At 59.8% G+C, this 106,667-nt stretch carries 99 protein-coding genes, 1 tRNA gene and 8 pseudogenes; 67 read left to right on the forward strand and 41 right to left on the reverse strand.

The features are described from left to right. The 3 genes from NKI24_RS19760 to NKI24_RS19770 all read left to right on the forward strand — a co-directional run. Positions 1-213: hypothetical protein (locus NKI24_RS19760; protein WP_352747810.1), on the forward strand; the 213-nt coding region annotated here is incomplete at its 5' end. A 244-nt stretch (positions 214-457) separates the two neighbouring features. After that, on the forward strand, positions 458-703 hold the full coding sequence (locus NKI24_RS19765; RefSeq protein ID WP_352747811.1) for a hypothetical protein: 246 nt from the start codon (positions 458-460) through the stop codon (positions 701-703). Positions 704-737: 34 nt separating this feature from the next. Beyond that, positions 738-932: a hypothetical protein gene (locus NKI24_RS19770; RefSeq protein WP_352747590.1), complete on the forward strand. Its 195-nt coding sequence runs from the start codon at positions 738-740 to the stop codon at positions 930-932. A 1,780-nt stretch (positions 933-2,712) separates the two neighbouring features. On the opposite strand, the gene NKI24_RS19775 is transcribed toward NKI24_RS19770, so the two are convergent. Then, positions 2,713-2,865 (reverse strand): hypothetical protein, encoded by a 153-nt coding sequence (locus NKI24_RS19775; protein ID WP_352747593.1) that lies wholly within the window; start codon positions 2,863-2,865, stop codon positions 2,713-2,715. Between the two features lie 440 nt (positions 2,866-3,305). Between NKI24_RS19775 and NKI24_RS19780 the strand changes: the two genes are divergently transcribed. Further along, the gene (locus NKI24_RS19780) at positions 3,306-4,166 is read left to right on the forward strand and encodes an ATP-dependent DNA ligase (RefSeq protein WP_352747596.1); all 861 of its coding nucleotides are present in this window, start codon (positions 3,306-3,308) and stop codon (positions 4,164-4,166) included. Here the strand turns inward: NKI24_RS19780 and NKI24_RS19785 are convergent. Next, positions 4,163-4,303, reverse strand: a pseudogene (locus NKI24_RS19785) (IS5 family transposase); the annotation flags it as partial. The gene NKI24_RS19780 and the pseudogene NKI24_RS19785 sit on opposite strands and share 4 nt — an antisense overlap. 299 nt (positions 4,304-4,602) lie before the next feature. On the opposite strand from NKI24_RS19785, the gene NKI24_RS19790 reads away from it, so the two are divergent. Beyond that, the gene (locus NKI24_RS19790; RefSeq protein WP_352747599.1) at positions 4,603-4,983 is read left to right on the forward strand and encodes a hypothetical protein; all 381 of its coding nucleotides are present in this window, start codon (positions 4,603-4,605) and stop codon (positions 4,981-4,983) included. Positions 4,984-5,050: 67 nt separating this feature from the next. Then, a complete protein-coding gene (locus NKI24_RS19795) occupies positions 5,051-5,776 on the forward strand; it encodes a hypothetical protein (RefSeq protein WP_352747601.1) in 726 nt (241 codons plus the stop codon). Between the two features lie 47 nt (positions 5,777-5,823). Here NKI24_RS19795 and NKI24_RS19800 read toward each other — a convergent pair whose 3' ends face one another. Then, positions 5,824-6,108: a hypothetical protein gene (locus NKI24_RS19800; RefSeq protein ID WP_352747604.1), complete on the reverse strand. Its 285-nt coding sequence runs from the start codon at positions 6,106-6,108 to the stop codon at positions 5,824-5,826. Between the two features lie 307 nt (positions 6,109-6,415). Between NKI24_RS19800 and NKI24_RS19805 the strand changes: the two are divergent. From NKI24_RS19805 to NKI24_RS19875, 15 genes and pseudogenes are all read left to right on the forward strand, one after another. Beyond that, positions 6,416-6,628, forward strand: a pseudogene (locus NKI24_RS19805) (IS1 family transposase); the annotation flags it as partial. Then, on the forward strand, positions 6,629-7,033 hold the full coding sequence (locus tag NKI24_RS19810) for a hypothetical protein (RefSeq protein WP_352747607.1): 405 nt from the start codon (positions 6,629-6,631) through the stop codon (positions 7,031-7,033). A gap of 25 nt (positions 7,034-7,058) precedes the next feature. Next, a pseudogene (locus NKI24_RS19815) lies at positions 7,059-7,649 on the forward strand (type IV secretory system conjugative DNA transfer family protein); the annotation flags it as partial. Positions 7,650-7,654: 5 nt separating this feature from the next. Then, complete coding sequence (locus NKI24_RS19820; RefSeq protein WP_352747610.1) at positions 7,655-8,107, forward strand: CopG family transcriptional regulator; 453 nt, start codon at positions 7,655-7,657, stop codon at positions 8,105-8,107. Between the two features lie 213 nt (positions 8,108-8,320). Continuing rightward, positions 8,321-9,319 (forward strand): P-type conjugative transfer ATPase TrbB, encoded by a 999-nt coding sequence (trbB, locus tag NKI24_RS19825; protein ID WP_352747798.1) that lies wholly within the window; start codon positions 8,321-8,323, stop codon positions 9,317-9,319. A 49-nt stretch (positions 9,320-9,368) separates the two neighbouring features. Further along, the gene (locus tag NKI24_RS19830; RefSeq protein WP_246093916.1) at positions 9,369-9,632 is read left to right on the forward strand and encodes a TrbC/VirB2 family type IV secretion system protein; all 264 of its coding nucleotides are present in this window, start codon (positions 9,369-9,371) and stop codon (positions 9,630-9,632) included. Continuing rightward, on the forward strand, positions 9,632-9,913 hold the full coding sequence (locus tag NKI24_RS19835) for a VirB3 family type IV secretion system protein (RefSeq protein WP_352747613.1): 282 nt from the start codon (positions 9,632-9,634) through the stop codon (positions 9,911-9,913). The genes NKI24_RS19830 and NKI24_RS19835 overlap by 1 nt, the downstream gene beginning before the upstream one ends. Positions 9,914-9,927: 14 nt before the next feature. Continuing rightward, positions 9,928-12,477 (forward strand): conjugal transfer protein TrbE, encoded by a 2,550-nt coding sequence (trbE, locus tag NKI24_RS19840; RefSeq protein WP_352747616.1) that lies wholly within the window; start codon positions 9,928-9,930, stop codon positions 12,475-12,477. After that, on the forward strand, positions 12,474-13,223 hold the full coding sequence (gene trbJ, locus NKI24_RS19845) for a P-type conjugative transfer protein TrbJ (RefSeq protein WP_502901475.1): 750 nt from the start codon (positions 12,474-12,476) through the stop codon (positions 13,221-13,223). Before trbE ends, trbJ begins: the two co-directional genes overlap by 4 nt. Before the next feature lie 12 nt (positions 13,224-13,235). Beyond that, complete coding sequence (gene trbK-alt / locus NKI24_RS19850; RefSeq protein WP_352747618.1) at positions 13,236-13,598, forward strand: putative entry exclusion protein TrbK-alt; 363 nt, start codon at positions 13,236-13,238, stop codon at positions 13,596-13,598. Further along, positions 13,595-14,965, forward strand: a complete 1,371-nt coding sequence (trbL, locus tag NKI24_RS19855; RefSeq protein ID WP_352747621.1) for a P-type conjugative transfer protein TrbL — start codon at positions 13,595-13,597, stop codon at positions 14,963-14,965. The genes trbK-alt and trbL overlap by 4 nt, the downstream gene beginning before the upstream one ends. Further along, on the forward strand, positions 14,962-15,648 hold the full coding sequence (gene trbF, locus NKI24_RS19860; RefSeq protein ID WP_352747624.1) for a conjugal transfer protein TrbF: 687 nt from the start codon (positions 14,962-14,964) through the stop codon (positions 15,646-15,648). Before trbL ends, trbF begins: the two co-directional genes overlap by 4 nt. A 47-nt stretch (positions 15,649-15,695) precedes the next feature. Beyond that, a complete protein-coding gene (trbG, locus tag NKI24_RS19865; RefSeq protein ID WP_352747626.1) occupies positions 15,696-16,709 on the forward strand; it encodes a P-type conjugative transfer protein TrbG in 1,014 nt (337 codons plus the stop codon). Further along, positions 16,706-17,920: a TraB/TrbI/VirB10 family type IV secretion system protein gene (locus NKI24_RS19870; protein WP_352747629.1), complete on the forward strand. Its 1,215-nt coding sequence runs from the start codon at positions 16,706-16,708 to the stop codon at positions 17,918-17,920. Before trbG ends, NKI24_RS19870 begins: the two co-directional genes overlap by 4 nt. Beyond that, the gene (locus tag NKI24_RS19875) at positions 17,917-18,144 is read left to right on the forward strand and encodes a DUF2274 domain-containing protein (protein ID WP_352747631.1); all 228 of its coding nucleotides are present in this window, start codon (positions 17,917-17,919) and stop codon (positions 18,142-18,144) included. Before NKI24_RS19870 ends, NKI24_RS19875 begins: the two co-directional genes overlap by 4 nt. 25 nt (positions 18,145-18,169) lie before the next feature. Here the strand turns inward: NKI24_RS19875 and NKI24_RS19880 are convergent, their stop codons facing one another. The 3 genes from NKI24_RS19880 to NKI24_RS19890 form a co-directional block, all read right to left on the reverse strand. Further along, complete coding sequence (locus NKI24_RS19880; RefSeq protein WP_352747634.1) at positions 18,170-18,586, reverse strand: LysR family transcriptional regulator; 417 nt, start codon at positions 18,584-18,586, stop codon at positions 18,170-18,172. Between the two features lie 32 nt (positions 18,587-18,618). Beyond that, complete coding sequence (locus NKI24_RS19885) at positions 18,619-19,221, reverse strand: acyl-homoserine-lactone synthase (RefSeq protein WP_352747637.1); 603 nt, start codon at positions 19,219-19,221, stop codon at positions 18,619-18,621. Between the two features lie 74 nt (positions 19,222-19,295). Next, positions 19,296-20,045, reverse strand: a complete 750-nt coding sequence (locus NKI24_RS19890; RefSeq protein ID WP_352747640.1) for an autoinducer binding domain-containing protein — start codon at positions 20,043-20,045, stop codon at positions 19,296-19,298. 610 nt (positions 20,046-20,655) lie between these two features. Between NKI24_RS19890 and NKI24_RS19895 the strand changes: the two are divergent. Next, positions 20,656-21,121 (forward strand): annotated as a pseudogene (locus NKI24_RS19895) (transposase); the annotation flags it as partial. 264 nt (positions 21,122-21,385) lie between these two features. Here the strand turns inward: NKI24_RS19895 and NKI24_RS19900 are convergent. Beyond that, positions 21,386-22,423: an IS110 family RNA-guided transposase gene (locus NKI24_RS19900; protein ID WP_352747642.1), complete on the reverse strand. Its 1,038-nt coding sequence runs from the start codon at positions 22,421-22,423 to the stop codon at positions 21,386-21,388. A 121-nt stretch (positions 22,424-22,544) separates the two neighbouring features. Here NKI24_RS19900 and NKI24_RS19905 point away from each other — a divergent pair. Further along, a pseudogene (locus tag NKI24_RS19905) lies at positions 22,545-22,619 on the forward strand (transposase); the annotation flags it as partial. Positions 22,620-22,968: 349 nt separating this feature from the next. Here NKI24_RS19905 and NKI24_RS19910 read toward each other — a convergent pair. The 4 genes from NKI24_RS19910 to NKI24_RS19925 form a co-directional block, all read right to left on the reverse strand. Beyond that, positions 22,969-23,673 (reverse strand): FadR/GntR family transcriptional regulator, encoded by a 705-nt coding sequence (locus NKI24_RS19910; protein ID WP_352747645.1) that lies wholly within the window; start codon positions 23,671-23,673, stop codon positions 22,969-22,971. A gap of 712 nt (positions 23,674-24,385) precedes the next feature. Continuing rightward, positions 24,386-25,351 (reverse strand): 2-hydroxyacid dehydrogenase, encoded by a 966-nt coding sequence (locus NKI24_RS19915; RefSeq protein WP_352747647.1) that lies wholly within the window; start codon positions 25,349-25,351, stop codon positions 24,386-24,388. Positions 25,352-25,532: 181 nt separating this feature from the next. Beyond that, positions 25,533-26,063, reverse strand: a complete 531-nt coding sequence (locus NKI24_RS19920) for a 2,4'-dihydroxyacetophenone dioxygenase family protein (RefSeq protein WP_352747650.1) — start codon at positions 26,061-26,063, stop codon at positions 25,533-25,535. A 13-nt stretch (positions 26,064-26,076) separates the two neighbouring features. Next, complete coding sequence (locus NKI24_RS19925) at positions 26,077-26,820, reverse strand: SDR family NAD(P)-dependent oxidoreductase (RefSeq protein WP_352747653.1); 744 nt, start codon at positions 26,818-26,820, stop codon at positions 26,077-26,079. A gap of 327 nt (positions 26,821-27,147) precedes the next feature. Here NKI24_RS19925 and NKI24_RS19930 point away from each other — a divergent pair, with 327 nt between their 5' ends. From NKI24_RS19930 to NKI24_RS19955, 6 genes and pseudogenes are all read left to right on the forward strand, one after another. Beyond that, on the forward strand, positions 27,148-28,353 hold the full coding sequence (locus NKI24_RS19930) for a mandelate racemase/muconate lactonizing enzyme family protein (RefSeq protein ID WP_352747655.1): 1,206 nt from the start codon (positions 27,148-27,150) through the stop codon (positions 28,351-28,353). Positions 28,354-28,443: 90 nt separating this feature from the next. Then, entirely contained in the window at positions 28,444-29,766 is a 1,323-nt protein-coding gene (locus NKI24_RS19935; protein WP_502901476.1) for a Re/Si-specific NAD(P)(+) transhydrogenase subunit alpha, read from the forward strand. After that, on the forward strand, positions 29,766-30,191 hold the full coding sequence (locus tag NKI24_RS19940) for a proton-translocating transhydrogenase family protein (protein ID WP_091581083.1): 426 nt from the start codon (positions 29,766-29,768) through the stop codon (positions 30,189-30,191). The genes NKI24_RS19935 and NKI24_RS19940 overlap by 1 nt, the downstream gene beginning before the upstream one ends. A gap of 6 nt (positions 30,192-30,197) precedes the next feature. After that, positions 30,198-31,595 carry an NAD(P)(+) transhydrogenase (Re/Si-specific) subunit beta gene (locus NKI24_RS19945; protein ID WP_352747662.1) on the forward strand — a complete coding sequence of 466 codons (1,398 nt, stop codon included), beginning with the start codon at positions 30,198-30,200 and terminating at the stop codon, positions 31,593-31,595. Between the two features lie 70 nt (positions 31,596-31,665). Further along, complete coding sequence (locus NKI24_RS19950; protein WP_352747664.1) at positions 31,666-32,445, forward strand: SDR family oxidoreductase; 780 nt, start codon at positions 31,666-31,668, stop codon at positions 32,443-32,445. Between the two features lie 1,465 nt (positions 32,446-33,910). Beyond that, a pseudogene (locus NKI24_RS19955) lies at positions 33,911-34,009 on the forward strand (integrase core domain-containing protein); the annotation flags it as partial. A gap of 309 nt (positions 34,010-34,318) precedes the next feature. Here the strand turns inward: NKI24_RS19955 and NKI24_RS19960 are convergent. From NKI24_RS19960 to NKI24_RS19985, 6 genes are all read right to left on the reverse strand, one after another. Next, positions 34,319-35,158: a sugar phosphate isomerase/epimerase family protein gene (locus NKI24_RS19960; RefSeq protein ID WP_352747667.1), complete on the reverse strand. Its 840-nt coding sequence runs from the start codon at positions 35,156-35,158 to the stop codon at positions 34,319-34,321. A gap of 25 nt (positions 35,159-35,183) precedes the next feature. Continuing rightward, entirely contained in the window at positions 35,184-36,254 is a 1,071-nt protein-coding gene (locus NKI24_RS19965; RefSeq protein ID WP_352747670.1) for an ABC transporter ATP-binding protein, read from the reverse strand. After that, positions 36,241-37,332: an ABC transporter ATP-binding protein gene (locus NKI24_RS19970; protein WP_352747673.1), complete on the reverse strand. Its 1,092-nt coding sequence runs from the start codon at positions 37,330-37,332 to the stop codon at positions 36,241-36,243. Before NKI24_RS19970 ends, NKI24_RS19965 begins: the two co-directional genes overlap by 14 nt. Positions 37,333-37,334: 2 nt before the next feature. Further along, positions 37,335-38,276, reverse strand: coding sequence for a carbohydrate ABC transporter permease (locus tag NKI24_RS19975; RefSeq protein WP_352747677.1), 942 nt, complete (start codon positions 38,274-38,276; stop codon positions 37,335-37,337). Then, positions 38,273-39,133, reverse strand: a complete 861-nt coding sequence (locus NKI24_RS19980) for a carbohydrate ABC transporter permease (RefSeq protein ID WP_352747680.1) — start codon at positions 39,131-39,133, stop codon at positions 38,273-38,275. The genes NKI24_RS19975 and NKI24_RS19980 overlap by 4 nt, the downstream gene beginning before the upstream one ends. Before the next feature lie 63 nt (positions 39,134-39,196). Then, positions 39,197-40,810, reverse strand: coding sequence for an extracellular solute-binding protein (locus NKI24_RS19985; RefSeq protein ID WP_352747682.1), 1,614 nt, complete (start codon positions 40,808-40,810; stop codon positions 39,197-39,199). 706 nt (positions 40,811-41,516) lie between these two features. Between NKI24_RS19985 and NKI24_RS19990 the strand changes: the two genes are divergently transcribed. The 11 genes from NKI24_RS19990 (at position 41,517) to NKI24_RS20040 (ending at position 52,739) form a co-directional block, all read left to right on the forward strand. After that, positions 41,517-41,960: an SRPBCC family protein gene (locus NKI24_RS19990; RefSeq protein WP_352747685.1), complete on the forward strand. Its 444-nt coding sequence runs from the start codon at positions 41,517-41,519 to the stop codon at positions 41,958-41,960. A 403-nt stretch (positions 41,961-42,363) separates the two neighbouring features. Further along, positions 42,364-44,232, forward strand: a complete 1,869-nt coding sequence (locus tag NKI24_RS19995) for a TRAP transporter large permease (RefSeq protein ID WP_352747687.1) — start codon at positions 42,364-42,366, stop codon at positions 44,230-44,232. A gap of 31 nt (positions 44,233-44,263) precedes the next feature. Next, positions 44,264-45,274: a TRAP transporter substrate-binding protein gene (locus NKI24_RS20000; RefSeq protein ID WP_352747689.1), complete on the forward strand. Its 1,011-nt coding sequence runs from the start codon at positions 44,264-44,266 to the stop codon at positions 45,272-45,274. 91 nt (positions 45,275-45,365) lie between these two features. Next, positions 45,366-46,529: an alpha-hydroxy acid oxidase gene (locus tag NKI24_RS20005; RefSeq protein ID WP_352747692.1), complete on the forward strand. Its 1,164-nt coding sequence runs from the start codon at positions 45,366-45,368 to the stop codon at positions 46,527-46,529. Positions 46,530-46,623: 94 nt separating this feature from the next. Then, complete coding sequence (locus tag NKI24_RS20010; RefSeq protein ID WP_352747695.1) at positions 46,624-47,046, forward strand: hypothetical protein; 423 nt, start codon at positions 46,624-46,626, stop codon at positions 47,044-47,046. Position 47,047: 1 nt separating this feature from the next. Continuing rightward, complete coding sequence (locus NKI24_RS20015) at positions 47,048-48,088, forward strand: ABC transporter permease (protein WP_352747697.1); 1,041 nt, start codon at positions 47,048-47,050, stop codon at positions 48,086-48,088. Between the two features lie 38 nt (positions 48,089-48,126). Next, the gene (locus NKI24_RS20020) at positions 48,127-49,164 is read left to right on the forward strand and encodes a sugar ABC transporter substrate-binding protein (protein ID WP_352747699.1); all 1,038 of its coding nucleotides are present in this window, start codon (positions 48,127-48,129) and stop codon (positions 49,162-49,164) included. Continuing rightward, on the forward strand, positions 49,161-50,669 hold the full coding sequence (locus tag NKI24_RS20025; RefSeq protein WP_352747701.1) for a sugar ABC transporter ATP-binding protein: 1,509 nt from the start codon (positions 49,161-49,163) through the stop codon (positions 50,667-50,669). The genes NKI24_RS20020 and NKI24_RS20025 overlap by 4 nt, the downstream gene beginning before the upstream one ends. 1 nt (position 50,670) lies before the next feature. Then, a complete protein-coding gene (locus NKI24_RS20030; protein WP_352747704.1) occupies positions 50,671-50,928 on the forward strand; it encodes a hypothetical protein in 258 nt (85 codons plus the stop codon). Positions 50,929-50,971: 43 nt separating this feature from the next. Next, on the forward strand, positions 50,972-51,880 hold the full coding sequence (locus tag NKI24_RS20035) for an NAD(P)-dependent oxidoreductase (RefSeq protein ID WP_352747707.1): 909 nt from the start codon (positions 50,972-50,974) through the stop codon (positions 51,878-51,880). Positions 51,881-51,962: 82 nt separating this feature from the next. Next, on the forward strand, positions 51,963-52,739 hold the full coding sequence (locus NKI24_RS20040; protein ID WP_352747710.1) for an SDR family NAD(P)-dependent oxidoreductase: 777 nt from the start codon (positions 51,963-51,965) through the stop codon (positions 52,737-52,739). 648 nt (positions 52,740-53,387) lie between these two features. On the opposite strand, the gene NKI24_RS20045 is transcribed toward NKI24_RS20040, so the two are convergent. Further along, positions 53,388-54,269, reverse strand: coding sequence for a LysR family transcriptional regulator (locus NKI24_RS20045; RefSeq protein ID WP_352747713.1), 882 nt, complete (start codon positions 54,267-54,269; stop codon positions 53,388-53,390). Positions 54,270-54,416: 147 nt separating this feature from the next. On the opposite strand from NKI24_RS20045, the gene NKI24_RS20050 reads away from it, so the two are divergent. The 7 genes from NKI24_RS20050 (at position 54,417) to NKI24_RS20080 (ending at position 62,318) form a co-directional block, all read left to right on the forward strand. Further along, positions 54,417-55,448, forward strand: a complete 1,032-nt coding sequence (locus NKI24_RS20050) for a sugar ABC transporter substrate-binding protein (RefSeq protein WP_352747716.1) — start codon at positions 54,417-54,419, stop codon at positions 55,446-55,448. A gap of 47 nt (positions 55,449-55,495) precedes the next feature. Beyond that, positions 55,496-56,515, forward strand: a complete 1,020-nt coding sequence (locus tag NKI24_RS20055) for an ABC transporter permease (protein ID WP_352747718.1) — start codon at positions 55,496-55,498, stop codon at positions 56,513-56,515. After that, positions 56,512-57,471 carry an ABC transporter permease gene (locus NKI24_RS20060; RefSeq protein WP_352747721.1) on the forward strand — a complete coding sequence of 320 codons (960 nt, stop codon included), beginning with the start codon at positions 56,512-56,514 and terminating at the stop codon, positions 57,469-57,471. The genes NKI24_RS20055 and NKI24_RS20060 overlap by 4 nt, the downstream gene beginning before the upstream one ends. Next, the gene (locus NKI24_RS20065) at positions 57,471-58,985 is read left to right on the forward strand and encodes a sugar ABC transporter ATP-binding protein (RefSeq protein ID WP_352747724.1); all 1,515 of its coding nucleotides are present in this window, start codon (positions 57,471-57,473) and stop codon (positions 58,983-58,985) included. Before NKI24_RS20060 ends, NKI24_RS20065 begins: the two co-directional genes overlap by 1 nt. A gap of 55 nt (positions 58,986-59,040) precedes the next feature. After that, complete coding sequence (locus tag NKI24_RS20070; RefSeq protein WP_352747727.1) at positions 59,041-59,370, forward strand: L-rhamnose mutarotase; 330 nt, start codon at positions 59,041-59,043, stop codon at positions 59,368-59,370. A gap of 299 nt (positions 59,371-59,669) precedes the next feature. Then, positions 59,670-60,854, forward strand: a complete 1,185-nt coding sequence (locus NKI24_RS20075; protein ID WP_352747729.1) for an enolase C-terminal domain-like protein — start codon at positions 59,670-59,672, stop codon at positions 60,852-60,854. Positions 60,855-60,881: 27 nt separating this feature from the next. Then, positions 60,882-62,318: an aldehyde dehydrogenase family protein gene (locus NKI24_RS20080; protein ID WP_352747731.1), complete on the forward strand. Its 1,437-nt coding sequence runs from the start codon at positions 60,882-60,884 to the stop codon at positions 62,316-62,318. A gap of 63 nt (positions 62,319-62,381) precedes the next feature. Here NKI24_RS20080 and NKI24_RS20085 read toward each other — a convergent pair whose 3' ends face one another. Together NKI24_RS20085 and NKI24_RS20090 are read right to left on the reverse strand one after the other, a co-directional pair. Beyond that, a complete protein-coding gene (locus tag NKI24_RS20085) occupies positions 62,382-63,422 on the reverse strand; it encodes an aldo/keto reductase (RefSeq protein ID WP_352747734.1) in 1,041 nt (346 codons plus the stop codon). A gap of 237 nt (positions 63,423-63,659) precedes the next feature. Further along, positions 63,660-64,643: a GntR family transcriptional regulator gene (locus tag NKI24_RS20090; RefSeq protein WP_352747737.1), complete on the reverse strand. Its 984-nt coding sequence runs from the start codon at positions 64,641-64,643 to the stop codon at positions 63,660-63,662. 224 nt (positions 64,644-64,867) lie between these two features. On the opposite strand from NKI24_RS20090, the gene NKI24_RS20095 reads away from it, so the two are divergent. Continuing rightward, positions 64,868-65,728, forward strand: a complete 861-nt coding sequence (locus NKI24_RS20095) for an amidohydrolase family protein (RefSeq protein ID WP_352747739.1) — start codon at positions 64,868-64,870, stop codon at positions 65,726-65,728. Positions 65,729-65,870: 142 nt separating this feature from the next. On the opposite strand, the pseudogene NKI24_RS20100 reads toward NKI24_RS20095, so the two are convergent. Continuing rightward, positions 65,871-66,946: pseudogene (locus NKI24_RS20100) on the reverse strand (IS3 family transposase). A gap of 262 nt (positions 66,947-67,208) precedes the next feature. Here NKI24_RS20100 and gbd point away from each other — a divergent pair. Continuing rightward, positions 67,209-68,345: a 4-hydroxybutyrate dehydrogenase gene (gbd, locus tag NKI24_RS20105; protein ID WP_352747742.1), complete on the forward strand. Its 1,137-nt coding sequence runs from the start codon at positions 67,209-67,211 to the stop codon at positions 68,343-68,345. A 774-nt stretch (positions 68,346-69,119) separates the two neighbouring features. Here the strand turns inward: gbd and NKI24_RS20110 are convergent. Then, entirely contained in the window at positions 69,120-69,734 is a 615-nt protein-coding gene (locus NKI24_RS20110) for a helix-turn-helix domain-containing protein (RefSeq protein WP_352747745.1), read from the reverse strand. Between the two features lie 229 nt (positions 69,735-69,963). On the opposite strand from NKI24_RS20110, the gene NKI24_RS20115 reads away from it, so the two are divergent. The 8 genes and pseudogenes from NKI24_RS20115 to NKI24_RS20150 all read left to right on the forward strand — a co-directional run. Beyond that, positions 69,964-71,463, forward strand: coding sequence for an aldehyde dehydrogenase (locus NKI24_RS20115; protein ID WP_352747804.1), 1,500 nt, complete (start codon positions 69,964-69,966; stop codon positions 71,461-71,463). A gap of 69 nt (positions 71,464-71,532) precedes the next feature. After that, positions 71,533-72,525 (forward strand): ABC transporter permease, encoded by a 993-nt coding sequence (locus tag NKI24_RS20120; RefSeq protein WP_352747748.1) that lies wholly within the window; start codon positions 71,533-71,535, stop codon positions 72,523-72,525. A gap of 47 nt (positions 72,526-72,572) precedes the next feature. After that, positions 72,573-73,595: a sugar ABC transporter substrate-binding protein gene (locus NKI24_RS20125; protein WP_352747750.1), complete on the forward strand. Its 1,023-nt coding sequence runs from the start codon at positions 72,573-72,575 to the stop codon at positions 73,593-73,595. Between the two features lie 324 nt (positions 73,596-73,919). Then, the gene (locus NKI24_RS20130) at positions 73,920-75,962 is read left to right on the forward strand and encodes an ABC transporter permease (RefSeq protein WP_352747752.1); all 2,043 of its coding nucleotides are present in this window, start codon (positions 73,920-73,922) and stop codon (positions 75,960-75,962) included. Continuing rightward, a complete protein-coding gene (locus NKI24_RS20135; RefSeq protein ID WP_352747755.1) occupies positions 75,955-77,049 on the forward strand; it encodes an SMP-30/gluconolactonase/LRE family protein in 1,095 nt (364 codons plus the stop codon). The genes NKI24_RS20130 and NKI24_RS20135 overlap by 8 nt, the downstream gene beginning before the upstream one ends. A gap of 4 nt (positions 77,050-77,053) precedes the next feature. Next, a complete protein-coding gene (locus NKI24_RS20140; protein ID WP_352747757.1) occupies positions 77,054-78,550 on the forward strand; it encodes a sugar ABC transporter ATP-binding protein in 1,497 nt (498 codons plus the stop codon). Positions 78,551-78,608: 58 nt separating this feature from the next. After that, positions 78,609-79,502, forward strand: a complete 894-nt coding sequence (locus NKI24_RS20145; RefSeq protein ID WP_352747759.1) for an SDR family NAD(P)-dependent oxidoreductase — start codon at positions 78,609-78,611, stop codon at positions 79,500-79,502. 534 nt (positions 79,503-80,036) lie between these two features. After that, a pseudogene (locus NKI24_RS20150) lies at positions 80,037-81,089 on the forward strand (recombinase family protein); the annotation flags it as partial. Positions 81,090-81,434: 345 nt separating this feature from the next. Here the strand turns inward: NKI24_RS20150 and NKI24_RS20155 are convergent. Continuing rightward, complete coding sequence (locus NKI24_RS20155; RefSeq protein WP_352747761.1) at positions 81,435-81,641, reverse strand: hypothetical protein; 207 nt, start codon at positions 81,639-81,641, stop codon at positions 81,435-81,437. Between the two features lie 40 nt (positions 81,642-81,681). Next, positions 81,682-81,758, reverse strand: a tRNA-Met gene (locus tag NKI24_RS20160). A 236-nt stretch (positions 81,759-81,994) separates the two neighbouring features. Here NKI24_RS20160 and NKI24_RS20165 point away from each other — a divergent pair. After that, positions 81,995-82,969 carry a Gfo/Idh/MocA family protein gene (locus tag NKI24_RS20165; RefSeq protein ID WP_352747764.1) on the forward strand — a complete coding sequence of 325 codons (975 nt, stop codon included), beginning with the start codon at positions 81,995-81,997 and terminating at the stop codon, positions 82,967-82,969. Positions 82,970-82,982: 13 nt separating this feature from the next. Here NKI24_RS20165 and mnmA read toward each other — a convergent pair whose 3' ends face one another. Then, positions 82,983-84,173: a tRNA 2-thiouridine(34) synthase MnmA gene (gene mnmA / locus NKI24_RS20170; protein WP_352747767.1), complete on the reverse strand. Its 1,191-nt coding sequence runs from the start codon at positions 84,171-84,173 to the stop codon at positions 82,983-82,985. 261 nt (positions 84,174-84,434) lie between these two features. Here mnmA and sciP point away from each other — a divergent pair, with 261 nt between their 5' ends. After that, positions 84,435-84,710, forward strand: a complete 276-nt coding sequence (gene sciP / locus NKI24_RS20175; RefSeq protein WP_023679563.1) for a CtrA inhibitor SciP — start codon at positions 84,435-84,437, stop codon at positions 84,708-84,710. Between the two features lie 57 nt (positions 84,711-84,767). On the opposite strand, the gene NKI24_RS20180 is transcribed toward sciP, so the two are convergent. Further along, complete coding sequence (locus NKI24_RS20180) at positions 84,768-85,694, reverse strand: NADP-dependent oxidoreductase (protein WP_352747769.1); 927 nt, start codon at positions 85,692-85,694, stop codon at positions 84,768-84,770. A gap of 93 nt (positions 85,695-85,787) precedes the next feature. Between NKI24_RS20180 and NKI24_RS20185 the strand changes: the two genes are divergently transcribed. Continuing rightward, on the forward strand, positions 85,788-86,183 hold the full coding sequence (locus tag NKI24_RS20185) for a winged helix-turn-helix transcriptional regulator (protein WP_352747771.1): 396 nt from the start codon (positions 85,788-85,790) through the stop codon (positions 86,181-86,183). A 62-nt stretch (positions 86,184-86,245) separates the two neighbouring features. On the opposite strand, the gene NKI24_RS20190 is transcribed toward NKI24_RS20185, so the two are convergent. Beyond that, positions 86,246-86,623: a flagellar export protein FliJ gene (locus NKI24_RS20190; protein WP_023719275.1), complete on the reverse strand. Its 378-nt coding sequence runs from the start codon at positions 86,621-86,623 to the stop codon at positions 86,246-86,248. Positions 86,624-87,073: 450 nt separating this feature from the next. Between NKI24_RS20190 and ctrA the strand changes: the two genes are divergently transcribed. Then, positions 87,074-87,769 (forward strand): response regulator transcription factor CtrA, encoded by a 696-nt coding sequence (gene ctrA, locus NKI24_RS20195; RefSeq protein ID WP_006203583.1) that lies wholly within the window; start codon positions 87,074-87,076, stop codon positions 87,767-87,769. 105 nt (positions 87,770-87,874) lie between these two features. Here ctrA and NKI24_RS20200 read toward each other — a convergent pair whose 3' ends face one another. The 3 genes from NKI24_RS20200 to NKI24_RS20210 form a co-directional block, all read right to left on the reverse strand. After that, the gene (locus NKI24_RS20200; protein WP_352452918.1) at positions 87,875-88,243 is read right to left on the reverse strand and encodes a response regulator; all 369 of its coding nucleotides are present in this window, start codon (positions 88,241-88,243) and stop codon (positions 87,875-87,877) included. A gap of 240 nt (positions 88,244-88,483) precedes the next feature. Continuing rightward, positions 88,484-89,113, reverse strand: a complete 630-nt coding sequence (gene chpT, locus NKI24_RS20205; protein ID WP_352452917.1) for a histidine phosphotransferase ChpT — start codon at positions 89,111-89,113, stop codon at positions 88,484-88,486. 21 nt (positions 89,114-89,134) lie between these two features. Then, the gene (locus tag NKI24_RS20210) at positions 89,135-89,326 is read right to left on the reverse strand and encodes a hypothetical protein (RefSeq protein ID WP_352747775.1); all 192 of its coding nucleotides are present in this window, start codon (positions 89,324-89,326) and stop codon (positions 89,135-89,137) included. Positions 89,327-89,453: 127 nt separating this feature from the next. On the opposite strand from NKI24_RS20210, the gene NKI24_RS20215 reads away from it, so the two are divergent. Both NKI24_RS20215 and NKI24_RS20220 read left to right on the forward strand, forming a co-directional pair. Further along, on the forward strand, positions 89,454-90,035 hold the full coding sequence (locus NKI24_RS20215; RefSeq protein WP_352747778.1) for a DUF1134 domain-containing protein: 582 nt from the start codon (positions 89,454-89,456) through the stop codon (positions 90,033-90,035). Positions 90,036-90,184: 149 nt separating this feature from the next. Further along, complete coding sequence (locus tag NKI24_RS20220) at positions 90,185-91,348, forward strand: coiled-coil domain-containing protein (RefSeq protein WP_352747780.1); 1,164 nt, start codon at positions 90,185-90,187, stop codon at positions 91,346-91,348. A 37-nt stretch (positions 91,349-91,385) separates the two neighbouring features. Here the strand turns inward: NKI24_RS20220 and NKI24_RS20225 are convergent, their stop codons facing one another. Beyond that, positions 91,386-92,183: a TrmH family RNA methyltransferase gene (locus NKI24_RS20225; protein WP_352502237.1), complete on the reverse strand. Its 798-nt coding sequence runs from the start codon at positions 92,181-92,183 to the stop codon at positions 91,386-91,388. Between the two features lie 312 nt (positions 92,184-92,495). On the opposite strand from NKI24_RS20225, the gene NKI24_RS20230 reads away from it, so the two are divergent. Beyond that, a complete protein-coding gene (locus NKI24_RS20230) occupies positions 92,496-93,500 on the forward strand; it encodes a L,D-transpeptidase (RefSeq protein WP_352747783.1) in 1,005 nt (334 codons plus the stop codon). A gap of 55 nt (positions 93,501-93,555) precedes the next feature. Here NKI24_RS20230 and NKI24_RS20235 read toward each other — a convergent pair whose 3' ends face one another. The 4 genes from NKI24_RS20235 to NKI24_RS20250 all read right to left on the reverse strand — a co-directional run bounded on the left by NKI24_RS20235 (position 93,556) and on the right by NKI24_RS20250 (position 96,225). Next, positions 93,556-93,894: an ArsR/SmtB family transcription factor gene (locus tag NKI24_RS20235; RefSeq protein WP_023679553.1), complete on the reverse strand. Its 339-nt coding sequence runs from the start codon at positions 93,892-93,894 to the stop codon at positions 93,556-93,558. A 173-nt stretch (positions 93,895-94,067) separates the two neighbouring features. Further along, a complete protein-coding gene (locus tag NKI24_RS20240) occupies positions 94,068-94,829 on the reverse strand; it encodes a HugZ family pyridoxamine 5'-phosphate oxidase (RefSeq protein WP_352747785.1) in 762 nt (253 codons plus the stop codon). Positions 94,830-94,845: 16 nt separating this feature from the next. Further along, entirely contained in the window at positions 94,846-95,607 is a 762-nt protein-coding gene (locus NKI24_RS20245; protein ID WP_352747787.1) for an SDR family NAD(P)-dependent oxidoreductase, read from the reverse strand. Between the two features lie 63 nt (positions 95,608-95,670). Then, entirely contained in the window at positions 95,671-96,225 is a 555-nt protein-coding gene (locus NKI24_RS20250; protein WP_352743340.1) for a GNAT family N-acetyltransferase, read from the reverse strand. A gap of 280 nt (positions 96,226-96,505) precedes the next feature. Here NKI24_RS20250 and NKI24_RS20255 point away from each other — a divergent pair, with 280 nt between their 5' ends. After that, positions 96,506-97,495 (forward strand): glutathione S-transferase family protein, encoded by a 990-nt coding sequence (locus tag NKI24_RS20255; protein ID WP_352743338.1) that lies wholly within the window; start codon positions 96,506-96,508, stop codon positions 97,493-97,495. Between the two features lie 119 nt (positions 97,496-97,614). Continuing rightward, positions 97,615-97,764, forward strand: a complete 150-nt coding sequence (locus NKI24_RS20260) for a hypothetical protein (RefSeq protein ID WP_352540966.1) — start codon at positions 97,615-97,617, stop codon at positions 97,762-97,764. A 303-nt stretch (positions 97,765-98,067) separates the two neighbouring features. On the opposite strand, the gene NKI24_RS20265 is transcribed toward NKI24_RS20260, so the two are convergent. Next, positions 98,068-98,565, reverse strand: coding sequence for an NUDIX domain-containing protein (locus NKI24_RS20265; protein ID WP_352743336.1), 498 nt, complete (start codon positions 98,563-98,565; stop codon positions 98,068-98,070). A 53-nt stretch (positions 98,566-98,618) separates the two neighbouring features. Between NKI24_RS20265 and NKI24_RS20270 the strand changes: the two genes are divergently transcribed. Then, positions 98,619-99,551, forward strand: a complete 933-nt coding sequence (locus tag NKI24_RS20270) for a metallophosphoesterase family protein (RefSeq protein ID WP_352747807.1) — start codon at positions 98,619-98,621, stop codon at positions 99,549-99,551. A gap of 75 nt (positions 99,552-99,626) precedes the next feature. Here the strand turns inward: NKI24_RS20270 and NKI24_RS20275 are convergent, their stop codons facing one another. From NKI24_RS20275 to NKI24_RS20295, 5 genes are all read right to left on the reverse strand, one after another. Next, a complete protein-coding gene (locus NKI24_RS20275) occupies positions 99,627-100,244 on the reverse strand; it encodes a hypothetical protein (RefSeq protein WP_352452908.1) in 618 nt (205 codons plus the stop codon). A gap of 134 nt (positions 100,245-100,378) precedes the next feature. After that, positions 100,379-101,182 carry an alpha/beta fold hydrolase gene (locus tag NKI24_RS20280; RefSeq protein WP_352680920.1) on the reverse strand — a complete coding sequence of 268 codons (804 nt, stop codon included), beginning with the start codon at positions 101,180-101,182 and terminating at the stop codon, positions 100,379-100,381. A 227-nt stretch (positions 101,183-101,409) separates the two neighbouring features. Continuing rightward, positions 101,410-103,197 (reverse strand): tetratricopeptide repeat protein, encoded by a 1,788-nt coding sequence (locus NKI24_RS20285; protein ID WP_352747792.1) that lies wholly within the window; start codon positions 103,195-103,197, stop codon positions 101,410-101,412. 143 nt (positions 103,198-103,340) lie between these two features. Then, positions 103,341-105,077: a 2-isopropylmalate synthase gene (leuA, locus tag NKI24_RS20290; RefSeq protein ID WP_352452905.1), complete on the reverse strand. Its 1,737-nt coding sequence runs from the start codon at positions 105,075-105,077 to the stop codon at positions 103,341-103,343. A gap of 524 nt (positions 105,078-105,601) precedes the next feature. Next, the coding region (locus NKI24_RS20295) for an IS4 family transposase (protein WP_352747795.1) at positions 105,602-106,667 on the reverse strand (1,066 nt) is incomplete at its 5' end.

A 106,667-nucleotide genomic window follows, 5' to 3' on the forward strand; every position in this document is an offset into this window, starting at 1 on the left:
CGTCAGGCCCGCCGGCTCGTGTGCAAGCCGGCGAAGGGAAAGGGAACAGTCATGAAATTCTTGGCTCCCGTCACAAAACTTGCTGTGGGGTTTCGCAAATTCGTCGCGCCGCGCTACCGCCCGGAGCTTTATTACATGCGTGGCCCGGGGCCAGCCACCGCCCGCCGTATGGGCACGCCGCGGCAAAACCAATCCATCGACCACTACGCCTAATTTGCCTCGCGGACGGCTGACGCTCTCGCCCGGAGTGCCGTTCGCGCCGTTCCGTACCGGTCAATTCAGATCAATGAAGGGACGATCTGATCATGGTTATAGTTCATGCTGCCGCCATTGGTCCATTTCGCAGGTGGTTACGCCTCCGCGCCGAGCGAAAAGCTCTCTTGTCGGCAACGGACCAGTTGAGCCGTTTACCCGATGACGTCCTTGGCGACATCGGCATCTCACGTGACGAAATCATGTGCGATTTGCGAAGCCGCGCCATCCGTCATGCGGAGGCAGGCGCGGCCGGCACGACGATCGAGCGCACCAGGATCGCTTCGGCCTCGATCCCGAAACGGTTGGCCGCCGGCAGTGGCTACGCCTCGGCCGAGATCCCCTTTGGCTGGTCCACGAGCGCGCGATCGAGCCTTACATCGGCTTCGACAAGCAGCGGCGCGCGGACGGGACCTTCGAACGGCACTACACCTGCGACCCCAAGGACTGAATGTTGACCGACGGGAGCTGGGGAGGATCTCAAAATGATCATGTCAGTTGTTAAGTCCCTCGCGCCTGTGACGCTCGGCACCGTGCTGATCGCAATCAGTCCGGCTTCATTGTCGGCTTCTGACGCTCAGGACCTCGCGTTCGCTCACGCTGACATGCCAATCAAACAGCTGAAAGACGTCTATTTGGATTGCGAGCGGGGAGGCCGCCGCTGGGGACGGAAGACGTGATGTACTGTTCGATGCGCGAGTTCCGACTAGGCGCGCGATAGCAGTTTGCGCATAATCTACGATGCATGGCCTTCTGCACCGTGCGACGTGGCCCTGCGATCGACCACTTCGAACCATGTTTGGACCGCGCACTTCGCCGATCAGCGCAGTAACCAACCCGCGGGGTTCCGCGAGCGACAGCCTTCAAACGAATCAGTCGGTGGTAGCGTCACGCATAGGGTGAATCACGAACGCGCTCGCCTTGCAAACCCCTTCGCCCGGAAATCTGCCCCGGTTACGCGGTTCGCCAAATTCCGGGCCAAATTTCTCCCAATTATTCGCGATGTATATTATCAGGTTTTGGGACCCAAGATTGACGACCGCCAGCATGAGGCAATCTCTGAAGCTGATCCTTGGGACCCGGAGTTGCCTCCGGAGCGGGCGATCGAAGTCTTAGCTGAGATATTCAAAGCTTAAACTTCAAACTGACCCACTCCCCGCCGTGCCGAAAGGTGCGGCGGGCTTTTTTGCTGTTTTGGTGGAACACCCGCCTGCGACGATGGTTCGATCGTTCGATCAGTAGCACTATTCGCCCAGATCGGGCCTCGCATAGGAGAGCGCCGCTTGCCCACTTGGACACAAAGAGATGAGAGAGAGCAGCGCACGTCAGATGCTGCACGGTCATTAATCGATATTGAGCGCGCGGCCCGAGACGCAAAGACGGCTCGGCTCCGGGAGCAGCGGCTGAAGGCAGAAAACACACCCTCCTTGGAAAGGCGTGATGGAACGCAGTGAAATGGCGGTGCTGGCGGACCCGGCTTTTGGGTAGCGCTGGCGGGCGTGCTGGTTCCCTACGGGATCGGCGTTGCACTGCTTCTGTGGGTAGCCAGTCCCCCGGCTCTGCAATAGCCTTCGAGTGGTCGAGCCGGCGTTGATCGGCCATTGCACCTGCACCCCTTCGCTACACATTTCGGACGGAAGGGCCTTGCCCTGTTTCCCGCCGACGTCCTATCGAGCCCGAACTACTTTCTCAGGGGGCGGGCATGAATCAGAATCAGGAAGGCAATCGGCGGTCATCCGTGGGCAGCGCATTGGCCATCGGGCTTTTGATATCGCATATCTCTGGCAGGGTGCACTACAGTTTCAACTAGCGGTGCGGATCGATGGCTTACGAATTCAAATTTTGACGGGGTTAACAACGCAATGGCTAAGAAAGGCATGATGCCCGCAGCGATCGACTGCCGGTTCGATAGTACAGCTCCGGGCAAAGCGGCCTATGGATCAAAAGTTACGTGGAAACCTGTCCCCGGAGACATTCGCTGGGTAATGCATGTCGGCACTCCCGATTACGTTGCGAGCAGTGAAGCTAAATCACGCGCAATCGGCCTTCATCGCGTGTTTTCGAAAAAGGTTCGTGACAAGGCAACGGGTCAAGTAGTTCAGTGTTCGATCTCGACGAATTGATCCTCTCAGCGGTGCGGACCATCCGATAACCCAAAAAAGCCCCGGTGCTGGGTCGATGCGCCGGGCCCGCAAGTGGCTCGCGTGCCCCCCTGACCCCTTCATTGCCCAAGTAGCGCCTTGCACACCGACTTACTGTGGCGGCGTCCTCGACCGGCCGGGACGGACGCCGGCGCTGAACTAAAACCGCCGGTTGGCGGACGCGTGACATCGCGCGCACCAGCCCAACCCTCGAAGTCACTAAGCTTGGTGCAAGTCGCTTGATCGGGTCCCGCCGTCGTGGCATGTGCGGCGGGACTTTTTATCCACTCGGAGAAAACCGAGGCGGCTTCGGCCTCCGTCACCGATCCGTCGCGAACGGCTCATGCTCGGGAAGGTGATGATGCAGCACTTCGACAAGGTTGCGCTTGTCGAATGTCTGGCCGCAAATTGGGCAGAACTCCAAATGCCCCGGTTCGTCGTTGTCCGGCGACCCGTGGATTTTGCCCTTCATAGTTGGCGGATTGTGCTTATCCCGTCTCACGTCGTCACCCATCATAACCTGTTGGGATAGCCCGACGGCATTTGGGGGACGATTTGGCCGCTGGGCCTACCGGCTGAGAGCGTTCGCCCGCAGCTGGGGCCGGATCATACGCCCCTTCATGCATCATTTCTAATTTAATAAAATGATCATGGTACGTTCCCCTGTCGCCAGTGCGATCGGGCCTAGACTCGATTCCGTGTAAACCAGTGAGTAGCGAGGGCGGCCTCGAGTTCATTCCGTCGATGGAGCCCAAGCTGGTTTCAAAGCCACCGGAGGGCGAACACTGTTCTCACGAGGTCAAGCTCGACGGCACCGCAACGTCAGTCGATGCGGATTTGTTGCCCACACCGTATATTTCTGGAACCTAATATAACCAGAAGGATTGAATGGCGGTCTCGTGAGTGCCGTTCATGCCTTTGCAGTTTGTAGAGCCGTTGATGCCGACGTTGGTGGAGAAGCCGCCGGAAGGAGGCGACTGGATCCACGAGGTCAAATTCGATGGGTACCGCTCGCAGCTCATCATCGACGAAGCCGGCACGCGCATCTTCACGCGCAACGGAATGGACTGGACGATGAAGTATCCCGACCTGGTCGAGACGGCCAAAGGACTTGTCGTCGACAGCGCCATCATCGATGGAGAAATCATCGTTCCGAATGAAGCTGGTCTCGCCGATTACGCTGCTTTGCGGAAGGCGATTACCCGTCGCCAACATGACCTCTATTTCGTCGCCTTCGATCTCCTGCACCTCAACGGTCATGACCTACGCGACGTGCCCCTTGAACATCGGCGCGAACTGCTGGTTGGCTTGATCCCCGCGGCAAGTCGCATCCAATTCAGTGAAGCTCTTCCGGGGGAAGCCAAAGCTATCTTTCATCTACTTGATCAGGCCGGTCTGGAGGGGATGGTCTCTAAGCGCCGTCGCAGTAAGTATCGCAGCGGGCGGTCGATCAACTGGCTGAAAGTGAAGTGCTACACCGTTGCCGAATATGAACTGCTCGGCGTCGAGCGCGAGGCGGGCAAGCCAGCCTTCGCCCTGATGGGCGAGATCGGTACGCGCAAATATGTCGGACCTGCTTTCTTCAATTCGAGCCGAGCGATCCGCGAGCGGCTATGGAAACGGGTCCAGGAACATGCGGGGCCACCGCCCAAGGGCATGAAGCGGCCAGCGACGCAATGGGTCAAGCCGGGGATCAAAGCCCGCGTGAAGCACCTCAGGGGCGACCAAGACCTTCGGCACGCCTCGCTGCAGGATTTTTGGGATGAAGACTAGGCCCTGTTGACAAAGTAGGGCAGCCATATTTTTGCTGCAGCTAGTGCAAGAAAGGCTCCGAAGCATTTTCGAGTTTTATCGTACCGGGTCGCAATGCGTCGGAACTGTTTGAGCCTGTTGAACATGCGCTGTATACGACCGTTGCGCATGTACGAGCCATTGCAGCTCACGGTGTTGTCGACTGACGAAAGCTGAAGTTATGAAGGATTGGACCGACGGTCAAGCATGAGTATTGACTTCGGCCTCCGATGTCAGCGCCGGCAACTGATCAAGGCATTGCGGGCACATAGCGATAAGGACGGCTCTCGCTACTCTGCTCCGTTGCGGCGCTCACCCGTCGTCAGCTACCGATCATCGTTCCCCCGCCCAGCGGAACCCCCAGCTTGCCACCTCGACTCGCGTCTGATTAGTTGTTGTTGGCGAATAGGGGAGGCTCATGAATGCACTGAATTGCTTGCGTTCGTCACTCGTGGTGATGGTGACCTGCCTGGCTGCGGCTGGATGCCAATCGGCCGGGGGACAGTGGCAGTACCAACTTGCGTCCCACGAAGAAGCTCGGCGTATGCGCGCAGCGGGCAAGATGCCCTCTTCAATCGAATGCATGGTCGATGATCTCAAACCCAAGCTTGGCCCTCGCTTTGCAGCGAGAGTACAGTATGAGCCAAATCCGAAAAATCTCGATTGGGACTACATCGTAGCGCGTACTTTAAAGGCGCCGCCGCTTAAGCAACGAGGGCTTAAGCTCTACTCACAGTCAGGCGTTAAGAGCAACAAGTGGGGCGTTACTGGCATTTGCGCGATCTGGCGAGAAACCTGAGCACCATATCTTGCGGTGTCCAGTTCATTCGGCAAACATCCCGCGTCGATGACAACGGAGACGCCGAATGCTTGCGCGAGAAGGCTGGAGCCGCGGATTAGCACTCGCCGTCGACCCGCGCGTTGCTGCCCTCTGTGGCGAGTTCGAAGTCGAGATCATTCCCAAGAGCCGATACCCAAAGGAAGGCCAGACGCGCGCCGTCGGCTCCATCCGCCGGCTGATCGACAATCATGGCGCTGAGCATGCACGGTTGGTCCTGTGTGTCCTGGCTGAGGGCCGCGGCAATCACGCGCTCATCGAAGAAAGCAGCCTGACGGCCGTCTCTGACTTGCTGTTGGCCTGTCCGGACCTGGTGGAGCAGGGCATGGCCGCCGTGCTCGAGGTTTTCGACGCGATCCCGCTCGGCGCATACATAGCGATCGTCAATGAGCTGCGCGGCCGCGTTCATCAGGGGCATGCGCTAGCTGGTATCCTTTACGTGCACCTCCGGCGTCTCAGGGAGAGCTCGCTAACGGCAAAGGAGACGATTCGATCCCGGATAGCCAAGGCTGATGCCAGTGAGGCTGAAAAGGGCCGCCAGGGCTTCACCAAGCGTCAGCGCCGGCGCGAAGACCTTATCGCGCTCGGCAAGAGGATGCTCGCGGTCAAGGCGTCATTGCCGCATGGCGAGTTCGGCCCATGGCTGCGCGACCAGCCGATGACCTACGATTTGGCATTGAAGGCGATGCGGCTGGCCCGCGCTGCATCGATCGGCCAGGCGCGCTCCCTTGTTTCGCGCGGCCTCCGCATCTAGCCTGCACCACTTTCGGGGTGAGGGGATGGGACAGGTATGAAACAGAATCAGGAAGGCACTCGGCGATCATTGGCAGGCAATGCATTGGCCATAGGATTTTTGATATCGAGCATATCTCTGGCAGGGTGCACTAAGGCTTCAAGCAGCGAACATGCCGGGTGGCTCACCGAGCACAGCGCCTCCAGGGTCACCAGAGCGATGGAGAAGAAGGGTTTAATGCCCGCGACCATCGACTGCCGGTACAGCCGAAACGGCCCAGTCAACTTGTCGAAATTTACCTGGAAGCGTGCCGCCGCGAACTCAATCTGGCGCTGGTATGTTGGGCCTCCCAACTATGTCGCCTCAAATGAAGATGGGGCACGTGCAATCGGCCTTCATCGCGTGTTTTCGAAAAAGGCTCGTGATCGGGCCACGGGCCAAACAGTTCAATGTTCGATCTGGACGAATTGAAGCCGTTCCCCTCGACCAGAGATCGCTCGATTTCCGCCTGCGAAAGCTGATTGCAACAGAGCTACACGCTAGTGACTACCGAGAAACACGATTATCGCTAGCGTCCACAGCTGAAGAGGGAACCGATGGCAGAAGCTCCGCACATCACGAACAATTCCAGCCTATCGTCGTTGACGCGAAGGACTCGTTTCGAAAAAGGTCGAGGCTCACGCAAACGCGGTCGCAGTCCACTTCATGTACTACAATTTTGTGAGAATTCATGCCTCGCTGCGGATGACCCCGGCGATGGCAACGGGTGTGATTGGCAAGGTTTGGGAAATAGGTGATATTGTAGCGCTTATCGAGGCGAAGGAAGCGGAGAAGTCGACTATACGCGGGCCATACAAGAAGCGGACTGTTTGAATGACGTCGACGCAAAAATTCAAGCTCGCCCTAAGAGTGACATTGTCCTACGTGTTTGGCGTGATTGGAAGTTTGCTGGGTTCTTCGAATCCGTCGCCGGACATGCAATCGTCTGAGGTACTCTCGTTGTTTGCCGTTTACGTTGCGGCGGGGTTCATTGTGTCTTGGCCGCTTTACCTGGCAGCAATTGTTGCTGCCCTGGTCTTCTCGCGCTCCATTGCCGCAAAACCAGGAACCTGGACTATGGCAGCGGTTTTGATCATTGTTTGTGTTTCGTATTTGACCCTGCCGTTCGACGGGCATTTGAGATCACTCGCAACGGTCGGGACGCTCGGCGCGGTGCTCGGTGGCATCTGTTTCTATTGCTTGAGCGTATCAAGACCGTTCCAGCAGATTTCAAACTGACCCACGACAGATCGTCTACGGCGTGGCCAAGCGCGTGTCCGACTCGCTGGGAACAGGAACCGAGATGCGAGCCATGAAGAACTATGCCGGGCACAGGTTGTCGCCATGGCTCGGGCATCTGATGGTGTCGCGGCAGGAGACGGCGCGAGCCCTGATGACTCCGGGCGAGATCATGCAACTTCCGCCGACCGATGCCATCGTAATGGTGTCGGGCCTATTCCCGATCCGGGCGAAGAAAGCCCGGTACTTCGCCGATCGGCGCCTTGCCGAGCGTGTCCTGCCGCCGCCGAATCCTGGAGAGAGCAAGAAAACGTCACGACCGGACGATTGGACTGGCGCAACACCTATCGCCGCATCGGGAGGCAATCCTCTGCAATCGAAACCCTCCATGGGTCTACAGGATGAGGATCCGGCAAATGGCGGCATACGTCGCCAGCCCGAGATTCCCGAACACGAGGACATTGCGCCTGAGCGAACAACGCAACGCGACAATGAGTTCGACCTTGACCGGGACGAACCTGACGACGACGCGGTCCGTCGGCGCTCGGTCGACCAGGTCATGCGGCGCGCCGCGCGGCAGGCTGCCCTCGATCCCAATGACGGCATCGAGCTTTGAGCCCCATGAAGAGCGCGAAGAAGAAACGGCTCTCGGCCTATCTCGATCCAGACGTGATGAACGCGCTGGCCGACTACTCTGCGCGGCGCGATGTCTCGCTGTCGCTGATCGCCGAGGCTGCGATCGCCTCCTTCCTGTCGCCGGATGCCGAGGAGCGGAAGGAGGCGGCGATCGCACGGCGCCTCGACCAGATCGACCGGCGCGTGCAGCGCGTCGAGCGCGACATCGGCATCGCCATCGAGACGCTGGCGCTATTCGTCCGCTTCTGGCTTGCCTCAACTCCGGCTTTGCCGGAATCCGCCCAGGCTGAAGCTCGCGCGAAGGGCCTGCAGCGCTACGATGGTTTTGTCGACGCGCTCGGTCGCAGGCTGAGCAAAGGACCAAAGCTCCGGCAGGAAATAGCCGAGGACGTGCCCGCGGCATCGCCGGCCGATGCGGATGATTTGCCTGCGGGTTAGGTCTGAGCTGAGCTCGCCATTTCCACCGCACCGCATTTTGCAAGTCTCTGCGCGTCGCATCAGGATCGCCCGTTTTGCTTGTTGCAAGGCCGGCATTCCTGCCTCTTCTAATCATCCCCGACCGCGGCACGGACCAACTCGCCGCGAGGAATGGGGATTATCGTGGCAACCAATCATCATCCCGGCGGGGAAGCGGTATCGCGCGGCGCGCGCATGCTGCGCACTGCGCTCGGCCCGGCCATCGCCGGATATCTAGAAGACCCTGCCGTCGTTGAGGTCATGCTCAACCCGGATGGGCGACTGTGGGTAGACCGGCTGAAGGAGGGACTTGTCGCCACCGACGAGCTCCTGATCCCGGCCGATGGCGAGCGCATTGTCAGGCTGGTCGCCCATCATGTCGGCGCGGAAGTGCATCCGGGGAGCCCGCGTGTATCTGCCGAGTTGCCGGAAACCGGCGAGCGCTTTGAGGGCCTGTTGCCGCCTGTCGTCACGGCACCGACCTTCGCCATCAGGAAACCGGCGGTCGCGGTGTTCACGCTCGAAGATTATGTTGCCGCCGGCGTTATGACGGAGAGCCAGGCCGACGTGCTGCGGCTTGCGGTCGAGAAGCGCAGGAATGTGCTCGTCGCCGGCGGCACGTCCACCGGAAAGACCACGCTGGTCAACGCCCTGTTGGCGGAGGTGGCAAAAACCGCCGATCGCGTCGTTCTGATCGAGGACACGCGCGAGCTGCAATGCGCCGCCCCGAACCTTGTGGCGCTGCGCACCAAGGACGGCGTCGCCTCGCTTTCCGATCTGGTGAAGTCGTCGTTGCGTCTCCGTCCCGACCGCATCCCGATCGGTGAAGTGCGCGGCGCGGAAGCACTCGATCTGCTGAAGGCATGGGGTACTGGCCACCCGGGCGGCATCGGCACCATCCATGCCAGTTCCGCCGTTGGCGCATTACGCCGTCTCGAGCAGCTCGTACAGGAGGCCGTCGTCACGGTCCCACGCGCGCTCATTGCCGAAACGATCGATGTTGTTGCGGTGCTCGCCGGCCGCGGTTCAGCCCGCCGCCTTGTCGAGATCGCGCTCGTAGACGGGCTCAATCCGGTGACGGGCGACTACCGCACGCTCGAGGCCAAGCTCGATACCTCGCCAACCATGAACCCCCAATCTTCCATGGAGCCTCAGAATGAATCCGATCCGCTTCACTTCGTCATCTATCCGTAAGCTCGGTGCGGTGCTTCCGCTGGCCACGGCGACTGCTGCGGTCGCGACCATGATGATCGCGCCCGCGCACGCGGCAGGTTCTTCCATGCCGTGGGAGCAGCCGCTTCAACAAATCCTCGAATCCGTCGAGGGACCAGTCGCCAAGATCGTGGCGGTGATCATCATCATCGTCACCGGATTGTCGCTCGCCTTCGGCGACACGTCGGGCGGATTTCGCAGGCTGATCCAGATCGTGTTCGGCCTGTCGATCGCCTTCGCGGCGAGTTCGTTCTTCCTGTCGTTTTTCTCGTTCGGCGGCGGGGCGCTCGTCTGATGACAGGGTCCCTGTTGGAAGACGAAGACATCCGCGGCTTTTTCGCGCCGGTACACCGGGCGCTCACCGAGCCGATCCTGCTCGGCGGCGCGCCGCGCGCGGTCGCCATCGCCAACGGCACGCTGGCCGGTGCGGTTGGGCTTGGCCTCCGCCTCTGGATCGCTGGCCTCGTGATCTGGGCGATTGGCCATTTCGCGGCTGTCTGGGCAGCCAAGCGCGACGCGCAGTTCGTCGATGTCGTTCGCCGGCACCTGCGCTATCCCGCGCATTTCGGCTGCTGAGAGGTTTTTCGCCCATGATGAACCTCGCCGAATACCGCAAACGCTCGTCCAACCTCGCCGACTACCTGCCTTGGGCAGCACTGGTCGCGCCGGGCGTTGTATTGAACAAAGACGGATCCTTCCAGAGGACCGCCCGTTTTCGCGGTCCCGATCTCGACAGTGCGACGCCGGCGGAACTGGTCGGCACGACGGCGCGGCTCAACAGCGCGTTGCGCCGTCTTGGCTCCGGCTGGGCGATCTTCGTCGAAGCCGTTCGGCTTGCCGCGCAGCACTATCCCGAAGGTCTTTTCCCCGACAGCGCCTCGGCGTTGGTCGATCTCGAACGTCGTGAACAGTTCGAGGGTGAGGTCGATCAGGAACCGTCCCAGTGGGGCGGTCGCCGGCCGAACGGGGAGTTGTTCGAGAGCAGCTACTTTCTCACCTTCGTTTGGATGCCGCAGGCCGAGGAAGCTTCGCGCATCGAGAGCTGGCTTTACGAAGGTCGGGAAAAGAGCGGCATCGATCCGTGGGAACTCCTGAAGGGTTTTGTCGACCGCACCGATCGCCTGCTGAACCTGGTCGAGGGCTTTGTCCCGGAGGCCGCATGGCTCGACGACGCCGAGACTCTGACCTACCTGCATTCGACGGTCTCGACCAAGCGGCACCGCATCCGTGTTCCTGAAACGCCGATGCATCTCGATGCGCTGCTGGTCGATCAGCCGCTGGCCGGCGGATTGGAGCCGAGGCTCGGCGACTTCCATCTGCGGACGCTCACCATCATTGGGTTCCCGACGGCAACCTTTCCGGGGATCCTCGACGATCTAAATCGGCTTGCCTTCCCCTATCGCTGGTCGACGCGGGCGATCATGCTCGACAAGACAGACGCCACACGATTGCTGACGCGCATTCGCCGTCAATGGTTCGCCAAGCGCAAATCGGTCGCCGCCATCCTCAAGGAGGTGATGACCAACGAGGCATCCGTTCTTTTGGACACCGACGCCGCCAACAAGGCGGCCGATGCTGACGCCGCCCTTCAGGACCTCGGCTCCGACCAGATCGGCCAGGCCTATGTCACCGCAACAGTGACGGTGTGGGATGCCGATCCGTCAATCGCCGACGAGAAGCTTCGGCTGGTGGAAAAAATCATCCAGGGCAGAGACTTCACAGCAATCGTCGAGGGCGTCAACGCCATCGAAGCATGGCTCGGCAGCATCCCAGGCCACGTCTATGCGAACGTCCGCCAGCCGCCGCTGTCGACACTGAACCTCGCCCATATGGTCCCGCTCTCGGCAGTCTGGGCGGGACCTGTCGAGGACGAGCATTTTGGCGCCCCGCCACTGTTCTTTGCCAGGACGGAGGGTGCTACGCCATTCCGGTTCAGCCTGCATGCGGGCGATGTCGGCCACACCCTCGTCATTGGCCCTACCGGCGCCGGCAAGTCAGTCCTGTTGGCAATGATGGCGCTGCAGTTCCGACGTTACGAGAACAACCAGATTTTTGCCTTCGACTTCGGCGGCTCGATCCGCGCGGCCATAGTTGCCATGGATGGCGACTGGCACAATCTCGGCGGCGATGCGTCGAGCGGGCAAGGGCCGGACGATCCGCTCGCTCTGCTCACCTTGGCGGACCTGTCGGATGACGACGACGCCGTTTCACTACAGCCGCTTGGCCGCATCCATCATACACCTGAGCGTGCATGGGCGGCCGACTGGCTCGTCGATATTCTTGTGCGAGAAGGGGTCCCCGTCACGCCGGAGGTGAAAGAACATCTGTGGTCGGCGCTGACCTCGCTGGCCAGCGCGCCGGTCCAGGAACGGACGCTGACCGGCCTATCGGTGCTGCTGCAATCTTCGCCGCTGAAGCAGGCGCTGCGGCCTTACTGTATCGGCGGTCGCTATGGCCGGCTGCTCGATGCAGAGCACGAGCGTCTTGGTGATGCTTCCGTCCAGGCATTCGAGACCGAAGGCCTGATCGGTACTGGTGCGGCGCCCGCCGTGCTTGCCTATCTCTTCCATCGGATCGAGCAGCGGATGGACGGGCGGCCGACGCTGCTGATCATCGATGAAGGTTGGCTGGCGCTCGACGATGGCGGCTTCGCCGATCAGCTCCGCGAGTGGCTAAAAACCCTTCGCAAGAAGAACGCGTCCGTCATCTTTGCCACGCAATCGCTCTCCGACATCGATGGCAGCAGAATAGCGCCGGCGATCGTCGAGAGCTGTCCGACACGGCTGTTCCTTCCAAACGAGCGCGCCATCGAACCGCAGATCACCCAGATCTACCGGCGCTTCGGTCTCAACGATCGCCAGATCGAGATCGTCGCCCGGGCGACGCCGAAGCGCGACTACTACTGTCAGTCGCGACGCGGCAACCGGCTGTTCGAACTTGGCCTCGGTCCGATCGCGCTGGCTCTGTGCGCCTCATCGTCCAAATCCGACCAGGCGGCCATTGATCGGATCATCACTGAGGCCGGCCGAGAACATTTCCTCGAGGCCTGGCTTGCCGATCGAGGGCTCTCCTGGGCCGCAGACCTCATTCCCGAACTCCCCAACGTCGTCGATCAATCCACAAAGGAGTTTCCCTCATGAATCCCGTTGGCAAGAATTCTCGCTTTCGCCATATGGCAGCAGCCAGTGTCACCGCCATTGTCCTCGGCTTTTCATCAGTGCCTGCATCGGCGCTCATTGTCTTTGACCCTAGGAACTACGCCGAGAACCTGCTCTCAGCATCGCGAGCCCTTGAGCAAATCCAGAACCAAGTCATCTCGCTTCAGAACGAAGCGCAGATGCTGATCAACCAGGCGAAAAACCTCACCTCGCTGCCGACCTCACTGCTTGGCCAGATCGAAGGAAATTTTTCCGAGATGAAGAGCCTGCTCGGCCAGGCAGACAAGCTCGCCTATGGCGTCCAGGATATCGAGAGCCAGTTCACCTCGACCTATGAGAGCTTCGGTTCGAATCTGTCCAACCAGCAGCTTGTCGATGGTGCTCGTGAGCGCTGGCAGACATCAGTTTCGGCCTTCGAGCACTCTCTGAAGGCGGGTGCCGTTGCCGTGGACAACATCGAGGGGACACAGGAACAGACCAGCGCGCTGGTCGGCGCTAGCCAGTCGGCCGTCGGCGTGCTCCAGGCGACGCAGGCCGGCAACCAGCTCCTCGCCGTGCAAGCAAAACAGGTCGCCGACCTTACCGCGATGATGGCAGCGCAGGGGCGTGCCAACGCGTTGGAGCAGGCGAGGAAGGCCGCCGCGCAGGAACAAGCGCGCGAGCAATTCAGCCGCTTCATGACTGGTAGCGGTTACAGCCCGTCATCCGTGAAGATGTTCCACGATTGAGGCGAGAGTCGCATGGATCTCAAGATCGCCGCCCGGATGACAGCCGTTCTTGCCCTTGGCGCCGCCATGACCGCGGCCTTCATGGCATTGCGCGGCGACGGCTCGCAGGACGCGTCCTCCCCGCGCTCCGCACATCCGGGCGGCGAGCCGGCTGGAGCCGAACTGGCGCGGTGTCGTAACATCGGCATGGCGGCGATCGCCGACGAGGTCTGCAGGAGAGCCTGGGCTCAGAACCGCCGGCGATTCCTTCGGCCGGCACAGCCCGCAACACCGAACGCAATTCCGTCAATTGAGAAGGACCAGAGCCGGCTCCTGCCCCTTCAGCCGTCGATGCCCCAGGAAGATCAACGCCGCCCGAACACGGTGACGTTATGAATGACGCCGGCGTCATCGACCGCTTCCTGGAGACCTTTACCCGTTACATCGACTCGGGGTTCGGCCTGCTTGGTGGCGAGGTGGCCTTTCTTCCCTCTACCTTGATCGTCATCGACATCACGCTCGCCGGACTGTTCTGGGCCTGGGGCGCGGACGAGGACGTGCTGCACCGGCTGGTGAAGAAGACGCTCTACATCGGCTTCTTCGCCTTCATCATCGGCAACTTCAATCGTCTGGCCGGCATCGTCTTCGAGAGTTTTTCCGGACTGGGCCTGAAGGCGGGAGGATCAGCACTTTCCGGCTCCGCACTGCTGCAGCCTGGGCGTGTCGCCCAGGTCGGCATCGATGCCGGCAATCCGATCCTTGAGGCCGCCAGCCAGTTGATGGGGTACGTTTCGTTTTTCGAGAATTTTGTCCAGATCGCGGTGCTGATGATCGCCTGGGCGATCGTTCTCATCGCCTTCTTCATCCTCGCCGTCCAGATCTTCGTAACCCTGATCGAGTTCAAGCTGACGACGCTGGCCGGCTTCGTGCTGATTCCGTTCGCGCTCTTCAATCGGACCGCGTTCCTTGCCGAAAAAGTGCTCGGCAACATCGTCGCCTCCGGCGTGAAGATTCTCGTGCTCGCCGTCATCGTCGGCATCGGCTCGGGTCTCTTCGGCGAGTTCACTCAAGGTTTTGGCGCCGAGCAGCCCACGATCACCGATGCGCTGTCGCTTGTGCTTGGCGCACTGTCGCTGATGGGGCTGTCGATCTTCGGCCCGGGCATTGCGACAGGTCTTGTTTCCGGCGCGCCGCAGCTTGGTGCGGGTGCTGCTGTAGGCACCAGCCTCGCTGCCGCCGGCCTTGGCGCCGCTAGTGCCATGGGCGCTCGCGCCGGATTGAGCGGCGGCGCGAGTGCGCTCAGTGCAGGTGGGCGCATGTCGGCCGCCGCCGCACGTGGCGGCGCGCATTTGGTCGGCAGCACCTCGACAGCTTATGGCCTCGCCGCCTCAACATCTGGACAGAGCGGTGCAGGCTCGATCGCGGCCGGCATTGCTGGTGTCGCCAAGGCTGGTGCCGGTGCTGCCGTTCAGCCGGTGACGCGGGCAATGTCGCGCGCGGCTTCAGCCCTGTCTTCCAGCCAGCAGGCTGGCCGCTCTGCCGCATGGACCGCGACCGGCGGGGAGCAGCCAACAGGACTCGCAGCATCAGATCGTGCGTCCACCGCTGAATCCGGTGCTTCCGCGCCGCCAGAATGGGCCAACCGCATGAAGCGCGGCCAAGCCATGAGCCATGGCGCCAGCATGGCCGCGCATTCCGTCCGCTCCGGCGATCACGGCGGCGGCTCGATGAATGTTTCCCTCAATCAGGACGACCGCCGATGAACCTCTTCAAACGACCTTCCGTTCGTTACGGAATGACGCCTCAGCCGGAGACGCCATATCAACGTGCTGCGCAAGCCTGGGACGACCGCATCGGCGCGGCTCGCGTGCAAGCGAAAAACTGGCGGCGGATGGCCTTCGGGTCGTTGGTCCTTGCCAGCGGCTTCGCTTCCGCCTTGGTCTGGCAGTCGACGCGCGGCACGATCGTGCCCTGGGTCGTGCAGGTCGACAAGCTCGGCGAGGCACAAGTTGTCGCTTCAGCGGTCGCCGACTATCGGCCGACTGACCCGCAGGTCGCGTGGCATCTCGCCCGCTTTATTGAACAGATCAGAAGCATTCCGGACGATCCCGTCATTGTCCGTCAGAACTGGCTGCGCGCCTACGACTACACGACCGACCGCGGCGCTACTTCTTTGAACGACTACGCCCGCCTGAACGACCCCTTCGCCAAGGTCGGCAAAGTCCAGATCGCCATCGAGGTCTCCAGCGTCATCCGTGCCTCCCCGGACTCGTTCCGCGTTGGCTGGATCGAGCGTCGATATGAGAACGGCAGCCTGGCCACGACCGAACGCTGGACCGCTATCCTCACCATCGTCGCTCAACAACCTCGCGATGCCGACCGGCTGAAGGCCAACCCGCTCGGCATCTATGTCAACGCCATCAACTGGTCGAAGGAGCTTTCATAATGTGTGCGGTACGAACACGGAAAACGACGCGATATCGCGCACGCAACATGACGAAGACGCATGTGCTTGCCCTGACAATGCTGTCGGCGACGGCGCTCGGCGGCTGCGCCTCGAAAAAATACATACCACCGGCGATCGCCTACGACGATGCCGTGCCTGCCATGCAGAAGGTCGATCCGCCGGGTCCGGTGAAGGTGGTGGAGCTGGCGAAACCACTCCCGCTTCCCGGCCAGTTGAAGCCTGTCGAGATCGGCAGGGCGAAAACTGAGCCGGCCGATCCGAAGCAGCGGATCAGCCAGGCGAATGAGGCAGCACGCATGCAGCCCGTCCGCGACGGTTTCATCAATGCAATACAGCTCTATCCCTGGAGTGAAGGCGCACTCTACCAGATTTATGCCGCGCCCGGCCAAGTCACCGACATCGCGCTGCAGCCAGGCGAGCAACTTGTCGGCTCCGGTCCTGTCGCCGCCGGCGACACCGTGCGCTGGATCATCGGCGACACGCAGAGTGGGGCAGGGGAGCGGCTTCAGGTCCATATTCTCGTCAAGCCGACGCGGCCCGATCTTCAGACCAACCTGGTCATCAACAGCGACCGCCGCACCTACCATCTGGAGCTCCGATCGACCGAAAAAACCTACATGGCCTCCGTGTCCTGGCAGTATCCGCAGGATCAGTTGATCGCGCTGCGGCGCCAGAACGCGCAGGCTTTCGCCGCGCAGCCGGTCGCTGCCGGCGTCGACATCCAGAAACTCAATTTCCGCTACCGCATCGAGGGCGACGCGGCGCCGTGGAAGCCGCTACGCGCGTTCGATGACGGCACAAAGGTCTACATCGAGTTTCCGTCTGGCATCGCTCAGGGTGAGATGCCGCCGCTCTTCGTCATCGGCCCGTCGGGCGGCTCGGAACTGGTGAACTACCGCGCTCGGCAAAACTACTATGTCGTAGACCGGCTGTTCGCCGCAGCTGAACTGAGACTCGGCGACAAGACGAGCGAGAAGCGGGTCAGGATCGTTCGCACCGATGGGAAAAGACCGCCGCGCAGCGCGGGGTTGTTCCGATGAGCGACGTTGCAGATCCCCCGAACGTGGACATCAGAGCCGACCTGCGTCTGAGGCCCGAGCCCGCCAAGGTCACGCGGCTTTCGCGCAAGGTGCTGATCGGTCTTGGTGGAGTGGCCAGCGTTGCGATCCTCGGCACACTCATCTGGGCGCTCGACACCAGGCGGCGCGGAAACGATGAGCCGTCCGAACTCTTCACCACTGAAAACCGCTCGACCGCCGACGGGTTGCAGACGCTGCCGAAGGATTACGCCGGCGTTCCAAAACTCGGTCCGGCGTTAGCTGGCGATCTCGGCCGGCCGATCCTGCGTGCGCAGGAGCAGGGTAGGCCTGTCATTGCGCCCGTGATAACCACGCCGCGCGTCGATCAGGAAGAACAACTCCGACTCGCCGAGATCGAGGCCGCGCGCATTGCAAAGCTCTTTACCGATACCAGTGCGCGGACGAATCCATGGCGGCAAGATGCTATCGCAGGAAATACCCTGGCGGGTCCCATTTACGATGTGACGCCACCCACCGAACAGCCGCAGCTCGACACGGGCGCCACTCAAAACATGCAGGACCGCAAGCTCGCCTTCGTCAACGCCGAGCCCGACCGGCGCACGGTCAGTGGCGAACGGCTCGCCGAGAAGGCCTCGCCCTATGTGGTGCAGGCAGGCACAATCATCTCAGCCGCGCTCATCACCGGCATCCGTTCCGATATTCCCGGTCAGATCACCGCTCAGGTCACGGAGAATGTCTATGACAGTCCGACAGGCTCATCCCTGTTGATCCCCCAGGGCGCAAAACTGATCGGCCAGTACGACAGCCAGGTTGCCTTCGGCCAGTCGCGTGTGCTGCTGGTCTGGAACCGGCTCATCATGCCCGATGGCACCTCGATCGTGCTGGAACGCCAGCCAGGCGCGGATGCACAAGGTTTTTCCGGGTTGGAAGACGAGGTCGACCATCACTGGGGGCAATTGTTTCGAGCCGCGGCGCTCTCCACCCTCCTCGGCGTCGGGACCTCGCTTGGTTCCAGCGACGGTGAAAGCGATATCGCCAAGGCCATCCGCGAAAGCGCACAGGATTCGGCTTCCAATGTCGGTCAGCAGATCGTGCGCGACCAGCTGAACGTCCAGCCAACACTTACCGTCCGACCCGGGTTCCCGGTCCGTGTCATCGTGAATCGCGATCTCTTGCTGGCGCCGTATGGCGCACCGAAGGACCCTTCATGACCAAGCTGAAACTTTCCGCCATTCCCGACGATCGGCCGGTCAAGATCACAGTCGAACTGCCCGCCGCCGTTCACCGCGATCTCGTCGCGTATGCCGAAGTGCTCGGTCGCGAGACAGGCCAGACGGTCACCGATCCGGCAAAGCTCATTGCACCGATGCTGGCGCGCTTCATGGCGACGGATCGGGCGTTCAGCCGAGCCCGGCATGGTCTTAAAGGCGGCTAGGTTCGTGTGCGGACGAAGATAGGTGTCAAGACACCGGGTGCAGCCTTCGCAGAAACGCGATGAAGGCAGCTACGTCGGGATCGCTGCCCATCGACCCAGCGACGGCGTTGAGAAACGAGCAATTGCAAGGTGACGCATCCAACCCGATCGGCGATTGGACACTCTTCCCCGACCCCGGTGCTCCAACCTGCTCAAGCGCATCATCCAAGTCGTTGAGAATGCGGCGCAGGTTGACGAGGAAACGTTCCCCAGCAGCCGTTGCCTTGATCCCGCCCGGATGGCGTTCGAACAAAGCCACGCCCAACATCAACTCAAGATGCCTGATACGCCTGCTGAGCGCCGAATGATGAATTCGCAGTTGCCGGGAGGCGCCGAGAAAGCTGCCTTCCTCCGCGACAACGATCGTACAGTAGAGCGTGATCAGCTGAATGGAGCGCCACATTGCAATCCTTTGTGCGGAGACGATGTCTCGCTCTACGAGATTGAGCTTTTGAGGCCTGGGCTGCGCGTCTCGCGAAGCCTTTGCAGCGTGCGTTCGTCGAAACGCGCTGTCACCGCGATCGTGTCTTCGCCGCCGATGAGCTTCGGAAGGCCCAGCGGCGTCACCCTGAAATGCAATTGAACAAGGCGCAGCAGCCAAAGCGGGTTCATTTCGATGATGATTGTGTCGACGCCGCGGCCCAAGCCCCACTCGACGATGCCGGACAGAAGTGCATTCGCGACAGGACTGAGCATGCGTCCGCGCTCGCGAAATTGCGGTTCGACGCAGTAGCGCGTCCATTCCCAGATGTTTGCGCCTGCTGGCCGATCGCCTTCGCAAAGATCCAACAGGACCTCCGACAAAAGGTGGGGTCGCGTCGAAGGCAGCATGCGTTGGTAGCCGACAACGCGGTCCTCAATGGTAAAGAGCATATGAACGGCATGCTCGTCGTCAAAGCGGTCGATGTCGCGACCGTCGTCGCGTCGCAGATCCATCCAGCCCTTTTCTTCGACAAACACCTTGTGGCGCAGACGGAATGCCTGATCCAACTCCGCCTGATATCCTTCTCTATTCTGCGCCGTAACGACATGAAGCATCTCGGTTGTCCTCCAGTTTCGAGGTCAACCAATGGTCGTTTCCGGTAGAAGGCGGCATCACGCAATTGCGTGAGTTAGCTGATCAAACCGTGGCGAAAAGCTTCCGCGACAGCGTGTACGGTGTTTGCTACTCCGAGCCTCTCCCGCGCCGATCGCAGGTGAGTATCTGCCGTATTGCGACTGATGGCGAGGCGATCAGCAATTTCGTCCACTGTGAAGCCTTCGGAGGCCCAGCGCAGAACGTCCTGTTGCCTCGGAGACAGACTCACGGGATTCGAGTTCCGTTTTCCGTCTACAAGAATAGCTGCACAGCCGAAAGCGTAAGCCGCAACGAACTGAAAGGCGAGACGGTCGTGCGGGTCGGGATCCAGCTTTTCGCCGGCAACGGAAAAGCCGACCGCCTGTCGTTCCCATGTCGCGAATGGTATTGTGAAACCTTCGCGCAAGTTGAACTCGGTTGCCTCGTCCATGATCCGTCGGCCGACAGGATACACCCTGCACAATTCATCTATTTCGCTCCAGCGGAAGGGTCTGCTGCCACGACTAACAAGCTGGATGGTTGGATCACGATAGAGGTAGCCGTTTGAGAAATAGCGCTCGGACCATTGTTCTGGCCAAGCGTCGAGCAAGACATGTGAAACCTGCTCACGCCTTAAGGCACGAGGTGGGGGAATTGGTCCGGCCAGCAAGTTCGTAGCGCCAAATCGTTCGGCGTAACAAAGCAGGTGTCGGCATATTTCTTGTTGAGTTGAACTCCGCTGAATTCTACACAGAAATTCGAGCGTATCATCAAGACGTCTGCGCCAAACTGCAGTTTGTTTCATAACGTTCCGATGTCATCGGTGCGAAACGGGAGCGGCAACCTCACTCTATGCTTGTCGCCCTCTGGCCCTCTATTTTCCGATAGACCTCAGTGGTCTCTCTCATCCGACAATCACACCGGCCGTCTCGCTCCGCCGGGATGACACCAGCCCCGTGGCCAGGTTCCAGTTCCGGTTCTCCTCTTCCTCCACCGCAATCAGGGTGGAATCACATAACGGGTACGACTAAGGCGATGGCATCGTTTTTCGCTCGAATGTGGTGCCGGTGGGCAATCAGGGAGGTTCATGCCGACCGGCGTGACCGCGACTCCGCGCGGCCAGGATAGCGGAATGGTGATCGACCGACGCCCACACGGCTACAGTCCACAGTCTTAAGCGTTAGGTCCTCCAGGTGTTCGATCTTTGGGGCCTGCCCGCGCGAACTGCGGGGATGTGCCAAAAGGCGGTCGGTCCGTACGCGTACGGTGGTAATGGTACATTCGCGATCCCGCCTCCGGGCGCAGCCATCCGGAATACCAGCGCCGCTTTTCACGAACGGCGACGGCGCTCTCGGTTTTCAATAATATTGGTATTACCAAATCGTCAAGGGCTTTGCGGCTGATGGCAGCCTAAGACACTGCCCGTCGAGGTCGCCGACATCGCGTTCCACAAAAAGGCGCTCGTCTAGCGGCAGCGGAGACGATGCTGACGATCGCAACCGACCCAAGACACTTCGGCGCGCGCATCGGCATCACCGCCGTTCTCCACACCTGGGGATCGGCGATGTCGCACCATCCGCACGTGCACATGATCGTGCCGGGCGGCGGCATCGCACTGGGTGGAAGCCGACGCGTCTCCTCGCGGCCGGCCTTTCTGCTCCCGAAGCGCGTGCTCGCCGACGGCTCTTCCTCACCCGACTGGCCGCTCTGCACGACGCCGGGCGGCTCGCCTTCTTCGGATCGCTGGTGCACCTGTTCGATCGACGTGCATTCCTGCACCACCTTGCTCCTGTTCGGAAGAAGCGTTGGGTGGTCTACGCCAAGGCGCCGTTCGCCGGGCCGGAGGCGGTGCTCGCCTATCTGTCGCGCTTCTCTATTCGGCGTGTTGAGGTCAAGCGCTATCGAGCTTTTCCGTGTCTCCGGCGTTCTGACGTCTTTCGCAGGGCCTTGCTTCTCTCCGGGATCGGCGTTTCGCCCTCCCAGTATGGGGTCAGGAGAATGAGGCGGCACAATCTACACATCGTCCTGGTCGGGGTGCGACCGGCACTAGCGCGACAACGAACTCGCCTCATCCATCGTCCTGCGAAGGACGTCCGTCCGCCAGCGAGCGGAACTCTCTGTCTCTCTCCTTCCCGGCCTTCTGGATCAGATGGCTGACGCCATAGTTTCCCGCGTCCAGCGGAACTCGGTGCCGTCCAGCCACATGCGATGCATGACGACTGCCAGGCGACGTGCGAGCGCGACAATAGCTTTGCGCATCCCGCGTCGCTTGGCGACGTTCATCGCCCAGGCCTTGAGCCACGACCATTTCGTCACGCGAGTCATCAGCGTTTGTGCAGCCTCATAGAGCAACGTCCGCATCATGCCGTCGCCGCACAGGGATATGCATCCAACGCGCTTGCTTTCCCCAGACTCGTTGAGCTTCGGCGTCAGCCCCAGGATGGGCCCCACCGCCTTGGAGTTTCTGAACCGCTGCGGGATGTCGATTGTCGCGGCATAGGCGAGCGCCACCACGGGGCCGACACCGGGAACCGTCATCAAGCGCCGGCAGGTCGCATCATTCCTGGTGATCGTGAGCACTTTTTTGTGCAAGCGAGCAAATTCGGCACGCAGCTTCCGCCGGGCGGCCAGCAGTGGCTCCATGATCTCTTCGAGATCGGGCATGCCTTCGACGAGCTCGCAAATGCGCTCCTCGAACTTCACCGTTCCCACAACACCGACCTTGAGGCCGAAGTTGCGCAGAAGACCGCGGATGTCGTTCTCGATGGCGATCGCCTTTCCCTGCAGCAGCTTGCGGGCCGTCAAGAGTGCCCGCCGCTTCTGGCTCATGAGCGTCTTCACATGCACCGGGCGGTACAGGTTGACCCGCATCATCTGCGCGATGCCGCGCGCGTCATTGCGATCCGTCTTGTTCGGCTGCGCCTTCAGGAACGCTTTCACATGACGCGTCTCGATGCAGATGACCGGCAACCCGGCGCACGCCAGCCCCTCGAAAAGCCATTGCGACAAGGGCCCGGCCTCAAGACCGACCCGTTCAATGTTCAAGGCAGGATCCTTCAGGACGGCGAGGAGATCGTCGGAGTGGCTGACGACTTTCACCTCGCGGCAGATCCTGCCGGATTCATCGACAATGCAAACCGCGGTCTCTTTCACCGCGACATCGAGGCCGATAAAGTGTTTCATGCTGCGCTTCCTTTCCTGATGCTCGTGGCTGTTTGGACAGACCACGTTCTATCATCAGCTCGAAGCGCAGCACCTTCTTGCATCACCGTTGAAGAAGGGGGCGTAAGCCGAATACCCCATCTATACCCACCGGGTCGCGATCTCGAACAGCCGCCTGATCGCCTTCGACAAGAGCGGCGTCACCTTCCGCTACAAGATCCCATGAGGGTGTGGATAGCAGCCGGGGCTGTAAAAGAGCGCGGTTGCTTGAACTCTCTGGAGACCGACCATGTCTATCTCAACTGATCAATCTGCATCGCCTGCTGCTATCCGTGTCGAGCTTGACGCGATTTTTGTCTCTTTGGAACACGCAGAGGCAATCTAGTTGACCGCAAAGAGGCCGCTGATGCGAGACCGGCATACCTTCGCCCATCCGGCCCGCTGTGGTCCTCGTTTCGTGGCAGCTCGTCGCGCTTGCACTGTCGACCACTTTGTGGCCAGTTCGCGCTACACGGATGGGCTCGACAGCATCTCAGCGTGTTTTAAATTGATAGCCCGTCAACGGGTCATTGAGACGATTGGCCCAAAAGGTCGTCCGCCGCGTGTTGAATAAGATCTTCCATGGCACGGTATGCCGCGTCAGGATTACGACTCTCAATGGCCGAAAGCACCTTGTAATGCGCGGGGAGCGATGATTGTAACAAATCTCTCTTTGTCTCAGTGAGTGTGACGCGTAGGGAGGCTGAGATCGCGTAGTGAAGGCTTGAAATCATATTGTTCCTCGTTGCCGCTAAGATTTCCTTGTGGAACGCAATATCAGCGAATACGGCCTCTTCCAATGAACCTGAAACTGCACAGCTCGCCATTGTATCGAGCGCGCCGCGCATCCGCGCAAATGTCTCTACACTCCCGCGGCTCGCTGCAATGGCGGCAGCTTTCGGTTCGATTAGGCGACGCATCTCTAGGAGATCCTGAACCCACTGCCGATCATCGCTCCATTGATGCCAACTCAAAATATCGACATCCAAGTAGTTCCAATGCTCAGAACTTCGGACTCTGGTGCCTAATCGTGGTCGCGATTCAACCAGCCCCTTGTCTGTGAGCACACGCACAGCTTCTCGCATGGCTGTTCTGCTTGCACCAAACTCCCGAGCAAGCGTTCCGTCCGAGTCAATCTTGTCACCCTCTTTCAGGTTACCCCGGACGATGCGAGCGCCTATTACCCGAACCACACGGTCGTGCAGCGATTTGTTTCCATTATCGTGGTCCATGTATGTGATCATGTGGCAAATTCTATAAGAATCCCAGCGCAATCAAGAGCTGAATCATCGTATTGCCTCAACAAGGCACCTCGTTTGCGCGGGCGTCTCGAACCACGAAAAATCATTCTCAGACCTAACTGGGGAGCCAACGACTAACTCCACGTTCCACGCCGCAATAGGTGAATCAATTGCGACAGTATGGTCCATAAGTCAAACTCTTCCACCGCATAGCGTCGAGCTCGGTAACCAAACCTGGGGACGGCAAAATGTCCGCTCTCTTAGAGAGTGTCGTCACCTGATAGAGTATAGAACGACAGTCCAGAAGCGCCCGGAGCGGCCGCGTAGGCCTGTCGGATTTTGGTAATATGGGTAGCGCAGGCGGCTCGACAGAACGTCTCCTCCCGCCCGAAGACAGCAGCCGGGGGTTCTCCCATCGAGAAAGATCAAGCCTGCCCTCGCAGGGGAGGTTCCGCGGCAACGCCGCTTCCTGGCAGGCGGACTCCACGGCATCGATCCCGTCGGTCAATACGGCAGCCAGATTGTCACCATCTGGCGATCGTCGTCATCATCATCGCAGGGGCTGGCCACGGACACGATAAAACAAATGCCTCCAGAATACCTGGGCCGTTAACTCTAGACATACAAAGTTGCGACCGGGCCTTGGTCTCAGCATGGGCAATGGCCAAGTAATGATACTTGAGACAATCGTCGTTCTCTCTCGTCAGGAAGATTTCACAATGTGCGAGAGTGTTTCTCCCGCGATCATGCGCCTGAGATTCTCGACTATAATTTTGCCTCTCCTCTCACGCGTTCCTTCCGTCCATCCAGCGATGTGCGGGCTCATGATAACGCTATCTAATTGTTCAAAATGAAAGTTAGAAGGCGGGGTCGCATCGTCTACAGCCGACGGATTGCGCCACCAAACATCCAAGATTGCTCCGCCAATTCTCTTATTAGTCAGACTTTCCCAAAGGGCTTCTTCGTCAACTAGATCTCCCCGAGCGACGTTGATAAGGACAGCGTCCTTCCCCATGCAGGAGATAACTGACCTGCTGATCAGTCCGCGGGTTTCCTCCGTTAGTGCACACGATACAGCAACGAAATCCGCCTTCCCGACTACGTTTTGCAGCTCGCTAAGTGGATAGACTGTTTCCACGCCATTAATGTTACCGACCTTCGATCGATTGACAGCTGTCACTTTCATTCCAAAAGCACTTGCACGTTCTGCGATTGCGCGCCCGATGCCGCCCAGGCCAACAATTAAAAGGCTTTTGCCGAAAAGCTCGCCGCTCGGAATGCCCCCAAAGCGCGCTGAACGGCTCCAATCTCCTTTGCGAACTTGCTTGTCCGCCTCAGAAAGCCGAATGGCCCACTCCAGCATTCCGAGAAGCACATATTCTGCGCATCCAATTTCGTGCGTTCCCGCATTGCAAACGGTTGTGCCAATCGGGACCGCGTCGAAGTCAATGCCATCGACGCCTATCGCTGGCACCTGAATCATCTTTAGTCTGGGTCCAGCACTGTGGGAGCCATTAAAGATCATAGTAACAATCGCATCCGCAGACATCAGTGCGCCCCCGCCGGTTGCATCTACAGATACCAGTTCCCATGTTTCACTAACTTCGTGCTCAATCGTCGAACCGTAACTCTGAGAAAGGTCTCCCATCAAAACAAGTTTCTTCTTCATCGCAGATGTCCTTTGGATAGGTGGAAAACGATAGAGTATTTACGATACATCGAACGATGACGGGCAGATAAGTATTGGCGATTGAGAGAAATAGCTCGCACGTCTAGCTAACGCAAACGATCGAAAAAACCGCCAGATCCGTCAGCTTCCAGTTTTAGATATCACAAGCGCAATAAGTGCGTCAGCGAATAAACTGGTCGACAAAGGAAGCGCCCAAACCATTTGACTGGTAATAGGATCGGCATTTGTCAATTCTGGTGAAAACATCGTCGTAGCCTTGACAATTTCCGTCTGGATCAACGTAGATCATCGCGCCGTTAACTTGGAATAGAGTTATCATTTCCTCGATATGAGGGTCTACTACCAATGTGTGGGTCTCTCCTGGAGCCTCATACGCGTACGAACCCGCTGTAGCAATCCAGTCATGTTCTAAGTATCGCCATTCACCTTTGAGGACATAGGCATGAACAGGCATGGGATGTTTGTGTCTTGACAATACGCCTGACTTTTTTACCTTCAGCAAATTCACCCAGTACCCGCGGGAAGCGCATAGAAGGAGTGGGCGAAACCACACATTCTCTTCAACGGGAACCCAAATCCGGTCGTCCTTAGGAAGTACATTGGTAATGACGAGTTCAGGAGGGGATTCGTTTGGCTGTGCGTGGCGATAGGGAGCCCACTTCAGGTTCGACGTAGTATCATCGATTAACATTGATTCATCCATGTTATGCGATCAAGTATCCACCGTCCACGATCAGTACCGAGCCCGTAACATATCTAGCAGCAGGCGAAGCAAGGAACGTTACGCAATCTGCAACCTCGCCGGGCGTTCCCCATCGTCCCATGGGGGTTCTTGCCATGAGCGGAGTATTTCGGATTGGATCATCCTGCAGTGCCTGCGTAAGTGGCGTCGCAATCCAGCCCGGCGCTACCGCATTTACCCTGATGCCTTCACCAGCCCAGGCCACTGCAAGGCTTTTCGTAAGCTGTGAAATTCCACCTTTGGACGCACTGTATGCAGGCGCACGACCTGATCCAAAGAAGCTCAGCATTGAGGCGATGTTAATTATTGAGCCAGCTGATTTGCTCAATTTCAGGTGCGCCGCAGCGCAAACGCGCATGGCGCCATTGAGATTGATGTCAATGACGTGATCGAAAACCTCAGGGCTGTGTTCGTCGTCGCGCCTTATAATGCCCGCGGCATTGATCACAACATCAATTTGCTGAAGGTTGCGGACTAGCGCATCTACCGCAGCGGGATCCCTGATGTCTAAGACGTCAAACCGGATATTCGAATGCGATGATCGAAGTCGAGCTTTGTCGCATTCAAGTCCAGTTGCGCCAGTACCTAAGACGCTCGCACCCAAGTTTCCAAAAGCAGCCGCACAAGCTTCACCGATGCCGCTAGTAGCGCCAACTACCAACACGCTACGCCCATCAAAAAGGCCGCCGTCGAAGGTTGAACGCACGAAAGTTCCTCTGCGCTGGACCTGCGGAATCGTGAGTTGATTGGCATCAACGCGCTCATCATCCGTGATTGCTAGAACTTAGCTAAACCGTGCGGGGTCGTCAAGACATTCGTAATACTAATCGGACAAGCAGCTGTTGTGGTGGAATTGGCGCGCGGAAATCAACCGCTTTCTCCCCTCGCTATGGATGATCAGTGAACGCGTCTGGCGGGGTTGACGCCAAATTCTAAAAATCATATTGATCATATTAAATGAGGTCGCGTGTTGCGGTGGCGCACCTCGTTTGATCGCGCAAAACTTTTTCATTTTGTAAGTAGGGCGGGCCCCGTGAAGATTACAAAAATTGAGACAATGAGCCTTGGCGAATTCCCAAACGTTTCGTGGATAATGGTCCATACGGAGGGTGGTATTGTTGGCCTTGGTGAAACGTATTTTGGCTCAGAAGCCGTGCAATCATATGTGCACGAGACTCTGGCTCCTCAAATGCTCGGAAAGGATGCATTGCGGATTGAAGCTCATTCACACACGTTGTTGAACAACTATGTTGGCTACAAATCCTCTGGGGCCGAAATTCGCGGCGCGTCGGCATTTGATATTGCGCTTTGGGACATATTTGGAAAGGTCACGGGTCAACCACTATATCAACTTCTTGGCGGTTTGGTTAATCCAAAACTTAGGGCTTATAATACATGCGCAGGTTATCGATATGTCCGATCACGTCCTACGTGGGGGACAGACAACTGGGGCATCAACGGCAATGAAGGCCCTTACGAAGATTTGGAGGGATTCCTCACGCGCGCAGATGAAGTCGCCGAAAGCCTTATAGACGAGGGATACTTTGGGATGAAAGTATGGCCGTTTGATTTCGCGGCTGAGAAAACGAGGGGCACCGACATCTCTGTCGCCGATCTCAAAAAGGGGATGGTCACACTCGAGAAAATTAGAGAGCGCGTAGGAGATAAAATCGAGATCTTCTTGGAGATGCATGGTCTTTGGCAGCTGCCGGCCGCTCTCAAGATCGCTAACGCTGTTGCGCCTCTGCGTCCGTACTGGTTCGAGGATCCAATTAAACCTAATAATATCAACGCCCTACGTCAATTCCGCGAGAACGCGCCGGCTTGGACCGCAGCGAGTGAGACTTTAGCAACTCGCTGGTCGTTTCGAGAGCTTCTGGAGCAGGAAGCGACGGATGTGGTGATCGCTGACTTAGGTTGGTCGGGGGGGATTTCAGAAGCGCGGAAGGTTGTCAGCATGACTGAAGCGTACAACCTTCCATTCGCGCCCCATGATTGTAGCGGCCCGGTTCAATTGGCCGCTTGTGTTCATCTTTGTGCTGCGTCACCCAATGCTCTTACTCAAGAGGTAGTGAGAGCGTTCTACCACGGATGGTATACTGAGTTGGTAGAGGACTTGCCCGAGCTTGCTGGCGGTTTTATCTCTCCGCTCGAAAAGCCGGGCATCGGAGTGGAGTTGAAGCCCGGCTTAAGAGATCGCGCGGACGTTCGAGGTCGAACCAGCGATTGGAATCCTTGACCTAGTAAACTTAAGTCGATCGGCTCTATCCAGGTAACTGGCCGGATAAGAGGCGGCGTCCAACTGCTATCACATAGCCAATATTCCCTAATGCTTTGCTTTGACGTGTCGGGCGCGGAGTTTTCTGTGAGTTTAATACTTTTTATCCCGAAGGAAATTTCACCGAACGAGCCCCGTGTTTCGGGCTCACCGGATACGGTGAAGCGATTGATTGCGCTAGGCTTCAAGGTCGTGGCCGAGGCGGGGGCGGGGTTTTTGTCCCGCATTCTCGATGAGGATTTCGCTAAGGCTGGTGCAACGATCGGCGACGTGAAGGATGCCGCGCGAGCGGATGTCGTGCTGAAGGTGAGGCGTCCGACGGAGGGCGAGATCAAAGGCTACAAGCGTGGCGCCGCGATCATCGCGACGATGGACCCGTATGGCAACGACGCGGCCGTGGCGGCAATGGCCGGCGCGGGCGTGACCGCCTTCGCGATGGAGTTCATGCCGCGCATCTCCAGAGCCCAGTCGATGGACGTCCTCTCCTCGCAGGCCAACCTCGCCGGCTATCAGGCGGTGATCGACGGCGCTTCGGAATATGACCGGGCATTGCCGATGATGATGACTGCGGCAGGCACGGTGCCCGCGGCAAAGGTCTTCATCATGGGCGTCGGCGTTGCCGGCCTGCAGGCGATCGCCACCGCGCGCCGGCTTGGTGCGGTCGTCACTGCCACCGACGTTCGCCCCGCCGCCAAGGAACAGGTCGCCTCGCTCGGCGCAAAGTTCCTCGCGGTCGAGGATGAGGAGTTCAAGGCTGCCGAAACGGCCGGCGGCTACGCCAAGGAAATGTCGAAGGAATACCAGGCCAAGCAGGCGGCACTCACATCAGAGCATATCGCCAAGCAGGACATCGTCATCACCACGGCGCTGATCCCCGGCCGGCCGGCGCCGAAGCTGGTCTCGGCGGCGATGGTCGCCTCGATGAAACCGGGTTCGGTGCTCGTCGACCTGGCGGTTGAGCGCGGCGGCAACATCGAGGGGGCAGAAGCCGGCAAGGTCGTCACCACGGCCAACAACGTCAAGATCGTCGGCCATCTCAATGTACCCGGCCGCGTCGCGGCGTCGGCATCGCTGCTTTACGCCAGGAACCTGTTCGCCTTCGTCGAGACGCTGGTGGACAAGACGACCAAGACGCTTGCCATCAATCGCGACGACGATCTGGTCAAGGCGACGATGCTGACCGATGGCGGCAAGATCGTGCACCCGGCCTTCGCCAAGGCCGACCAGCAGCCGCCAAAGGGCCAATATGTCGAGCCGGCGGCAATTCCGGCCAAGACCATGGTCGCCGACGCTTCGGCCAAACCGAAGAAGGTCGCTCCCAAGAAGGCAGCCGCGTCCAAGTCGCCTTCGTCGAAGTCGAAAGGCATTGCGTGATGGATCAGACCCTGCAGAAAGCCCTCGACCAGCTCGACCAGGCCTCCGCCGCCGTTCGGCTGGCGGTGCAGAATATGGCGACCGCGCCCGGCGGCGCCGAGGCGGCGGGTGATGCCGCGCACGCTTTGTCCGGCGGTGCCATCGATCCCTTCGTTTTCCGTTTCGCCATCTTCGTGCTGGCGATCTTCGTCGGCTATTATGTCGTCTGGTCGGTGACCCCCGCTTTGCACACGCCGCTGATGGCCGTCACCAACGCCATCTCCTCGGTCATCGTCGTCGGCGCGCTGCTTGCCGTCGGTATCGCGGCCTCCGGCATCGCCGCGGGCTTCGGCTTCGTCGCGCTGATGCTGGTGTCGGTCAACATCTTCGGCGGCTTCCTCGTCACCCAGCGCATGCTGGCCATGTACAAGAAGAAGGACAAGTAGAGCGCCATGAACGCCAACTTCGCGTCCTTCCTCTATCTGGTTTCCGGCGTCCTGTTCATCATGGCGCTGCGTGGCCTGTCGCATCCGACCACCAGCCGCCAGGGCAATCTATACGGCATGATCGGTATGGGCATCGCCATCGCCACCACATTGGCGCTGGCAACCCCGTCGGCGGGCCGCTTCGGCCTGATCGTGCTCGGTCTTGCCATTGGCGGCGGTGTCGGCGCCGTCACAGCGCGCCGCATCGCCATGACCTCGATGCCGCAATTGGTCGCCGCCTTCCACTCGCTGGTCGGCCTTGCCGCCGTCATGGTGGCGGCCGCGGCCATCTACGCGCCGGAAAGCTTTGGCATCGGCACGGATGGCGACATCCATGCCCAGGCCCTGATCGAGATGAGCCTTGGCGTCGCCATCGGCGCCATCACCTTCACCGGCTCGGTCATCGCCTTCCTCAAGCTCGACGGCCGCATGTCCGGCAAGCCGATCATGATCGGCGGTCGCCACTTCATAAACGCCGCGCTTGGCGTGGCACTCATCGTGCTGATCGTGCTTCTGGTCACCACCGAGGCCAAGCTGGTGTTTTGGCTCATCGTCGCCGCGTCGCTGGTCCTCGGCATCCTGCTCATCATCCCGATCGGCGGCGCCGACATGCCGGTCGTCGTGTCGATGCTGAATTCCTATTCCGGCTGGGCGGCGGCGGCACTCGGCTTCACGCTCGGCAATCTGGCGCTGATCATCACCGGCGCGCTGGTCGGCTCGTCCGGCGCGATCCTGTCCTACATCATGTGCAAGGGCATGAACCGAAGCTTCATCTCGGTCATCCTCGGCGGCTTCGGCGGCGAGACGGCAGCTCAAGCCGACGACGGCATCGAGCGCACGGTCAAGCAGGGCTCGGCCGACGACGCCGCCTATCTGATGATGAACGCGCAGAAGGTCATCATCGTGCCCGGCTATGGCATGGCGGTCGCCCAGGCGCAGCACGCATTGCGCGAAATGGCCGACAAGCTGAAGGCCAATGGCGTCGACGTCAAATACGCCATCCACCCCGTGGCCGGCCGCATGCCCGGCCACATGAACGTGCTGCTCGCCGAGGCCAACGTGCCCTATGACGAGGTGTTCGAGCTGGAAGACATCAATTCCGAGTTCGCGCAGGCCGATGTCGCCTATGTCATCGGCGCCAACGACGTCACCAACCCGTCGGCGCGTGACGACAAGTCGTCGCCGATCTACGGCATGCCGATCCTCGACGTCGACAAGGCCCGCACCTGCCTGTTCGTCAAGCGCTCGCTCGGCTCCGGCTATGCCGGCATCGACAACACGCTGTTCTACAAGGACGGCACCATGATGCTGCTCGGCGACGCCAAGAAGATGACCGAGGAAATCGTCAAAGCGATGGATATCTAGTGCCGGTATTGGTACTATCAGTATTACTAATGGTGTCGCAAGTCTGCTCTGCAAATGGAGGAATAAACGGATGGATATGGGTCTTGAAGGAAAGAAGGCAATTATTTGCGCAGGCAGCGCGGGTTTGGGACGTGCGTGCGCGATGGCTCTCGCCGGTGAGGGAGTGGATGTAACAATAAACGGACGCGGGCTAGAGCGCCTCAACTCGGCTGCGGAGGATATCCGCCGCCTTGGCAAAGGCTCGGTCACAATTGTCGCGAGCGATGTTACCACCGATGCCGGCCGCGACGAACTTGTTTCCGCGTGCCCAGATCCCGATATCCTTGTTACGAACGCTGGCGGACCCAAGGTAGGATCCTTCCGAAATTTTACTCGCCAAGATTGGGACGAAGGACTTAACATGGCGATGTTGACCCACATCGACATGATCAAGCGCGTGATTGACGGAATGACTTCCCGCAAGTGGGGGCGTATCATTAACGTAACATCTAGCGCAACCAAAGGCGCTGTGCCTGGGTTTGATCTGACCAACGGCGCACGCACCGGCCTTACGGGGTTCGTCGCCGGACTTGCCCGCGAAGTTATTGGCGATGGTGTTACTGTCAACAATCTTCTGCCGGGATTCTTTGAGACCGATCGCCTTCACGAGGGTTTTCGCGAATTGGCGAAGCGTCAGGAGATCACCGTTGATCAAGCTCGCTCGGACCGCTTAAGCGGCATTCCAGCGAAACGATTCGGTCAGCCAGAAGAACTCGGCGCCGCTTGCCTTTATCTTGCCAGCCAACATGCTGGCTACATCACTGGACAGAATCTCTTGCTAGATGGTGGTCGATACCCGGGCACGTTTTGACACTTGGTATACCGCAGCTTCAATGGAAGGAATGCGCGACGTCTGCTTCTAAGGTGGTGACGGTGAGCCACCGCCAGGTAGTGCCGCCATCGGCGGTGCGAAATCAGACGTGATGAACGCGTGTTCTTTCGCGCTGCGAAATAGGTGGCCTCATCCAACGCGGTTTCGAAATCGCTTCCGAAGTTGGCCCTGATCGTTGCTCGTGTCGAGAAACCGGATATTGCGCCGAAACGCTCGAGAGAGAAGGATCGAGCACTCGACATGGCGCAAGACGGAAGTGTGCACCGAGCAGTGCGCCCGATAAAAGTGGCATACAAGAAGTCGTTTCACCTCCAAGTAGGCATATTGGGTCTGGCGCTAAATTAATAAACTTTCCAGACACCAATTGCTCTTCCAAAGCCATAAAGGCCGAGCTTAGCCTGCCTTTGGGCGTCTTTGTGTACTGAAGGCACTTCCGGGAACAATCTCGGAGGTCTGAGATTTAGAAAAATTTAAAGCAGTTACTTATGAGGAATGCAATGTTTCTGCACCATATACATCTCCGGGCAAAGGAGCCACGGGAAGTCGCTGACTGGTTAGTCTTAGCGTTCGGATATACCATCTTAACAGACGAGTACCGCGCCGTAGGAGACCGGTTGATTCGCTGCAAAACGAGTAGTGATTCAGTGCTAGTATATGTCTCTAATGAGAGAACTGGAGAAGTACTCGAAGCGGCACAAAAGGTCGGCCACTATGGCATTGATCATTTTTGCATGGAGACCAACGCGTTTGACGAAGATATTAGTCGGGTCGTTGATTTGGGTGCCAAAATAATTGAGGGGCCATTTACGTTGGCCGACACAACCCGTGCAGCGTTTATTCTCATCCCGGGGGATATTCGTGTAGAGGTCGTTCAATTTCCTTTGGGACCCAGGGGTTGATCAGTGTCTGACCCAAAATGACGTTGGGTGATATCGACGGAGTGTTCATATGTTGACTGATGTCACCCGCATGCACGGAAGGTGACTGCGTTAACCCAGCGCTCTGGAGCCCGCGCGCCGTTTCGAGGTGTTCACCGGTTCCGGTCGGCGGCGGGAATGGCTGCCGGACGAGAAGGCGCGGATCGTGCAGAAACCTGTAAGGGCCGCCGAGGATGTCCACCTCTGTCGATGTGGTGGCTCGCGCCCTACGCTGCGCGTCCGAGGGTTGCTCGGACGGGCCGAGCCGATCCTCTTCAGGGGAGGATGAGCCTGGCCAGATTATAGGGAAGCATTTGTCGGCATCGATGTCGCGAAGCTGAAGCCATCGCGATTGCGGACGCCGGCCGGGAGGGAAAGGTTCGCTTCTTCGGTGAGGTCGACCCGTCGCGAGAGAGCATGCGCCGAGCTATCCGGCGGATCGCCACCAAGTTCGATCGGATGCGTTTGTGCCACGAGACCGGCCCGACCTCCTCAAGCATGTAAAGCATCTCGCCATTGAGCGGTTCGTCGCGGAGCCAAAGGTCGTCATCCCCGGTTGGCGCCAGCACTACAATAACGTCCAACCGCACTCGTCATTGGGCTACCGGCCACCTTCACATAGCGCTTCTTCTCAACGTCGGGGCTGGAAAGTTGGCAAAGGTTTCTTCCGCAGTGGACAAGGCATGCACCCAAGCTGCATCTGTTTTGAGGCAGAACGCAGATGGCGCGCAGCGGCTGGGCTGTATCACGAGGCTGTCTTTCCAAGCGACAATTTGGTAGCGTAAACACATGTTGGATCGCCATGCCCAAGGTGAGACACCAGCGAGTTGATTGTCGTTTCCCACGCCAATCTTGTGGTCCACCGTGGCGTTTGACACACCGGTTCCTGTTGCGATATCGGCGAGATTCCGAGATACTCGCGTCGATACTGATAGCTACATAGTATTCAGACACCCCGCAACGATGTCCTCGATAAGGGCCGCGGCGGGGCGTGCCGAGTGCCGTTCCGAAAATATCTCGACCTCCACCCAGCCGCCAAACCCGGCCTTCGACATCGCTTCGTAGATGGCCTTCAGATCGATCACGCCTTCGCCCGGTATGCCGCGATCCCAAAGAAGGCTCTCGGTCTGCATCTTCCAGTCGGAAATGTGGAAAGTTGTGAGCCTGTTGCGCTTGCCCGCTTCTTCTATCCCTTGCCAGAGATCGCTGTCCCACCAGACGTGATAAGCATCCAGGGCGAGGCCGATGCCGTCCCCCAGCCTGTCGCACCAGGCGTTGGCGTCGGCTAGCCGGGTGATCACCGACCAGTCGGGCGCATATATCGGATGCAACGGCTCGAGCGCCATGACGACACCGGCGCGGCGCGCATGTTCCAGCGTCTCGGCCAGACAATCGAAGGCGAAGGATCGCGCCTCGGCGAGCGATTTCGAATCCGGCAGCAGGCCGCCGACCGCGGTCACAATGGACGGCGAGCCGAGCTCCGCGGCGATATCGATGGCGCGCCTGGCGTCGTCGATGCGCGCGGTTCGTGCGCCCTTGCCGTCACGCGTGAACAGGCCGGCCACGCAGAAGCCGGTCACGGTCAGCCCGTTGTCGGCGATTGCTTGCCGGGCCGCGGCGACGCCAACAGCCTCCACCTTGTCGCGCCACGGCGTAATGCCCTTGATGCCTGCAGCGGCGTATGCTTCGGCTGCCTGCGTCAAGGTAAGGGCATTGGTGGTGATCTGGTTGATCGCGATGCGGTCGCGATCGAGGCGCAGTTTCTTGTCCGGCACTCCATATCTCCCTTATGTGAAATAATCAGGCAGCGCGCACACGCTCGCCACTGGATGGATCGAACCAGAAGGTGCCTGCCGGTGCGATGCGCAGCCCGACCGGCTGGCCGGGCTCGAGGTTCCGGAATCCCCTTGCCGAGGCGCGCAGCCTTGTGCCGGACTTGGTCGTGAGGTCGACGAGCGTATAGCCTCCCAACACCTCCGACCTCAGCACTTCGGCAGGCACGGCGTCGCCGCCGGCGGTCTCGATGGCGATCGCTTCCGGGCGGATGCCGAGGTCAAATTCGGCGCTAACCATTTGGCTCCTGGGCAGGGCGAGCTTCAGCCGCATGTCGCCCGATGCGAAACCGCCATCGTCGATCGTGCCGCGCAAAATGTTGATCGCCGGGCTGCCCAGCATGTTGGCGACGTAACGCGAATTCGGGTCGGCGTAGATCTCGGCCGGCGTGCCGATCTGCCGGGCCTTGCCGTTCTCCAGGATTGCCATGCGGTCGGCAACCGACATCGCCTCCTCCTGATCATGCGTCACATAAACCAGCGTATGGCCGATGTCGCGCTGGATGCGCTTCAGTTCGACGCGCATCTCCTCGCGCAGCCGCGCGTCAAGCGCCGAGATCGGGTCGTCCATCAGATAGGCGGCCGGGTCGCGCACCAAGGCCCGCGCAATGGCGACGCGCTGCCGCTCGCCGCCGGAAAGGTGGCTAGGCAGCTTGTCGAGCAGGCGGGTGATGTGCAGCTTCTCGGCCACCTGCTCGACGCGACGGGGAATCTCGGCCACCGGCACCTTTCGCTCCTCCAACGGGAAGCGGATGTTTGCACGCGCCGTCAGATGCGGGAACAAAGCCAGGTTCTGGAACACCATCGCCACATTGCGGTCGCCGGGCGAAACCCCGGCCATCGGGCGACCGCCGATGCGCACTTCGCCCGTATCCGGCGTCTCCAGCCCGAGGATCAGCCTGAGCGCGGTGGTCTTGCCGCTGGTCGGCGGCCCGAAGATGCAGAAGAACTCGTTGTTCTGGATCGACAGCGACAGGTGGTCGAGCGCCTGGACGTCGTCATAGCGCTTGCTCAGCCCGATGAGGTCAATGGAGGCCATGGCTGACCGCTCCCCTGATTGCCAGCGTCGTTTTGGGATCGAAGGCGATCAGCCGCTCTGTATCCGGTTCGAGGCCGAGGATGTCGCCCTGCGCCACCGGGAAGCCGGCGCTCTCTACGATCTTGAACGACTGACCGCGATCTTCGAAATGGATAATGACTCGGGCGCCGATGCGCTCAACGAAGACGGCACGAGCCCGCAGCCGAGCATTCGCCGGATCGGTGAGCCGCACATCCTCCGGCCGGAAGCCGGCGATGACGCTGCTGCCGTTCGTCAGTGCAAGCTTGCCGTCGGCAAGGGCCAGGCTGCCCATCTCGCCGAAGCTCAATGCGCCGTCGCTGACGCCGGCGGTGAGCAGGTTCATGCTCGGGCTACCCATGAAGCGGGCGACGAAGGTGTTCGCCGGCTCGCGATAGACCTCGATCGGCGAGCCGACCTGCTGCAGCACGCCACGATCCATGATGGCGATGCGGTCGGCCATGGCCATCGCCTCGAGCTGGTCGTGCGTGACGTAGACCATAGTTTGGCCGAGCCGGCGCTGGAGTTCGCGCAGTTCGGCGCGCATCACGGCGCGAAAGGCGGCGTCTACGTTGGAAAGCGGCTCGTCGAGCAGGAAGATGGCGGGATTGACAGCGGCCGATCGGCCGATCGCCAGACGCTGCAGGATGTTGACCGACAGGCCAGAGGCGCGCCGGCCGAGGAAGGCGACGAGGTCGAGGAGGCCGGCGATTTCGCGAACTCTCGCGTCGATCTTCGACGCCTCCTCACCCCTCGCACGCAGCCCGTAGGCAAGGTTCTCGTAGACGGTCATGTGCGTGAAGATGGCGTAGTTCTGGAAGACGAAGCCGACGCCGCGCCTGCCGATAGGCACACCGGTAACATCGCGTTCGCCGAACATCACGCGCCCATGGGTCGGCTCGACAAGCCCGGCGATCATGTTCATGGTCGTGGTCTTTCCGCAGCCCGAGGGACCGAGCAGAGCCATGAATTCGCCATTGCCGATGTTGAGGTCCATATCGGCGACTGCCACGATGCCCGCGAAGGATTTGCCGAGCCTGTCTAGACGGATGGAAGACATGATCAGCGCTTCCGCATGCGGCTCATCGCAAAGATGGCGACAGCCGACAGGATGATGAGGATGAAGAGGGCGATGGAGGCGGCGTAGGACCAATCGAGCCGGAAAAGAGCCACCTTGGAAATGTAGACCGACAGCGTCTCGGTCGAGGTTCCGGGCCCGCCGGCCGTCATGATGTAGAGAGTGTCGAAGATCTTGATGATCTCGACGACGCGGATCGCCAGCGCGATGATCATCACCGTCACCATGCGCGGCAAGACTATGGTGCGGAAGCGGTATCCCCAGCTAGCGCCCAGAATCGTCGCCGCCTTGACCTGGTCGTCCGGCACGCCGGCTAGACCGGCGAGCAGGATCAGGAACATAAGCGGCGTCCACTGCCAGATGTCGGCGATCATCACGCTGACGAGCGCCAGTGTGGGATCTCCAAGCCATGCGATGCGCACGTCCGAACCGATCAGAGTGCTGAGCAGGCCATTGATGGGGCCGGTGCTCTGGAAAAGCATGAAGAACATGTAACCGGCGATGGCCGGAACCACCATCATCGGCGTGATCAGGATCGGGTAGAACACCCGCTTGCCCGGAAACTCCTCGACGAACAGCAGCGCCAGTCCGAGCCCGAGCAGGAACTCGACCGGCACGCAGACGGCCGTCACCAGAAGAGTGCGCCAGATCGACAGCCACAGGTTGCGGTCCGACCATAGGTCGATGAAATTGGCGAAGTCGTTCCACGACCGGTAGGCGAAGGCCCAGTTCTCGCCGTCGAGCGGCGACCAGTCGGTCAGGCTGATGTAGAGCTGCATCAGCAGCGGGAAGACGGTAATGAAGAGAAGCAGCAACTGGGTCGGCATCGCCATCCAGACGCCGAGTCGCTTGCCTTCGCTCTCTGGCGCCGCCACTTGAGCCGGGGCTCCGAGCGATGCGGCGTTGCTCGCGGTGAGATTGGTCATTGCTTCAGTGCTCCGAAGGTGAGGCCGCGCACCAGGTATTTCTGGATGGCGATGCCGAAGACAATCGGGGGAATGATTGCGAGCAGGCCGAGTGCGGCCTTGGCGCCGTAGAGCTGGCCGGTGACGCTTGCCGCTAGGGTCGACATGTAGACCGGCAGCGTCTGCCACTCCTTGGTGGTCAGAAGCAGGGCGACCAGGAAATCGCTCCAGTTGAGGATGAAGACGAACAGCGCGGAACTGGCGAGCGGCGCCTTCATCATGGGCAGCGTGATGCGCATGAACACCCGGAAGCGGGTGCTGCCCTCGACCAGCGCCGCTTCCTCGATCTCGCGCGGCATCTCGTCGAAGAAGGTCTTCATCAGCCAGAAAGCGAAGGGCAAGGTGACGATGCCGTAGATCAGCGACAGGCCCCACCAGGTGTCGACGAGACCAAGGAAGGCCCACATGACCATGACCGGGATCATCACCGCTATGGGTGGAAACAGGCGCAACTGGATCAGCGCCAGCGGCAGATTTGAGGCGACCTTGAAGCGCGACACCGCGTAGGCGGCGAGCGTGCCGCAAATCATCGCGATGATCGTGCCGAACGTCGAGGCGATCAGCGACGAGAAGATCGGATGGACCGCGGTGCGGGCGGGGGTGCCGAGGATGCCCGAGGTCTCCAGCCCGAATATGTAACGGAAATTGTCGAGCGTCGGCTGCTGCGGCAGCCAGGTGATGTCCTTGCCGCTCAGCGTCCATTCGCCGAGGGGCTTGAATGCCATCGTCGCCATCCAGAAGATCGGCAGCAGCGTCACGAATAGCGCGACAAGGACGCCGAGATAGCGAAGGGCAAGCAGAACGGAGCTGTTCTTCATGGATATGAGCCTTCTGGCCCGGCAGCCATCGGCTGCCGGGCGCGCCTTTGCTTGGGAGGATGCTTAGGCGATGGGGTCGGTGAGCGTCGGCCAAGCGGCCTTGTTGGCCCTCACTGCCTCGACGAACCTGTCCTCGCCGAGCTTGCGAATGATGCGTTTCCACTCGCGTTCAGTATCGGCCATCGCCTCTTCGGGCGTTTTCGACTTGGTGAGCGCGCCAAGCAGGTTCTCGTCAAGCGCGTTGTGAAGCGCGGTCGCGCCGGCGAAGTTGATGGTCGGCACCGAGCGCTTGATGGTCTCGCGGATCGTCTTCAGGTGGTAGTCGTGATACATCTCGGCGACCAGCGGATCGGTCATGTTGGCAAGCTGGAACGGATCGAAGCCGTAGCCCGCTGGGTTGGCGATCATCCAGGTGAAGATCCGGCTCGATCCCAACCATTGAAGGAAGAGATAGGCAAGCTCGGTATTCTTCGACTGGTTGGAAACCGTCGCGGTGATCGAGAACCACAGCACAGAGCGCCGGATCAGCGCGCCGTCGATCTCCCGGCCTGGCGAGAACGAGGTATTCAGCTTGCCCTTTACCACCGAGTCCGCATTGGCGGGGTTGTCGATGAATTTTGGCATGTTGGAGAAGGCGCAGGTCATAGCCGCGCCGCCCTTGGTCATGTTGCCGTATTGCTCCGGCCATCCCCAACTGATGGCGTCGGGTGAGTGATAGGCCAGTGTGTCGACATACTCCTTCGCCGCGTTGATGCCCTGCTTGGAATTGATCAGAGGCGTGCCGTCGTCGTCGAACAGGAACTGGTTGGGCGCGGCGCTGGAAACAAAGCGCTGGTACCAGTTCGGATAGCCCCAGGCCTGGTTGCGAAGGTCGGTGCAGCCGAGTAGGCCCTGGTCGGGACGGTGGAAGAAGGCCGCAGCCTCGTCCAACTGCTTCCATGTCTTCGGGTAGTCGAGCTCGTAGCCGTATTTGGCCTTGAACGCCTGTCGTTCCTTGTCGTCCTCGAACAGGTCCTTGCGGTAGACCCAGCACTGGAAATCACCGTCGAGCGAGACGCCGTAGGCCGATCCGCGATATTCGTTGAGCAGCGATACGCCCTGGGCACCACCGACATAGCCGCGCTCCGGGTCGTCCCATTCGGGTTTGTACTTGGTGCGGAACTCATCGAGATTCTGGATGCCGTTGGATTCGGCGAGATCGCCGAGACGGTTCCATTCGGTGACGTAGATGTCGAAGGCACCCTCCTTGGTGGCGATGTCCTGCAAGGCCTTGGTGAATACGGCGTCCGACGGCACGCTAACCAGTTCGAGCGTAATGCCGGTCTCCTTCTCCCACAGATCCTTTACGGTGGGCGCGCCGGCCGGGAACGGTTTGGTTAGCTGGCCGATAGCCACCTCGGACATCATGGCGACAATCTTGGTCGCTTTGCCGGCGCCCTTCATCACCTTGACCGCCTCGATTGCGCGGCCTTCAGGCGAGTCGGGTCCGTACTGGTAGCGCTGGGCTCCGTCGAAGCCCGTCGGGCCGCCGATCATGCCGGGGGCCAATGCGTCGGCGGCAAGAGCTGTACGGATGTTGAGAAACCGCGGCCCGATTCCAATCGGCGCGGTCAAGGCAAAAGCAGCGGTTCCCCCACGCAGAATGGCGCGGCGCGAGAATGGCGAATTCAATTTCATCTATCAACCCTCCCAATCAATTCCTCATATTGATATTACTTATTTTTCGTTGTCAAACGATTTTGCGTTGGCCAAACAGCTGATCGTGCGAGACGAGTAGCTCGGCATAAAATCGTCTGCCCCACTGGACTTAACCGGCGTCGTTCCTCAATTTCCGTGGTGCATTCGCCGTTGGCGATGATGCCGCTACGCGCGGCCCTGCGCAGGAACCGTCCTCTTAAGGCCCGTGCGGCCTTTCGGTGAAAAACGCGGCTCCCCTCGCGGTACAGCCGACAATGGTGTGCGGCGGCGACAAACTCGTCGATGGAGCGGGGCGGGCAAAACCCATTTGAACTCTCTGCCCCGGCCTCCCGGATGCCAAAAGGGCTGGCCGTTCCACGACCGCCGCCGCTCTCGTCAGCGGATGATGGAGGTCCGTGACGTGTCCGGAAGGCCGGCTGAAACACCTTAGAAAAATCGGCGACTTTTATGATCCCATGAACCAGCCATGCCGATTTTGAGGCCACCTGCTGCAAACGAGCAGATGCCGAACGCTAGGGGCGAGAGACAGAGTTTGACAACTTCATGAACAAGTATTATCAATCCGACTAATTCGGCCGAGGCCGCTTTAGGGCTCTGGTGTTCTCAGATAGGCCCTTAGGGGGCTTTCGGGATGGGAGAGAATAGCTGTGCAAGATGCGCTGCCAATAGCGATAGGGAGGTAGATTTGGCCCAGGCTTATGCAAGTGCTGTCATCGACGCGCCAATCGATGCAGTCTGGGAAATTATCCGCGACTTCAACGGATTACCTAATTGGCATCCGATGGTCGCGCGCAGCGAAATTGAGGACGGCCGCCAGGCTGATGCTGTGGGGGCAATACGGTCATTCTACTTCGTGGAAGACGGAAGGCACGTGCGGGAGCGGCTCATAGCGCTCAACGATCAGGAGCGCATGTTTGCTTATGCATTCATCCTGCCGGCTTTTCCGGTAGAGAATTATGTAGGCACCATGCACCTTCTGCCGGTGACGAACGGCGATCACACCTTCGCTGAATGGAGCGCGACCTTCGACGAAGCACCAAACGACAAAGGCAAATACGTCGACATCATCTCCAACGGGGCCTTCGCGACCGGTTTGAAGGCCCTGCAAGATAAATTGAGAGATCGATAGGCTAAGAGGCAGTGCCGAGATTGCCAGACCGCATAACGTATTTGTTCTGACCGCTCAGACGTCGTGGTGCTTGTCGTGAGCTTGGTATGACAGAACCAGCAAACACCGATTGTGGAGCGCCACGGCTTACTTCTCGCCAATGAGCAAACCGACCCTCCGTGCGGCAAGGAGGTTCATGCGATCGTGGGAGAGACGGCGCCGGTAACTCTCACTCATATTGATACTATTCGGCATGCCGGTTCCCTAGGAGAGGCGGATTGCCATCCGGGGGAGTTCTTCCGCTTCTGACAGCGGCAGTGGAAAATTAGAGCCGCGGCCGCTTTGTGGCTCAGGTGTTCTCGGTATCGGCCCTTAGGGTGCGCTTTCGGGATTGGGAGAGATACGGGATTGGGAGAGAACAGCTATGCAAGATGCCGTGCCACTGAGTGAATTCGAGAGCTCGCAAGTCGACTACCTGCCAAAGTCACACTTAGCGCTTTTAATGAAGGTCATTGAGGCGATTGCAGCAGCTCTTCTCGCGGGCATTATCATCTTGATGTTTGCCGGCGTGATATCGCGGTATGTGTTAAACAGCCCGCTAACTGAGATCGACGAAATTCTCGTCATCATGTTTATGTGGCTTGTGATGCTCGGCTCGGTTATCGCTATGGCCAGAGGAGAACACCTCAGACTGACCTTTGTGGTGAACAGCTTAGGTCCAAACGTAAGGCAATTTCTAGAGACACTTGGCTCACTACTGGTGCTGACATTTCTGATCGGCCTGCTTTATCCGTCCTACAAGCATCTTATGTTGGAGCACTCGATTACTATACCAGGCCTCGACCTCCCAAAAAGCATTCGGAGTGTATGTATACCAATCGCGATCGTGATGATGATATTGATCGTATTTCTTCATTTGATTAAGAAGACAACGCTTTTGCAAATATGCGTTTCATTAGCAATTGTAATTTTGATCTCTGCTGGCCTCTGGCAGATCAACAGGATATTGGAGGATTTTTCTCAAACTCCCCTTTTATTGATATTGGTGGGGTTTATTGCGGCCACACTCTCAATCGGAGTCCCGATTGCATTTTGTTTCGGCATAGGAGCCATGGCGTTTATTCTTTTCGGGACACACATTCCTCTCACGGTAATTGTCGGCCGTATGGATGAGGGAATGGGTAGCCCTATCTTGCTCTCCGTCCCAGCTTTCATCTTGCTTGGGGCGGTTCTGGATGGAACCGGAATGGGCAAATCTATCGTCGACTTCGTCAGCTCTCTCGTAGGGCACGTGAAAGGAGGAATGTCGTACGTCCTGTTGGGTTCAATGTATCTTGTTTCCGGAATATCAGGGTCGAAAGTCTCCGATATGGCGACTGTAGCCCCGGCGCTATTTCCCGAAATGCGACGCCGTGGCAACAAACCGACAGAGATGGTCGCGCTTCTTGGAACCGGCTCGATTATGGCAGATACGGTTCCTCCTGCAATTATCCTGATCGTTTTGGGCTCGGTCGCCGGTCTTTCGATATCACAGCTCTTCGTCAGCGGTTTTTCCGTAGCATTCTTCCTGTTGGTCATTCTGGCTGTGGTCGCCAGGTGGAGGTCGAGGAACGAGGATATGACGGGAGTAGAGCGCGTTGGATTGAAAAACGTATTGCTTTTAACAAAGGTAGCCGTTCCTGCACTTATGCTGCCCTTATTCATAAGGATGGCGGTTGGCGAGGGAATTGCGACGGCGACCGAAGTTTCCACAGTTGCGATTTTCTATTCCGTGATCGTTGGAACTTGCATGTATAAGAGCCTTGATCTGCGCTCAATCTACAGAATCCTTGTAGAGGGAGCCGCAATGACTGGCAGTATTCTCTTCATTCTGGGGACCGCCGTCGCAGCATCGTGGGCCCTCACGCAAACGGGCTTTGCTGGCCGGCTGGCCGTAACGATGGCGACCCTTCCGGGAGGATGGGTGACCTTCATGATTGCGTCGATCACGGTCTTTATCGTTCTAGGATGTTTGCTTGAGGGGCTGCCTGCCTTGGTCCTTCTGGCTCCCCTTATGTTTCCAATTGCTGCCCATTTCGGCATAAACGAGATTCAGTATGGAATGGTTATGGTAGTTTCGATGAACATCGGGTTGTTTATGCCACCTGTTGGGATAGGTTACTACATCGCCTGTAGAATTGGGAAGGTAGACCCAGACACGGCGATGAAAGACTTGTTTCCATACATGCTTGCACTGTTTGTTGGACTACTGTGCATCGCCTTCATACCGGCAATATCTCTCGCATTTATTTGAACTGCCGTCTAAATCCAAAGGGAGGAATGAAATGTTGATAACAAGGCGTCGGTTTGGCGGACTCGCTCTCGCGGCGGGAGCTACTGCTCTCAGTTGTCCTCGAGTTGCAACGGCCAAGGGCAAGATCTCACTGCGGATGGGCAGTGCATTCCAGCCAGGCCATCCTTCCAGCGTTTACACATTGAAGGCGATCGAAGAAATCGCGAAGGAAACGAACGGTGACGTTGAGATCTTATTCTTTCCCGCATCGCAACTTGGCACCGATCCCGACATGATGACCCAAGTGCGTGGTGGGGCTCTCGATATGATGACCCAGTCGGGCGTAATTATGCAGGTGGTGGCGCAAAACACCGCGATCAGTGCCGTTCCTTTCGTTTTCGAGAACTATGCCAATCTATGGGCGGCGTTGGATGGAGAGCTTGGCGCTTACATCCGAACCCAGATCGCAGGCGTCGGCCTTTATCCGTTCAAAAACGTTTGGGACAGCGGTTTCCGACACATGACCTCAAACGATTCCCCAATCACCAGCCCGGCAGACCTGCATGGCAAGAAATTTCGAGTTCCGCCAAGCCCGCTTTGGACAACTATGTTTAGTGCGCTGGGCGCTTCCCCGACGACCGTTCAGCTTCCGGAACTTTACTCTGCCCTTCAGACAGGTCTCGTTGATGGGCAGGAGAACCCCATTTCGCAACTTTATGCGCAACGTTTGTACGAAGTGCAGAAATATTGCTCCTTAACCCAACACGTCTGGGATGGCACATGGATGTTTGTGAGCCAGCCGGTTTGGGACAGCCTTCCGCAAGATGTCCGTTTAGTGATGGAAGCTCGCTTCAATGAGAATGCGTTTCTTCAACGACAAGACCTGGAGGATAAGAATGCTGGTCTAGTCAAGAAGATGGAGGAGGCGGGAATGGTCTTTAGCACCCCAGATAAGGAACCATTCCGTAAGGCATTGATCGATGCCGGGTTCTACAGGCAGGCGAAAGAGAAGTTTGCACCGCAGGCGTGGGAATCATTGGAGAAATACGCCGGAAGCCTTTAAAGGCCGCCCCACAACGACGTTTGGCGCTTTTGCCAGGCTAGTTGGGTCGAAGCGGACGGCAATATCCTTTGCGCCAATAGTTGAGGACATCGTGGCCAAGTCAAATGCGCAGATCGAGCGCGCGGTAAGCGCGTCTGATGTGAAAGAACTTGCGAGAAAGCGCCTTCCCAAGGCCCTCTTCGATTATATCGAAGGGGGCGTGGAAGACGAGATTGCGCTGGAAACGAACCGTGATGCGTTCGATAAAATCCGCTTTCTTCCGCGGATATGCCGCGATGTTTCGCGCCGTTCACGCATCCAATCCATCTTCGGGGAGACTTACAATAGTCCTTTCGGTATCTCGCCCTCTGGAATGAATGGCCTGTTTCGGCCAGCGGCGGACATTCATCTGGCAGAGGCAGCCAAGGACGCGAACATCCCATTCGGTCTGTCGGGCGTTAGCAACGCGTCGCTTGAACAGATATGGGAGAGCACGAGGAGGCCCTTCTGGTTTCAGCTCTATGCGGCGCGCGATACAGAAATAGTAGACGATATGCTACGCCGAGCACAGGCCGCTGGGTCGAAGACCCTCATAGTAACTGCGGATGTTCCAGTTTCGGGGATTCGCGAGCGAAACATTCGTAATCGCGTAGCGTTTCCTTATCGACCCAGTCTCAGAGGTATTATTGATGCTGGACTCCATTGGGCTTGGCTGATCGATTACTGGCGTTCGGGGGGGATGCCGTCATATGGAAACTGGGAGCCTTACGCTAAAGACGGGGCTACATCCGCCGACGTCATAGCTCTAATAAGCCACCACATCCCGAATCCCGGGTTTTCATGGGACGATCTCGCCAGAATAAGAGAGATCTGGCCACATTACCTCGTTCTCAAAGGTGTTCTGTCGCCTCGCGATGCGCTTCAAGCAAAAGCGTTGGGAGTCGACGGGTTGCAGGTTTCGAACCACGGGGGTCGGCAGTTCGACCGGGCACCGAGCGCTTTGCGCATGCTACCACTGATTCGGGAGTCGGTGGGGCCTGAAATGCCGCTCTTATTGGATAGTGGCATAATGCGAGGCTCCGACATTGTCGCCGCCTTATGCCTAGGTGCCGACTTCGTAATGGTTGGGCGCGCGACGTTGTATGGCGCGATCGCAGCCAAGACTGCCGGCGCTGCACGCGTCATTGACATCCTCAATTCCGAAATCGACATGTTGATGGGGCAGATAGGCGCTACAACTATAGCTGATCTTGGAGATGACTGCGTTGTTAAATAAAGACACGGAGTACTTTGGACAGCCTGGGGTCGTAAGACTGATAATGCCACTAATTCATTTGTCGACGCGGTCGTCTTATAGGATAGGATCTTAAATGAGTGTTATCAGCGAGGGGGACGTCATCGCGTTTAGCTTCGCGGAATCTGGTCTCGGCCTTGGAGAGCATCGTGCAATGGGGGCCAGCAAGTTGCGCTGCAAAAGGGGCGGCAGGTTGCCAGCCATGCGGTACGCAGTTCGTGTGGCAACTAGTGACGGTTATGAAGGTCGTTATGCTACCCGTCGGGTTGGCACACAGTCGGCCCCGGGCCAGACTCCGATGCTAGCGCCTCATCTGTTGGGCCGAAATCCTGAGCATCGAGACAAAATCTATGATGATTTGAAACGCGAAGCTTGCGCTTACGATTTTATTGAGCGGCAATGCGACGAACAGCGCTTCCATGACGAGATCGCGCCGAGCTGTTCCATGAAGATAGCCGGCGCGACGGGCTCGTCGATCCCGCCGGCGCTGGTGGTTTGAAATGACCACGGATGGAACAAAAGTTGTACCGGCGCTGGAAGGTGCGAGTTCGCCCCCGTCCGGCCAGCGCTTAAGGGAACGTTTCAGGTTTGACGAGCGCGGCATCCTATTGGCGGCGATCTTGCTGTTTGTGCTCGGTGCGCTGACCAATCAGTACTTCCTGACCTTCGATAACCTGGCGGGCATCCTGCAAAGTATGACTTTACTGGGATTCCTTGCCATCGGGGTCGGTCTTGCCCTGATCGTCGGCGAGATCGACATATCGGTCGGATCGACCTATGCGCTGAGCGCCGTCCTGACGGCTATTGCGCTCCGCAACGGCATCCCGGTGTCCGTTGCGATTGGCGCCGGGCTCGCGAGCGGGTTGGTCTGTGGCCTCATCAACGGCATTGTCGCCCAAGTGATCAAAGTGTCGGCGGTGGTGGTCACGCTCGCCACGCTCGGCATCTACCGCGCCTGCGCATTGGTAATTTCGGGCGGCTCCCCGGTCACCGGGCTTGGCGACGCGCCGGCATTCTTCGACGGTTTCGGACAGGGCGGCTTAGGCGGTATATCCTACATCACGATCCTGTTCCTGGTATTGGCTGTCGTCGCCGAGATCATGCTGCGCAACACCGTTTTCGGGTTTCGTATCTTTGCTATCGGCAGCAACCCTCTGGCAGCGCGCCTGGTCGGCTTTCGTATCGAGCGGACCCGCATAATTATCCTGGCTCTTTCCGGACTGCTCGCGGGATTGTCAGGGGTTTGTTCCGTCGCCTATCTGCATACCGCCGGACCGACAGCCGGGACCGGCTATGAACTGACGGTGCTTGCCGCCACGATCATCGGAGGTGTCCAACTGACCGGCGGGCGCGGTTCGATCTTCGGCGTGATCCTAGGTCTCATCGTCATCGGCATCATCCAGAATCTCATCGTCTTCTGGGGTGTTTCACCAAGCTGGACGCAAGGGGTCTCGGGCCTCGTGCTCATCGCGGCGGTCACGTTGACCTGGCTGACCCAGAGGGAGGCGGTTGCCGCCAGGATCCAGATAACGAGACCATAGGGCGACACTTTTCGACAACTTAAAAGGGAGAGAGAAACATGACCAATAAAGACGAGCTTTCCGGCCTGTCACGCCGGACATTCGGAAAGATGATCGGACTTGCAGGTTCTGCCGCGATGCTGGGGCTGGCCGGTGGGGTCGAGCAAGCCGCCGCAGCCCCGGATGACTGGAAGCAGTGGATCAATTCGACCCACGACAAGCCCATCAAGATGGCAGTCAGCTGCTACAACACTACCAACCCCTATTATCGCCCGACGCAGGTGGGAGCGCTTGATGCCGGCGACCAACTCGGCATTCAGGTCGACTGGACTGGTGTTCCCGACGGCAATACGGTTGCGCAGATCGCACAGTTCCAGCAGCTTGTCGGCTCCGGCTACCAGGCCATTGTCGTCATCCCGCTGGAGGCCGACGCTTGGATCGCGCCGATAGAAAAGGCGACCGCCGCAGGCGTCATTGTCCTTACTGCCAACAGCGATTCACCAAACAGCGGCCGCGAACTCTTCTTCGGTCAGGATCTGGTAGGTGCCGCTGTCGTGCAGGGTGAACTGATCGCCAAGCTCGCCGGCGGCAAGGGTGATGTTGCGCTAACCAATTGCGCGCCCGGGCTATTGGCTCTCGACCAGCGCATCCAGGGCGCCAAGCAAGGCGCCACCAAGGGCGGATTGAACGTCGTCAACGTTTACAACACGAATCCAAGCGACATGGCTAGCGAACTGGCAACGATCAAGGACATTTTGAAGGCGAATCCAAATCTCGCGGCGATCATGCCGCTTTGCGGTCCCGACACTGCGGCGGCTGGACTGGTGCGCAAGGAAATGAACCTGAAACACCCGATCGTCGGCTGCGATCTCATGTACCAGACACTGGAACTCATCAAGAGCGGTCATATCGACGCGACGATCGGCCAGCAACCCTACATGCAAGGCTATATGCCGATCACCTACGCCTACCAGCGCGCGATCCTCGGCGCACCCAAGCTCGCGTTGCCCGGCGGCAACTATTTCATGGCCAATGAAATCGTTACCAAGGACAATGTGGATTCGTTCCTGGTCCGCGAGAAGCGCTTCCAGGGATGAGAGCAGACACCGAACTTCGCCTGTCGGCGCGCGACATCACGAAGCAGTTCGCTGGCGTGCGCGCGCTCGATTCGGTGAATTTTGAGGTTCGCGCTGGGGAGATCCACGGTCTCCTCGGCGCCAACGGCGCCGGAAAATCGACTTTGATCGGCGTGCTAGCGGGCTCAGTTCGCCCCGACAACGGAACGGTGTCCCTCGATGGCCGCTTGGTGACGCCGGGCAGTGTGATCGACGCGCGCCGCGCCGGCATAGCAGTCGTGCACCAGGAACTGATGCTTTTCCCTGACCGCACCGTCGAGGAAAACATCACAGCCACGTCGATGCCGGCTGGAGCGGGTTTCATAGACTTTGGCCAGCGGAGACGGTTGGCGCGCAAGGTTCTCGACAGTCTCTCGGCCGGGCTGGATCTTTCCGCCCGCATCAAGAATCTTACCCTCGCCCAGCGACAGCTTGTGGAAATCGGCCGGGCGCTTTGTGGCGGCGGCAACATATTCATCCTGGATGAGCCGACCTCGGCGCTTTCGCAGCCCGAGGCGCAGAGCCTCTTTGCCGCGATGCGTGCAATCGCCTCCGAAGGTCCGGCGATCGTCTTCGTTTCACACCGCCTTGACGAGGTGTTCGAGATCACGGAGGCCCTGACGGTCCTGCGTGACGGCAAGCTGGTCGGCACCTGGCGGACCTCCGATGTGGACGTCGGCAGCGTCACGCGCGCCATGGTGGGCGAGCTTGCCAATGAGCAGGCGGGGAAGCGCTCCTATCTAGGCGGCACGGCAGCGGAGCTGCAGGCTGCCTCTGCAGCAGGGGTTGCGCCGATCGACCTGCACTTGGAAGGCGGCGAGATTGTCGGCCTAGTCGGCCTCGAGGGCTCGGGCATTTCAACTGTGATGGAAATGCTCGGAGGGGTCGTGCCGGTCAAAGGCAAACATCTAGTCGAAGGGCGTCCGGTACGTTTTCGCCACCCCGCCGAGGCCATCGCCGCGGGAGTGGTCTACATGCCGACCGACCGCAAGAAGGACGGCTTGTGGCTGGACCGGTCCCCGCCATGGAATGTAACGGCCGGAACGTTGACTCGCATGCGATCGCTTGCCTGGCTCATGGGGCCGCAATTGAGAAGGCAAAGCTTCGCCCGGCTCGACGACGTTGGCGTCCGCGGCACCGACCGCGACCAGATGGTGGCGCGCTTTTCGGGCGGTAACCAGCAACGGGTGATGCTGGCGCGAGCGCTGGAATTGAAACCCAGAGTGCTGTTGCTCAACGACTTTACCCGGGGCGTCGACGTCAAGTCCAAAGCGGCCATCCACCAGCTGGTCCGCGACCTGGCGGCCACCGGGATAGCCATCTGGCTGACGTCGTCGGATATGGATGAGCTTCTGGAGGTTGCCCATCGGCTGGTTTTCATGCGCGACGGGAGAAAGATCGCCGAAGGCCTGTCAGAGCAATTCGACCGGTTCCAAATGTTGTCGCTAGCGACTACGGGATCGCGTGCTGCCGTGGAGACCATTTGAAATGCGGGATGTCATCAGCAACGTCGAGTTCATCGCCCGCAAGGGCTCCTGCCTGTCAATGCAGCGCTGGGCCATCCGCATCGACACGAATTCTCGCGCACGCGGCGAATACGTCACCCATTGGGTTGGGACGGCGGCATCGTTCGCCCAGGCGGTGATGCCTGCGCCTCATCTGATCAGACGCAACCCCGATGCGCGCGAAGAGATCTGGCAGGATTTGCGCCGCGAAATCCGTGCCTACGACGGGTTTAGGCTTTAGTATGGGCGTCCTGGCTATCGGTCCCGCATGGAGCTTGCCGCTTGTGGCACGTCTTCAGGCCAATTTGCCGGATTGGGAGGTTGTGGCGGGGGCTCACCATGATTTGCAGGTGGCTCGGTCGGCTGACGTCCTGGTCCCCTTTGCTATGGCGGTGACAGACGATCTTCTTTCAGGGAGCCGCATCCGCTTGGTTCACCAGTTCGGCGTTGGCGTGGACCAGATAGATGTAACAGCGGCGAAGCGGCATGGTGTCCCAGTCTGCAATGCGCCGTCCGGTGTTTCTGGTATGGCAGCTTCCGTAGCTGAGGGTGCTATTTTCCTTATATTGAGTTGTGCACGGCTGCCCGCTGTACGTCAAAAAAGGCTTGAGACGGGCATTTGGGGCTGGGCAACGCCCCTGAATTTTGGCCTCGCAGGTCGCCGGGCCGGGATCATTGGCTTAGGAGACATCGGTCGCGCTATTGCTGAGCGTTTGCGTGGTTTCGGCATGGACTTAGTCGCTGTGCGTCGTGATCCCCACAAAACCGAGGAATCGGCTGGGTGTTTTGATTGGGTCGGCGGAATGGATCGTCTAGATGAGCTCGTTTCAATCGCTGACATCATTATTGTCACTGTTCCTTTAAATGCCGAAACCCAGGGACTTTTCGACAAAGCGCGCTTGAAGCAGGTCAAGAGGGGAGCGTCGATCATCAACGTTGGCCGGGGAGGCGTTATCAACGAAGTCGCCCTAATCGATGAACTTGAGAGTGGTCGGATCCACGCGGCGGGGTTAGACACTATCGCTAACGAGCCGCCTCTACCGGGCTCCAAGCTACTCGACCATCCTAACGTCATTCTGACTCCACACGAGGCTGGAACTACAGACACGGCGTTTGACGGCGTCAGTCGCATAATAGCTGATAATTTGTACCGCTTGGAGGCCGGCACCGAACTTCGTCACCGGGTTGCTTGAGTTTATCTTCGGTGGAAGATTTACAGAGTGTGCTGCCCAATTGAGATCGAACATAGATAATTGAGAGGTTGGAGAGCCCAAATTGCAACATAAGGATAAAATCGTGATCGTGACCGGAGCAGCTCGGGGCCTGGGGTTGGCCTGCGCGGAGCGGTTCCTTGCAGATGGCGCGAAAGTGGTCATGGTTGATATCTTGGAAAACGCCGTGCGCTCCCAAGCCGAGAGGCTTGGCGACAATGCCACCTGGTTAACCGCAGATCTGTCCGAAATCACACAGGAGATGGCAAAGGGCATTGTGGACAAGGCAACCGACCACTTCGGCGGCGTCGACGTGCTGATCAACAATGCCGGAATCATTCATTTCGATGACTTCGTAGATTTTCCAGAGGCCGCTTTCGATCGCGTACAGCGGGTTAATCTCAAAGCTCCATTTCTGATCGGACAGGCGGCGGCTCGTGCCATGATCGTACAGGGACGCGGCGGGTCCATCGTGAACATGTCGTCGATAAACGCGATCCTGGCGGTTCCGAATTCGGTCGCTTATGCTGTTTCCAAAGGCGGGATTACTCAGCTGACTGCTGTCATGGCTGTCGACCTGATCCGACACAACATTCGCGTCAACGCTATCGGCCCCGGTACGATCCTAACCGACATGGTGAAGAGTTCGGTGTTGGCAAATGAGCACCAGCGTCACATGATCCTCTCGCGGACGCCGAGTGGCCGCTGCGGCGATCCAGCCGAGATCGCGAGCGTGGCATCGTTCCTGGCAAGCAAGGATGCCTCTTACATCGTTGGGCAGACGATCTTTGCAGATGGTGGAAGGTTGATCCTGAACTATACTGTTCCTGTACAAGAGTGACGTAATTGCGTTGGAGCGTCCGCGCATGGGAGGATTCGGCGGTGTCCTTCTGGACGCCGCCGACTGGCCATTCGGCGACAACACGCAGAGATGGATTTGGGCCGTTGGAAAGGCCTGCTCTGAGACTGGCGACCGCGTGCGTGAGAATATTTGAGGGTTGAAATCTTCTGATCGCACTTATCCAGGCAAGCGTCCGCTCGCCATGCTCGGAGACCATCTACATTGGGCTGTCAGGAAATCTATTCGACGCTGTCGATAGCATGCCCGGCCGCCAAGTAACCGATCACCGTGCTCGGCGCCGAGAGCTTCGGTGCACTCGCCTGTGGCTGACGTAGCCGCATGCTGGCCGACCTCCTTTCCGGGGAAGTGGCCGCCTGCATCGGCCGGGGCAGCGTCTATTACCCTGCCGCGCCCAGCGTCGGCGGCCGACCTCGCGCTCATGCACCGGATTGACGAGATGCACGTGCTGAGCAAAGCATCAAGCTCAGCATGACGGCAAGGGCGTGGTGATCACCATCTGGCCGGTGAGAGAGCGCCGGCAACATGCGCAACGGCTGCCCCCTCCCGGCATCTCAAGCCACCGGCGTTCTCATCCTGCGACGCGCCGCGCTCCCACCTTTGATTGCCGCACCGCACGCCTGTGGGAGCTTACTGTTGCCCACCGGAGGTAAGCTCGGCAATGAAATCACTCACAACGTTTGGCGGGATTGCGCTGCGCCGCGTTATCACTTCGTAAGGCTCGCTCTTAGAACGCAGTTGCAGGCGCAAGATCTGTGCAATGCCGAAGTTCACAAAGAACCCGGCTACATCGGCGGAGAGCAATGCGATATAGTTAGGACTGCATTGGATGAGTGTCATGGTCGTGAAAGCGGACCTCGTCTCTATCAAAGTGCGAGGAAACGCCAGACCAGCTTGGCGGTACTCGTGCTCCAGCGAGACACGCATCGGCATAGCAGCCGTATAGACAATCCAGCGAGATTGGATGAGGTCCTCCAACTCCACCGCCTTTTTTCCGACTAGCGGATGGCGGGGATTGGCCACGACGGTAAGCAGTTCGTCGTGGAAGGCGGAAACCTCGTAGAGCGCCGGGTTCTGACTCACCGAGCTTCGTCCGACCACCAAGTCCAGGGCGCCTTGATCCAACAGGCGCAGGAGCTCGACGCTCGTGTCCTCCAGGATTTCGAATGATGCGCTCGTATGTGTTCGGAGAAATCTCCGGATTGACTCGGTCACGATCGGTACGGCACCCATGATCGTGCCAATCCTGAGCTTGGTCCACGTCCCGTCTTTTATATTGCCGAGTTCTTCCTGCAAATTACTGATTTGATAGGTCATCAGCTTGGCGTGTCGGATCACGCAAGTCCCGGCCTCGGTCGGAAGGACGCCGCGATTACTGCGGACGAAGAGCTTTTGCTGCATAAGCTCCTCCATTTCCTGGACGGACTTGCTCGCTCTGGGCTGGCTCATGCCCACTCGCTGGGCCGCTTGCTTGAGAGATCCGCTTTCCTCAATGATGGAAAGCAGCAGCATTTGACGTAGCGTAAGCTGCGTCAGAGGGTTTGAAACGGTTCGCATTCAGGTATGCTATTCGATTATAGCGATATGTGTAAATGATGGATTTACAGAGGGTTGGGTCTCCTATTTTTTGGCGCAGGGATAAATCTATGGGAGGAAACAATGGATCGTCGCGCCATCACGGCCACTTTTATGCTTTTGGCCGCATGCCCGTTAGTTTTACCTGTTTCGGCATCCGCGTCGGACAACCGGATTGCGCTCGTGGCAGGCGGGCCGCATCCGTACTTCGCGCCGTGGAAAAAAGCGGCTGCAGACGCGCAAGCTAACTTCGGCATCGCGTCCGTAGTCTACCAAGTGCCATCCGAATGGAAACTGGAGCGTCAGATCGAGCTCTTGCAAAGCCTTGCTGCCCAGGGTTACAACGGTTTCGGGCTGTATCCGGGGGACACGGTCGGCATTAATTCGACGCTGTCCGAGCTTTCAGGCGGCGGGATCCCTTCCGTGGCGCTAGGCGGCTGCGCGACCGACCCCACCGATGTGGGCTTTTGCCTAGCAACGGATGACGGTACCGCAGCCTACGTCGGCACAAAGGCGCTCATCAAAGCCATCGGTGGTAAAGGGGCGATTGTCCACATGGCAGGGCTTCTTGTAAGCCCCAATACCAAGGTTCGTATTGAAGCGGTGGAGCGGGCCGTCGCCGAGACTAACGGCGCAGTGACGCTGTTTCAGACCATCGGTGATACCGACAGCCAGGAACTCGGCGACCAGAAGGTTAACGCTCTGCTGGCTGGATCCAAGGACCAGATCGATGGCATCATCGCCACGGGCTATGTCTCAACAGTGGTGACGACTAACGCCCTGCGCAGCCTTGGCGACAAGCGGATCAAGTTCATAGGAATCGACGATGACCAGATCGTGCTCGACGGCATCAAGGATGGCTTTGTTGCCGGCACCATGCTGCAAAATCCCTATGGCCAAGGATACATCGGCGCCTACGCACTTGATCTGATGGCAAAGGGTTGCACGGTCAAGGTTGATGCGCCTTGGATCAAAACGCCGCAGACCGCCCATCTCATCGACTCAGGCTCGATGTTGCTCAGCGCGGAAAACCTCGAAACCTACCGCGCGGATCTGGTCGCGTTGACGAGCAAGCTGCAGTCATCGTTCAAAGACACGTACCTCGTCTGCCCGTGAGTTATTCCCGCGGCCTGATGAATCGGGAGGTCAGAGGAGTGTCCACAGTGTCCGCCCCGAACAGAATGATAGCGGCGAACAGATCGCCGCTATCCTGGCTCGCCGATCAGTTGTCGCGCGGCTCGAACCAAATGGGTTTGTTTGCCATCCTTGTGGTGCTGTGGCTGGTGTTTTCGCTTGCAGCTCCCGGATTTCTGTCGCGTTTTAACCTGAACTCGCTTGGTCGGTCGGTAGCGATCGATGTGGTAGTTGGTCTCAGCCAAATGGTCGTGCTTGCCACAGGCGGGATGAGTTTGGCTGTTGGCGCCATCGGGGTGTGTTGTGTTATGATGACGGGCTTCCTACTCCAGACGCTGGGCCTTCCCATCTTTGTCACCCTGCCCGCGACGCTGGCGTTCGGCGCGGCGCTGGGCTGGCTGAATGGTTTCGGTATCACCCGCACCGGCGTCAACAGCTTCGTCGTGACCCTAGCGACTTCAAGCCTGTTCACCGGTGGGATGCTGATATTTTCCAAGGGAGCTCCCCTGAATGGTCTACCGCGGGAATTTGGTGCCTTTGGGAAATCGGACATTGCGGGAGTGCCATCCTTGGCCATCGTCGCCATTTTGATTGGCGCCATGCTGTTCGGGTTCTTCAAGCACAGCGTTCTGGGGCGCAATATCTTGGCAGTTGGAGCGAGCTCCCGTGCGGCGGAAATGTCGGGGATCCCCGTCAAGCGAATGATCGTGTTGGCGCACGTGCTGTCAGGTGTTCTGGCAGCTGCTGCGGCTATAATGCTGACCGCTAAGAATTCGGCCGCAATGGCAGCAGCCGCAGGCGATGATTGGCTGCTTCCTTCCTTTTTGTCGCCCATCATCGGCGGGACCTCCCTCGCCGGAGGCGCGGTGTCGGTTATCGGCACGATGCTTGGTTCGCTGCTGGTATCCACCATACGGAGCGGTCTGCTCCTTCTTCAGATCGGGAACTTCTGGCTTCAGTTGTTCCTCGGGATGTTCCTTTTGTCCGCCATTATTGTCGAACGCTACCGCAACACTCTGATAACCCGCAGACAGGCGCGCTTAGCGTGAACAAGGTCTTTTCCATTGCCGCGCGGACCCAATGGGCCGGCACCCTGGCAGTCGTTCTGGTTGGTGGTTTGGCCCTGGCCATCATCAGCCCGGAATTCAGGACTGAATTCAATTGGTTCGTCATGCTGCGAAGCATTTGCGTGTCGCTGCTGGTTGCGTTCAGCCAAATGGTGATGCTGGGCGTGGGCCAGATGAATCTGTCTGTCGGTGCCCTCGGCGGGCTCGTCGCGATCACGGTCGGCGGGCTCATGGACTACTGGCAAGTGCCGACCGTCCCCGCTGTGATGATCGCGTTGGCAGCAGGCGGCTTTGCCGGCTTCCTGAACGGTTGGCTCACAGTGCGTACCGGGATCAACGGCTTTATCGTAACGTTGGCCACTGCGTCCGGCTTTACCGGCATCAACATGGGCATCACCAGAGCGATCCCATTCTATGATATGCCTGTAGACTTTGTGGCCTTCGGCAATGGCCGAATCGGACTCTTCCCCTTACTGCTGATCGTTCCTCTGATCGTTACTATCATCCTTACCGTCTTCTTTACCCGAGTAAAAACGGGTAGGTATCTGCTCGCGGTAGGTGGGAACAGCCACGCCGCGCAACTGTCTGGTATTTCTGCGGATCGTGCCGTCACCACCGCGCATGTCATTTCCGGATTTTTGGCTGCTCTGGCTGGCATTTTGGCTGTCGCCCAGCTTGGCTCGGCCCAGCCTACAATTGGCTCGGATTGGCTCATACTGTCGTTCGCGGCGCCCATTATCGGCGGCGCGGTGCTATCGGGCGGTTCAATTTCCATCATCGGCACAGTAATCGCTGTCTTCCTGATAGGTCTTATCCAGAATGCTATGGTACTCCTCGCTGTTGACCCTTATTGGGTCACCTTTCTTCTTGGCACGCTGATCTTGGTGGCAGTAGGTGTGAACCGGTATCGCGCGGTTCGTGCGGGGGACATTGATTGATGCTCACGGTTTCGGGCGTTTCGATGTCGTTTCCCGGTGTTCGCGCTCTTAGCGATGCCTCCTTGATCCTTAACCAGGGTGAAGTGCATGCGTTGATGGGAGAAAACGGTGCTGGCAAGTCGACGCTCATCAAGATCATAACCGGCGTGCAAAAGCCGGACGGCGGAAGAATCCAATTAGACAATACTGAGATCACCCTCGCAAACACCCGCGAGGCTATTCGCCTGGGGATCTCCGCCGTCCATCAGGAGCGGAACCTCATTCCGGCATTCTCGGTCGCAGAAAATATCATGCTTGAGCAGCTTCCCACCAAGGGCCGTCTGGTGGACTTTGACCGCATCAACCGGGAGGCGAAGCAACATCTACAGAAGGTCGGTCTGGACGTCGATCCTTCCACCGAGGTTAGACGACTTTCGGTTGCGCAGATGCAGATGGTGGAAATCGCCAAGGCGCTGAGCCACGAGGCTAAGGTCCTCCTGCTTGACGAGCCGACAGCATCACTGACGTCCGGCGAGACTGAGATCTTTTTCAAGCTCGTCCGGCAGCTCCGAAACCATGGCACGGCCATCCTGTTCGTCAGCCATAAGCTGGAGGAGGTGTTGTCTATATGCGACCGGGTAACGGTGCTTCGAGACGGGCATACAACTCTCATGGGTGCGCCCACAGTGGGCATGACGCGCCAGACCTTGATTGAAGCCATGATTGGACGTGCGGAGCGGGTCGTAGAACCCCGTGTAGGCCAACCTGATCTGGGTCAGGTCAAGCTGGAGGCCCGTGAGGTCTCGACGGCGAAAGGCCATGCAGGGGTTAATTTCAAACTGCACAAGGGCGAGGTTCTTGGCTTCTATGGCTTGGTCGGTGCGGGACGAACGGAGCTTGCACGCGCCTTGATTGGCAAAGACGCCATCACGGCGGGTGAAGTTCTCGTGGACGGCAAACCAGTTCGCATCCATTCGATCGAACAGGCGGCAAAGCGCTATCGAATGGGGTACGTCAGCGAAGACCGGAAGTTTGAGGGGGTTATCCTTTCACACCCCATCCGGTCTAACGTCGCGATCACGGTATGGGACCGCATCGCGGGCCTTTTAGGCTTCCTGACAGCAAGCGACGAGCGCAAGGTTGCGGCACCGCTGTCCCGGCAACTTGAGATACGAACGCCGAATCTGGAGCAGCTCGTTGGCAATTTGTCAGGCGGCAATCAGCAAAAGGTCTCGCTCGCCAAATGGCTTGCTGCGGATGTCGACATCCTGATCATCGACGAGCCGACCGTTGGCATCGACATCAAGGCAAAGGCTCAGATCCAGGAGCTGATCTACAAACTGGTCGATAATGGGAAGTCGGTATTGCTTATCTCGAGCGACATGCCGGAAATGGTTGCGCTAGCGGACCGGATCCTCATTTTCCACGCCTTCCGGATCTGCGGCGAGTACGTGAATGACCGCCGCTATGACAACGCCAGCCGGGCGATCATGTCAGCTATCCATGCGGCACAGGACGTCGTCGCCAAGCATTGAATAGCCCAACGAACTCAACTCACCCTTACAGGCCACGATAAACAGGAGGTCGCTCGTGAAACGAATGGGCATGATGATCGGGATCAGGGCCGATCAGATCGAGGAATACAATCGCATCCACGCAGCGATCTGGCCTGAGGTCGCGGCAGTCATCTCGGCCTGCAATATCACGAACTATACCATCTTCCTGAAGCAGCCGGAAAATATCCTCTTCGGCTACTGGGAATATGTGGGCGAAGACTACAGTGCAGATTCGGCCAAACTGGCGGCGAGCCCGGCAATGAAGCGTTGGTGGGCGGTTACCGATCCAATGCAGGAGCCGGTTGCCACCCGAAAGGGCGGTGAATGGTGGGCCATGATGGAAGAAAACTTCCACATGGACTGACAGCGTGCGCCGCCTGATTGCCCCCACACCCGGAGCCTCCTCAACGTGTCTCGCGCCAGCAAGAAAACCATCGCAATCAGTCCAAATTGGGACGGGGACGTGCTCGGTGTCTCACGCCGCTCGTTGCCGTTCTCGTCCTCATTGCGTGCAGTGATAGGGGACGTCCCGGTGGCGAAGAGCAATGGCCCCCTGATCCGGAAATTCGGCGCACTGATCGTGGCGCTGTTTATCGTTGCCTACTTACCCTTCGTCAGTCTTTCCTCCCCGATACTGTTCGGGCCCAACTAGAAAATGGTGCCATGTCAAAGATAACTGAAGTTGACGTCATTCCCTTCACGTTCGAAGTGCCGGAGCTTTCCCTTGGCGAAAGCCGTACCATGGGCGTTTCGAACATGGTTTATGAACACGGCGCTGTCTTGAAGGTAATGCGCTATGCCGTCGCCCTTCGCACGAATGACGGGCTGGAGGGACGCTACGTAACCCACTGGGTGGGAACGCCCTCGGCGTTGGGACAAACTGTCATGCTTGCGCCAACGCTGCTTGGTCGCGACCCCGAGCATCGAGAAGCTATCTATGACGATCTCAAACGTGAAGCGCGAGCCTACGACCACATGGGGCACGGAGCATTGGACATCGCGCTTTGGGACCTTTACGGGCGCAAGTACGGAGCATCGTTGGCTAGCCTGTTAGGTGCCAGCAAATCCCGACTTCCGACCTATGCCAGCAGTCACCACGGCCAAAATACGCCCGGCGGGCTCGATACAAAGGAGGCATACGCCGACTTCGCGGTGTCGTGCCGCGAACGTGGTATGCCAGGCTTCAAGATCCACGGCTGGCATGACGGAGACAAGCGTCGCGAGGCCGCTGTCATCACAGAGGTCAGGAAGGCTGTCGGCGATTCCATGGAAATCATGGTCGACCCGGCCTGCGAATTGCGGACATACCAGGATGCGCTCTATGTAGGCCGGGCCTGCGACGACAATGCATGCTTCTGGTTCGAGGATCCGTATCGCGACAGTGGCGTGTCGGTCGTTGGTCAGAAGATGCTGCGCGAGAACCTGAAGACCCCGATGCTCGTATCGGAACATGTGCGCAGCGTTGAGCAGAAAGCGGCATTCGCCCTCGCCGGAGGGTGCGACATGATGCATATCGACCCGGAGTACGACCTTGGGATCACCGGCATGATGAAGGTCGCGCATTTTGCCGAAGCCATCGGCATGGATGTGCAGGTGCACGCGTGCGGACCGGCCCACCGGGCGTGTGTCGCCGCGCTGCGCAACACGCACTTCTACGAAATGGCCCTGATTGGGCCCGATATGCCGAACCTCGTTCCTCCCGTTTACGCTTGTGGTTACGATGATCAACTCACCGGGGTGGGCGCCGACGGGTGCGTTCCTGTCCCGGACGGTCCTGGTCTCGGCGTCGACTATGACTGGGAATATGTGGAAAAGAACAAGACGGCCCACCATCAGTTTCGGCTATAGGTCCACACGGTTCCACGGAGAAATGCTGTGACTGAACTGCACAAGAACCTGATCGATGGAGACTGGGTTGGGACCGAGGGCGTAGAGAACATCAATCCTTCCGACATCTCGGATGTCGTCGGTGTTTATGCTCGCGCCTCGGCCGAGGAGACCAAGCAGGCGATCGCAGCGGCCAAAGCGGCCTTCCCGGCATGGTCGCACTCCGGCATTCTGGAGCGACATGCCATTTTGTCCAAGACCAGCCAGGAAATCCTGGCACGCAGGGCCGAACTTGGCGAATTGCTAAGCCGCGAAGAGGGCAAGACGCTGCCCGAGGGCATGGGTGAAGTGATGCGTGCCGCGCAGATCTTCGATTTCTTTGCCGGTGAGACGCTGCGGCTTGCTGGCGAAATTCTGCCCAGCGTGCGGCCGGGTTTGACGGTGGATATCACGCGCGAGCCGATCGGCGTCATCGGTATCATTACGCCATGGAACTTCCCGATTGCCATCCCCACCTGGAAGGTCGCACCTGCGCTGGCCTACGGCAACACGGTCGTCATCAAGCCGGCAGACTTGGTGCCGGCCTCGACCTGGGCCATCGTCGATATCCTGCATCGCAATGGGCTGCCAAAGGGCGTACTGAATCTTGTGATGGGCCGCGGCTCGGTGGTTGGGCAGACCTTGCTCGACCACCCCGATGTCACAGCCATCACCTTCACCGGCTCGGTTGGCACCGGCAGACGCGTGGCAGAAGCCTCGATCAAGGTCGGCCGCAAGTTCCAACTCGAAATGGGCGGCAAGAACCCAACCGTGGTGCTGGACGACGCCGACCTCAAGGTGGCGGTGGAGTCGGTGGCGCAATCGGCCTTTTTCTCGACCGGCCAACGCTGCACGGCGTCAAGCCGCGTCATCGTGACCGAAGGCATCCACGACACTTTCGTCAAGGTGCTGGCTGAGCGCACGGTCAATTTGCGCGTCGGCCATGCCCTAGATAAGAACACCGAGATCGGGCCGGTGGTGGACTCCAGTCAGCTCAAGCAGGACACCGACTATATCGAGATCGGCAAGGGGGAAGGCGCAACCCTTGCGGCCGGCGGCGATCGAGTGCAATCGGTCAAGGACGGCTATTATCTGCAGCCGACGCTGTTCACCGGCGCGACCAACCAGATGCGCATTGCCCGCGAGGAAATCTTCGGCCCGGTGGCGGCGGTGATCAAGGTCAAGGACTACGAGGAAGCGCTGGCCACAGCCAACGATACCCAGTTCGGGCTTTCGGCCGGCATCGTGACCACGTCGCTCAAGTATGCGACGGACTTCAAGCGCAATGCCGAGGCGGGCATGGTGATGGTCAACGTGCCGACGGCCGGCGTCGATTTTCACGTGCCGTTCGGCGGGCGCAAGGGCTCGTCCTATGGCTCGCGCGAGCAGGGCAAGTATGCCTCCGAGTTCTTCACCGTGGTCAAGACGGCCTACACGGCTGGCTGAAGAAGCGGCCTCCCAATCCAAGGCCATCGGCCGGCAGTTCGCCGGTCGATGGCCCCTTAGTCTCTATTGGTCGGCCTTTACTGGGGCCAGATCGGGGATGATTCCTGCGTCCTTCAGGTCCACCCAAAGTTGCGCCGGGATCCTTGCCGAGGACGAGGCGAGATTCTCCTTCGTCTCTGCGACGCTCTTGGCTCCCAGAACAACAGCCGTCACCGCCGGGTGCATCAGCACGAATTCTATGGCTGCGGAACTCAATGGAACGCGGTGGCGTGCGCAGATTTCCTCGATCACGCCAACCCTGTGCAAAATGTCTTCAGGAACCGATCCGTAATCGTAGGTCGCCCCCTGACCCCGTGTGCCTGCTGCCAAAATCCCGGAATTGAACACACCGCCGGCGAGCACAGACACGTTGCGCTGTTGCAGCTCGCTGAACGCGCCTTCCAGCGGTTTATGGTTGAGCAGCGTGTACCGTCCGGCAATCAAGGCGCAGTCGATGTCGAATTCCCTGGCGGCGCGGACCACGGTTTCGGTGTCGTTGACACCGAGTCCGATCGCGGAAACGGCGCCGCTGCGCCGCAACTCGTCGAGCGCGCGGAATCCGCCATCGCCAAGCTGCTGCCAATAGTGGTCGGCACGTTCGCCATGCCAGTCGGGGCTGACGTCATGGACGAGCAAAACGTCGATGTAGTCCATCGCCAGGCGAGCCTGACTATCCTCAAACGAGCGCATCACGCCGTCATAACTATAGTCAAACACATCCCTGAAGGGCAGCGGGTCGGTCCACAGCTCTCCATAAGCTGCGTTGGACGTGTCGGACTTGCTCAACGTTCTGAGCAGGCGACCTACTTTCGTGCTGACGACTATGTCATCACGAATGCCGAGCTCGCGGATAGCGTGCCCAAGGTTGTACTCGGCCTTCCCGTAGCCGTAAAAGGGGGCGCAGTCGAAGTATTTAACTCCCCCGGCGAAGGCCGTCCTAATCACATCCTCACAGTCGGTATAGGAGGTTTTTGCATTGAAGCCGGCCAGCGGAACCATCCCGAGTCCGATGATTGTCACTTCTACCTTAGTGTCGCCGAGGCGTCTGGTTTCGTAGGCAGTCATTCTTCCTCCCGTCCAGCGCCGCGCGCGCTTTTGCCTGACTCGCCATGCCGCCCGCGTCATATTGGCAACCGTGCGGGGTGCAAGCCGCGACACCGGTCCGCGTTAGGTGTGGGCCGGCCGGGCGAGGCGCGCGACGCTGTTGATCGATCGCCCGGTATCCAGTACGGGTAATAGGAGAGATGTATTCGGCATGCAAGATGCATTTCGGAATGGTGGCGATCAGCGAGCGTGTCGTGGCTAGATCGAGGCGGGACGCTGCGGTATCATGTAAGGTGGTGGCTCCCATTGCAGCGCGCCACTCAAAAGCAGCGCCCGAACGGTCACGTGGGATCTGCGCAAGTGCTCTTCCAGCGCTCTGGCCGCATGCTCGATATCCCCCTTCAGCAGCGCCGTCAGTACGCGCCGGTGCTCTGAGATTGTGAGTTCCAGAATGGAGCGGTCAGAGCCGTATTGGGCGGAATGGGTTGTCGCCATCAGCGGCAACTGGCTGCGCCGGATCGTCTCCGCCATTTGCCTGTTCGGACAGGTTAGGACGATGCGCGTATGGAGATCTTCCTCAATCTGATCAACGTCTTCAATGGTCAGCTGGTCGATTCGGTCATGGTATTGCTCGGCGCGCCCAGCTGTCTCCGCCAGCACAGTCTGATCGAGAAACGGACTGGCTTGCCGAAGGGCTTCGGGTTCAAGCAGCCACCTGAGCTCATAGTGCTCCCGAAGGCGTGCAGGGGTCAGGGACTCGGTAAACCAGCGCGAGCGCTCCTGACGCACTAGTCCCAGACGCTCCAGGCGAACGAGTGTTTCGTTTGCGATGGTCCTGCTGACGGCCTTGTGCTTGGCGAGGCCACTGGCACTGATGGCAAAAGGGCCGAACGGCAGGCAAATCGCGATCTCGCGCTCGACTTGTGGATAGAATTGCGACCGCCAGCTGCGGTTCGCAAAGCTTTCGAGCAATTCTGCAGGGATGGTCAATCCGGCGGCCTGCGGGTCGTGCCGAAACGGTTCGCCATTGCCCACAACGAAACCGCGCCGCGGCCGCTCCAGCACTAGCTTGTCCTCGTGAAGCGCCTTGAGCGCAACAGACACAGGCGTCCGGCTAAGTTGAAACGCATCAGCTACCCCAGCCACCTCAAGAATGAGACCTGGGGGCAGGCGCTGCGTTTCGATATTCCATTTGAGCACGTCGTAGACGCGACGCGATAGTGAGAGATTGGTGGTTGTCATGTCTTGAGGCGATCCCTTGCCACTTCTGGTGCCTTCTTACAGCTAGAAATACCGCGTCCATAGTGGCGTTTGACGCTTGCATGTTGCATGCGAAGTGCATTAACGCCAATATTGTGTTCGGCTAGGCAGACCGGGCGTGCGGCCGCCAACTTGGCACGCGTAGGGTCTGCGGACTGGTGCCACTGGGTTCGATAGAACGCCATATGATTGAGTGAGGAGGAAGAATGACACAGGAATTAGTTAGCGTGATTGACGCGCACGTCCACATCTATGATCCGGCCAAGTTCTTGTACCCCTGGCTGTCTGGGGTACCCCAGATTGAAAAGGCGCATACAATTGACGAATATGTCGCACGGACACGGCAAGTTTTCAATCTCGAGCGTTTTGTGTTCGTGGAAGTCGGAATCGAAGACAAGTCGGCCCTGGCTGAGGCTGAATGGATTGCAAGCCAGGCCAAGGATCAGCCCAAACTCGGAGCTATCGTTGCCCATGCGCTTCTCGAGCGTGGTGCTGCTGTACGGGAAGACCTCGATCGTCTCGCTGCGATGCCGAAGGTGGTGGGCGTGCGCCGCCTCTTCGAAAAGCCCTTTCAGTCCGACCTCGATTTCCCGATACGTCCTTCCTTTGTCGAGGGCGTTAAGCTCCTGCCTGAGTACGGGTTCTCGTATGACCTATGCGGTGCGGAGTACAATGTGGAGAATATGGTAAAGCTTGTACGGCTCTGTCCGGAAGTCACCTTCGTTCTTGATCACATTGGGAAGCCGCTCATTGCTAGCGGGGGGTGGGAACCTTGGCGGTCTCATATCCGGAGCCTAGCTACCATGGACAACGTCAGCGTCAAGATATCGGGGTTGCTCACCGAGGCGGGTGGACCATACAGGGCCAATATCGAACGCTATGTCCACGAAGTTGTGGATGCGTTTGGATTCGACCGCGTGATGTATGGCTCCGATTATCCGGTACAGGAGCTCGCAGGTGGCCTTGAGCAATGGTTTGGCCTGATTGACGGAATCATGGCGGTCTACACGCTTGACGAGAGGGCCAAATACTTTTCCGAGAATGCGCGCCGTATCTACCGTCTCTGAGCCGGAGAGTTGCACGCGGCAATAGCGACGTCCGCCGTATCCAGGGTTGCGGCGGACAATTGAATTCTTTGATCACCTTCCAGCTTGAGGGGACCCGGATGGGACAGTTTGGCGGCTTGACTAAGGTGGATCGGGGTTGTTTCTACGCCGCCAACTGCTCCGTCATTTCCCCCATAGGATAGACTTCGTCAGGCGTCCTGCCGCCGAACGTCGAGTGTGGCCGTAGCTGGTTGTAATAGTCCAACAACCGATGCCGCTGCGCGCCTCGCTTCTCGTTTCGAATGCGCGGAGGAAGACGCACTCATACTTGAGGCTGCGCCACACCCGCTCGATGAAGACGTTGTCCACCTAACGGCCACGCCCGTCCATGGAGACGCGGATGCCGGCATCCTTCAACGTCGTGGTGAAGGCGAAGCTGGTGAACTGCGATCCCTGATCGGTATTGACGATGTCGGGCCTGCCGTGGCGGGCAATCGCCTCTTCGAGGGCGGCGACGCAGAAGTCGGCATCCATCGTGTTCGACAATCGCCAGGCGAGCACCTTGCGGCCGAACCAGTCCATGATGCCGACGAGGTAGAAAGCCGCGCCGCATCGGGATATAAGGCGGATCCGCACACCAGACCTGATCCGGCCGCTCGACGCTCAGATGCCGTAACAGGCAGAGATAGATACGGTGTTGCGGATGCGGCTCGCTGGTCTTCGGCGCCTGGTAGATTGAAGAGAGGCCTATTTTGCGCATCAGCCGCAGTGACCCGCTTGCGGCCAACGCACTAGCCCTAGCGGCGCAGATGTCGCGCTATCTGGCGAGAGCCATACCAGGGCGTTTCCATGAGGGTCTCGTCGACGACGCGCATCAGTTCGAGGTTCTCGGACGTCTTGCCGGCGGACTGGCGATAGAACCACGCCCGCGAGATTGACTGGTTCGCACTGGCGGTGGATCGAGAGCCCAGCTGTGATCGGGGTCGATCATGCTTCTCCTCCGATTCAGGCTCAGCGATCGAAGGCCTTGGCCAAAAAATCTCGCTCGCCGACGAGCTGGCCAACTTTGGCGTGAAGCTTCGTCACCTCGATTTCCCGGCCGACCTGCGCATCCGCAGCCCTGTCGTCGTTGAACGCCTTGGCCAGATTCTCAATGGCCTGCCGTTTCCACTGCGTGATCTGGTTCGGGTGATGCTGGTGCTTCGTCACCAGCTCCGAAATCGTACGCTCGCGGCGGATCGCCTCAAGCGGCCTTGAACTCGGCCCTAAACCATCTGCGTGTCTTCATTCTGGATGGTCCCTCTAATCAGTCGACCCTACCTTAGCAGGTCTCAAAAACCGGCACCACCTCAGCTTGTATGCCTCTTGGTTATAGCAATATAGGCAGAATGCGGGTTTACAGCGCCCTTCCAGTTGTTCGTTTATGTAACCAGGCGCAAGGAACGATGCCTGCCTTATTTTGGAATGGTTCGGCGATAACCAAGAGTGATAGGGGGAGGCTGTGGGCCTGATCAATTACGTGACAAGGGTGCAGTTCGGATATGGCGCTCTGACTGAAGTAACATCGGAACTGGCGCTGGCAGGTATCCAACGTCCATTCGTGGTAACTGACAAAGGGGTTCGGCAACTCGGGTTCGTCGAACAGCTTCATCGGCTTGTGGGTGAGGGATTGTCCGGCATCTATGATGAAACACCCGGCAACCCTACCGAAGCCGCTGTCCGCGCCGCCGTTGCACAGTTCACCACAAACAAGTCCGACGGGCTGATCGCCATAGGCGGCGGCTCTGCCATTGACTTGGCAAAGGCTGTCGCCGTGGCTGCCGCTCACACCGGTCCGCTCTCAACCTTCGCGGCCATAGAGGGTGGCATCGACAAGATTACGCGAGCCACGTTCCCGATGATTGCCATTCCAACGACATCCGGTACGGGGAGCGAGGTTGGACGGGGCGCGATTATCATTCTTGATGACGGCCGTAAAGTTGCGCTTTTGTCGCCTTTCCTCATTCCCAAGGCTGCCATTTGCGACCCGGAGCTTAGCCTCAGCCTTCCCGCAAAGCTGACGGCGGCGACCGGGATGGACGCGATCTCACACTGCATCGAGACCTACCTGGCGCCATCCTTCAATCCTCCCGCTGATGGCATTGCGCTTGAGGGATTGAAACGGGCTTGGAGCAATATCGCACGGGCGACCCTGGAACCCGGCAACCGCGCCGCCCGCCTCAACATGAGCATCGCGGCCACCATGGGGGCCATGGCCTTCCAGAAAGGCCTTGGTTGCGTCCACAGCCTGAGCCATGCGCTCGGGGGACTCAATCCCCGCCTGCATCACGGCACGTTGAATGCCATCTTCATGCCGACGGTGCTGCGCTTTAACCGCACTGCAGAAACGGCGGTGGCGGAAGGCAAGTACAGCCGACTGGCCGCGGCTATGGGTCTGTCGTCTGAGGACGAAGTTGTCACCGCGCTCGAGCACCTGACGACAAGCATCGGGCTGCCGTCAAAGCTCTCGGAGCTAGGCGTCGAAAGGAGCGATTTCGACTATATCGTGCAGGGTGCCTTGCGGGATCACAGTCATAAGACCAACCCGCGTGAAGCATCGGCTGACCAGTATCGGGACATGCTTGAGCAGTCTTACTGAACCAACTCAACAAAGGGGTAACGAAAATTGGTAGCGGCGACGTTCAGCGCCTGGATCTACTTTGAATTCAGGCCATCCCAGACAGTGAGAATAATAGGCTGACCTGCCAAAAAGAACTGACCGGAGCGCGTTTTCGTACTCGAGCACCCTGGGGGCCATGCGCTCAGCTAGGACAAAATGCCCGGCTGGACCGCCCCGGGTAAGCCGCCTCGATTTTCTGTTCGTGAAAGAAAGAGGGACTTGCTGTCGAGACCTGCCTATCGGTGCGCCGGTTCCTCTTTCGGCGCCCAGTCAGCCCTGGGCGTTTCGTGTCGGTCGGCTTGGCCGCGTTCTCCGCGCGGTCCGGCGACAGGTCCTCGACATCATAAGATTCTGTGCCGTCTCGGCCGGCAGGTCCAGCATTCGCATCACAAGCTTGAACCTGACGTCCGCCTCTTGCTCGGTCCTCGCCAAGGAACTGCGGAGCGGCCGCGTAGATCGTTTCGACGGCGACAAGTCGAGCATCTCGGCCAGATGAAGTAGCCGGGCTCACCCTGAGCTTGGCTCCGGCCCGCTCAGGTCGGGCGTAACTTTCGTGATGCAGGCCAACCATCATGCGAACCTGCTCGCGGTTCAGGTCTTGCAGCCCTTGGTTCGAGTGTCAAACGGCGTCCAAAACTGACCCAGATCGGCGTCCAATTTTGCACGCCGATTCACAGTTCGAGGTTGGCAGGCCAAGCAATGCCACAGGGACGCCTACCTTAGCCGTCGAATCTGAGAACCAAGCCAAGCTGCTCAAGAGAGCCGGTTGGGGGCGGGCGCCGAAATGATCAGGTAGTACTCTGCTGGCTCGTTGGTCCGGTTTTCGAACCAATGCTCAACATCAGCCTCGAAGTAGAGTGCATCGCCCTCCTCAAGAACAGTCTCATTCTCTGGTGTGCCCACGACTACGCGTCCGCGCGAAGCTACGACGTGCTTGCCGGTCGCCAACGGGTATGGCGGCAATCGGCCTGTCGAGGTATCGGCAGGCAGGCGATGAAAGACAACTTCGACGGTCATGCCGGCCATGATCGGAGACAGCAGGAAGCGCTCGAATCCCGTTTCCGGATCCCGAAATACCTGCCTCTGGTCCTTCGTTACCAAGGCAAAGGCACGACGCGAAGCAGGTTCGTCACCGAGCAGGGCTGAAAACGATGCGCCCAAAGCGTGAGCAATACGTTTCGCTACGCCGATCGTTGGACTTTTCTCGCCTCTCTCAACCTTGGACAGCATTGCCCTACTTACGCCGGACAGCTTCGAGAACTGCTCCAGAGTAAGGTTTGCCTGCTCGCGCATCGTGCGGACACGATCGCCGAACACGCGGCTGACGGCGTCTTGTCCGGCGCTTCCGGATGCTGCTGGTGCTTTCATTCTCTATTCCGGTTCAAAATTTCAGCGTCACTCTACGCACTGGCATCGCAGATGTCACATTCTGCTCTCTGAAGGCGGCCATCCACACTTCGACTGCCTTTCGCGATGTCTTCTACCGAAGACGTGAATCTTCCATAAAAGATTTATCTTCCATCGGATAAATTTTCTGCTATGGAAGATAAAGGTGTCAAGGGGGAGATGGCCACCCGTGTATGTTCGCAGCGAAAAAATTGAAACACTCGCCCTTTACGTGGATGGGCAGTCAACGCCGCCGGCGGGTGGCGAGTATTTCGACAGCACTGATCCATATACCGGGCTGGTCTGGTCTCGGGTGCCGCGCGGCACGGCTCAAGACGTTGATGAAGCGGTCCGCGCTGCGCATCGCGCCTTCACAACCGGAGTGTGGGCGGAGATGACGCCCACCCAACGCGGGCGTCTACTCTATAGGCTCGGTGACCTCGTCGCCGCAAACGCGGAGAAGCTCGGGGAACTGGAGGTTCGCGACAATGGCAAGCTGCTCGCCGAGATGCTCGCCCAGATGCACTATCTCCCGGAGTGGTTCTATTATTATGGGGGCTTGGCCGACAAGGTGGAAGGCGCCGTGACGCCACCCGAGCGGCCCGGGATGATGCACTACATCCGCTATGAGCCAATAGGAGTGGTCGCTGCAATCTCGCCGTGGAACTCGCCGCTCGTCCTCACAGTATGGAAGCTTGCTCCCGCACTTGCCGCTGGTAACACAGTTGTAGTCAAGCCGTCTGAATATTCCTCAGCATCGATGCTCTATCTGGCCCAACTCTTCGAGCAAGCTGGTTTCCCTCCGGGCGTCATCAATGTCGTCACCGGCATGGGCAACGAGGTCGGAGAGGCCCTGGTCAATCATCCTCTGGTAGAACGGATCGCCTTCACGGGCGGCGAAGGCGGCGGGCGTGCCGTCTACCAGGCGGCTGCAAAATCCTTCAAGCGTATCTCCCTGGAGTTGGGTGGCAAGTCGCCAAACATTGTCTTCGAGGACGCAGACCTCGACGACGCGGTCAAGGGCGCGGTAGCCGGCATTTTCGCCGCGGCCGGTCAAACCTGCATGGCAGGCTCGCGTCTGCTGGTCCACGACAGCATCCACGATACCTTCGTGGAGAAGCTTGTTGCTTTCGCGGGTAGTGCCAGGCTTGGCGACCCGATGTCCGAAGACACCGATGTCGGTCCGATCGCCACTGGACCCCAATTTGAAAAGGTTCTCGCCTATATCGACATCGCCAAACGCGAGGGCGCCAAATGCGTACTGGGAGGCGAACGCGTTGAAGGGCTGGGCAACGGGCTGTTCGTCAAGCCAACGATCTTCACCGAAGTAAGGAACAGCATGCGCATCGCGCAGGAAGAGGTCTTCGGGCCGATTCTATCGGTAATCCGCTTCAGGTCGGACGAAGAAGCCATCCAGATCGCGAACGATACACTTTACGGCCTCGCGGCCGGCATATGGACGCAGAACTTGGAACGGGCAATCAACATGCCGGCGAAACTGCGGGCTGGAACCGTGTGGGTCAATTCCTATCGCGTCGTCAGCTATCTTGCCCCCTTCGGCGGCTTCAAGAATTCCGGCATCGGACGCGAGAACGGCAAGGAGGCCATACGGGAATATCTGGAAGCCAAAAGTGTGTTCATCAATACGAAACGCGGCGTACCCTCACCGTTCGTGATGCGGCTGCCAAGCGTTGTGAACTCCGAAGGCTAGTTGCGTCCTGCTGCCGTGAGTGGCGACAGGTACAAGTGCTCGCGAGGAAATTGAGGGAGGATGACGTTAATGGCTGTCGCTGTCATGAAGCTGAAAGCTCTAAAGTTCAGCCAGTTCTGGATCGTCGTTGTCATATTCATTCTTATGTTTCTGACGTTTTCGGTTCTTCTCCCTGGGTTCCTGACGGAGCTCAATTTGATAGCGCTGCTTCAGAACGTTTCGATTCTGGGCATTCTCGGGCTTTCGATGGCGATCATAGTTATCGGCCGCGGTATCGATCTCTCGACGGTCTCCATGCTCGCGGTGCCGCCCGGCCTTGTCCTTCAGATGGTACAGGATGGGCACTCGGTGCCCATGGCCTTCCTGGCAGCGCTTGGGCTCGTGATCCTATTCTCGCTTATCGTCGGATGGTTCGTGGCGTATGCCGAGGTCCCTTCGCTCTACACGACGCTTGGCGCGGGCATATTCCTTGCGGGATTGGGCCAGTCGGCGTTCTTCACGCTCGACGTCGTGCAATGGAGCCCGGAGCTTGATGTCATCGCTTGGGTAGGACGGGGTGACTTGTTGGGTGTGCCCAAGCCGGTGTTCATGTTCGCTTTGGCGGTAATTGCAATCGCCATTTTTCTGAAGAAGACCAAGGTCGGCAACTTCATATACGCCATAGGCGACAATCCCCATGCGGCACGAACCGCCGGCATTCCGACGCGACCGACAATCGTCTTCCAATATGTGCTTGCCGGTCTGATCGCGGCCTTTGCCGGCATCGTCATGGCGGCGTCGATCAGCAGCATGCCGACGCGAATCTATAATTCGACGCTGATCTACGACGTGATCCTGGTCGTCGTTCTGGGCGGTATCGGCCTGAGCGGTGGGCGCGGCGGCGTTCCCAACGTGATCCTGGGTACGGTCTTCATCGGCACCCTGATCAACGGCATGACGATCCTGAATATCTCGTATTCGGCGCAGAACATCATCAAGGGCATCGTTCTTCTGATCGCTCTTCTCGTCGATACAAAAATCAACCCACGAAACGAGGAGACCGCCCAGCAAGGCGATGTTTAGTGGGGACCGGCCTTTTGGGCGCCGTTATTCTAGCAAGGGAGGATGATATGAAATACGCATTCAGAAACTGGTCGTTAGCATTGTGTTTCACTGCTATGGCGGCAATAAGCTCTCAGGCGACTGTGTCAATCAGTCATGCGGACGGGTTAGACGATCCGCTACGCGCGCAATATTTGGAGAAGTTGAAGGGAAAGAAGGTCGCATTCCTTCCGATCGCCCTGAGCTTCGATTTGGCCCTTGGGTGGCAGGAGGGTTTGAAGCGGGAACTTGAGCCTTACGGGATCGAGCTGATTGTCCGCGATCCAAACTGGAATTCCAATGCTGGAGCCCAAGCGCTGACAACCCTGATCGCGGCGAAGCCCGATGTGCTCATCGTGCACAATGCCGACCTGCAAACCTACGCGAAGCTTTTGAAAAAGGCGGAGGCGGAAGGCATCAAGGTCGTTCAGGTCAATATGCGCTCCGTCTACCAGTCGACGGTGTATGTCGGAGCCGACTGGGTCGAAGTCGGCGAGCGCGCGACCTCGGCCGTGGTCGAGGCTTGCAAGGGTAAATCCGGCAAGATCTCGATAGTGCAGGGCCCGACGTCTTCGGCCTCAAGCGCCTTTACGCTGACCGGCGTGCAGAACGTGCTCAAAGACAACCCTCAGATCAAGGTGGTCTCGAGCCAGGCGGCTGACTGGGATGCCGCGAAAGCAAAAGGTATTACCCAGACAGTGCTACGCCAGAACCCCGACCTGTGCGGAATCGTGGGCTTCTGGGACGGGATGGATATCGGCACCGGTGCCGCTGTCGTCGAAGCCGGTATGAAGGATCAGGTTTTCCTGGCGACTTCGGGGGGCGGCGAACAGAGGGGCGCATGTGACAAGGTCGCGGACGGAACCTTCGACGTGGACTTCAGCTACGACGTGCCCGCTCAAGCAATGACTATGGCCGGAGTGGTGAAGTGGCTTCTCCAGGCCGGAGCTACAGTGGGCGACTCCAAGGGTTCCATCTACACGACCCTCAAAGTGATCACGCCCCAGAACGCGGCCGAGCCCGGTATGTGCTGGCGGCTTGGAAAGTCCTGACGCGCAGGCGTCAGGCATCGCTGCCGCTTCAATGTCCATGATGCGCAGCAGGTCCTCCCAGGACGGGGTTGTGTCGGCTTCGGCCGGCACAACCCATCCTGACGAGAGCTTATTCGGCCGTAAGATCGGTCCTTGATATTTTTTCTCGCCGGGGACAATTCTGTGGAACCACACGGTACTCAAAGCGAAACTGTTGCGAAAACCGAGCCAGCTTATGTTGATGGCTCGCGCTGGCGCGAACCGACATTGTCCCAGAAGATTGTCGAGTTCCGATATCGGTACTGGCCCGACCACGTCCTGGGTGAAATCCTGGCAAAGCGATGGATGGAGACTGCAATCCCCGTATTGCTGCTGGTCGTCGTCTCCGTCGCCATGTCGTTCCTGACGCCGGATTTCATGACCCTTGGCGGCATATCCGACACACTGCAGCAAGCTGCCGAGATCGGCTTCGTGGTTCTTGGTCTGACTCTCGTCATGATCGTCGGGGGTATCGACCTTTCTGTCGGATCGATCTTCGCGCTTTGCAATTTTGTAGCGCTCTACCTGATTGGTGTCGTGGCGGCTCCATTTGCAGTCGTTGTCCTGGCAACGGTCGCCTGTGGCTGTCTCCTTGGCCTCGTGAATGGCATCCTGATCGGATATTTCCGGCTTAGGGCGTTTTTGACCACGCTGATAACCCTGATCATATACCGCGCCACCTACGACATGCTGATCCTCGATCATGCGTTGGAGATAGCGGGAAGCCTCCCGGATTCACGGGCGTGGGAGCTCCTTTCCGAGGCCGCGTTCCTGGGTTTTCCCCTGGTCGCCTGGGTATTTGCCGCGGTCGCCATCTATGGCCACGTCTTTCTCACAAGACTGCGTCCGGGTTGGCACATCAATGCGATCGGCGGTGCCCGCCGCTCTGCATATAACAGCGGCATCAACGTTCGCCGGACGGTTACCTTGACCTACCTTGGCTCAGGCGGGCTCACCGCCATCGGAGCGCTTTTCTACGCATCTCGTCTGGGATCTGCAGGGGGCGACATCGGCGTCGGTTTGGAGATCACAGCGCTCACTGCGGCAGTGATCGGCGGTATCAGCTTGGGCGGCGGCAAGGGTAGCGTCACCAAGGCCACGGTCGGCACCCTGATCGTCCTGATCTTGATCAACGGCGCGACCAATATGGGCTTCGTGGGCGGCATCAACCGCATCGCGCTTGCGACGATCTTGCTCGGCGCCGCAGCCATAGACATCAGATGGTTGAAAAACAAGCACCGGATTGTCAGCAAGATCTATGTCAGCCCTGCATATCATTTCATGGGACCATTGATCTCCACCGATCCAAAGGATGGCGGAGTTTGGGGTCTCAACGACAAGCTGAGCGATGTCACCGTGATCGGTTTCGGACAGGTCGAGGGTGCCGAGGACGTGATCCTCGACCGGAACAATTATCTCTACGGCGGCTCGCGTCTCGGCGATATCGTCCGGTTCGTTCCGCCAGACTACAAGAAGATGGAAATCTTTGCCCATATCGGCGGCCAGCCTCTCGGCATGGCCTTCGACCGCCACGATAATCTCTATGTCTGTGTCGGCGGCATGGGCCTCTATCGCGTCACGCCGTCGGGCGAAGTGGAGAAGGCAACCGACGAGACGAACCGTAGTTATACCTCTGTGAATGACGATAGCCGGCTGCGTCTGGCGGACGACCTCGATATTGCCGACGACGGACGCGTTTTCTTCTCGGAAGCGACGAAGCGTTTCGAGATCCATGATTGGCCGATCGACGCGCTTGAGGCGCGCGGAAACGGCCGCATCATCTGCTACGACCCGAACACCAACAAGACTCATACTGTCCTCGACCATCTCATCTTTCCGAACGGCGTCTGCATTGGATCGGACAATCAGTCCTTCCTTTTCGCCGAATCCTGGGGGTGCACGGTCAAGCGCTACTGGTTCGACGGCCCGAAGAAAGGCAAGTTGGAAATGGTGCTTCACAATCTTCCGGGCTATCCTGACAACATCAACCGGGCTTCCGACGGCAATTATTGGATGTCGTTGGTTGGTATGCGTAGCCCGGCGCTCGATCTCGCCTGGCAAATGCCGGGTTTCCGCCGGCGCATGGCCAAGCGCGTGCCCCAGGACGAGTGGCTCTATCCAAACCTGAACACCGGATGTGTGCTCAAGTTCAACGACAAGGGTGAAATCCTGGAAACGTTCTGGGATCTTCACGCGGTGAACCATCCGATGATTACATCCATGCGCGAGCATCGCGGGCACCTCTATCTCGGCGGCCTGACGAATAATCGCATCGGACAGTTCAAGCTGAAGGCTGCGGATCCGAATTACGTTCAATACGACTTCAGGTGGGGAAAACGTAATGCTTGAGCTTCTCCGAAGGGTCAGTGACAACATCAGGGGTCGCGGCGAAGCCGCGATCACCATTCCGATCTTCGATGGTGCGCTGAAGCCGAACAGCCTGCTCGAAGATGCTTCTATCCTAGATGAGTTTGAAGCGCCCGAGGATCTCGCTTCCGACGGCAGGACCATCTATCTGGCTGATGGCGGTCGCATTCTCTCTCAAGTTAACGGGGGCGAATGGAAAGTTACGGCGACGCTCGAGAGCCCCATCACGGCCATGGGCTGCATGCCTCACGGTGGTCTCGCCGTGGCGCTGGACGGCAAGGAAGTCCGCATCTTGGGCGGCCCGTTCGAGGGGCGAAGTTGGAAGACCGTGGGCGGCAAGCCTTTCAATGCCGTCAATGGAGTAAGCGTGCGCCAGGATGGATCCCTCGCGGTCTCGGACGGCTCGGCCGAGTATCCATATCGGCAGTGGAGCCATGACGTGATGACGAAGGGGCGCACGGGTCGGGTCGTTCTGTTGAGTCCACCCGACGGGGGCGCCAAGGTGCTTGCAAGCGGACTGTCCTACGCCTTCGGGGTTCTGGCGTCTGGCGGGACTATCTGGTTCTCAGAAAGTTGGAAGCATCGTGTCGTCAAACTTGACGATAAGGGGTGGGCGACGTCCATCGTCGTCGACCATCTGCCGGGCTATCCTTGCCGGCTGTCGCCTGCCTCCGACGGTGGGGCTTGGCTGTCGGTGTTCGCAGGTCGCACACAGTTGATCGAATTCGTGCTTCGCGAACCAACCTATCGCAAGAGGATGGTTGCGGAAGTCGACCCGAAATATTGGATCGCGCCGGCGCTGAGTTCTGGCCGCACGTTCCTGGAGCCGCTGCAGGGCGCAGGCGTGAAAATGCGCGGCGTGTTGAAGCCGTGGGCGCCGCCGCGATCCTACGGACTCGTCATCAAGCTCTCGGCTGCGGGACTGCCGCAGTATTCGTTCCAAAGCCGCCTCGGCGGGCGAAACCACGGCGTGGTGGCCACTGCGGAATGCGACGGCTTCCTCTTCGTCCTGTCCAAGGGAAGCGGCAGAGTTCTCAAAATGAAAGTCCCTGCCCAGGGAGGAATTTGACACCATGTCCGACACGGTACTGGAACTTCGGGCCGCCACGAAGAAGTACGGCTCAGTCAAGGCGATCGACGAGATCGACTATCAGCTGCTGCGCGGAGAGGTTCATGCGATCGTGGGTGAGAATGGCGCGGGCAAGTCCACGCTGACCAAGGTAATGGCCGGTGTCGTGCAATTGACATCAGGCAAGATGTTCCTCCATGGCAACGAGGTCACACCAAAATCTCCAAACGAGGCCAACAAGCTTGGCGTGGCGATGGTCTTTCAGGAGACTAGTCTGGTGCCGACCATGACGGTTGCCCAGAACCTGTTTCTCGGCAATGAGCGCTATTTCAACCGCATGCGCGGCATCAATATTGAGGCGCAGCAGTTCCTGCAGTCGCTCCAGTTCGACGTCGAGCCGGCCATGGTCGTCAGCCTGCTGGGTGCGGCCAAGAAGCAGATGGTTGAGATCGCTAGAGCTGTTTTGCAAAAGGCCAAGGTCATTATTTTCGACGAGCCCACGGCGACACTCACACCGGAGGAGAAACAGCACTTCTTCCACCTTGTTTCGGTGCTCAAGAGTCGCGGCATCTCGATCATATTCATCAGCCATGCCCTCGAGGAGGCGCTGATGATCTCGGACCGGATCACGGTGCTGCGCGACGCCAAGCACATCGTGACCGATCTCACGCAAAACTTCGATCAGGCTCGCATCGTCAAAGCTATGATTGGCCGCGACATTTCGCAAACCCTCTACGGGAACAAAAAGAGCTTTGTGCGACCGGCCGGTCGGCGGGTCCTTTCGGTTCAGAACCTTCGTATGGCTTCGATGGTGAAAAACAATTCGCTGTCGGTCTTCGCCGGGCAGATAACCGGAATGTTCGGGCTTGTCGGCTCGGGGCGGACCGAGACGTTCAAGGTCGTCGCCGGTGTCATCAAGCGTGATATATTCCACGGCGGCGAAATCGTGTTTAATGACAAGAAAAAGAGCTATCTCGTTCCTGCTCCGGCTGTCAGGGATGGCATCGCCTACATTACCGAAGACCGAAAATTTGAGGGTTTTTTCGAAACGAAATCAATCTCATGGAACATATATCTCGGCCTGCTGGCAAAGCTTGGCCGGGGAAGGGCGCTTGTTTCAGAGGATGAAGCGACCAGGCACGGCAATGATTGGGTCAAGCGGCTCAACATCCGCTCCATTGACGCCGAGGCCAAGGCGATCGAACTATCAGGCGGCAACCAGCAGAAGGTGGTTATCGCCAAATCGATGATCCAGCAGCCGGACCTGATCATTTTCGACGAACCGACCCGTGGCGTCGACGTAGGCGCCATTGCCGAGATCCACAAATATCTGAACCAGCTTGCCGACGAGGGCAAGGCTGTGGTCGTGATCTCGTCCTACCTCCCCGAGATCATGTCTCTTTCGGACCGCCTGCTCGTGTTCCGCAAGGGCAAGGTGGTAGAAGAATTCTCCGCCTTGGAAGCGACTGAAGAGAAGGTCATGTACGCGGCCATCAACTAGCGCAGCCGGCTCTGAATTTGCGAATGTCCCGAGACAGCAGCAACCATTGGATAGTCACATGAGTATTCCTTCACTTTCAAATCCAAGAAGTGGGCACCAGCTCGAAGGACGACATGTCGTGCTGTTTGGCGCGGGGACGGCCAATGAGGTAGAGCGGGGCTGGAGTCTTGGGCAAATCAGCGAGAAGGTCTATGGCGTCGGTAAGGCCACGGCGCTTGTTTACGCCCGACACGGGGCGGCCGTCACCTGCGTCGATATCGACTTGGGTGCGGCGACCGCTACGGCGGAACTCATCCGGAGCCAGGGCGGAGAGGCATTCGCCCTGGCGTGCGATGCCACCCAATCCGAAAGCGTGAAGGATACAATTGAGAAGTCGCTCAGCTACAATGGCCGCATCGACGTTCTTCACAACAACATAGGGATTGCCAAGATGGGCGGCCCGGTCGAGTGCTCCGAAGAGAACTTCGATCAGGTCATCGCGGTTAATCTGAAGAGCATGTTCCTGACGTGCAAATGGACCCTGCCGATTATGGAGCGCCAGGCAAAAGGCGCAATCATCAACATTTCGTCCTTTGCCGCGATCAGGTTCACCATCCCATGGATCGCCTACAGCGCTTCCAAGGGAGCGGTCAATGCGCTGACCATGGGTGTCGCGGCACAATATGCCGCCAAGGGTATACGCTGCAACGCGATCGCGCCCGGGATGCTGTCGACGCCAATGGTGCAGTCCGCTCACAAGGACAATCATTTCGATCTCGAAGAGATGATGAGTTCGCGCGACAATGCCGTGCCCATGCGCTGGCAGGGCGAGGGCTGGGATGTCGGCGAGGCTGCGGCGTTCCTTGCATCCGATGAGGCTCGTTTCATTACGGGGCAAGTGCTGGTGGTCGATGGCGGCAGCACAATCATGATGCCGAGCAAGCCATGGAATGTCGCGGGCGTAGCGAACTGACAGCTCTGACGATCGACTTCTTGTCGTATAGGTTGCCGGCAATGTTCTTGTTGGAAAAGACGTCGTCGCTCCAGGCCTGCCATGATTGTCTGAGCTATGCGGCTTGGCATCGTCAAATCTGGATGCAGGTCCGTCATTTGAACCTAGGGCTTTGGATCGACAACCAGCGGGTGGGCCCATCCAGGTCGCAAAGACGTTTCAACAAACTCAACAGATGATCCCGCTGGCGCCTGTCCCTTTCACACGTCGTCGCGTCCGATCTGTACGACCACGCGCGTAGCCCACTTCATTAGCGCTGCAAGGCCCGGCATCCTTCACTCCGATGAAGCAGTCGGTGAACAAGCGGAATGCTGCCGGGCCAAATGCCTGCACGCGTCGGGCGATGCAGCATGCGCTCGATCCTATGCTAGTACAGTTCGTGGAAGCTCTTGCGATTGCTGATGCTAGGCGCGATCATCTCGCCGTGAGGCCGTCTGCTTCGACATCAAAATCGGATGTCGCCGAAGCAATTGGCCGTAACGGCGAGGTTCATGAATGACACGCGCAGCCATCTATGCCCGGTTCTCGACCGAGCTGCAGAACGAGAAATCCACCGATGACCAGATAGTCCTTTGCCGCGCGTATGCTGCGCGGCATCGACTTGATGTGGTTGCGGCTTACGAGGACAAAGCTCGCTCTGGCGCTTCGATGTTTGGCCGCGATGGCCTGATGAGAATGATGGATGCGGCGCGCGAACGAAAGTTTGATGTCGTCATTGTTGAGGCACTCGATCGCCTTTCGCGCGATATGGAGGATCTCGCTGGGCTTCACAAACGACTGTCATTCCTGGGGATCGAGATCCAAGCTGTTCACGACGGTACAGCTGACGCGATCTTGATCGGAATTCGAGGTCTGGTGGGCCAGATGCAGCGCGAGGACGGTGCTAAAAAGGTGCGCCGAGGAATGGCCGGAGTGGTTCGGGACGGGCGCCATGCCGGCGGTCGCGCATACGGCTATAGGGCAATTCCCGGGAGACCCGGTGAACTGGAGATCGTTGAAGAGGAGGCTAAGGTTGTTCGCCGGATTTTCGCGGCCTATACCTCTGGCCGACCACCACGCGAAATAGCACAAGATCTCAATCGCGAAGGCGTTTGTCCGCCTCGCGGCACTCGTTGGAACGCCTCGACCATCAACGGCAATGCACAACGCGGCGCGGGGATGATTTTGAACGAGCTTTATTTTGGACGCATCGTCTGGAACAAGGTTCGGATGGTTAAGGACCCAGATACCGGCAGGCGTCTGTCGCGTCCGAATAGCCGCGACCAGTGGCAGACAATTGACGTCCCACAGCTGCGTATCGTTGATGAAGAGATATGGCGATGCGCGCAGGCCTTGAAGACAGAAAAATCTCGCCTGAAATCGAGTGTCAAGCGTCGGCCGCCGCACCTCCTCTCGGGCCTGTTACGATGTGGCTGCTGTGGTTCGGGCATGTCGGTGCATGACCGCGACAAGACTGGCAAAACACGAATCCGCTGCTCGACAGTTCGTGAGAGCGGCAGCTGCTCCAATCGTCGCATAGTCTATCTGCGGAACGTAGAGAATGCTGTATTGGATGGAATGCGTGATGAGCTGAAGGATCCGCGTCTCATTGAGATCTACGTGCGGAATTATAATCAAGAGCGTCAACGGCTGGCAGCCGGTGCGACCAATGCTCGGATCACCCTTGAGACAAAGATCGCACGGATTGAAGCCGAGCGACAACGCAACATTGACTTGGTAGTCAAGGGAGTCATTGGGGATGACGACGCCCGAGAACGCATCGCCGAACTGAAAGGTCGACGCATCGAGGCCGAGGCAGAACTCGCCAATCTTGAAGAGGCGCCATCAACCCTTACCGTACATCCAGCGACGATAGAGAGGTATGTCAAAACGGTCGATGAGCTCGCTTCGGTCTTAGCCCATCACGCCGAAGCGATTGACGATCAGGGCGCGCTGGTGAAGAGCTTCCGCGCGCTCGTCCACAGTGTGACGGTTCATCCCAAAGGGGCGCGACAGGGTATTGAGGTCGAGGTCAAAGGCAAGCTTGCCGCCCTCATCGGTGGCAACACGTTTCCCCAAGCGCGCTATGCTGGGGAACGCGCGGTGGCCGAGGTGCGCCACAGGCAAGATCCCACTATTACGTACGATAGTGGGTTGAGGGTGGTAGCGGGAGAGGGACTTGAACCCCCGACCCCAGGATTATGATTCCCGTGCTCTAACCAACTGAGCTACCCCGCCAGGGCGGCGAAGGCCCGAAATCCAGCTTAAATCGGCAGGCATATCGGCGCGTTCGCCAAGGTCGCGCGGATATAAGGTTGCGAGGCCAAGCATGTCAAGCATCGAAGTGGCTGCCGCGCCGGCATATTGCTGACGCCGAAAGCTTTGCCGGGCAGACATTTGGGCGCACAGGCCGGGGTTGAGTTCAGCGAGGCACGTCGCTATGTCTCGGCCACGAAAGTCATGGTCATGAATTGATGAAACCGCGCATTGCAGTCCTCGGTTGCGGATACTGGGGCAGCAACCACATCCGCACCCTAAAGGCGCTCGGCGCGCTGCATGCGGTTTCGGACGTCAACCCCGCGCGCGCGGAGGGTTTTGCCAGCGAGCAGGATTGCCTGGCGATAGAGCCGGAGGCGCTGTTTGCCCGCGACGATGTCGACGCCATTGTCATGGCGCTGCCGCCGCAGTTCCATGCCGACATGGCGGTGCGCGCCGTGCTCGGCGGCAAGGACGTGCTGGTGGAGAAGCCGATCGCGCTGACGGTGGCCGATGCCGAACGCTCGGTGCAGGCGGCCGTCGATAATGGCCGTGTCTTCATGGTCGGCCACGTGCTGCGCTTTCATCCCGCCTTCGAGACGCTGAAGGCGCTGATCGACAATGGCGAACTCGGCGAAGTCCGCTACATCCATTCGCATCGGCTCGGCCTCGGCAAGTTCCACACCGAAAACGACGCGCTATGGGATCTGGCGCCGCACGATCTGTCGATGATCCTGGCCATCACCGGCACCGAACCGGTCGAAGTGCGCGGCGAAGGCGCTGCTCTTCTCGACAATCTCAGCGACTTTGCGCATCTGCACATGCGCTTTCCCAACGGCCTGCGCGGCCATCTGTTCGCCTCGCGGCTCAACCCTTACCGCGAGCGGCGGCTGACCGTTGTCGGCACCAAGGCGATGGCGGTGTTCGACGATGTCGAGCCGTGGGAGCGCAAGCTTGCCGTCTATCGCCACGCGGTGTGGCAGGACAGCGGCCAATGGGCGTTCACCGCCAACGAGCCGTCCTATGTCGCGGTCGGTGAGGGCATGCCGCTGACGCGCGAGCTGGAGCATTTCATCCACTGCATCGAGACGCGGGCCGAACCGCGCACCAGCGGCGAGGAGGCCATCCGCGTGCTGCGCATCCTGACCGCCGGCACCGTCGCCCATACAAGGCCCGCCCATACAAGGCCCTAAGAGAAAACGCCGTCTATTCGGCGGGAACCCGCGCCGGCTGGACGGCAAGCCGCGTCAGCATCGCCTCGGCCTCGGCGCCGCGCTCGGAGCGCTCGATGAAGCCGCCGCCGAACACGCGCGCCTCGTTGCCATCGTCGGAATAGAGCACGCAAGCCTGACCGGGCGCGATGCCGGATTCGCCGTCTACCAGTTCCACCGAAGTGACACCGGCGCGGTGATGCAGCACGGCCGGGCGCGGCGGCCGCGTCGAGCGCACCTTGGCGAAAAGCTCAAGCCCGGCCGCCGGGATAGCGGTCAGCGGGCCATCGCCCAGCCAGTTCATGTTGCGCAAGAAGATCTTGTGGGTCTCCAGCGCCTCGCGCGGGCCGACGACGACGCGGGCCCGGTCGGCGTCGAGATGAACGACGTAGAGCGGCTCGCCCGAGGCGATGCCGATGCCGCGGCGCTGACCGACGGTGTAGCGCAAAATGCCCTCGTGGCGGCCAAGCACGCGCCCGTCTATATGGACGATGTCGCCCGGATTGGCGGCAGCCGGCTTCAGCTTGGCGATGATGTCGGAATACTTGCCCTGCGGCACGAAACAGATGTCCTGGCTGTCCTGCTTGGCCGCGACCGTCAGTCCCATCTCCTCGGCGATGGCGCGAACCTCAGGCTTCGACAGGCCGCCGAGCGGAAAACGCAGATAGTCGATCTGCGCCTGGGTGGTGGCGAACAGGAAGTAGCTCTGGTCGCGGTCGGCGTCGACCGGCCGGTAAAACGCGCGGTGGGCGCCATTGGCGCCGGAACGGATGTAGTGGCCGGTTGCCAGCGCGTCGGCGCCGAGTTCCTTGGCGGTCGCAAGAAGGTCGGCGAATTTCACCGTCTGATTGCAGGAAACGCAAGGGATCGGCGTTTCGCCGGCGACATAGCTCTCGGCGAACGGGTCGATCACCGCCTTGCGGAAGCGCTCCTCGTAATCGAGGACGTAATGCGGGATGGCGAGCGTCTCGGAGACGCGGCGGGCATCGTCGATGTCCTGGCCGGCGCAGCATGAGCCGGCCCGGTGCGTTGCCGCGCCGTGGTCATAAAGCTGCAGCGTGACACCGACGACGTCGTAGCCCTCGCGCTTCAGGAGGCCGGCAACGACCGACGAATCGACACCGCCCGACATGGCGACGACGACGCGGGTGTTTTCGGGGCGTCCGGGAAGATCGAGGCTGTTCATGGTTCTTTCGTTCTGCGCGGCGCTTCAATGCCAATGGCCGGAATATAGGTCAAGCGTCTCGGCTGCGCCAGCTTTGCCGGGCCGGCTCATTTTTCCTGCCGGGTTCAATGCGCTTGCCGGCAGATGTTTCAAATGCCGATGAAAAGGCTAACGCCGCGTTCATGATCCTTACCTAACCATTAGGGTCTGCTTAGGCAAATTTTAAAGCTGTGGCGGTAATGTGGTGGGGATTGGGTCTTTGAGTTTTTTGTAGAGAGTACGATGACCGATCTAATTAGACCGCGAGTCAAATATGTTATCGGGCCGGACGGCAGCCCACTTACCATCGCCGATCTGCCGCCGACGAACACACGTCGCTGGGTTATCCGGCGCAAGGCGGAAGTGGTGGCGGCGGTGCGTGGCGGGCTTTTGAGCCTCGAAGAGGCATGCCAGCGCTACAAGCTCACCACCGAGGAATTCCTGTCCTGGCAAGCGTCGATCGACGAATACGGCCTTGCCGGCCTGCGCACCACGCGCATCCAGCAATACCGGCATTAGGCCGATAAGGGCGCTGATCAGCGCCCTTACGTCTGCGAGGGTCGACGATCTGCAATTTCAGACCGTCAGCACCACCTTGCCGATCGGCCTGGTGGCGAGAAAGGCATGGGCGGCACCGGCCTGTTCGAGGGGAAACGCCTTTGCCACGTGGACGGCCAGCTTTTTCGCGTCGATCAATTTGCCGAGCTCCACCAGAGCGGCACGGTCGGGCACTACGGACATGCGCTCGACGTGGATGCCTCGCGTCCTGGCCTTTGCCTTGGTGGCATCGCTGACATCGAGCAGCGACACCAGAACGCCGCCGGCCGTGAGCACTTTCAGTGATTGCTCCGCATGCACGCCGCCGAACGGGTCCAGAACCAGATCGATGTCGCGGGCCTTCGCGGTGAAATCGTCCCTTGTGTAGTCGATCACCTCGTCGGCGCCGAGCGAGCGGACGAAATCGAGCTTTTCCGGGCTGGCGGTCGCGACGACGTAAGCGCCGTGCGCCTTGGCGATCTGCACCGCCAGATGGCCGACGCCGCCGGCTCCGGCGTGGATCAGCACGCGCTTGCCAGAATCGAGCCGGCCATGGCGGACAAGGCCTTGCCAGGCCGTCAGGCCAGCCAGCGGCAGCGCCGCGGCTTGCGCGTGATCTATGCCTTCAGGTTTCGGCGCAAGCTCATCAGCCGGGACAGCGGCGAGTTCGGCGTAGGCTGCCGCCTGTTTGGGAAAGCGCGGCATGCCGAACACGGCATCGCCGACCTTGAGGCCGGAGACGCCGGAGCCCAGCGCCTCGACAGTCCCCGAAACGTCCCAGCCAAGGACAAAAGGCGGCTCGCCAAGCAGCGGATAGTGGCCGCCGCGCACTGCGCCATCGACCGGATTGATGCCGGCCGCTTCGATGCGGACGAGCACTTCGCCGGCTTCGGGTGATGGCGCGGGGCGATCGGCAATGACGAGGACATCGGGTCCGCCGAAGGAATTCTGGATAATGGCACGCATGGAAGGCTCTCCTGCTGGTTTTGATGTGCCACTATCATTTGGATAGTTATTTTCTCTTGTCTAGTATGTACCTTTTTGATATATATGCACCCCATGGATAGTAAAGATGTTTCCCCTTTTGGCTATGACGCCTTTCGGCGGTCGTGCCCGTCACACGCCGTGCTCGAGACGCTCGCCAGCAAATGGGTCTACCTGGTGATCTGTGCGCTGCGCCGGGGCCGGCTCCGCAACGGCGAATTGGCGCGCAAGCTCGAAGGCATCACGCCGAAAATGCTGACGCAGACGCTGCGTATCCTGGAACGCGACGGGCTTGTGCGGCGCGAGGTTTTCCCGGTCATTCCGCCGCGGGTCGAATATGAGTTGACCGAACTTGGCCAGAACCTGGCAGGGCTGCTCAATCAGATCAGAGCCTGGTCGGAGCAGCATGTGCCCGACATCAAAAATGCGCGCGCACGGGCGGCGGAACAGCAAGAAGATCTGGATGCCTGAGGCGGGCACAGTTCGGTGCGCAGCAATAGCGCGCAAGCGCGACGCGCGTTAAAGTCTTGTTTTCACCCGATCATGGCGCTGCGGCCGCCGGCTTCTGTGTCGCGCGCCTTGGTGTCGCGCGATTCCAGCATCTCGGCCTTGGAAAGCTCCGCTTCGGCTTCGCTCAGCAATGATTCGGCGACATTTCGCTGCTGGGCGAGGTCGCTTTGCGAATTTCTAAGGTTGTCGCGGCGTAGCCGTGCCGCCTTGGCGAAGGTCGGATAAGCAAAGTGATTGATGTCGGTGATGCCGGCCTTCTTCTCTTCGGCAGCAATCTGAAGTTCCAGCTCGACGGCCATGCGCTCGAATTCGGCGATCATCATGTCGAGCTGCAGCAGCTGCCGCCGCTTCTCGCTCACCTGAAATTGCTTCAGCCGAACGAGGTTTTCACGTGACTTCATGATTCGGTACTCCCGGAAACGCACACCTGCACATATCGTCCAATTCACCCGGCAAGGCCCAGGCTTGACCCGTTTCCACCGGCTTTCCCCGAACTATGGGAAACAAACTCCTAAAGTTTTTTGCCGGCGGTAACCATTCGTTTACGGGCATTGTTAATCATACGGCTCAGGACTTAAGGGCGGGTAAAAATTCTGCTTCTCGTCGGGAAACCCGGCCAACGAGTCCGAAGAGTCACTTAGTCTGGCTTATTAATGTGCTGCATTAACGGTTTGGGTCTGTGATTCGTTATTGGATTCAACAAGGTGTAGAAAGGGGTTAAAAAATCTGATACCGTCATGGACGGGGAATTAGGTTTTATTAACCATTCGATGGCAGCCTCTGCTCAGGCAATCACTGCTCCGGTCCTGGACGGGTCGTGAAATGGTCCGGCGGCAGAAAAGGGGAATGAAATGCGCGTTCTGCTGATAGAAGACGACAGTGCAACCGCACAAAGCATCGAGCTGATGCTGAAATCGGAAAGTTTCAATGTCTATACGACCGACCTTGGTGAAGAGGGCGTCGATCTAGGCAAGCTTTACGATTACGACATCATTCTCCTCGACCTCAATCTTCCCGACATGTCGGGCTATGAAGTTTTGAGAACACTTCGCCTGTCCAAGGTGAAGACGCCGATCCTCATCCTCTCCGGCATGGCCGGCATCGAGGACAAGGTGCGCGGCCTCGGCTTCGGCGCCGACGATTACATGACCAAGCCCTTTCACAAGGACGAACTGGTCGCCCGCATCCATGCCATCGTGCGGCGTTCCAAGGGCCACGCCCAGTCGGTCATCACCACCGGCGACCTGGTGGTCAATCTCGATGCCAAGACCGTTGAGGTCGGTGGCCAGCGCGTGCATCTGACCGGCAAGGAATATCAGATGCTGGAACTGCTCTCGCTGCGCAAGGGCACCACGCTGACCAAGGAAATGTTCCTTAACCATCTCTATGGCGGCATGGATGAGCCAGAACTGAAGATCATCGACGTCTTCATCTGCAAGCTGCGCAAGAAGCTTGACGCCGCGTCTGGCGGGCAGAATTACATCGAGACCGTCTGGGGCCGCGGCTATGTGCTGCGTGAGCCCGAAGATATCCGCGTCAGCGCCTGAACTAGGGGCGTGATCCCAAGGTGGGCGCCGATTTTTTCGGAAAAGAACCCGGCAAAACAACAAGATAGAGCCGATCCGATTTTCGTCGGAATGGAACAGCTCTGATCAGGCGGCAATCTTCAAGGCGCGGAAGCACTCGAGCAGTTGCGGCCGGTTGAACGGCTTCAGCAGGTAGCCCTGGGCGCCGGCTCGTTTTGCCCGCATGATCGCCCCGACATCGACCTCGACCAGCGAAATCAAAACCTGCGGCAATACCGGGCTTTCCATGGCGCGCAGGCGGCGGATGAGGTCCTGCGCCTGCATGTCCGGCAAGGCGCCGTCGACGACGATGATATCAGGCATGTCGGCCGCGCACATCTCGATCGCCTCGTGGCCGCTGGCGGCTTCGATCACCATCATGCCGGAACCGCCCAGGATACGCCTTGCGACCTTCCTGATGACGCTCGAATTGTCGACGAACATGCAGCGTTTCATTCCGGGACCCTCTTTGCCATGCGGCGAACCGGCAGCGTCGTGGCATCTGCCGGGGAACATAGGCCGATCTGGTAAAGAAGCCGAAAAGCCGTTAGGTAAAATTTTCCTGAAGGTGTTTTAAGCGAAATCTTCTTTCGCAATGCTTCACGCAATCAATCCGCAAGCCCGCCCCACAGATGTTAGGAACAGCGCCGCAAATATGACTTGAGAAAAATACTTTCCCCACTCTTTAGGAGAACTTCAGGCTGCCGAAAGGACGATCTCGTCGGCGGTCGCATGGATCGAAATCGTCATGTTGGCTTCGCGGGCCAGGAGCAGCGTGTAATAGGGCTGCACCGAATGCGCGTCGATCGGCTCTTCCGGCCTGTGGCCGGAATGCAATTCCAGGAATTTGGGCGGCACGCGGAGCATCGGGCCGCTCGCCGCGAGCGCAAAGCGCGGCTCGGTCTCGAGGTTCTCCAGCGTGACCACCAGCCTGCCGCCGCGCGGAATGGCGGCGTTAGCGACGAGGATGAGATTGAGCAGCAGCTTGACCTTGTTCTTGGGCAACAGTGCGCGGGTTCCGTTCCAGATCAGTTCCGGCTTCTCGTTCTTCAGGAAGGCGATGGCCACGGCCTCGGCGTCCCCGGTGTCGATCAGCATGCCGGCGGAACCGGCGGCGCCGAAGGCGATGCGGGCGAATTGCAGGCGGGCGGAGGCGTTTTTGGCGCTTTGGCGGATCAGCTTCATGGCGTCTTCGTCGGCGCCGCCTTCGTCGAGCAGCTCAAGCCCGTTGTTTATGGCGCCGACCGGCGAAATGATGTCGTGGCAGACCCGGCTGCACAGCAGCGCTGCCAGATCGGGTGCGGAAAGGGTGAAAAGCTCGGCCATCGGCAAAAATCCCTGCAAATTTCACAACACAATGACCGGGCGATCATGATCACGCCTGTCCACACGAATCACGCTCTCTCCCAAGCATTCTGAATACACAGCGCTTGTGCGTGCAGCAACAAATCCGAAATCATGATTGTCGAAAATGGCGTGTTCACGCAGCAGGATGCTGCGCGGGCGATGTGAAAACAGCCTTCGAACCGCCATCTTCATGTGGGAGTTTAATGGTTGAAAAAGGATTACGGCATAGTTTGCCCCTAACAGTCATCCTTAACGGCCGCCAAAGAGCCGTACGGGTGCGAGGCGTCGGCGAAAGTGCTCCCTGACGGAGATTGGAAGCATGGTTTCCCGATTCTACGACCGGACTTTTTTCCGTGTCGTCTCAATGACGATCGCGCTCATCGGCCTTGTCGCCTTTTCGGCATCGGCCGCGCGGGCGCAGGAATACACCGCGCAGGAGATCGTCGATTCCGGTCATAAATTCTTCGGCGCGACATCGGGCGGGCTCGCCACCGTCGTCGAGAAGATTTTCGCCACCTATGGCCTGCCGAACGGCTATCTGCTCGGCGAAGAGGGGTCCGGGGCGCTGATCGGTGGCCTGACCTATGGCGAAGGCACGCTCTACACCAAGAATGCCGGCGACCACAAAGTGTTCTGGCAAGGCCCGTCGCTCGGCTGGGATTTCGGCGGCGAGGGCTCGCGCGTCATGATGCTGGTCTACAATCTCGACGATGTGAGCAGCCTGTATAATCGTTTTGGCGGCGTCGCCGGCTCCGCCTATGTCGTCGCCGGCGTCGGCTTCAACGTGCTGAAGAACAACAATGTGCTGCTCGTGCCGATCCGTACCGGCGTCGGCGCCCGTCTCGGCGTCAATCTCGGCTACCTCAAGCTCACCCAGCGCGCGACCTGGAATCCGTTCTGACACCTGCATGATGGCGCCACTGCGATTGGAGCTGTGATCCCACGGTCTGAGCTTTGCCGCGGCATACTCTTGCCGTGGCGCCGGATTTCCGTCATGCGAAGATGGCAAAGTCGACCTTTGGCGGTTGCCATGCACAACGGATAGTCATCTTGGTCCAGTCGATCCTGTTCTTTGTTCTCGGCTTTCTCTGCGCCGGCTTTCTGGCGCTGATGATTGCTCCGGCCGTGTGGCGGCGGGCGGTGGCGCTGACGCGCAAGCGCGTCGAGGGCTCGATGCCGTTGACGCTGGCCGAGATCCAGGCGGACAAGGATCGCATTCGCGCCGAGTTCGCGGTTTCGGTGCGCCGGCTTGAAATGACCGTCAAGTCATTGCGCGAGAAAGCCGCCGAACAGCTGGTCGAGATCGGCCGCGACCGCGAAGCCCTGAAGGAATTGGCGGCCGAGCGACAGGACAAGAACCGGGTCGTCGCCGATCTTACAGCCAGCGGCGAGGAGCTTCGCAAGCGTGATGAGCAACTGCAGCAGCTGTCGGAACGGCTTGCGGAGACCGAGCGCGCCCTCGAAAAGCGCGGGCTCGAACTGCGGAAACTGGAGCACATGTATGACGACGCCAGTTTTTCATCCAGCAGCCGGCAGATCGAGCTGGTGGCGCGCGAATCCGAGCTGCAGAAGTTGGCAAGCGACATTTCGCTGCTGCGCGGCCAGCGCAAGGAGGCGGACAGGCGCAGCCAGGAATTGGCAGCCGAAAGCAAGGTTTTGCGGGACGCGCTGAAGGCCGAGAAGAAAAGAACCGGCGACCTGGAAAAGAAGGTCGAACGCCTGCTCGCCCCGCTGGCCGATCGCGAGGACAGGCTCGAGCGCCGCGAGAAGGAACTGGTGCGCCTTCGCGAAAAGCCGAAAGGCGCTGAAAGGGCGCCTGCGGTGGGTCTTGCCGGCGTGCCAGGCAGTCAGGTCAATGTGGCCGCCAACGGCGACATCGAACAGACAACCGCCAAGCTGGACGCCGACCGCGAGCGGCTGGAGGCCAGGCTGACGTCGCTGGCACGCGAGAACAGGCGGCTGAAGACAGATCTTGCTGCCGTCGAAACGTCGAAATCGCGGACCGGAGACGATACCGGCAGCGCCAGCGCGGCATTGCGCGAAGAGATGAACGATCTGGCGGCGCAAGTCGTGGCGTTGACGGCAAAACTCGACGGGCCGGATTCGCCGATCGCCCGGGCGCTTGCAGCGCCTGAGGATACGCGGCCGGGGAGCGGCGGACGCAGCCTTGCCGATCGGGTGCGGGCGCTGCAGAAGGCCGCTTCGACCGACTAAGATTCCACAAGCGCGAGCGGGACGCCCCGGCTCTAAATTAGGCTCCGGAAAAATGATGCAGCGCGATGGCTGATGCGGCGGCGACGTTCAGGCTGTCGAAGCCCTGCGCCATACCGATCCGCAGCGTCTGCAGGCGGGCAAGCAGGCTTTCCGGCAGGCCTTCGCCCTCGGTGCCGAGATAGAGCGCCAGCCGCTCGTTTCTCTTGGCATCGCGAATGTCGATCTGCCCGCGCGGCGACAAGGCGAATTGGCTGAAGCCTTGCCGGTCGAGCATTGCGGTGCAGCCCGCGGTATCGGCAAAGCAGGCGAAGGGGACTTTCAAGGCCGCGCCCACCGAGACGCGGATTGCCTTGCGGTACAGCGGATCGCAGCAGGTCGGATCGAGAAGCGCGGCATCCGCGCCAAAGGCGGCGGCATTGCGGAAGATCGATCCCATATTGTCATGATTGGCGATGCCGACCAGCACCACGATCAGCGCGCGGGCGGGCAGTGCGCCGAGCAAAGCTTCAGCGGAGACGGCCGCGCCCTTGCGGCCGATCGCCAATATGCCGCGATGCATGTGGAATCCGGCAATCCTGTCCATGACTTCGCCGGATGCGACATAGATCGGAAGCCCGGCAGGCGCCTTGCGCAGGACGTCATCGAGGCCGGCCAGCCGGTTCTCGAGCACCAGCACCGATTCTGCCTCGAAGCGACGGGCGGCAAGCAGCGTGTCGAGCACCACCTTGCCTTCGGCGACGAAACGGCCCTGCCGGCCGGCAAGATCGCGTTCCCGGATGTCGAGATAGGCGGCGACGCGAGGATCCTGCGGGTCGTCTATGCGGATCGGATTCATGGCTTCCTCGGCGGATCTTGGCGTCGGCCGCGAATCGGGATTCGGCTTCGGAAGGCATGATGCCGGATCCGAAGCTCTGACCGTATCTCAGCGTCCAAATGGATGCACGCCGTTCTAACGGTCAAATCCAATCACAAGGCGCCGGGCCGAGACGCCTTGCCTGGCCTCCTGGCGGCATGGAGATATTGATTCCCGCGGCACGGCACTTCGGCCAAGCCGCTTCAATGCAGAATTTCGATGGGGCGAAGGAACCCCACGGGGCCATGCCGCGTCATAGAGGCGGGCTCCTGCTGCGGTCCTGGGAGGACATCGATGATCAGGCTCCTCCTCGTCTTTACCGCCACGCTTGCCCTTGCATGTGGCGTGGCCAGCGCGGCCAAGCTCGATCCAGCCACCGTCAATCAGGCCCAATTCACTATCGGCGAACCGAAGGGTGTCGATCCGATGCTGCTGAAGGCGCAGATCCTTCTGGATCGGGCCCGCTTCTCGCCGGGCCTGATCGACGGGCGCCTTTCCCAGAACTTCGCCAAGGCCGTCGCCGCGTTTCAGGCGGCAAACGGACTTCCGCCTGAGGGCAAGCTCAGTCCACAAACCTGGAGCAAACTCATCGCAACCTCCGCCAAGCCGGTGCTGGTGACCTATGAGGTGATGCGCAAGGATGTGCGTGGACCGTTCACCCGGCGTATTCCGGCTCGCTTGGAGAGGATGGCCCGCTTGCGGCGGCTCGGCTACCGCAATGCGGTGGAGAGGTTGGCCGAGCGCTTCCACGTCAGCGACCAATTGCTGCGAATGCTCAATCCGGGCACCAGCCTCAGGAAACCAGGCAGGACCTTGGTGGTGCCTGATGTCGGCAGAGGCGACCCTCCCGCCGGCGTCGCCGCCGTCGAGGTCGACAAGGGCGCCCGCCTGGTGCGTGTGCGCGACCGTGCCGGCAAATGGCTGGCGGTCTACCCCGCCTCGATCGGGAGCGAGGAGAAGCCGGCGCCAAGCGGCATGGCGGAGGTCAGGCGCGTGGTGCACAACCCTACCTATCACTACGATCCGGACTTCGCTTTCAAGGGGGTCAAGACCAAGCGGCCCTTCACCATCGCTGCCGGGCCGAACAACCCCGTGGGATCGGTCTGGATCGATCTCTCGATCGAAAGCTACGGCATCCACGGCACGCCCGAACCGGGCAAGATCGGCACGACCTTTTCGCATGGCTGCATCCGGTTGACCAATTGGGATGCCGAAGACCTTGCCTCCATGGTGCAGCCGGGCACGAAGGTCGAGTTCAAGGACGAGATTGCGCAGGCCGCCGACGAGCGCGTTCAGTAGCAAAGCGGACTTGGCAGCAAAGCGGATTTGGCGGGGCATTCTCCGCCTCGGCCGCTCAGGTCCCGGCGCGACGCAGCCGGTGAGCCATCTGCGACAGTTCACCTTCGCCGAAAATGCCGTCCAGCATGTGCAGCAATTCGCGCACCGCCGCGGACTTGCAGGAATAATAGATCATTTGCCGGTCGCGGCGGGTCTCGACAAGGTCGGAAGCCCTGAGCTTGGCCAGATGCTGTGACAGGGCGGATTGGCTGAGCGATACCTTCTCGGCTATGGCGCCGACCGACATCTCGCCCTCGGCCAGATAGCTCATGATCAACAAACGTTTTTCGTTGCCCATCAGCGTCAGAAACGCAGCCGCGGTTCCGGCGTTGGCGACTAGTTTGTTCGAGACCATAGATCCCCCATGCCTTCTTGCTCATCCGCCGCTATGGGGGCAATAGCGTCGGATTCCATAGACTTTCCCTATAGATGCACGCCAGCGATTCAGCGTCACTCGCAAAGGTAGAACATTTCGCTCAAATCTCAAGGCTTGCTTTCCACGCAAGCCGATTAACTGTGCGGCTGTGATTAATTTGCCGATCGGGCCGCCTTGGCCATGTCAACCAGGACAGGCCTGAGGTCGCGCGCCGCTCTCAGCGGCTCGGGGAAGAAAACCCGACAGACATTGTCGCCCGATATGAGATCCATCCCGTCGGCGTCGAACCCGGTGACGATCCAGCCGTCACTCTCGGCCCCGCCGAAATGACTTGCGTAGAGGGCAATCGCATCGAGATGGTCGGCGTTCATGTGGTCGAGCGCCGATTGCTCGCCGGCGGCAAGCTCTTCGACGATCGCTCCCGTCGCGACCAGATCGGTGCGGTCGAGCAGATAGGCCTTGCCGAAGCCTCCGTTCAGGCTGGCGCGCTCCGGTTCGAGCCGGAAAATCGAGAAGTCGCCGAGCCCGGCATAGAGTTTTGCATTGGGGTTGCGGTTGAGGTAGCGCCGCTCGGCACGGGCGTGTTCGTTCGCTCCGCGTTCGAGCCGCACGGCGCGGCAGACGAGCGTCAATCGCGGATGCGCCAGCGGATCGCCCTTGCCGGGTTCGCCGACGAGCAACGAGCAGCGCGGGTCGGCAAGGATGGCGCCGGTATGGGTGGACAGCATCGATACCAGGATCAATGGCGTGCCGTCGATGTCTGTGGCGACGCCGACCCGGCTGGCCAGCGGCGAACCGGTTCCTGGTTCGAGCACTGCCAACGCGCCGAAACGGGCGCTGCGGATCAGCGTCTTTGCCAGCCTGATCGCCTCGGTATCGGTCGCGCGGATCACGTCTTTCCTGGGTTCGTCCAAGGCATCACCGTCGCATTTATTTCGGCGCCATGCGGATGGCGCCGTCGAGGCGAATGGTCTCGCCGTTGAGCATCTGGTTCTCGATGATGTGCAAGGCAAGTGCCGCGTATTCCGAAGGCTCGCCCAAACGGGAAGGGAAGGGCACCGCGGCAGCGAGCGAATCCTGCACCTCCGGCGGCATGCCGGCCATCATCGGCGTCCTGAAGATGCCGGGTGCGATGGTGCAGACGCGAATGCCGGAGCGGGCAAGATCGCGCGCCACCGGCAGCGTCATGCCGACGACGCCGGCCTTGGACGCGGAATAGGCGGCCTGGCCGATCTGGCCGTCATAGGCCGCGACCGATGCGGTGTTGATAATGACGCCGCGCTCGCCGCCCTGCAGCGGTTCGAGCCTGGCGGTCCGGTCGGCGACCAGGCGGACCATGTTGAAGGTGCCGATCAGATTGACCTCGATCACCTTGCGGTATTGATCGAGCGGATGCGGTCCGTCCTTGCCGATCGTCTTCATGCCGATAACGATGCCGGCGCAATTGACCAGGATGCGCGGTGCGCCGAGCGTCTCTGCCGCTTCCGCGACTGCGGCGGCACCGCTCGCGGCGTCGCTCACATCGCATCGGACGGCGATGCCGCCGATGTCAGCCGCCACCTTGGCCGCACGCTCGATACCGAGATCGAGGACGGCAACCCTGGCGCCGCCGGCGGCAAGAGCGCGCGCCGTCGCCTCGCCAAGGCCGGAGCCGCCACCGGTGACGATCGCAATCTGGCCGTTCGGGTTCATCTCGACGTCCTCCTCCGTGCCCAGACTATGACGCCAAGCCACCGTGCGACAGCACCGGCATGGTCATGCCATCGCGGCGATGTGCGCGGCAATCCTTGCCTGGTCGGCGTGGCAAACCTCGCCCGCCAGCCTCGCCACCGCGCCCGGCACGATCTCGTGCGCCAAAAGCCGGTCGGGGTCGACCGGACGCGGCATCGAGATCTGCCCCCGCGGCAGCCTTTTGAAGCCGAGCGGGCCATAATAGGGTTCGTCGCCGACCAGCATCACCGCCGGCGCGCCGGCCTTGGCGGCGGCTTCCAGCGCGATTGCCACTAGCTTGCGGCCAATGCCGAGATTTTTGAAGGCCGGCCGCACAGCGAGCGGCCCGAGCATCAGCGCGCGGCCGGCACCGGCGGCGATGCGCGTCATCCGTACCGAGGCGACGACGATTGCGCCATCGACGGCCACGAAGGACAAAGCGCGTTCGTGCGGGCCACCTTGGCGGATCTTGTAGGCGGCAAGCACGAAACGGCCCGGCCCGAAGGCCTCGTTATTGATGGCTTCGATTTCAGGATCGTGCGCCGGAGTTTCCGGCAGGTATTTCACGTCGGCCAGGTATTTCAAGTCGGCAAGGCTCATGGTCTTTGCGTTCCGGTATACGAGGAAAGGTTTGCTGCAAGCGGCAGCGTTCGCCAGTCAGCGCTTCATCAAGCGCGGGCGCTCTTTCGTCGTCGGTCGAACCGGATCATGGCAAAGTCGAACATGCGGATGTCCGCTAGCACCAATTTTCAGCCGCCGCAATCGGCCGGCGCAGCCGACCGCACTCGACGACGCAGCCGTTGACGATCTGTTCAGCATCGGGGATTTCCGCGGCGCCGCTTGGTGCCCTACATCGGGTAGGAACGCGAAAGGATATTGCATGGGATTGCTAGTCGAAGGCCAATGGCAGGACCGCAGGTACGATAGCGGGGAGAGCGGCGGCAAATTCGTGCGCGCGCAGTCGCAGTGGCGCGACTGGGTGACCCGCGACGGCGCGCCGGCCGAAGGGCGAAAACGCGGCTTCAAGGCCGAGCCCGGCCGCTACCACCTCTATGTCTCGCTCGCCTGCCCGTGGGCGCATCGGACGTTGATCTTTCGCGTGCTCAAAAAACTCGAGGACGTGATTTCCGTCTCGGTCGTCCATCATTTCATGGGCGCCGACGGCTGGACGTTCCTGGCCGAGGACGGCGCCACCGGCGACACGCTCTGCGGCCTCGATTTCCTGCACCAGATCTACACCAGGGCCGATCCCGGCTATTCGGGCCGGGTCACCGTTCCCGTGCTGTGGGACAAACGCGAGCAGACCATCGTTTCCAACGAATCCTCCGAGATCATCCGCATGCTCAATTCGGCCTTCGACGAATGGGGCGATGCCAAGCTCGATTTTTATCCGCAACCGTTGCGCGGCGAGATCGATGCGGTCAATGCGCTGGTCTATCCCGCGGTCAACAACGGCGTCTACCGTGCCGGCTTCGCCACCACGCAGGCAGCCTACGAGGAGGCGTTCGGCGAACTGTTCTCGGCGCTCGATATGCTGGAAAACCGTCTGTCGAGGCAGCGCTATCTCGTCGGCGGCCGCATCACCGAGGCGGACTGGCGGCTGTTCACGACTCTGGTCCGCTTCGACCCGGTCTATGTGGGCCATTTCAAGTGCAATCTGCGCCGCATCGCCGACTATCCGAACCTGTCGAATTACCTGCGCGATCTCTACCAGGTGCCGGGCGTCGCCGGCACGGTGAATTTGCACCACATCAAGTCGCATTATTACGGCAGCCACGAGACGATCAACCCGACGCGTATCGTGCCGGTCGGGCCGGAGCTGGACTATGGCGCGCTGCACGACCGCGCGCGATTCAGGAAGGCTGCGTGAGACCGGTGACCTAGCGGAAGGTTTCTGAGTCCATCTTTGCCCTTCTAACGAGTTCAGCTTTCAATATGGTATTTCCAAATCGATTGGAGTAGCCGAGCGACGTTGCAAGGAACGCAACGATGCCGCTGATCATGACGATCACGACCGACATCTGGGGCGGGATTGCGCGTAACAATCCCGACGGCAGAAGCACAGCCATTCCCAAAATCATTTCTATCAGGGTTGAGAATCCGACCATTTTCCAGAATTCAGTGCGAGTAAAAAGCTGAGCATGTCGCTTTATAAAAACGAAATATGTCACGAATGCCGCAACTAATTGTATTGTGAATTGGATGAATCTTCCAACTTTTGCTAACATGCATGGATCTATCGCAAGAACTATTGTCGAAATTAACGCTATCACGGAAAATGTGATCACAATTCCCGTGTAAAGTGATACATAGAGCGCGATTCTAAATCTATCGTTTTGGCTGTGTTGCATTTTTTCTCCTCATCGCTCAGCATTTATCTCTCTGAGAACAATGAATGCTGCCGGTCTATACCGACGCAGCCAAAGCTGTTGAAGAGATGATCTACCAGTAAGGCGATGCCGAATTCCCCCCAAAAACCTCGGCAATCCGCCGCAGCGTCGCCGGCGTCGTTCCCTGGGGCAAGCGGTCGAGCGGGAAGAAGCCGGCTTCGGCGATTTCGCGGTCGGGCAGCTTAGGGCTTGGTTGGTCGAACTCTTCGACCAGATAGAGGCCGACATGGTCGCGGCGGCTGGCGCGGCGGTTGAAATGCAGCGACTTCAGCACCGGCGGTCCGGTCAGCGCGATGTTGCCTTCCTCGAACAGTTCGCGCGTCAGCGCTTCGATCATCGTCTCGCCCAACTCGACGCCACCGCCGGGCAGGTGCCAGCCCGGGACATAGGTGTGGCGGATGAGGAAGACGGAATTGGAGCGGCGGTCGTGGATCAAGCCGCGCACGCCGAGCGTCATCGGCCGCCGCAGTACGAAATACAGGTGAAACAGCCTTGCCCTGAAGCCCGGCCAGCCGGTCTGGCGCAGGGCTTGCTCCGGATCCGGCGTCATCGTCCGCGAAACCGTGAGTGGAAAGCCGCGCGCGGCTCGCCTATGAAGAAAAGATGTTCAGGCTCGCGCATATTTCCGATGTCCATCTGGGGCCGCTTCCCGATGTAACCTATCGCGATCTCGCCTCCAAGCGCGTGGTCGGTTACGTCAATTGGCAGCGCAACCGCCGCCGCTACATGCACGATGCCGTCATCGACACGATCGTCGCCGACATGAAGGCCAGCGGGCCGGACCATCTCACCATCACCGGTGACCTGGTCAATCTGGCGCTCGACGGTGAGCTCGAGATGGCCAAGCACTGGCTGGAGACGCTGGGCTCGCCCAATGACGTGTCGGTCGTGCCGGGAAACCATGACGCCTATGTGCCGGGCGCCTTCGACAAGACCTGCCGGTCCTGGGCGGCGTGGATGACCGGCGACGGCGTCAATACGCCGGTCGACCGCAACACCTTTCCGTATCTGCGCGTGCGCGGCGATGTTGCGTTGATCGGCGTCTCCACGGCGCGCGCCACGGCTCCCTTCATGGCCAACGGCTTCTTTCTGGAAGGCCAGGCGGAAAGGCTGCGCGGCATCCTCGACGCCACGAGCAAGCAGGGCCTGTTCCGGGTGATCATGATCCACCACCCGCCGGTGCGCGGCGCCGTTTCGCAGAACAAGCGGCTGTTCGGCATCTCGCGCTTCCACAAGGTTCTTCACCGGCACGGCGCCGAGCTTGTGCTGCACGGCCATTCGCATGTGCCGTCGCTGTTCTTCATCGGCGCCCGCAAGATCAAAATTCCGGTGGTCGGGGTCGCCGCCGCGGGGCAGGCGCCCGGCAGTTCGCATGCGCCGGCGCAATACAATCTGCTCGACATCGACGGTGAAAAGGACAATTGGCGGATCAGGCTGACGCGCCGCGGCCTGACCGGGCCGGCATTGCCGCCCAGCGACCTGCAGACAATGGAGCTTGGCGTGGGGGCCGAGGCCACGCTTGCCGGGGCGCGGTGAACTCAGATGGGAGCGTCTCGCCGGTCGTCAGCCGCACTCTGCGACGCCAAGTGACATCACTTGGCTGCAAATGCTTTAAAAGCTGATTTTCATCGCGACGATGCGGTCCCAGAACAGCACGAGCGAAATCGCCAGGCCGACCAGGGCGCCGGCGGCGATCAGGCCGAGGCCCGAGAAGAACGCCGACCAGCCGTTGCTGCGCGCAGGGACATGCAGCGGCGGCTCAGCCTCCGCCACCAGGGCGCGTTTCAGGCCGGCGACGGCCTGCTCGATGCCGCCTTCCATCATCCTCTGGCGTTCGACGACGCGCTCGGCGACATAGCGCGTCACCTGATCGGCAACGACCTTCATCTCGGTCGACTCGGCGAGCACGACGCGGCCGATGCGCGTGTCCTTGAGAAAGCGGTAGGTGCGGCGGTCGCGTCCCATGGCGACATGGCTGACCGCGTCGATCCACAGCCGTGGTTGCAGGCCGGACGAGACGGCGAAGTCGAAACTGTCCATATCGGTGGGTACGTCGCCGAAGACCGGCGCGAGTTCGGCGGCAAGCAGATCGAGCCGCATGCGATGCGCTTCGCGCATCTCGACGACGACGTCATCGCGGTCGGCGAAGGCGTTCTTGACGTCGCGAATGGCATCGGACAGTTTTCGCGACTGATCGATCTGGGTGATGTTCTCGCCTGCGTCCTTCATCGGCGTTGCCTCGCGGGGTTTGGTTAACACCGAATTAACACAGCCGTCGCCAAAATGCACTTGCGAGATCGATGAGCGGGCAAGGGTTCGCTGGAGCAGCACCAGCGCCGCCGCCGTGCCTGCGCGAAGACCGATCAGCTCGCCGCAGCGGCGAATCCCGGACGAAGCCGCCTGCTGCGGCGTCGCATATTGCGACGGACGGCCTCGACGACCAGGCCGGGCGCTTCCTCGACCAGCATATGGCCGGCTTCCAGCACGTGGTGCAGATGAAAATGCTTCGGCACGCCGTCCGCCTGGCTGACGGGCAGCACCGCGTCGTCGGTTCCCCAAACCACCATGACCGGCATGTTCAGCGTTTCCAGCCGTTCGCGCTGAATGACGCCTTGCCGATCATCCCTGGTCATGGCGGCTGCGAACTCGACAAGTGTCCGCGACTGGCCGGGACGCCGGCGCATCTCGTTGACGAGATCGACCCTATGCTGCAAGGGCCGGCTTTGCGGTCCCGACATGGCGGCAAGACAGGCGCGGATTTCATCCGTGCCGGCAGCGGCGGCGTAGCGACGCAGCAGCGGACCATTGATCTCAGGACCAAAACCGCCCGGCGACAGCAGCGTCAGCGAGGCCATCTTTTCAGGCTCGCTCAATGCCATCAGGGCGGCCACGGCGCCGCCCATCGAATGACCGACGAGATGAGCCCGCTTTATCCCGCGAGCGGAAAGATCGGCAAGGACGGCACTGGCTGCAATCCTGGCCGGACCGCCGCCCGGAAAATCGAGCGACAGCCCATGTCCCGGCAGATCATAGGCCAGGGTCCGCGCGCCGGGCGCCAGAGACTCGGCCACGTCGCGCCAGTCGTCGTGGCAGCCACCGAAACCATGCAGGAAGGCGATCGTTGTCGGGCCGGTGCCCCGTTCGGCAGCGTAAAGGGATGGGGTCATGCAAACTTTATGGCTTGGTGCCGGGATCAGTCAGGATGCCGGGGGCGGTCTTATGCGGATCAGTCTTTGCGGGAGGTCAGACTTATGCGGAGATCAGTCTTATGCGGGATCAGACCTATGTGGGATCAGATTGGCCGGTTCAAATTGTGTCTGAATTGCGCTTTGGCCGTCCGGATGGCCAGTAAAATCTTCGCGATCACCTGACGTCGTGCACGCGCCGGGAGACGTCAGCTGGCGCCGCCAAGGCCGGCGGCGCGCAGGGCTTCCACCAGCCGGTTGGTCAGATCGGCGGGATATCTTCGTTCGACGAAAGTTGCGCGCGGATCGGCTGCGAATTTCGGGAATTTGGCGGTCAGTTCCTGCAGCAGCCTGCTCGCCAGCTTCTCGCGGCCGGCAGCCTTGGCGCCGATCAGCCGCGCCGCCAGATAATGCGATTTAATTTCCGTCGTTCGCAAGCCGTCGCTGGCGAGCGTGGCCTTGTGAATGTCGCCCATCATGAACTCTCCGGCGAACAGCCCGTAATCCCACCATGTCGGATGGGCGCTGGCGATGTCCACCGCGTGAGCGATGATCGGGGTGCCCTCGCTGTACCTGCCGGCGAAAACCAGCCCGTAGCCATAGGCGGCTGCCATTGCGAGATCGTAGGGATTGAGCTCATAGGCCTTGCGCATCCAGCGGATCGATTCCGCGGAATCGCCCATGCGCGAATTGAGATAACCAAGGGCGCGGTGCGCGTAGGGGCTGGTCGGGCCCATCTGGATGGCGCGATGGGCAAACGTCATCGCTTTGTCGATCGTCGCGTCGGCGGGGTAGGGATAGTGGTCGGTGACCGCTTCGAGATGCAAGGAAGCGAGTTCCGAATAGACGAGCGACGACTTCGCCTCCCGGTTGGCAAGATCTTCGAGGCAGCGGTAAGCGGCTCCGTGCGTCTGGGCGTTCTGGTCGAGATAATATTTGCCGTTGAGCACCAGACACGCCGTCAGCCCGGTCTGGATGCCGCTCTGCTCGATGTAGTTGTAGATCGTGCCCGAGGCGGGAAGAGCCGAGCTCAAAATGCCGGAGATCTGGTCCTCGATGGCGGTGTTCGCGCTGTCGCCGGCGGTCAGGTTGCGTGAGAGCAGCACGCGGCCGGTCGCCACGCTTTGCAGCTCGAGCATGATGTCGCCGCTACGCGGCCCGGGCAGGACATCGAATACGAAGCTGGCGGCGTCGGTTACTGGATCGGGCGGGCTGTCGGCATCACGGCCGATGAAATTGATGGTATCGAAGCCGCTGAGGCCGGCGCGCAGCGATGCGGCGACACGGCGAGCCAGGTCGCTGTCGGCCTTGATGGCGATGTAGACCTGGGGGAGGTTTTCAACCGGAGGCGCTGCTATGCTGCCGGTCGCCACAGCGGTCTCGACCGCCGTGTCGCCGCCGGTCAGCAATACCACGCTGCCCTGGCGAAGGATCAGCACACCCAGCATGAGAATGACCAGCGCGATCGCCAGCCAGAAGAACTGCAAATGCCGCTGCAGCGAAGGTGCAGCAGGGGCGACGGCTGGAACGCTCAGCAATGCAGCCGGATGTGCCCGGTTGCGGGCATCTTCCGGCGAGCCGAGCGGGGCGGTCGCCGCCTCCTCTGTCGCCGGCTGCGGCTTGTTCTCTGCCTCAGCCTCTGCCGGCAAGCGAATGGCGTTGAGCTCGTAGGACGGAACATAGCCGCCGCGCGGAATGGCGATGCGGACCGGTTCGGCAACGCCCTCATTGGCGAAATACTGCTGCAGAAGCTCGCGCAGCCTGCCGGCCTGCACCCGCACCACCGCATCGGTCGACGGGTCGAAATCGCCGTCCTTGCCGAAAACGTCCATCGCTATGGAGAAGCCCTTGAGCCTATCGGCTTCGCCTGCCTGCTCGCGCTCGACGAGGTAGCGGAGCAGCTTGCGCGCGCGCTCGGATCGTCCGAACGTTTCGCTGGCAAGCAATCGCTCCAACGTTTCGCGCACTGCGGGGGCGGCAGGCGTGGTATGCTGCAAGTGTCGATCCCTTCGAATTCGGCACAGGTTGAGGTACAATCATATCGCGCTGGCGCCGCCATACAAGCATCTGCTTATGGTGCGATAGCGTACCCACCGGATAAAATTTCCGGTGGGCTGATGCGCGGGCCTGGCGGTCTCGGCTAGCCGCCCTTTCGGCCGACGATGCGGTTGGCCGCCGAAACCACGGCTTCGAGCGAGGCGGCGACGATGTTGGTGTTGATGCCGGCGCCGAACAGCTTGCCGCCCGGATGTTCCATCTCGACATAGGAAATGGCCGAGGCATTCGAGCCGCGCTGCATGGAATGCTCGGAATAATCCAGCACCGACATCGGCACCCCGACATGGCGCGACAGCGCATCGACGAAGCCGTCGATCGGGCCGGTGCCGGTGCCTGATATGGTCACCTCCTTGCCTTTGTCGAGGATCACCGCTTCGACCACGCGCCGGCCCTTGACCTCGGTGTCGGGATAGGTGTGGTGGTCGAGGAACTTCAGCCGCGCGCCGGGCTGGTCGACATAGGTGTCGAGAAAGCGCTCGTAGATGCGCCTGGCCGGCACCTCCTTGCCTTCGGCATCGGTGATCGCCTGGATGGCCTGGCTGAACTCGATCTGCAGGTTGCGCGGCAGGTTGAGGCCGTAATCCGCATGCAGCACATAGGCGATGCCGCCCTTGCCGGACTGCGAGTTGATGCGGATGATGGCTTCGTAGCTGCGGCCGACATCGGCCGGGTCGATCGGCAGATAGGGCACCTCCCAGTGCGGCGTGTTGGCCTTGCGCAGCGCCTTCATGCCCTTGTTGATGGCGTCCTGGTGCGAGCCGGAAAAGGCGGTGTAGACGAGCTCGCCGACATAGGGATGGCGCTCGGGGATCTTCAGCTGGTTGGAATATTCGTAGACGTCCTTCATGCGGTTGATGTCCGAGCAGTCGAGCCCGGGATCGACGCCTTGCGTGTACATGTTGAGCGCCAGCGTCACGATGTCGACATTGCCGGTGCGCTCGCCGTTGCCGAACAGCGTGCCTTCGACGCGGTCGGCGCCCGCCATCAGGCCGAGTTCGGTGGTGGCGATGCCGGTGCCGCGGTCATTGTGCGGATGCAGCGAGATCAACAGGTTCTCGCGGTTGTCGAGATTGCGGCACATCCATTCGATGCGGTCGGCGTAGATGTTGGGCGTCGACATCTCGACCGTGGAGGGCAGGTTGATGATCAGCTTGTTCTCCGCCGTCGGCTTGACGATCTCGGTGACCGCGTTGCAGATCTCCAGCGCCACTTCGAGCTCGGTGCCGGTAAAGCTCTCCGGCGAATATTCGAAACGGTAGCCGCCGCCGGCCTTGGCCGCCATGTCGGTGATCATCTTGGCCGCATCGGTGGCGATGCGCTTGATGCCGGCGACGTCCTTCTCGAAGACGACGCGGCGCTGCAATTCGCTGGTCGAGTTGTAGAAATGGACGATCGGGTTGGTGGCGCCCTTCAGCGCCTCGAAAGTGCGGGTGATCAGTTCCGGCCGGCACTGCACCAGCACCTGCAGCGAGACGTCAGCGGGCACGTTGCCCTGTTCGATGCACCAGCGGGCGAAATCGAAGTCGGTCTGCGAGGCCGACGGAAAGCCGATCTCGATCTCCTTGAAGCCCATGTCGAGCAGCAGGGCGAACATGCGCGCCTTGCGTTCCTGACCCATCGGATCGATCAGCGCCTGGTTGCCGTCGCGCAGGTCCACCGAGCACCAGATCGGCGCCTTGTCGATCACTTTCGAAGGCCAGGTGCGATCGGCAAGGCCGACGGTCGGATAGGGTTGGTATTTGCGGGCAGCGTCCGGCATGCCCCTGGCGGGCTTGGCGGTTTCCTCTACATTCAGACGGATATCTTCTCGTGCGTTCATCGTCTTTTCTCCCGGCGGCTCGCGGATCCAGCTTCAGGCGGATTGGTGGCGAGCGGCGCCTTTACCAGAATTTCGTTCGCTTGATGTGACGTGCCAATTTGTGACTGGCCAAGGAGCGTGCGCGTGAGCGGCGAATTCGACCGCCGGGCGCTCCTTCAGCGAACCCGGCGATCGCCGATAAGGCCGAGAAGCAGCAGGGTGGAGGCAAGCGCGCGAACGGTCTGGCCGGCAATGCCGGTCCGACGGGACGCAAAAGAGGTGGCGCGCGGGCTCATCGCGGATTTCATACAGGAGCGGGCAAAGCGAGGCAAGTGGGAGCCTCGCTGTCGCAGAAGCTGCCGATCCAGCCTCAAGACTTGCGTTCCTCGCCGTCGCGAAACGGGGGAGAGGTGGCTGTCCACGGGTCTTGCCTTCGGCAAGCCCAAGGACAGGCTCCGCGGCCGGAGAGGGGGCCTTCGTAGGGCGCAGTCCCCTCTCCGTCTCGGCTTCGCCGAGCCACCTCTCCCCATTTTCGTCTAGGCGATTCACACATTTCGAAGCGCCCATCCATGGGCGATGGACAGGAAGTGCTGCAATCCGTGTCGGAAGGTGATGGGTCCTGGGGCTTTGGACTTTGGATAGCCGTCCCAGCCGCCGAGTTTGGCGATAATCCAGGCGGCCCAAGCGAGGGATTGGGGGGCGTGGGGATTCTTCTGCAGGGCGGTTTTTCCCTCTAGTGTGGGCAGCAGGGCTTGAAGCGTGTCGATTTCGGCGTGGGTGAAGGCGATGGCGGCGTGTTGTGCGGATCGGCCGTCGCGGGCCTGGACGAGTTGCATGACGACACAGGCGGCTCGCGCGGCGATGGCGGTCAGTTTGACGAGCCGTTCGGCGGTCTCCAGTTGGCTGTCTTCCAGCTGAAGCCCCTGCTGTTTGAGGGTGCGGAAGAACTGCTCGATGGTCCAGCGCATGCGATACCAATCGACCATCCGCCAGGCCATGGCCGCGTCCTGGACGAGATGGGTGGTAAGCAGTCGCCACAGGATCGGCTCGGCGCCCTGCGGCGGGTCGATCTCGGTTACCTGCACCAAGCTCACGCTCACCGTCTTGGGCAGGCCCTCTTCAATCGTGTTGTCGGGGCGCACGACCTCGACCTGGGCAAAGCTCGCCACCAGCCGGGCCGTGCGCGCCGCCCGACCAGGCCGCGCGCGCAGCTCGACCATGGCCTCTCCGGCGGCCTGCAGCGGTGCGGTCGACAGCTTGCCGCCGCCCTGGATCCGGCGGTCGTGCATGGCGCGGGTCAGAATGTGGAAGCCGGGTTCGGGTACAAGCGCCCACTTGCTGTAGATGTCGCTCTCGCGGTCGCTCACCTCGGTCACCAGTGCAGCCGACTTCAACACCGGCTTGGCCGCCGCGGCCGTGCTCAACCAGCGCTCGGACTCCTTGTCGCACAGAGGCCGCTTGGCATGAGCAACCTCCACACGCCCCTCGCGCGTCCACACCCGGCCCGCCACCAGCCCCAGAACGCCGCCCGTCTCGGCATCGATGCCCAGCATCGCGTGCAGCAACACGCCACGGCCGCCGCCCTTGCCAATCTCGCCAAGGCCACGCCGA

This window comes from Mesorhizobium sp. M0701 (genome assembly GCF_040320365.1).
Taxonomy (GTDB): Bacteria; Pseudomonadota; Alphaproteobacteria; order Rhizobiales; family Rhizobiaceae; genus Mesorhizobium.

Excerpts from the sequence above, each read along its gene's own strand:
- trbL (WP_352747621.1), top strand. The coding sequence starts at position 13,595 with ATGAATGACGCCGGCGTCATCGACCGCTTCCTGGAGACCTTTACCCGT.
- NKI24_RS19970 (WP_352747673.1), bottom strand. The coding sequence starts at position 37,332 with ATGTCTTCCATCCGTCTAGACAGGCTCGGCAAATCCTTCGCGGGCATC.
- trbG (WP_352747626.1), top strand. The coding sequence starts at position 15,696 with ATGACGAAGACGCATGTGCTTGCCCTGACAATGCTGTCGGCGACGGCG.
- NKI24_RS20140 (WP_352747757.1), top strand. The coding sequence starts at position 77,054 with ATGTCCGACACGGTACTGGAACTTCGGGCCGCCACGAAGAAGTACGGC.
- NKI24_RS20085 (WP_352747734.1), bottom strand. The coding sequence starts at position 63,422 with ATGACTGCCTACGAAACCAGACGCCTCGGCGACACTAAGGTAGAAGTG.
- NKI24_RS20280 (WP_352680920.1), bottom strand. The coding sequence starts at position 101,182 with ATGACCCCATCCCTTTACGCTGCCGAACGGGGCACCGGCCCGACAACG.
- trbJ (WP_502901475.1), top strand. The coding sequence starts at position 12,474 with ATGAATCCCGTTGGCAAGAATTCTCGCTTTCGCCATATGGCAGCAGCC.
- leuA (WP_352452905.1), bottom strand. The coding sequence starts at position 105,077 with ATGAACGCACGAGAAGATATCCGTCTGAATGTAGAGGAAACCGCCAAG.
- ctrA (WP_006203583.1), top strand. The coding sequence starts at position 87,074 with ATGCGCGTTCTGCTGATAGAAGACGACAGTGCAACCGCACAAAGCATC.
- trbE (WP_352747616.1), top strand. The coding sequence starts at position 9,928 with ATGATGAACCTCGCCGAATACCGCAAACGCTCGTCCAACCTCGCCGAC.
- NKI24_RS20015 (WP_352747697.1), top strand. The coding sequence starts at position 47,048 with ATGACCACGGATGGAACAAAAGTTGTACCGGCGCTGGAAGGTGCGAGT.
- NKI24_RS19945 (WP_352747662.1), top strand. The coding sequence starts at position 30,198 with ATGAACGCCAACTTCGCGTCCTTCCTCTATCTGGTTTCCGGCGTCCTG.
- NKI24_RS20010 (WP_352747695.1), top strand. The coding sequence starts at position 46,624 with ATGAGTGTTATCAGCGAGGGGGACGTCATCGCGTTTAGCTTCGCGGAA.
- NKI24_RS20275 (WP_352452908.1), bottom strand. The coding sequence starts at position 100,244 with ATGAAGGACGCAGGCGAGAACATCACCCAGATCGATCAGTCGCGAAAA.
- NKI24_RS20250 (WP_352743340.1), bottom strand. The coding sequence starts at position 96,225 with ATGAGCCTTGCCGACTTGAAATACCTGGCCGACGTGAAATACCTGCCG.
- NKI24_RS20130 (WP_352747752.1), top strand. The coding sequence starts at position 73,920 with ATGGAGACTGCAATCCCCGTATTGCTGCTGGTCGTCGTCTCCGTCGCC.
- NKI24_RS20235 (WP_023679553.1), bottom strand. The coding sequence starts at position 93,894 with ATGGTCTCGAACAAACTAGTCGCCAACGCCGGAACCGCGGCTGCGTTT.
- NKI24_RS20180 (WP_352747769.1), bottom strand. The coding sequence starts at position 85,694 with ATGCGTGCCATTATCCAGAATTCCTTCGGCGGACCCGATGTCCTCGTC.
- NKI24_RS20110 (WP_352747745.1), bottom strand. The coding sequence starts at position 69,734 with ATGAAAGCACCAGCAGCATCCGGAAGCGCCGGACAAGACGCCGTCAGC.
- NKI24_RS19950 (WP_352747664.1), top strand. The coding sequence starts at position 31,666 with ATGGATATGGGTCTTGAAGGAAAGAAGGCAATTATTTGCGCAGGCAGC.
- NKI24_RS19975 (WP_352747677.1), bottom strand. The coding sequence starts at position 38,276 with ATGACCAATCTCACCGCGAGCAACGCCGCATCGCTCGGAGCCCCGGCT.
- NKI24_RS19890 (WP_352747640.1), bottom strand. The coding sequence starts at position 20,045 with ATGAAACAAACTGCAGTTTGGCGCAGACGTCTTGATGATACGCTCGAA.
- NKI24_RS19820 (WP_352747610.1), top strand. The coding sequence starts at position 7,655 with ATGAAGAGCGCGAAGAAGAAACGGCTCTCGGCCTATCTCGATCCAGAC.
- NKI24_RS19915 (WP_352747647.1), bottom strand. The coding sequence starts at position 25,351 with ATGAAGAAGAAACTTGTTTTGATGGGAGACCTTTCTCAGAGTTACGGT.
- NKI24_RS20090 (WP_352747737.1), bottom strand. The coding sequence starts at position 64,643 with ATGACAACCACCAATCTCTCACTATCGCGTCGCGTCTACGACGTGCTC.
- NKI24_RS19775 (WP_352747593.1), bottom strand. The coding sequence starts at position 2,865 with ATGAAGGGCAAAATCCACGGGTCGCCGGACAACGACGAACCGGGGCAT.
- NKI24_RS20045 (WP_352747713.1), bottom strand. The coding sequence starts at position 54,269 with ATGCTGCTGCTTTCCATCATTGAGGAAAGCGGATCTCTCAAGCAAGCG.
- NKI24_RS19965 (WP_352747670.1), bottom strand. The coding sequence starts at position 36,254 with ATGGCCTCCATTGACCTCATCGGGCTGAGCAAGCGCTATGACGACGTC.
- NKI24_RS19880 (WP_352747634.1), bottom strand. The coding sequence starts at position 18,586 with ATGTGGCGCTCCATTCAGCTGATCACGCTCTACTGTACGATCGTTGTC.
- NKI24_RS20260 (WP_352540966.1), top strand. The coding sequence starts at position 97,615 with ATGCCGCTGATCATGACGATCACGACCGACATCTGGGGCGGGATTGCG.
- NKI24_RS19770 (WP_352747590.1), top strand. The coding sequence starts at position 738 with ATGATCATGTCAGTTGTTAAGTCCCTCGCGCCTGTGACGCTCGGCACC.
- NKI24_RS20050 (WP_352747716.1), top strand. The coding sequence starts at position 54,417 with ATGGATCGTCGCGCCATCACGGCCACTTTTATGCTTTTGGCCGCATGC.
- NKI24_RS19980 (WP_352747680.1), bottom strand. The coding sequence starts at position 39,133 with ATGAAGAACAGCTCCGTTCTGCTTGCCCTTCGCTATCTCGGCGTCCTT.
- NKI24_RS20025 (WP_352747701.1), top strand. The coding sequence starts at position 49,161 with ATGAGAGCAGACACCGAACTTCGCCTGTCGGCGCGCGACATCACGAAG.
- NKI24_RS19830 (WP_246093916.1), top strand. The coding sequence starts at position 9,369 with ATGATGATCGCGCCCGCGCACGCGGCAGGTTCTTCCATGCCGTGGGAG.
- NKI24_RS20185 (WP_352747771.1), top strand. The coding sequence starts at position 85,788 with ATGGATAGTAAAGATGTTTCCCCTTTTGGCTATGACGCCTTTCGGCGG.
- NKI24_RS19835 (WP_352747613.1), top strand. The coding sequence starts at position 9,632 with ATGACAGGGTCCCTGTTGGAAGACGAAGACATCCGCGGCTTTTTCGCG.
- NKI24_RS20215 (WP_352747778.1), top strand. The coding sequence starts at position 89,454 with ATGGTTTCCCGATTCTACGACCGGACTTTTTTCCGTGTCGTCTCAATG.
- trbB (WP_352747798.1), top strand. The coding sequence starts at position 8,321 with ATGCTGCGCACTGCGCTCGGCCCGGCCATCGCCGGATATCTAGAAGAC.
- NKI24_RS19985 (WP_352747682.1), bottom strand. The coding sequence starts at position 40,810 with ATGAAATTGAATTCGCCATTCTCGCGCCGCGCCATTCTGCGTGGGGGA.
- NKI24_RS20075 (WP_352747729.1), top strand. The coding sequence starts at position 59,670 with ATGTCAAAGATAACTGAAGTTGACGTCATTCCCTTCACGTTCGAAGTG.
- trbK-alt (WP_352747618.1), top strand. The coding sequence starts at position 13,236 with ATGGATCTCAAGATCGCCGCCCGGATGACAGCCGTTCTTGCCCTTGGC.
- NKI24_RS20255 (WP_352743338.1), top strand. The coding sequence starts at position 96,506 with ATGGGATTGCTAGTCGAAGGCCAATGGCAGGACCGCAGGTACGATAGC.
- NKI24_RS19875 (WP_352747631.1), top strand. The coding sequence starts at position 17,917 with ATGACCAAGCTGAAACTTTCCGCCATTCCCGACGATCGGCCGGTCAAG.
- NKI24_RS20065 (WP_352747724.1), top strand. The coding sequence starts at position 57,471 with ATGCTCACGGTTTCGGGCGTTTCGATGTCGTTTCCCGGTGTTCGCGCT.
- NKI24_RS20125 (WP_352747750.1), top strand. The coding sequence starts at position 72,573 with ATGAAATACGCATTCAGAAACTGGTCGTTAGCATTGTGTTTCACTGCT.
- NKI24_RS19940 (WP_091581083.1), top strand. The coding sequence starts at position 29,766 with ATGGATCAGACCCTGCAGAAAGCCCTCGACCAGCTCGACCAGGCCTCC.
- NKI24_RS20245 (WP_352747787.1), bottom strand. The coding sequence starts at position 95,607 with ATGAACCCGAACGGCCAGATTGCGATCGTCACCGGTGGCGGCTCCGGC.
- NKI24_RS19795 (WP_352747601.1), top strand. The coding sequence starts at position 5,051 with ATGCTTGCGCGAGAAGGCTGGAGCCGCGGATTAGCACTCGCCGTCGAC.
- NKI24_RS20165 (WP_352747764.1), top strand. The coding sequence starts at position 81,995 with ATGAAACCGCGCATTGCAGTCCTCGGTTGCGGATACTGGGGCAGCAAC.
- mnmA (WP_352747767.1), bottom strand. The coding sequence starts at position 84,173 with ATGAACAGCCTCGATCTTCCCGGACGCCCCGAAAACACCCGCGTCGTC.
- NKI24_RS20200 (WP_352452918.1), bottom strand. The coding sequence starts at position 88,243 with ATGAAACGCTGCATGTTCGTCGACAATTCGAGCGTCATCAGGAAGGTC.
- NKI24_RS20135 (WP_352747755.1), top strand. The coding sequence starts at position 75,955 with ATGCTTGAGCTTCTCCGAAGGGTCAGTGACAACATCAGGGGTCGCGGC.
- NKI24_RS20190 (WP_023719275.1), bottom strand. The coding sequence starts at position 86,623 with ATGAAGTCACGTGAAAACCTCGTTCGGCTGAAGCAATTTCAGGTGAGC.
- NKI24_RS19935 (WP_502901476.1), top strand. The coding sequence starts at position 28,444 with ATGCTTTGCTTTGACGTGTCGGGCGCGGAGTTTTCTGTGAGTTTAATA.
- NKI24_RS20030 (WP_352747704.1), top strand. The coding sequence starts at position 50,671 with ATGCGGGATGTCATCAGCAACGTCGAGTTCATCGCCCGCAAGGGCTCC.
- NKI24_RS20145 (WP_352747759.1), top strand. The coding sequence starts at position 78,609 with ATGAGTATTCCTTCACTTTCAAATCCAAGAAGTGGGCACCAGCTCGAA.
- NKI24_RS20230 (WP_352747783.1), top strand. The coding sequence starts at position 92,496 with ATGATCAGGCTCCTCCTCGTCTTTACCGCCACGCTTGCCCTTGCATGT.
- trbF (WP_352747624.1), top strand. The coding sequence starts at position 14,962 with ATGAACCTCTTCAAACGACCTTCCGTTCGTTACGGAATGACGCCTCAG.
- NKI24_RS20265 (WP_352743336.1), bottom strand. The coding sequence starts at position 98,565 with ATGACGCCGGATCCGGAGCAAGCCCTGCGCCAGACCGGCTGGCCGGGC.
- NKI24_RS19810 (WP_352747607.1), top strand. The coding sequence starts at position 6,629 with ATGACGTCGACGCAAAAATTCAAGCTCGCCCTAAGAGTGACATTGTCC.
- NKI24_RS20210 (WP_352747775.1), bottom strand. The coding sequence starts at position 89,326 with ATGAAGATGGCGGTTCGAAGGCTGTTTTCACATCGCCCGCGCAGCATC.
- NKI24_RS19870 (WP_352747629.1), top strand. The coding sequence starts at position 16,706 with ATGAGCGACGTTGCAGATCCCCCGAACGTGGACATCAGAGCCGACCTG.
- NKI24_RS19790 (WP_352747599.1), top strand. The coding sequence starts at position 4,603 with ATGAATGCACTGAATTGCTTGCGTTCGTCACTCGTGGTGATGGTGACC.
- chpT (WP_352452917.1), bottom strand. The coding sequence starts at position 89,113 with ATGGCCGAGCTTTTCACCCTTTCCGCACCCGATCTGGCAGCGCTGCTG.
- NKI24_RS20225 (WP_352502237.1), bottom strand. The coding sequence starts at position 92,183 with ATGAATCCGATCCGCATAGACGACCCGCAGGATCCTCGCGTCGCCGCC.
- NKI24_RS19920 (WP_352747650.1), bottom strand. The coding sequence starts at position 26,063 with ATGTTAATCGATGATACTACGTCGAACCTGAAGTGGGCTCCCTATCGC.
- NKI24_RS19995 (WP_352747687.1), top strand. The coding sequence starts at position 42,364 with ATGCAAGATGCCGTGCCACTGAGTGAATTCGAGAGCTCGCAAGTCGAC.
- NKI24_RS19885 (WP_352747637.1), bottom strand. The coding sequence starts at position 19,221 with ATGCTTCATGTCGTTACGGCGCAGAATAGAGAAGGATATCAGGCGGAG.
- NKI24_RS20095 (WP_352747739.1), top strand. The coding sequence starts at position 64,868 with ATGACACAGGAATTAGTTAGCGTGATTGACGCGCACGTCCACATCTAT.
- NKI24_RS19780 (WP_352747596.1), top strand. The coding sequence starts at position 3,306 with ATGCCTTTGCAGTTTGTAGAGCCGTTGATGCCGACGTTGGTGGAGAAG.
- NKI24_RS20120 (WP_352747748.1), top strand. The coding sequence starts at position 71,533 with ATGGCTGTCGCTGTCATGAAGCTGAAAGCTCTAAAGTTCAGCCAGTTC.
- NKI24_RS20000 (WP_352747689.1), top strand. The coding sequence starts at position 44,264 with ATGTTGATAACAAGGCGTCGGTTTGGCGGACTCGCTCTCGCGGCGGGA.
- NKI24_RS20270 (WP_352747807.1), top strand. The coding sequence starts at position 98,619 with ATGTTCAGGCTCGCGCATATTTCCGATGTCCATCTGGGGCCGCTTCCC.
- NKI24_RS19910 (WP_352747645.1), bottom strand. The coding sequence starts at position 23,673 with ATGGACCACGATAATGGAAACAAATCGCTGCACGACCGTGTGGTTCGG.
- NKI24_RS20020 (WP_352747699.1), top strand. The coding sequence starts at position 48,127 with ATGACCAATAAAGACGAGCTTTCCGGCCTGTCACGCCGGACATTCGGA.
- sciP (WP_023679563.1), top strand. The coding sequence starts at position 84,435 with ATGACCGATCTAATTAGACCGCGAGTCAAATATGTTATCGGGCCGGAC.
- NKI24_RS19900 (WP_352747642.1), bottom strand. The coding sequence starts at position 22,423 with ATGAAACACTTTATCGGCCTCGATGTCGCGGTGAAAGAGACCGCGGTT.